We start from the raw sequence: 115,343 nt of genomic DNA, 5'->3' as shown, positions 1-115,343 counted from the left end.
TTCTCAGATGCAGAGGGTAATATTTCGAAAGATCTGCCTGAAACGCTTGTACAACTAGATTTTATCGAGCTGGCTGGTCAAACGAAGCTGGTAAACACCGGTAAATACGCTTCTCCAGAAGCGTTACAACAAGTGATTGATATGGGGATGCTGCCGGGTATCTCTCAAACCTTTGATAATCTGGACGTACATCTTGAGAATTTACAGAAGAGCAACTAAAGCCGTGAAAATAGGACGATGCAAGGATACTCCCTCCTGCTCGTCCTTTTTATCATTTTACGGGAAACAAGAATCGGATGCTATTCGGAAAATATTGTAGGAAAAAGGTGTCATTATGCGTTCCCAGTGGATCTGTCTCAAACTTCACACGATGATCCGCTCCATCTATCTTCTCTTTTAAAAGATTAAAAGCACGTTTGCTATTAGGGACCATGTCCTTCTGTGCATTAGTCTTCTGGATACCTTCCTGTTCACCTACATACATATAAACTTTGCATTCCCGATCTAACCTTGTAATCTCCATGTAATCGATAAAATCTTTAAACCACACAGACGCAGATATGAGTATATAGTTATCAAAAATTGGCTCCGTCCTGTACATCGCATACAGACTTATTAATCCACCTAATGAAACACCGCCTAATGCCAATTTGCCTGGCTCTTGAGAGATGCGATATGCACTTTTAATATATGGAACAAGATTCTGATAGACGTAATCTAAATAGGCATCCCCCTTGCCCCCAAAAGACCAATCCTTAAAAAGAGCAGGCATTTCCCAAGGTGTATATTCATCATTACGATGCTGAGAATCAATCCCGATAAAAATAACCGGATCCGTAATCCCCTCTTTCACATCATTTTCTATAGCTGTAATCGATTCTTTGAACAAAAAATCGCCATCCTGTAAGAAAACCGCGGGGAAGCTTCGTTCTGTAAACGATTGATATGCTTTAGGAAGATACACGGTGATTTGTCGCCCCATATGTTCGAAGGTAGTTAGTTCTCCTAACATGATTTTCGTCATCCCCCTCCTTAACTATTCAACAGACGGAACGCTCTACTCATGATGGTCGGCACTACTGACGCGTGGTTTTCATCTGGCGCTACGTAATGCTCAACCTGTAAATTCGGCAAAGAATACTCACACAATTTTGAAAATAATCCTTTAGCATCATCGACCATAAACGCCTCTTCACTGCCCACTGTGATCAACAGCTTTCGTTGCTCGGGTCTTGTCATGTGACCCTGATTGCACCATTGATCCGCATAGGCCAGGATTTCATGATCATTCCACCAAATCGACGGGCTAGAAGCTAAATAATACTGGAATAGCTCCGCGCGAGTGAATAGTGTCCATAGGACAAACAAACCGCTTAATGAGTGACCAAACAAGGCTTGCTTCTGTGGATCGACATTATAATTTTTAGCGATCAGCGGCATCAATTCTAACTCTAAAAAAGATAAGAGCTTCTCGGCACCACCATGTGGCCCTAAGTCAGCATTTTTCAAACGATCTGGATATACATACTGCTCCGCAGTAGGCGTAAAATCATAAAATCTTCTTTTAGAAACCTCATCGTCTGAACCATAATGCCCAATACCAATCACGATGGCTGGTGCAATCAAAGTTTTCGGCGCATTTCTGGACTGCAATTTCACGACATCCCGGCCCAATTGAAAATATGAATTTCCATCGAGCATGTAATAGACAGGAAATCCCTTCTCAGGTGCTTCTACTCTCGGAAGTGAGACCTTTATATCATACGTGTAACCCATATACTGAGATTCTAGTTTCCATGATTCTGTGTGTTCGAGTTCAACTTGTGTTGACATATGTGCTGCTCACTCTCCCCTACACTCTAGACTTGGCTAATAAATATAAGAAATAAGGAATGCCAATAATCGAAACGACTATTCCCACAGGTAACTCTGCTGGCTGAAATAATGTTTTGGCAAAATAATCCGAGATCACAAGCAAGAACATCCCAACCACTGCACTGGATAACATAATATAGCGGTGATTTATCCCTACTAATCTTCTAGCGATGTGAGGAGCCATCAATCCTATAAAACCTATAGAACCGGACACAGACACACATACACTTACAATTCCTACACTGCATAACAGAAAGATTAGCTTTTCTTTTTCTACGGAGATTCCCAAGCTTTTTGTGCTGGAATCCTCCAATTGAAAATAATTGAGCAAGTAGCTTTTTCGATACATTACAAATCCTAAAATCAGCACCCAAGGTGTGATCATTATGATATAAGTCCAATTCGCGCTGTAAATACTTCCAACACTCCATACCGCAGCCATTTCGTAATCACTTGCATTCATTTTTAAAGAAAGATACAACGACAACGCCCCAAAACCACTGCTTATCGCGATCCCTGTCAATATCAAACGTTGCATATCAAGCGCACCATTCCGCCAAGAGAAAATAAAGATAACCACAACTGCGGCAAGCCCCCCCACAAAACCAAAGAGTGGCATGGCTAGTATCGAAAACCAGCTTTCTTTAAAAAAAGTAACCCCTGACATCTGAAAGAAAAACATAAATGCAACGATGGCAGCTCCGGCACCTGCATTAATCCCAAGGATACCTGGATCAGCCAGCCCGTTTCGGGTAATGCCTTGAATGACCGTTCCAGCTATCCCCAGACCTATGCCTACTAATGACGCAATAATGATCCGTGGCAATCGAAATTGAAAAATAACCAGGTCAAATTTAGGATTGGGATGGATTCGCAGCAGCGTTTTTATCACATCCATGACAGACATATCAAATGCGCCATTCGTTAGATGAAAATACCCCGCCACAAGCGTAAGCAGGATAAAAGCTAGTAGCGTCAATAGATAGCGACTATACTGTATTTTCCCTCTATCCACGCTGCTCTCCCCCTTTAACCCGAATTAAATAAAGGAAGAACGGGATGCCAATAAAGGCGGTCACAACGCCAATTGGCGTTTCAAACGGAAAGTTAATATACCGGCTTAAGACATCACAAAATGCTAAAAAAACAGCCCCAATGACTGCTGAGCAAGGAATGATGAAACGATAGTCGATACCAACTATAAAACGTGTAATATGAGGAATAATTAGACCAACAAAGGCAATCTTACCTACTAAGGCCACTGCTGTTCCGGTCAGACATATAACAGATAAAATACTGATGATTTTCACCCATTTTGTCCGTTGACCCAAGCTAATTGCTGTTTCATCCCCTAGGGAGGCAACCATTACAGATTTAGAAATACTAACCGCCAAGAGCAGACCAACGATTATAAAGGGAATGGATAATATTAGCATATCTGGATTTACAGTATTTATTTTTGAGCTATACCAAACGCTAACATTTTGTGAGACTTGAAAAAACATCGCTACTGCTGAGGCAATACTACTTAAAAATGTACCAATTACAGTACCAATAATGGCTAGTCTGACTGGAGATAAGCCGTTTTTGACCAATGAGCCAAATCCGAAAACCAACCCCGCTCCGATAGCGGAACCCACCATGGATAAAAGAATCATATGAACATTCGATAATCCAGGATAAAACACCATAGCCAACGTAATAACAAATGCCGATCCGTCATTTACTCCCATAATCGATGGTGATGCAAGATAATTCCGTGTAACGCCTTGCATTAATGCCCCTGAAACAGCCAGGGCCGCTCCAACTAATAAAGCGGCGATTACACGCGGTAATCTAGATGTCATAATAATGTTGTGGTCCACATTATTTGCGTCGAAGTGTGTAATCGCCTGCCAGATTGTTGCTATTCCAATATCCTTAACACCATATAAGACGGATACAACCATTGCTAATACGATGAATAATGGAGAAGTTGATAGGATCAATATAACTTTCCAATTTTTTGTATTCATCTTATTCATCGCACCTTCAGTTTTACTTCAACAGGTTTTCAATTGCAGTATCCAAGAATCTTACTTTTGACCAAGCCGTACCACCTTGCGCCAAAGGATCAATTGCATTTACAAAGACATGATTGTTTTTGACTGCATTCACGCTTTTGAAGATCGGATTCTTAAGTAAATCATCAAGTGCTGTTGCATTATCCGTATTCTCACTGGTCTCAAACTGCAAGAAAATATAGTCTGGATTAATTTCCGCTAAAGCTTCTAGTGAAAGCTCAGCTTGAGCTTTAGTAGTTGTTATTACTTCGGGAATGGTAGCACCTAAATCTTCGTAAATAACCGGATTTAGATAAACACCAGCAGGATATACACACATGCTGCCCTGACGAATACGGATCACAAGAATGGATTTATCTTTCAGTTTTTCTCCAATCTCAGCCTTTGCACCCGCGGCTTTAGATTCATAATCGCTAATAATCTTTTCCGCATCTGCTGACTTACCGGATAATTGACCTAATAAGCGCAAGTTATCTTTCCAGTTTGTTGAGATATGTGAATAAGGAATCATCGTTTGAATTTTATTAAGCGCACCCGATACATCTTCACCAAACTTGGAAGACCCTAAAATAACATCTGGATCTAGCTGCAAGATCGCCTCATTGCTCGGAGCAAATTTATCCCCCACTAAAGATGCACCAGCTAATTCAGTTGACAGATAACCTGGAATGGCATTTGCTATTGCAAGTACGCCTACAGGTTTCACTCCTAGGATTGCAGCATCTTCCATAGATTCCAGACTTGCAGCTACGATATTGTGAATCTCTGCAGGTACTACATAATCCTTACCTAGATATGTAATGGTTTGTTCAGTGGCAACTGTCTCTGCTGCCGCCGCATTTCCTTTGTTATTTGCATTTCCCTCTGTTGCTACTCCAGCATTATTTGCACTTTTTTCTGAAGCTGCGTTGTCCTTTGCATCGTTCCCACAAGCTGCCAAACTCAAAGCTAATACTGCTGATACCCCTGCTAATAAAACTTTTTTCTGATTCATTTTCTATCTCCCCATCTATATTTTTTTTATCATTCCTTAATTCTAAGCAATGATAATGAGAATCGTTATCATATTAAATCATATGAGAATAATTATCAATACCTTTCTTTAAATAGTTGAAATTTTGTAAATTGTCAGATCAGTATAAAGGGAGAAATTCCCGTAGGTGACGTAATTGTTAAAAAAGAAAATGGAGCTGGCGGTGCATCCGTGTCACATATACTGCATCTAATGCAGGTTGGTCTTCAAGAGGCGTACGCTCTGACAGAGCTTGTCGAGCTAGATGCACTCTCTGTCGTAGTTCGGAATAAGTTTCGTAAACAGTTGGATCTGCCAATGGCCTAGACTCTACCATCCTATTAAGAACACCGAAGGCGTTTATACTTGCTATAATAGAATTTTTTGAAATTTCTAGATTGCGGAGAAATGTGAAATGAACTCAAGGGATGGGCCTATATTCTACTGTTGGCCATGGGGAGCCCTGTTTTTAATTAAGCACACGCCTCTTTGGGATGACGGACCGAGCGGATCTTAAATCCTTAGAATACATGTTTTAGTCGAGCTTACGGACAAATGTATTCGAATAACCGAATACATTGTGCCGAAGGTAACGTAAACGACCCAAATGTATGCGAATAACCGAATACATTGTGCCGAAGGCAATGTAAACGAGCCAAATGTATGCGAATAACCGAATACATTGTGCCGAAGGCGTAAACGAGCCAAATGTATGCGAATAACCGAATACATTGTGCCGAAGGTAACGTAAACGAGCCAAATGTATGCGAAAAACCAAATACATTGTGCCGAAGGTAGCGTAAATAAGCCAATATATGCGAAAAACCGAATACATTGTGCCGAAGGTAACGCAATAAGCCAATGTATGCGAAAAACCAAATACATTGTGCCGAAGGTAACGTAAACGAGCCAAATGTATGCGAATAACCGAATACATTGTGCCGAAGGTAACGCAATAAGCCAAATGTATGCGAATAACCGAATACATTGTGCCGAAGGTAACGCAATAAGCCAATGTATGTGAAAAACCGAATACATTGTGCCGAAGGTAACGTAAACGAGCCAAATGTATGCGAATAACCGAATACATTGTGCCGAAGGTAACGTAATAAGCCAAATGTATACGAAAAACCAAATACATTGTGCCGAAGGTAACGCAATAAGCCAAATGTATGCGAATAACCGAATACATTGTGCCGAAGGTAACGTAAACGAGCCAGCACCTATACACATGCTGAAGAACATTTAGAAGAACCCGCACCACTTGCGGGTTCTTCTGCACTATAAATATACTTCAACTTTTTTCATCAGTGGAAATTTTACGGCATATATTTCTCAGCAATGCTGGTGACATATCCGTCTTTTTTAGTAATCACACATGGGGGCATAAAGTCAGTATATTGCTTGAAATATTCGATAAACTCCTGCTTGCTTACTTCTTTTAGAGCACCCGCATTAGCATCAACTATAGAATATCTCGTATCCTCTGTAACTTCTAATGGATCGGTATACGTATATTTGTTGAGGATATAAAATCCATTAGGCATATCATCATCTGGATTAATATTCAACCCTTTAAAGCGAGCGGAATCCTCCATTGTTAGCCATTCAATGTTATCAAAATCAAAGGAATGATTCTCCAGGCTAAGATTAAAAACATAGCCTATTAATATACTCTCGGGCGTGATCGCAAAATCATCAGCTGTAGCCTCATTGTCCACCACAAGCTGATCCAGCTTAACATGCTGACCCATTCCAATATCATTGCTTATATAATTCATTGCGACCTGTAAAGGATCAAGTTGTGCTGGCTCCTCCCCCTCATCAGCTAATGTCTGCAGACGGGCATAATATTCAGCTATCGTAACATCGGCTTGAGGTGTATTGTAATACTCATTTCCGTTCGAATCCTTCCAGCGCTCTACACTCCAAATCCCTGAAGCGCCTTGAATAACAGGTTGGGATAACAACAGTTGGCTTGTTTCGCCTGTAGTTAAGGGGAATTTCACTAGAATATGCTTCCCACTATAAGTTTCATGCGGAAGCTGATGGTTTGCTTCAAGAAACACACGCACTGCCATTTCTTGACCGGCTGGTGAAGACATATCATTCTCTCCGCTCCTGATGACGCCCAGATACTGCGGTGTTGAATTCATAATGGAAAAAATAAGTATCGGCTTTCCCATGCTTCCTTCTTCGGTAATAAATCCATCGACCGTATTTTCCGTCATCGTCAGCTTAGTTGGATCATCCGGTTTCAAGCGATATTCTAAACTCCAAATTTCCAAGGGTGTTGCAAGCAGTTCGTCCAATGACGCTATTTTTTCAAGCTTAGTAATTTGACTATCAATTATTTTAATATCTCTACTGTTCTCATAACTCGTAATGTTCTGCTCCATAAATTGCTCGGCATAATCCTTTACGGTTAATGGATCATTTTTCGGATTACTTATGAGCCCGACACACAGTGCAGCCACGACTAAGATTGCGACTAAAATAACCCAAAAGGCTGGTTTTTTATAATTCAGAATATTTTTAATTCGTCCTTTTGTGTTGCTCTCGCCAAAGGCAAGTGGTGAACCACCCATAAACCGTCTTCCAGTAGATAAGGACAAAAGTGATGTCGAATATTCCTTTTTAATTCCACTGCCCATCTGTCTTATGACGCTTTCGTCACAGGACTTCTCCATATCATCACTCATCAGATAAAAAGCAAGCCAAACCAATGGATTAAACCAATGTACACACAGAACAGCGAACGCTAAAGGTTTTATCATGTGGTCGCACCTGTGTATGTGCACTTGCTCGTGTTTGATGATATAAGCTTTTTCATGATCGGAAAGACCGTTTGGAAGGTATATTCTAGGCTTAAAGAAGCCGAATACAAAAGGTGTGGAGATGCCGTTATGCTCATATACATTTTCGAAAAGTGGGGTTGCGTCTCTTAAGTTTCGTGAAAGTCGAATAGTAGTAACAATGCAGTAAATGAGCAGCAGCACAATCCCAATCAACCATAGATATTGGACAATGTTAATCCACACGTCTGAAGGATTTGAAGGGATTATACCACTTGGTACAGCAGGTGTAGAGGGGATAGGTACGGGTGATATATTATTTACGGCTTGCTCGGATGTGTTGATTACATTTGGGATTTGAGGCGTTTGTGTGTATAGCTTATTTAGAGGTGAGTTCTGGACTTCAGAAGGGATAAAACTAAATATACTCTCCATCGAGAACGGACATAGAAGTCGGAACAAAACCACAGACCATAAGGCAAAGGAGAATATTTTGGGAACTTTTCTTAAGAACAGCCGCGCCACGATGATAAACACAATCACATAACTTCCCGTAATGCTCATGTTTAAAAGTTGTCCAAACAGCTGAGCCACCGTTACTCCTCCTTATGCTCATGGATTAGTCTTAGAACATCATCAATTTCGCTTTCACTTAATTTCCGACTCTTTGTAAAAGCAGCCAAAAATTTGGGTAACGAACCGCCGAAGGTTTCCTTCACAAACGCCTTGCTCTGCTCCGCATAAAAGTCATCCTTTTTAATAAGAGAACCTACCACACCATTATCATTTTTAACAATCTCTTTAGCTTCAAGTCTTTTTAACATCGTATACGTCGTAGATTTCTTCCAGTTGAGCTCGGATTCACATAACTTCACCAGATTCCCTGAAGGAAGCGGTTCGTGGTCCCATATTAATTCCGCAAATTTCCCTTCCATTTCGGTCATTCTGAGATCCTTCAACCTTGCACCTCCCGTTGGTCTTCAATTCCTAGACCTTCCATTTGAATTAGAGTTTACAACTTGTAGACCGTTTTGTCTACAAAATATTTCCAACAAAAAAAGAGACTCTGTCTTTGTAAACATCGCCTCTTTGCTACCTTTATTAAGGGTAAAACACAGATAAGTCACGGAACAATAGTCCGCCCTCTTCTAGTCTGTTCAGATCCTCTTCTACATCAGTTACAATATGGCTTTCTCGCTCATGAGCTGTATTGATTAACCACGGTTGCCCCTGTCTTAAAAAACAAAGATCATCAGGCACCCTAGTCTGCACCCATGAGTATAAGCTCGTAGAATAGGATAGTAAAATATCGACCGCATCCGGTGAACATCTAAAAAAATAAACATCTGCGTAATGTCCCATAAGCCGAGTTCCCGGCCAATAATCATCTTTGACGATCTCTTTGAGAAAAGGCTGTAACCGTTCCAATAGTTCATATCCTTCTGGCTCTAACTCCATCTGATCACGTTTGACCAAAATAAATTCATCACACACTTCCATAGCTACCTGTATCAGCGTCTTATAGGCCTGACCCGTTGGGTCCTGCAAAATAGTATTTATAATAATGTCCGCCCCTTACTTATTTATATTATTTAAATACTCCTGATGCATCCTTCCCCAGCCACACATGCTATCCAAAACAGTAATTAGTGATTTGCCATGTTCTGAAATACTATATTCCACCCTCAATGGAAGCTCATGAAAAATCACACGATCGATAAGTTGATTCTCTTCAAGCTCCCGTAGTTGCTTAGTTAATGTCCCTTGAGAGACCTCTGGAATAATCCGCCTGAGTTCGCCAAATCGTTTGGTACCATCTATCAATAAAATAAATAAAATGAGCGGCTTCCACTTTCCACCGATCTTATCAAGCGTTGTAAGCACTCCGGCCAATCTCGGCTCCAGTAAATCCATGTGATCATCTCTTTCGATAGTTATTCTATTTAACAGCTAGTACGAACAATCGTACCTAGTACGAAAAAAGTGCGTACTGTGCAGAATTTCTTTTATACCTAATAATAAAAAACAGAACTTAAAAGTCCATTTAACTATGAACGGAGTAGATAAAAATGTCCAGGAATTCATTAAAAAACCAGCGAATCGTCATTATCGGAGGAAGCTCCGGAATTGGGCTCGCGACTGCCAAACAAGCGGTTGAACAAGGCGCATATGTCATAATCGCCGGGCGTTCACAAGAAAAATTAGAAAAAGCCCAACAATTTCTAGGGTCCGAATCTAACGAAATTCATTCGCTTGATAATCAAAATGAAGAAGACTTAAAGTCATTTTTCGAAAAAACCGGCAACTTCGATCATTTGTTCACTCCCGGCGCCTCCTATGTTAGAGGACCAATTACTTCAAGCTTAGAGATTGCTCATAGCTGCTTTAATGCAAAGTTCTGGCCTCAGTATAATGCTGTGAAATACGCGATCCCCTATATAAACGCAACAGGCTCTATTGTTCTGATGTCTGGCGCATTCGGTCAACGACCACTTGCCGATGGTGCCTCCTATGCAGCTTGTAACGGCGCGATTTTGAGTCTGGGAAAAGCATTGGCTGTAGAATTGGCTCCTATTCGAGTAAATGTTATCTCCCCAGGCACCATTCATACCAACTTTAATTGGATAGGAGCAGAACAAGAAACTAGAGACAAGTCCTACGATGAATATACAAATATGAATATCCTTGGCAGGGTAGGGCATGCCGACGAAGCAGCACATACAACCCTTTATTTGATGACTAATAACTATACTACGGGAAGCACCCTATTTCCTGATGGGGGTTATATTTTACGATGAAAAATAAAAAAGCCCATATATTTGTGGGCTTTTTTTAATAAACTTAATCCTATGTAAGCGCCTGAATCGTTCCTCACTTGTTTCTTAATTAGGAATAGTATACTTTTTCTACTTTATATAATGTATGCTCGATAGTTGGGCAGAGATCGGCATCTACTTTATAAAATTTCACTCGAAAGTATAAACTTTTCAGAAAGTTCTTTATATTATTTTTTTGCCTAAAGGCAGGAAGAAACTCTGAACTTTTCTCCACATCACCAAAACTTTGAATCCATTGCTCTACATCAGTCTGACTAACTATTTTTCTATTTAAAATACTAATTATGGGTCTTACCATTCTCTCATCTTCCCCATCGGAGTAAATTCGATCTGTTATGATCATCTTTTCATAAACCAAATGGAGAATCGTTATGAAATCATTGTTATCCAGTTCGGAACATTGAGCTAAATCGTCTAAAGCATCTGCTGCATGGGCTATGGCATGTGCCCAGCCCTTTTCTTCATCATACCCGCGGTAATCTCGCTCTTCTTGTACATTGTAAAATACTTTCTCTTTTATCTGATGAACTTGCTCTCTTGAGAGAAATGGTGATTCTCTATGTCTCTCTAAGACGAGTGGTATGACTAGCATTGAGAAAGATCGAGTAAAGACAGCGTCTGTATTTGTTTCACCAAGCTTAAAATGCAAATGGTTATGATCCAAAATAACTGGAAGAAGTTGTTCTAGTTCATTTGCAGTTAGAGAATTACCAGGAATCCAATGTGATAAGATTGTATAAATCAGGTCATCACGCAGCTCGGCATCCACAGAACCGATGTTATGTATCATTTCTTGTATTAACTGGAATGAATCGGAGGGGGCTTGGTAGCCATTTTCTTTTATTACTATCAACTTTTCTTTTAAATTCATTATACACACTCCTACAGAGTATTCGTTTGGAAAATGTCACCCTATCCTTTCGGGTTGTTGGCATTTATCATGGTACTATATATAGTATTAAGGGCAAACTTTTATTTTTAAGCGACACCCTTTCTACATTTTAGAATAGCCTATTCAATAACCAACCAAAGGTGGTACGAAAATGAACCAGAAACTAGAAACAACAGATTCTAAGCGTCGTGTTCTCCCCTTTAAAGGCGTCCTCAATTTCCGAGATATGGGCGGATACATCACCTCAGATGGCCGTAAAGTCAAATACGGTTTATTTTTTCGATCAGCTGAATTAACAGGAATGACCGATCATGATATAAAACTCTTTAAATCACTTGGAATTAAGACCATATTTGATTATCGAGGGATAGAAGAAGTTCGTTTAAAACCAGATCCGGTCATACCAGGGATCAAAAACATTTGTGTACCTGCTTTAAAACAAGAGGTTCCTGGAGACATGAGAGATGTAGTTCGGTCTGGATTTCTTGAACATTTCACGACAGACTTCCTAGTTAATATGTATTTAGATATGGCCTTTAATAACCCTTCCTTTAAGCGACTTATGGCAACTATTATGCTTCCAGAGGCATTCAGTATCCTGCATCATTGTGCCGGTGGAAGAGATCGCACTGGCGTTGGATCAGCGTTCATCTTCCTCGCACTCGGGGTTCCGAGAGAGACGATTATAGAAGACTACCTGCTCTCCAATCAGACACTGGGTCCTATGAATGAACAAATAAAAAAGCAAGCCTCACAACATCTATCCCCTACGGAAGTGGATACTGTTATGGCTGCGCTTATATTACGCAGAGAATTCATGGAAGCCATTTTCTCTGCCATTGACGCGCGTTATAAAAGTGTAGAGATTTTCCTCGAACAGGAATTCGGCATGACAGCTGATAAGCGCAAGCAGTTACAAGCATACTGTTTAGAAGCTTAATAACTTGTTGAGCGATGAACTAATTCATTCAAATTGAGATAAAAATGGAAAAAGGCGCAGCTCTCAAAGAGCTACGCTTTTTCTCATTTAATACTGACGTTCTTCCTCGTAGGATACAAACAACATTCTACGCTGTACATCCATCAGCATTCGAATCACCCAATTTGCGATCAGGGCGAAGACAAGTCCCGCTACAACATAAGATATATATTGTTGAGATAAAGTCCAGTCGATATTAAATAAGGCGAACACACTATTCTCCAAAATGTTCAGATCCATCGTTTGCAGAAAAATCTGATGAAGCACTGGTAGCGTAATCAGACCAAGCGCTACAGCTACCACGGTTATCGTTAGTGAAAAGAAGTTAATGCTGGATACGAATCGTCCCATAATTAGCATGATGTTACGCGCAAACTTTGCACCATCAAAACCTAACTTCATTCTTTGCATGAAACCCGCGCCCTCCAGTTTCATATCCGTTCTACGCTCCTCGTTCGGTCTAGGAATATCCAGCAAAGATCTTACTAACTCTTGCTCAAATCGTACGATGTAATCCAATCCTTTGGCTACTGCGAAAAATAAAGGAATACCGACGAAAATGGGTGTTAATCCAATGGATAATGCTAACCCTGTCACCATAAACACGAAATATACAATCGTAATTGGTAAAGAAACTATAAAATACAACATACTCCGATAGGTCTTGGGACTTGATCGGCGTTTTCCGGGTTTAGATTGTGATTTCGATTCTACGGGAATCTGCATGGAATCTACCGCTCCGATCGGCATGGTATACAACTTATCGTTCATTTCTTATGTCCTTCCTCTCACGTTATCAATTAATCTCATTATACGTGGTAAAGAGAAGGCTCAAAACAGTCTTAGGACCGGAGTCTTACCAGACTAAAGGCTAGGATGGGTTTAGACACACAACAGCTACAAGCCCAGCATATTCCCCTTTTCGAGCCGCACGATCTGCTGTTGACTCGCTTCATTCCTCCCTCCCTAGCATTAAAAGCAGTTCATCCACAACAGCTTTCGGCTGATAACTATGAATATAGTGAGAGCTATCTCGTACAATGATTTGCTTCCCAGTGGTGGACCAGACTGGAAGCTCAGCTTGACTATCTCTCCATGATCGATCTTCATCCAATTTGCCAAAATAGTCGGCAGTCAATACGGTAATGGGAATATGGAGTGGCTTTCCACCAGTCATGACGACTTCAGCATTCTCTCGACTTAATTGCAACTCGTCTACCATGTTCCTATTTCCGATCTTGAGCAGTGTGCCTTTACGGTTTAATGCCTTTAGATCCTCCGTCAAAAGCTTATCACCGTTACTTTGGTCAGATACCCAAGCCGCGAATCCGTCAAAATGATATAACAACCGTAAAATGCCTGTCGTTCGAAGTCCCTTGTATATCCAAGGAATAAACGTTAATTCTGGACTTTCTTTATAATACTCAGGACTTCCACCATCAATAAACACAATCCCCTTCACTTCCTCAGGGAACCGCTGTGCGTACCGAATTGTTTCTAGAGCTCCGAGTGAGTGACCGACGAATATATAAGGTGGCTTCTGTTTCGAGACTTTAAGGAGCTGATGAATTTCGTCTGTAATCGTATCGATATCCCGAGGTCTGTCCGTCGTATCGCTGTAGCCGTAACCGAAGCGATCATACACTGCAATCTTTACGTGCTGCTTTAGTCCTTCATACAAAGGATAAAAATCAGCATATGGATTCACCGTTCCCCATCCAGAAGCAAAGACTACTGTAATATCTCCTTCGCCTTCCGAATAAAGATGCATCTTGTTGCCCTCAACTTCATACAGTTTTCCAACAGGCCTATATGCTTTTCTGTCTTGCACTGAACCATACCATTGATATAAAGCTCCAATCCCTACCAACATCACCAGTACGAGGAGAACTCCTAACATTATTTTGCGAAATCGTCTCCACATGTTTTTCACTCTTCCCTTCAACTATTCCACAAAAATAGTGCGTAAGTTCTACGCACTCCACAGTTCAGACTATTCTACAAGCCCAGCTTATTTCCCTTCTCGAGCCGCACGATCTGCTGTTCTCCGCTATCTGCCAGCTCTCTGAACTGGTTAATGGTTTCACGCATTTTAGGAAGAGCTTCCTGCTTATACGTACTTATCGAATCTAAAGCAGATAGCACATCTGTAAATGCCTGTTTTAAAGTATCTACAGAAATGCTAGATTCTAGGGATTGCTTATGAATTGCTGCTCCTTGATCTTTCAGCATTTTTGAGGTGCCACTTATTAGCGTGTTGGTTGTTTGATTTAGGAGTTCAATCTTTTTCAAAACGATTCGTTGATTGTAGAGTGCACTAGCCACCGTAACAGAGATTTTCAGGGCAGAAACTGTAACATTCCTGGCTCTGTCTACCCCTCTGATTAACTCTTTGTTATTTCGAATTACTACTTCGATGGCCATAATTCCCTGCTGATTCACTACCAGCATTTGTTGCAAATCCATCACTCGCTGACGAAGTGGAAACAATACTTCCTCTGTGATGAACTTTACCCTTTCTTCGTCCTCATTGCGTAGCTTAGCTGCATCTAGCTGCGCCTCGATCTCCTGATCCATCAGCATGCCTAGCTGAATCTCTTTCTGCAGTTTTTTAGTGAGCTCTCTAAGCGATTGCTGCTCAAACTCTAATGTAGTGTTATCATTTTTCAATACGGTTTTGCCTTTATCTAAAGAAATGATAATATCTGAGATTACAGCATCTGCTTTTTGATACTTCGCAAAATAACTCCGCAATGGGTTAAAAAACTTCCCTAGAAGACCACTTTTAGCAAAATCCACTGCGCTCGGGTCTAGATCTTTTAACTGGAGATTGAGCTCTGTTAAACCCTTAGCTACTTGCCCACCTTCATCCCCTGTTTTCGATAAATTCCCGACAGAAACTTGTAAAAGAGAGTTCTTATCTGAAGATGATCTCATGGTGCTCATCCCGAAGCTGTCTATGGATTGCAGCACTTCTTTTCGTTTGTCCAAAGATTCTAAATCCAGCTCCAAGATCGTCGAGACATTGGTTATCGCCATTTCCTTCAGTTGTGTTACTTCCTCTGGTTCAGGTTTAACCTGAGCTTCAATTGCGGATTTCAATTTCTCTGGACTTACCACTTCCATCGTGAAAGACATAGAACCCCTCCTAACAAATTTAACTTACATTTGGACATTAAGCAGATTACCGATTTTATAGACTACGTCATCTGTATCCGCATTGATGTTAGCTGCTTCATTAATACTTGAAATGCTCTCCAGTGCTTTAATATTTGCGTTGTAGCCAATGGTGTAAATCGGAATTTTGTAGGTTTCAATTAAGCCCCTGATATCATTCAGTGAATGACCTTCATTCGTCTCTCCATCACTTAATACAAAGATTAATGGTTTGATTTCCGGGTTTATCTTCATTTCGTCTTGAAGCATTTTGAGCGCCACCACAATTCCATCAAAAGTCGCTGTTCCCCCATTCGCCTGAAGACCATCTATCGCCCCAACAAACATCGACTGTTGATTTGTGTCGTACTTACCAATAGGAAGGTTTATCGTAACGTTATCGGAGTATGAAACAAACCCGATACTATTATCTTTACCCAAGTATTTCTGTCCCGTTAATAATGATTGCTTTAAGCGATTTAAAGGCTCACCATTCATGCTGCCTGAAACATCGGCTACAAATACTGCTGCAATGGGCTTATTACCGTTTTTCTTCTCTTTCCACAGCTTTTGCGCCGAGGATAATAGATTTCCATCCACTGGATTAACTTCCGAATGATAGTCATTCAGTCCGTTAAAGCCTTTTTCCTCACCTAAACGCTGGTATTTATCCTTTTCAACAAACTCCGCGAATTTTTCAATAATGTCCAGCTTCTCTTGTGGTAGATCACCTAATGCGTAAAGGGGGCTGTCATGTCTTACACCAAAAGGAGTAAATACATAGCTCCCCTTCAGTTCAGGAGCATTTGCGAAAATTTGGTACTCTAAGACAAATGCATCCAGCTTTCCAGTTTTAGCCGCTTCGCGCATTTGTAAAGTCGTCGACGCGAGAAATGGGACATTGGCTTGGAATTTCTCAAAGCCCTGAACCGCTTGTTCTCCAAGCAAATTAGAACTGTCAAACGTCCCAAGTGCAGTCACAAGAAAGTTCAGACCTGTTGAGCTGGCAAAAGGATCCGTATAGCCCATAGATAATTCATTATTCGCTATTGCATCTGTGATCGTCTTGACGTTCAAAGAACCGTATTTCTCGACTAACTCATCATATTTCGTTTTGTTCGTAACAATACCAGCAACATTTCCAATCAGACGATTGGTTATAAGCTGCGTTTTGATGCCGTTTGCTTTCACCATCTCACCCCATAACTCATTGGATGGTGTAAACGCATCTGGTATATATTTACCAGACCTTATGTAATCCGTCGCTGTTCCTGAAGCAATATTGCGAATTTTTACTGAAACAGGTAATCCGTTCACTTCTATATTCGAACTATTAAAATCTGTCGCCACTTCATTAAGCCATCCATCATTACCCGTTCCTGATTTCTCTGTGGATGAAAAGATTTCGACAAAGCTATCCGTTGTATTGGTTACTGATATAGGAAATTTAGAAATATCCGGCAAGGAATCACCAATCGCTACAGGATCAAGGTCGATTTGTCCTTTGACCTGCTCTGCGGTGTTTACATTAATTTTTTTATAAAGTTTATCCAGTTGTTTACCTGCATCTTCCGTTGAGACCTCACTAGTGGATTTGCCTAAATTAGATGTTAAGGTGATCCCAAAATATACAAGTGCAAAAACGACTACAGTTATAATTCCGAGTACAAGAAATGTTCTCCCTTTCCTAGCCATTCGCATCGCCCTTTCATTGCTTATAGAATTTCGTCTGTTTGATCAATTCATCGATCTCCTTCATACAAGGCATTTCTTCAACATCTTTATAATTCATGCTGTCTAGTAACGATATTTCAAGTAGCAATTGATCTAACTTCAGCAAAATTTCTTCGTTTGCTCCGAGATACCCCGTTACATAAGCCAAATACTCATGGTAAAGAGCTGTTTTTTTCTGCACCAGTTTTTCTGAGAACTGCGCAGTTCTCTGCTGGCTGGCAAAAAGAGTGAATTCTGAAGCGTCAAAAACACTCAACTTATTAAGAATCCCTCGGATATTCAAATAGAAGAGCTTCTCTACTTCACAACTAACTGCCATAAACTTCTTAAAGCTTAACTCCGACTGCTCAAATCTCTGACCAAGGACAACCATTAACGTGTTTTTCTTCTTTTCCATCCGAATGACCTGATCCAAAGCCAGCGTAATGTCCTTCTTCAGCACCTTTACATTTCTGTATTGCGATAGCGCTGCTATATAATCCTCATGCGTCTTTATCTCTTTTACAGGTGGAGCCACCGAAGGTTTAATCAGCAAATTATAACTTCCATAGAGGACAACGAGAAGACTGATCACTACTAATGTCACGCCAAAGGAGGTCTCTAGAACACTTACTCCCCCAATTTCGAGCCCTAATAGCCCTGGTGACAAAACAATAATATTCAGTAACACCACGCCAACTATAAGTCCTAATAGCTTTACGGATCTTGCACCGTTCAACATAAACACCTCCCTAACCGATCCGGTAACTTTTTCCATCATTTGCTTTATTTTATCAGAAACTAACTCACCATACTCCTTTTATTTACAAAAAAACTAATTTTCCGCAGATGATCTATGCCCCTCGTTGATTCACTTCTATATATATGGAAATATTTCTGTGTTTACATCCCTAATCACAAAAAAACCTTAACAGGCCCAAAGCCCATTAAGGTTAAAATCTCATTTTCATACCCAAGCGTCATTCGAATATCCTCGTTGCTCCCAATATCCTGTATGCTCTCCCTCGATCAGTTCAATCCGGTTCAACCACTTCACTGACTTGTAAGCGAACATTTTGGGAACAATTAGCCGAACCGGTCCACCGAGATCGCTTGGAATCGGTTTCCCGTCATGCATAACCGCGACCATAACATCGTCCATATCCGCTTGTTCCAATGTAAGAGTATCAGTATATACCCCATCCCCTGAGTAGAACTTCACTGTCTTTGCAGTAGACTTCACACCAGCCCGTTGCAGAAGATCCTTCAACTTGATGCCCTCCCAGGTATTCTTATAGACGGACCAACCTGTCACGCAGTGAAAATCACTCACTTGAACCGTCCGATGCAACTGAACGAATTGCTCCCAATTCCATGTAAAGCTCTGATCAACAAGACCATCCAACTTAAAGGACCAATTATCGTTCGTGAACTCAGGAATAGGGGTTACAGTATAAACACGGAATTGACCCTGCGATCCACCTCCAAGAGGCGGTGAAGATGCTGCCAGTGGCTGCGGTGCTGGCAACAGCTGATTGCGATCATTCTCGATTAATTTATCGATCGTTTCGCTACCACCTATGTTACCAATCGAGCTGCCTAACCACTTTACAAATGAGGGTCCGATTGTAAGGGCAAGCCCTACACCGATCGTCCCTCGAATGAAAGCTCTACGTGTATAGACTGGCTGCGGAGTATTCTGAGATGTTGTAATGACATTCCCCTCGCTCTTGATGGTCCGACGATTCGGCTCTTTCAGCCACTTCACTCGAGTCAATGAGTGATAGATAATGTAAGGCAGTCCAATCCATGTCAGGACATCATGAACGACCAATGCAAGATTTGATACTTGCGGTCCTACCGTACGAAATTGCCACAACAATACGCCAGAAACGAACCACCCAAACAACAGAAAGAGCACAACAAGTACATTAAACCGCTGCCAAGGTTTTTCCTTTAGCTGTTTCCAATGTTTACTGGCCAGCAGAAGATAATAGATCACTGGAAGGATAGATGCGATTCCTACCACAATATGCAAGCCTTTAATCCATACCCTGCCTTCACCAAGGAAACCTCGCCAGAAACCGCCTACTAGCACAAGCCCAGTCAAGGCCAATATCACGACGATCCAGCCGTTCCAGGTGTGAAGTGAACGCAGCTTTTTCCCGTATCCCTTGCGTAGCCGACCAAGTATATCACTCATAGCTTAGCCTCCTCCTCATGTGTATGATCCCGAATCCGAATTAATTTAGTCCAATAAGGTTAGAAAGGACTTTGATGCAGCAGAGAGAGGAACCCCTCGAAGCGTCGCTATCCCGATGTTACGCTCCGGAAATGGCGGATCTAAAGGAATTTCTACAAGCTCCCCACTTTTTAATTCTTCCTTTACATAATCACGAATAACAAAAGCTAAACCAAAGCCACGCAAAGCGAACTGAACAAGAAGATCTACACTGCCAAGTTCAAACTCTGGTGTTATCGTCACATGATTGGAGGCAAGAAACCCATCTATGTACTTTCTTGTGCTGCCTCCTGGCTCTAGAAATAATAATGGGTACTGCTTGATGTTTGAAAGCGGCATTGTATTATCCGCTAAATGACGGAAGCCCTTGCCTCCTACAAGACAATCTTGGAGCCGTGTACTCTTACGAAATTCAATCTGTTTGTCTGATGCCGGTAAGCTAACGATACCGAAATCAATTTTACCTTCTTTTAAAAGCGTGAGCGTTTCCGGTGTTGTTCGATTCGTAATATGAATACGTACGCTAGGATATTGTTCATGATATTGCTCGAGATATGATAACAAGTAATATTTGCAGAGGGTATCACTTGCACCGATATGAATCTCCCCGCTATTTAAATTGTTCATTTCAGCTATCGCCCGCTCACCCATCTCCACATTCTGAAAGGCTTGCTCAATGAATCGCAGCAGTACTTTTCCTTCTGTTGTTAAATCCACCCCTCTAGAGGTACGAAAAAATAAGGGTCCGCCCATTTTTTCTTCCAATTGCTTAATCGTGTGACTCACCGCTGGTTGTGTGATATTCAGCCGTTCTGCTGCCGCAGTTAAGCTGCCTGTTTGTGCTACCCAATAAAAAGAGCGATACCATTCCAAGTTGATGTCCATTTCCAAGTCATTACCTCACCTTATAATAGATATTACATATATCAATTTTTCTAATGTTATATCTAGCATTATACTTAGACCTGTAGCCAATCACAAGCTTGGGAGGTAATTACGTGACTGTAATCGCAATTGTAGGAGCTAACTGGGGAGATGAAGGCAAAGGGAAGATGACGGATGTATTAGCCGCTCAATCCTCCTATGTAGTTCGTTTTCAAGGTGGAAGTAATGCTGGTCATACCATCATTAACCAGTATGGAAAATTTTCGCTTCATATGCTGCCTTCTGGTGTATTTTACCCTTCAGTTACAAACATTATTGGACCAGGAACAGCACTTGATACAGAAGTATTAGTAAAGGAATTGCAGGCATTAGCAGATAGAGGGGTTCCAAAACCGAAGTTGTACGTATCTGAGCGTGCTCAAATCGTACTCTCGATCCATCGTTGTTTTGATGAGCTGGAAGAGGAACGACTTGGATCACAAGGGTTCGGTTCAACCAAGCGAGGGATAGCGCCATTCTACGCGGATAAATATGCCAAGCTCGGCATACAGGTTGCGGATTTATTTGATCCTATCCAACTTGAGAAACGTCTCGAACAATTACTTGCTTCAAAAAACATATTGCTCGAACATTTGTATAAGAAAGCCCCTTTCCAAGTTTCGGAATTAATGGCTCAGTTGCAAAAGGAAGCTGCGCAATTGACACCATACGTTGCCAATACAACAGAAATACTGCAAGAAGCTTATGCAAAAGATGAGACGATTCTGCTTGAAGGGCAGTTAGGCGCTCTGCGTGATCCTGATCACGGGATTTATCCTTACTCTACCTCATCATCGACACTTGCCGGATATGCACCTGTCGGCGCGGGTCTACCTGCGGCTGCCATCACGAATGTTATCGCTGTAACGAAGGCATATTCCAGTTGTGTTGGTGCCGGACCTTTTGTATCTGAATTAGAAGGCCCTGTAGCGGATGAACTTCGCACAAGAGGTGGCGATGCTGGGGAATTCGGAGCAACTACGGGTCGTCCTAGACGTATGGGTTGGTTTGATGCTGTAGCTACACGTTATGGATGCCTGATGCAAGGTGCAACGGAGGTTGTGTTGACCAATCTGGATGTTCTTGGTTATTTGAATGAGATTCCGGTTTGCGTTGCCTATGAACTTGAAAATGGGGATATCACTGACAAGTTTCCAGCAACAAATAAGCTAAACACAGCAAAACCGATAATAACGCATTTATCTGGCTGGAACTGCGATATTTCCCATATCACGAACTTCGACGAGCTGCCAGAGCAAGCTAAAAGTTACGTCGACTTTATTGAAACGTCTATTGGAATACGTATTTCTACTGTTTCTGTGGGACCTAGACGTGATCAGGTCATTCATCGTACGCTGAAATAATTTCATACCCAGCATATTGTGAAATGTATACTTTCTTATATTTCAAAATAAGGATGCCTAGTTGTACCTACATGCAATATGCATATAGCTGCAACTAGGCATCCTTGCGTTACTTTTTTACACCAATACTGCATCCACTTTCGTCTGTGGTGCCTTGTCACAACGCTTACAGACCTTAACGACTGACCCGTCCGTTTTTCTTTTTGGATAAAGCAGTTTGATCCGTGTGCTCTGACAGACCGGACAAGTCCCCCTCCCCCTGGATGGTAAACTCCATAGTGCATGTCCACGTTTTGACTTTGCCATGAATGAACCCCTCATTTCGGTCAACAATAGTCAACACTTCATTCTGAAAGTGCTTCTTTCAAAAGATATGCTGCAAGGACAGGTTGTATGATTAAAGACGTTCAAAAGTTCCTGTAGAATATAAAAAAGACGCCTTCGAGAATGAAGACGTCCTATTGTTTAGAATCGGATAGATATAGATAACTTAGTTCGTGTAAATCATGGAGACAACACCATTCGTAAAGGTAACATAGTTATAATTTCCATACCGCCAAGTCTCTACAGTAATTCCACTTCCGGATAGACTTGATTTGTCGATAGGGGTTCCCCAGCTTAGTTCTACTTGCTGTTTGGTCATTCCTGTCGAAATTTTACCAGCCTTAATTTTAGCCCATGTTGCATTTGACCATTTATAGATTTTGGTAGGATCAGACGTAAAGAAATACTCTTTGTTTGCTAGAATGCGAGTGACCTGATCATATTCCATATCATAAGTCTCCACAACTTTACCTGATGCCAATTTAAAAGAAATCGCAAACTCATTATCGTCGTTCACTAGAATATCAACAATCGTTGCTTTTTGGAATTTATAGTCGGAGTCAAACTGGTTGAACCAATAAGTCTTTCCGATTAGCTTAGCGAGATCCCCTTGAGATTCTCTTTTAGCTATTTTTAACGTATTTTTCGTATACGCAAATAACTCCGCTTTACCGAAATTGATGTTCAAAGACTCATAATGAGCACCAAAGTCCAACACTGCTCCCAATGAAGTTTTTAAGAGGGTTGCAGGGAATACAGCTCCTCCATCCACGGTTTGCACTTTACCAGACATTTTCACCTTATTCCCATTCACCATAGCAATATCACTGCCTAGCTGAAGTTGGATAGGCAAATCTCCCAGACGAATGCTAAAGGTCTTAGTGGCTGTGTTAGTCTGAATAGTTGCACCCAAGCTCTTAAATGTGGATTGTACAGGCAAATACATCGTGCCACTGATTAATACACCTGTTTCGATGTCCTTATCAGCACTGATAGATACCTTTAACGTTTTGGAATTAGTTCCTGAACGTACGGTTACATTTGTTTCACCAACGGCTATTGCTTTCATTGAGCCATCTGGCAGCTTTTGCAATAAGTAAGGCTTCTCGATCACCATATCTGCTTGAGACAAAGGAACACGATCGGATGAGCCATCTGGCCCTTTTGCAAAAATCTGCACAGGTACCTTGTCACCAACAGTCATCTCCGTATAATCCATTTGAAAAATCAAATCATCCGTGCTAGAAATTGACTGTTCGTTCACTACATTTGTGCTATTTGCATCTGCTGCCTTCGCTGTATGAATTGGACCATACATAGATACTGCTAGTACTGCTGCAATACTCCATTTAATAGCTTTCATTTCCAAAATCCTCCTCTAGTAAATAAACCATTATTACTTTATCACAATTCCACTATTTTAGTAGATAAAAATGGAAGATTAGTGATCTTATATTTTTATAATGTGTAAATATTATGAAAAATAAAGGGAATCAGATGAATCTACAAGAAATTACAGAGCAAGCATTACAGAGTCTACCATTTATAAACTTAAATTAGGAGTGATCATCTGAGATAACTATTAACAATCATTGTATATGAGACACAAATCAAAGACTTAGACTAGGAGTGTTATCTTCGTGGAATTAATAACTGACAGATTAATATTAAGAGGGTATACAAGCAGTGATTCTTCTTTTTATGAAGAACTAGAACAAAATCCCCTATCCTACAAGTATGAGAACACTGCACCTGATGCCCAACAAATTAAAAATGACTTCCTTTCTATCTTGTCTCAAGCAACAAATGATCCACGGCAATATTATGATCTTGCAATATGTACCAAACAGGATAAGAAGCCCATTGGTAATATCAGTATAAAGTTAAACTGGGAGGAAATCAGAGAATGGGAAATGGGTTGGGTTCTGCTCCCGGACTATTGGAAAATGGGATATGCAACTGAAGCCGTGAAGTCCATGATAGGTTATGCCTTTAAGTCTCTTAATGTACATAGAGTAGTTGCTTATGCCAATGCAGAGAATATTCAGTCAGAGAAAGTAATGATTAGAGCAGGGATGATTAAGGACGGGGTACTTAGAGAAACTAGATTCTGTAATCAGCAATGGTGCAACGAGATTATTTATTCCGCTTTGGAACAAGAGTGGACCTAATATTTAAAGGGAGCTGTCTCATAAGTAGTGAACGCTACTTATGAGACAGCTTTTTTCATATGATAATCCAAGCAACAGGCTCTCACTTGATGTATTAACACTAATTAGGGAAAAACTCCCTATTAATAATCGGTATTCACTAATAATGAATGAAATTAGGGAATTCCTCCCTATAAATTAGGCTAATCCCTTTGATTTTCATCAAATCAGAGGAATTTAAGGGAATTTTTCCCTGATTATCAGTCTACTGACCAATAACCTCTTAATTTTAGGGAGAAATTCCCTAATTGTTCTATTGGGGCTTCACTTGGATCATCATTTGGAACGTCATTTACAGGATAACAAGAAGAGAGCCACTCCCAAGTAGTAAAAAAACTACTTTTGGAACGGCCTCTTTTCTCTTTACACTATCAACTCACGTACAACTTCAACCTCATTCCTGCTTACTTCAACGAATCCAAGGGATGTATATAAGTTCGAAGCACGTTCGTTTTCTATTCGATGCCCAATAACGATTTTGTCGCAGTGATGTTCCGCTTTTATAGTTCGAATCAAGGCATCCATTCCGGTTCTACCGAATCCTCTATTCTGATATTTCTGATCAATCATAAAAGCCATAATCCAGTTACTTCCATCCTCTGGATCTATGGAATATACTGAGAAGCCTACCAATTCTTCATCTGCGTATAAAGCCAGCGGAGTCATTCCGCAATAAGCCGATTCTGCTAACCAATAGACTACCGGTACAGGAAAAACTGTTTTTTGCTCATTGGACACCTCTAATTGCGTGCAGGCATACCAGTTATTCTCAGTAATTGTCTTCAGCGCAATATGTGGATGAAAGCCATCCCGAATACGATCACAGATTCCTTCTAATTTCGATTTAAGCTGTAGTGCCCATTCTGGACTAATAGAAACGTCCAAATTCTCTAAACTCCGAAGCAACCTAGCGAATCCATATAAATCAGAGAATCTTTGGAATTCTGGCAATAGCTTGATATATTCATCATCCAGCCGCTTTACAGATCTATAGCCATTAATAAAATGATCGATGTTCTTCTTGCTCTCCTCATCATTCTGCTTGGATAGATCTCTCAACGCTGATGTGATATCCATCGCAAACCAGTGATACATAGAGTCATCAAAATCGATCGCACTATATCGAGATTTCTCTTTCATATAAAAGATATTGTCGGTCTCAAAATCAAAATGGATCAGCCCCGTATGTCCAACGCCAAAAGAGAGCTCACTTAGCCACGCCTCAATTCGTTCATATTCCTTAAGCGCTTTATGCTCCTCGGGGTGTCTTCTTAATACGGATAAAATAAATTGAAGAGAATCGACCCAGCTTTTACGCGCGGGTGTGCTCGGAGCATAAGTTTCGGAGAAATTATGCAGTCGCGCGAGCGTTTGACCCCAATGTTGGAACTGCAGCTCCGACATCTTTTCAAGTGGAACGTACTCCCCCTGGGCTTGTTCAAAAACAACCCCGTGATATTTGCCATTACCAGTTGAAAGGGTCTCAATCCACTTCCCTTGCTTGGAGCATGCTGGTGCTACAGTCTCATAGCCCTGTTCCAATAAGTACATCATAAAATCTAGTTCAGCCTGAATATTCTCTGCGCTATTATCCTCTTCGTGAGTAAACCTTAAATAATAGTGCTTACTATTCCATTGAAACGTATAAATAAAATTGCTGCTTGCTCTCACAAGCTTCAAAGTTCCAGGCTCATGATTCCAATACTTGATCATCTCTTTGGCAGGTAGATCGTTCTCAGTTCCCCGTACCATGTTCATTAATGTCATCATTTCCGATAGTGCCTCCCGTAGTCATTGAGAGATGTTCTTCCCTTACGAATACTGACCTCTCTCGGACTTCATTGTGGTGTTGTTCGTACTCAAACATCATCACTCCCTTTAAACGGATTAGAGACCTCAGAAAGATTTGACCTTTCTTCTCATCCCTTTAACATTATCGGTAAATTATTCTATTTAATCAAGAGATTTAGATAAAGCCTTTATTATAAGAAGAAAGGGATGGAACCCCGTACTCCCAGACCTGTAATGCCGCACCGATCATTCCACAGGAATTCCCACGATAGGCTGCTTCAATTCGAACCTTATCCAGCATCGCGGGCATCGTTCTCCTGCCCACTTCTCTTCTTATTCCTTCGAATAATAACTCACCAGCTTCAGCCACTCCACCACCAATAACAATGACCTTCGGGTTAAATATATGAATAAATGAAGCGATAGCTGAACCAAGCGCAGCGGTTGTATCTTCCATTACTTCTGTTGCTAGAGGCTCTCCTGATCTCCATCTCGTGATCACTTCCCGTGAATCTAAGTTATAAAGTGGCAAGCTGTGTGTAGTTAGTTTTTCCTGCATGCGACGAGCAATGCTTGTTCCTGAGGCATAATGTTCTAAGCAGCCTCTCCCACCACAAACGCAAGCCGGGCCGTTGAAATCTACAGACATATGCCCTAACTCTCCAGCCCCGCCCCAAGAACCATGAACAAGGCGACCTTCTACAATAATTGCTCCGCCTACACCCGTTCCAAGGGCAAGACAAATAAAATCTTCTACACCTATACAAGAACCTAAATATTTCTCTGTTAATGCCAGTACATTCACGTCATTATCTACGATTACCGGAAGCTGGAACTGATTCTGAAGCAACGCTTTCAAAGCTGTCCCAGCATAGCCAGGAATAAGCTCAGAGGCAGCGCGAATACTCCCCGACTCCCAATCGATTTGTCCTGCAGTTCCTACACCAATCCCTTTAAACTGAATGCCTGCGTGCATCGCATTAACTTCACTCATAAGCTTTTGAATAGCCTGAATAGCTCGGTCCACGGTCTTCGTAAACCCAGCCATTGTACTCAGACTTACAGTATGTACTACATCTCCCTGTGGTGTAACGAGTCCAGCATTAATTTTCGTTCCCCCGATATCCACACCGACCGCATATTCCATTAGAGGATCATAATCTTTTAACACGGACTCGCCTCCTTAAGTCTCAGCAATCGATCACGGCTTTGACATATCGTGAAGTGATTAACTGTGGCCTTGTAATCGCACTTCCTACAACTACATAAGATGCCCCAGCCCTCTTAGCACTCGCCGCATCTTCAGGTGTCCATATACGCCCTTCTGCAACTACCGGAATCTTCACGAACTCGCATAATTGCTGAAGCAAGACAATATCTGGTCCTTCTTGTTGTGTACTGTATGGTGTGTAGCCCGAAAGTGTTGTACCAATAAAATCTACACCTAATTCTTCCGCTGCCAGTCCCTCCTCCAAGGTCGATATATCTGCCATTACATGCACACCCATTTGATGGGCATATGCGATTAGTGGCTGAACCGACAATAAGCGACCTTCCCGATTCGTAACATCTAATGCAACAATATCCGCTTTTGCGGACACGATTGCTTTCACCTCATCCAGAGTTGGCGTAATAAATATGGCTGATCCGGGAATATCCCGTTTAATAAGTCCAATGACCGGTACATTTACTTCTTCTTTAATAGCTAGAATATCTGGAACCCCATTCGTCCGAATTCCAATTGCCCCTGATTGAACCGCCGCTCTTGCCATTTTTGCCATTGTATCTCCACCATGAAGCGGCTCATGCTCAAGTGCCTGACATGAAACGATCAGACCTTTCATCGGAAAGATATCGCTCATTCGAGTCATCATTAACCCTATCCCTTCGCTTCAAGAATATACTCTAATATTCTATTGTTGAGAGCTTCCACCCGATCCTGATCCGAAGCCTTGATGGGTAGAAGTGGCATTCTCGGTAGGCCCGTTTCAAATCCACGCAAACTCAGAATTGCTTTACATGCACCATATAATGATGGAAAGGATAATAATTCTACAATGAGATCATTGATGATGAACTGCCATTTCTGTGCCTCAGCCATATCACCTTGCCCATAACATTGTTCAACTTTTAAAAATAGCTCAGGCATAACCCCATAGGTTCCACCAATCCCGCCATCAGCCCCGATACTGCGGCCAGCCAAGTACTGCTCATCCGGTCCATTCAATACTAAAAAATCCTTCCCGCCTGCGGCTTTAAACTGCTGAAGCTCAAATGTGCTCTCCGCCGAAATTTTCACCCCGATCACTTTAACCTGAGCTGCCATCTTGATCAGCAAGCTTTTCGATAATTGAAAACCTGTAGTTTGCGGGATGTGATAGATCATAAATGGAAGCGAGGTGCTGTCAATAATCGCTTGCCAATGACTTTCAACACTATCCGGAGATAGGCGGTAATAGATCGCTGGAACAGCCGATACCGCATGTGCGCCAACTAATTCAGCATGTGCAGCTAGCTCAACACTGTCTCTTGTAGATGGAGCACCTACGTGAGCAATGATCGTAAGCTCATCTCCTACTTCTGCTATGACTGCCTCGAGCATTTGTTTGCGTTCCTCTACCGATTGCAGCATACCTTCGCCTGAGCTTCCGCCAACATAAAGACCTTTCACACCTGTAGAAGCATAATGACGAGCTAATTTCCGCGCCCCTTCTTTATTGATATTCCCCTCGGCATCATAACTGGAGTACAAAGCGATAATAATGCCTTTAAAAGCTTCAAGATCATATGATTTCATAGATAATAGCCTCCGTCGTTTAAATCACTATTGTTAATTTACGTTGTTATGAGAAACTAACCTTTAACAGCGCCCATCGTAATTCCTTGTGTGAATGCTTTTTGAAACATTAAGAAAATGGCAATCATAGGAATCGAAGCTAACGCAGCTCCTGCCATTAGCAGTCCATAGTTCGTTGTAAATTCACCTCGAAGTGTCGCTACCCCAAGAGGCAAGGTCATCATCGAAGTTGATCTCGTCATAATAAGCTGACTGAAATAATCGTTCCACGAAGTGATGAAGGTGAATATGGCTAGTGCACCAACTGCTGGTTTTAATAACGGTAAAATGATCGTTCCAAATAATCGAATTTCAGAACTACCGTCAATTTTAGCCGCTTCAATCAGCTCACCCGGAATCGTCTGCGCGAACTGTTTCATCAGAAAAACTCCAAATGGCCAACCAATTGCCGGTAAAATAAGCCCTTTATACGTATTGACCCAACCAAAGTCAGCTAACATCGTAAACAGTGGAACGAGAATCACTTGCTTAGGCAATGCCATAGCGGCAACAAACATCGTGAAGATCATTCCTCGTCCTGGAAATGATTTCTTTGCGAGAACATATCCGGCGCAGGAAGAGACAATACAGATCGCAGCCATTTCTGCAAAAGCAATAATAAAGCTATTAAACATCCAGCGTTCTACGGGATTCTTAAATAATTCTGTCCAGTTCTGAAGCGTCGGCTTTAATGGAAACCACTCCGGTGGGATAGTCGTGGCTACCGTTTGAAGTTTAAAGGCCCCTGAAACTACCCAATAAAAAGGAAAGATAAAAAATAGTGTAGCCAATATCAACAGGATGGTAGCTATTATTTTTGGTATTGTTAATTCTTTTTTCCATACGCTTGCTTTCTTAGGCCGGACAATAGGTGCTTTCAGTTCTAGTGGATTTGTAGAATTCATGCTGTCCCCCTCCTTAATACTCAACATCGCTGCCAAAGTATTTGAATTGAATGATAGAAATGATCCCAATTACAATTGCGAGTATGACACCCATGGCTGAGGCATATCCGAAATGACCTAACATAAAGGCTTGTTCGTATACACCATACATAACGGTTGAGGTGCTATATACAGGTCCACCTGAGGTAAGGAGTTGAATCAGTGCAAAGCACTGAAAGGTATTAATCGTGGTAATCACGATAATATATAAGTTCGTTGGCATCAGCATCGGCCATAATATTTTCCGGAAAATTTGCCAAGGGGTTGCCCGATCAATCTCTGCTGCTTCAATGTAAGAGGTAGGAATGTTACCAATAGATGCCACATATAAAATGATCGGTTGCCCTACAGAAGTCGTTATTAAAACCACAATAATCGCAAGTAACGCGGTTCTTGTATCCCCTAGCCATGAAACAGGCTCCAGTCCAAACAAACCTGTTAAATAATTCAGAATTCCATAGTTGGGATGATAAATCCAGCCCCACACAACGGTGATACTTACGACCGAAGATACGGCTGGCAAGTAGAACACACCGCGGAAAAATGATCTGGCAAACTCTTTTTTCTTATAGATATTCATTGAAACAAACAGTGAAAAGATAATCACGATTGGTACAGTGATCACTACGAGTAATAAAGTATTTCCCATGGACTTCATGAAATTATCATCTTTAAATAAAGAAATATAATTATCGAGACCAATAAAGCTAAAATCTCTCAACGAGTAATCAAAGAAACTAATATAAACCCCTTTTATCATCGGGTAGGCTACAAACAGAAGAAAAAATCCAAACGCTGGTAATAAGAAAAGATAACTCATCATCCAGTCGCGTATCACATAACCTTTAATTTTGCGTACCGTTGTCCCCACAACCTTCTCCCCATTTCTCTGATGAAAAATAATGATATTTATAAGGTGCGTAGCTTGTAAATATTCATTTTTTTAAAAAGAATAGAGTGCTTCCCGCACTCTATTCTTTTAAACACCATTCACTTTTTATTTCATAGCTGCTTTTGCTTTAGTAATCGCTTCGTTAGCCTTCGTAGCAAAACTATCCAAAGCTTCCTTGCCGGTTGCGCCTCCAGTTAAAGCACGTTGTAATTCAGGGAACCAGAACGTACGAATATCTGCATACCCATCGGCAATCGTTGGTGCATCTGTCGTAAACTTACGAGCATATTCAGCGTATTTATATTCTGGATCGTCATAAAGACCAGTAATCGAATTACGAACCGAGAGACCTCCTGTTTGAATCAAGTTTTTCTTACCCCATACAGGATCATTAGCAATAAAATCAATCAGCTTTTTGGATGCTGCGATTTTAGCCTCATCTCCATTATTGAATACAGCCATACCACCCAGATAAGGCTCAAGCTTAGGTTCCGAACCATCTAGTGTAGGGAATGGAAGGAGAATGTCTTCGAACTGTACCATTTTTTTAGATACGTTCTGTGCTTTTAGTACCGCGGAATAGTTAAGTGTAAAGGCCAATTTCCCTTGCAGGAATAAGTCGTTCACATCAGCAGCCGCAAGTGAAGCTGCACCGGAGACACTGAGTTTATCTTTCGTAGCTTGGACAATCCAATCTAACGCTTTAGCAGCATTATCAGTATTGATAGCGACTGCTGAGTTATCTTCATTTAAGAATCGGGATACCCCTAAGTTAGCAAGATAAGCGCGAGTGCCTTGGTCTCCAGCTTGGCTCTTCGCGAAGAATCCTGTAGGAATAACGTCTGGTGCCTTTTCTTTTACGGCTTCCAACGCCTTTTTATATTCTTCAAACGTCCAGGTTCTATCTTCCTTATCCAGAGGAAGTAAATCTAGCGCGCCAATCTTTTCAAAAATAGACTTATTAACAGCCATCATAAAAGGTGCTGTGTTGATCGGGTACATAAAGATGTTGCCGCCTACACTTGACTGCTTCCAAAAAGCTTCTGAAATATCATTCTTCACTTCATCCGTCACCATGTCGTTAAGCGGTGCAAGCAAATCCTTTTTACCCCAATCGATAATCCGTCCAGGCGCATCATAGATCACATCGGGTGCAGTATTCGAAGCAATTGCGACATTCAGTTTTTCTGGGCCGCCTTCAAAGGTGATCATCTCAAGGTTAACTTTAATTTCAGGATTCTTCTCATTAAAAGCTGCAATGATTTCCTTCTCATACTTGCCTACTTCACCATCTAAAGCTTGAAAGCTCGGAAAATTCCACCAAGTAATTTCTACTGGTTTAGCAGCAACTTCAGTTGCTGCGGGCTCTGTCTTGTCAGCATTATTACTTGGTGTAACTGCTGAATTCGCTGTGTTCGTATTTCCACATGCAACTAACTGTGTACCTAAAAGTGCGACACCAACAATACTCATTAGCCCTTTTTTCATTGCTTTCATGTGCTACCCCCAATTATTTTTTGTGGAATAAAGTACGGCTCTTATTCCTTGCGCTAATCATAAATCAATTGCAAATTCAGGAGAATCCCACTCCTTTTACTTTTAGGGTTCTTTTCTGACATTTCCCTTCAAACTGTACCTCTTCAATGTTATAATACATTACACATACCACTTATTAACAATTTAATTTATAATTTTTCACTTTTCCGCCTTAATGTAACCCTTTTAATCTTACATCAAATGACATTTCCTAACGAATGATCCACTATAACTCTAGTCTTCCGGAGGGATTTCATGTACAAACTAATGATTGTAGAGGATGAGCCATTAATTCGAACAGGCTTAAAACATTATTTTGCTTGGGAGGAGCTCGGGGTTCACAACATTATTGAAGCAGAGAATGGAAAAGAAGGCATAGCCACCGCACTACGTGAAAAGCCAGATTTGGTGATCACCGATATCCGGATGCCTGAAATGGATGGGCTTCAAATGATTGAGCAGATTCGTGATCTGCTTCCTGATACATTATTTATCATTTTGACGGGATTCAACGATTTCCAATACGCTCAGAAGGCTATACAACTAGGGAATGTACATGCTTTTTTGCTTAAGCCTTTGGAATACGAAGAAAGCCTTCTAATAATACAAAAATGTATAAACAAGCTTCAGCTAAAGCGGCAAGACCGATTAAAACGTTCCACGCTGGAAGGAGCACAATTTGTAAAACTGTTACTAGAGGAAGAAGATGCAGTAATCGATGATGCTCTAATCCATAAACTATGTAATTTCAACAGTAACTACTATCTTTATCTGCCCTTTGTTTTGACAGGTATCCCTATGAGAGAAAATGTGGAGAAGTTTATTCATAACGCAGTGGGCGAGTATCTGCTTGCCACTACACCGCACTCTATTTTTACATATTCATTAAAGACAAAGCTCTATGGTCTTATTGTATTGGGATCTCCGTCTTCTACTGACAACTTCCCTCTACAAGCTCAAGTGCAGACACGAATTGACCAATATCTGAAGGCGCTTACGCTAGAACATCACCTAGGCCTCTATTTAGTAATAGGTAAGACGACGGAGAACCCTGCACAAATAAATACTTTGCTGCACGAGTCTGATCGAATGTTATATCAACGCTTTTACAAAAGAGATTGCAGGTTATTCTATGTGCCACAATGGATAGAAAACTCAAATTCTATGAAACCATCCCTAATTCAACTAGATGAGAATGATAAGAAACGAATGATTTCCTGCATAGAAAGTGCTAACGAACAAGAGACGCTTCAGCTAATGCACCGTCTGGCTCAAGATATTCTAAGTAAAACTGATGTCTCTTCTCCTGATTACTGGCTCGCATTTCTTCATGAAACCCTAAGTGTTATCATCCGCTTCGCCAATAAAAACCACATCCATATCGAAGGTGTGTACAGCGAAAAGCTCCTGAACCTTACCTTTGTGGATGATTTCGATTCGCTTGAGACGCTTTTCGACTGGCTTGGCAGATGGATGATTCATTTGGGGATTGTTTATACCGAAGGTCTGACGCATAACCACCAACAGGATGTGATCATCTTCGAACATATTAAATCCTTCATAAAAGAAAATATTGATCAAGACGTGACTCTGCAGATGGTAGCAGATCGATTCTTCTATAATCCATCTTATTTAAGCCGCCTCTTCAAGCGGAAACTCGATAAGAACTATATGCGATTTGTAACTGAAATCCGGATGGAATATGCGCAGGAATGCTTAAAAAAACCGGAGATTCTAGTGACCGATGTCTGTACCATGTGTGGTTATAAAAGCTATAAGCATTTCGTTAAAACATTCCGAAGTATCACGAATATGACCCCATCAGATTATAGAAAACAATCAGGCTGGTGATGACCAAATGATGCAGATTGAGCAACCCAAGCGACGATACCGGATGCGACATGTCAATCGTCAAATTTTCATGCTGATGATCTTGACCATTACCATTCCACTCCTGATCATATCCGCAATCATTTATATCTTTTCAAACCAAGCCGTCAAAAATGAATATCAGAGCAGCTCTAATCTGATCCTTAATAACCTATCATTTAATATTGACCAATATCTTCAAAGCATTGATAAAGGGACACTGAACGCACAGGTAGATAGCCAGCTCCAAACCGCACTGGAGCATTGGACGATCCATAAAGACGACGTCGGAAACGACCTGAATATTCAGTACGGAAACACGATTGAGCATTTCATCAGCGGGATTGAGATGACAATTAAAAATGTGGATAGTGTGCAGATTTTTGCAGGATCGCGTGTATTCTACTCTGCCAATTTCAACCGTGCGGATTATGATGTGAAGGATTATACGCATGAGGATTGGTATTTACAGACCCAGCAGAAAAAAGGCGGGGTGATCCTGTTTGGCAGCCATGTTCCCTTCTATCGCACCAACTCCAAGCAATCCGTCATTTCTATCGCCCGAGTAATTAATAAAAAAGGAAGCAAACAGCTCATAGGCGTCATGTTAATCGATATCCGTTTGGATTCATTACGGGAAATCTTAAAGCTCTCGGAGAATAGCAAACGAAAATTCATTATTTTAGACGATAAGGGCGGTAGTGTTTACAGCTCTGATATCATGGAGACCTCACCCTTACAGCCCATCCCTATAGAACCTCAGACGCTTAATACTTTTATGAGTAATGATACGGGGAGCTTTTATGGTACTTTTGACGATAAGGACTCGTACATTAACTTTGTTACGTCTCCCTATTCCAACTGGAAGGTCATTCAGTATATTGATGAAAAAGAAATGACTAAGCAAGCTACTTTTCTCGGAAAAATCATTTTAACCTTAGCTCTCTTGTCGCTTGTCACTGCGATCTTATTCATGTATATCCTATCGGAGCGTGTCACTAAGCCCATTATTCTCTTAAGCCGAAAGGTCAAGCTGGTGGGGATGGGGAACTTTGATGTGGATTTGTATAGTAATCGTCAAGATGAGTTTGGTGTTCTATACAATGGAATCCGTAAAATGGTGAAAGACCTGCAAAATTATATCGAGCGATCTTCTATGGCCAAAGCACAGCAAAAAGTAGCTCAATATGGCGCCCTTAAAAGCCAAATCAATCCACACTTCCTTGCGAATGTACTTGAATCTATTCAAATGAAAGCCATCATTAATGGGCAAAGAGAGATTGGCGAAATGGTGGGGATTGTAGGTAGATTGTTTCGGATTCATATCCAGACCGGAAAGATAACCGTAACCTTGCGAGAAGAACTTGAGCACGTCCGGTTGTATGTAAAGATCCAGCAATTACGTTTCGGGGACAAAATTCAATATATTGAACAGCTAGAACCTAATACCGAAATCATTAAAGTCATGCACTTTTCCCTTCAACCCATCGTTGAGAATGCTATCGTCCATGGACTGGAGTGTCGAAGTGAACCGGGTCTCCTTGAAGTCTCCACGATGATTTCGGGGGATGACATGCTAATTATCGTTAAAGATAACGGAATTGGTATCGATGAAGAGAAACTTAAACAGTTACGTCTTCGTCTCTCTCAACCATCAGACACCCTAGATGAAGATCATATTGGTATAAAAAATGTTCATGATCGTATTCAATTTCATTTTGGTGAACAGTACGGAATTGAAATCACCAGTCAAGTAGGAAAAGGAACGACGGTGGTCCTCCGGCTCCCAGCATAATCCTAAACATTCTGCTCAGTGATTCCTGCTTCAGGATCGAAGGTAAGCATTTTCGTTGCTATTTTATCGATGAAGAAGCGGTCATGACTGACGGTAACTACGGCCCCCGGGAAATGAATGAGTGCCTGCTCCATCACCTGAATACTCGTCAAATCCAAATGATTGGTTGGTTCATCCAAAATAATGACAGCCGCGCCAGAGAGAAGGCATTTCGCTAACGCTACTCTGGCCTGCTGTCCACCTGACAGACTGCCGATCGTTTTGCTCAGATCCATTTCTGAGAATTGCAGCATCGATAAGAATTTGTTCACTTTTTTCCGCGGAGCGTCAAGTCCCAGCCCATACACATTGACGGCATGACTGACAGTATCCTTAACATCCAGTTCATCCCACATACGATTGAAATAAGCATAGCTAACTCCGCGTTCCCATGTCACTTCACCCGTTTCAGGCTCTTCTTGCCCAGTCAATACCTTAATAAGTGTCGACTTCCCGCTTCCGTTAGGCCCCACAATAGCTATCCGATCTTCCTTTTGAATATCAAAGCTAATGTTCTGGAATATCGTCCGACCATCATAGCTTTGTCCAATTCCCTTCACTTCACCAAGCTTGTCCGGAAACCGTAAATTACTATAGATATCGGTGATCAGCACGTTCACTGGATGAGGCTCCACGCGTTTTTTCATATCGGTCAGCTTACGTGATAAACGATCCTTAGAGGATTTTTTGGTCCCGCGAGTTTCAATGGCCTCCGACTCCATAAGCAGCAGCTCTTCTTCCCACTCGAATTGACGATCAAGCACCTTTTTGCGCATCTTCTTTTTACGAACATAGTCGGTGTAATTGCCTTCATATTCCTGAAAATGATAATTCTCGATTTCTATCGTCCGCGTGACTACTCTGTCAATAAATTGCCGGTCATGGGAGACGAGAATCATCGCCCCATTAAAACGGTGCAGCCACTGCTCCAGCCATACGATCCCTTCGATATCCAAAAAGTTAGTAGGCTCATCGAGCAATACGACATCGGGCATTTCAATTAAGACTTTAGCCAGTGCTGCACGGTTCCTCCAGCCTCCCGATAACTCATCTACAGGTTGATGCCGTGATTTTTCATTGAAGCCCAACTTCGTCAGAACAGTGTTGATTTCTACAGATACATTCCAGCCATCCAAATGATCCATTTGTTCAAAAAGCGCCGCTTGCCGCTCTAAAAGTGTATTCATCTGGTCATCATCCGTCACTTGCCCAAGCTGTTCCCCGATTTGGTTAAGCTCCTGTTCGATGAGCGCTACCTGCTCGAAGCACAATTCTAACTCTTGCTGTACAGACAAGGACCCGGAAAGCTCCGAGAATTGAGAGAAATAACTGATCTTCACATTGGGATCTAACTCTACTTTCCCTGCTGTTGGCTCCTCTTTTCCCATCATCAGTTTAAAAACAGTAGACTTCCCCGCACCATTTCGTCCGATTAACCCAATTCGTTCACCCTTGCTCACTCGAAAATATATATCTCGAAAAATCAAAGTATTTTCATATTTCTTAGTTACGTTCTCCATACGGATTACGCTCAAATCTATCACCCCTAGTTCATATAGATCAAAATACAGCTCAGAACACTCAAAGAGCTATTATAGCACTATTTTAAAAAAGGACTTTATAATCATATTTAATCTTCTAGAAAACAAAAAAAGGTCGCTGTCAGCGAACCTTTATCTGCATTACGAATTCCAGCACATTCTCACTCTCATCACTTGTTGCTTATTTTCTCAGAATATCAATATACTCTTCTTTCTCGCGATCAGGCCCCGCATCAAGCTTCAAACGCAAGGATTTCGGGTGATCCAAAACATTACTGCTGAAGTAACTTATAAAGCCATCCTCACTGCCACTACCGCCAATCGAATTATTTTTCATTTCGTGTTTCCCAATCCGTGATGTCAACTCACTAGGCGTCTCTCCAAAAATTTCATTCCTGATCTCCCAATCGGTTTTTAATGCCTCGCTTAACGTAAATTCAACTACTATACTTAAAGGAGATAGCTCCACCTGTGCAAGATTCACTTCATGCCCGTCAATCAAAAAAGGCTGATTTAGAACTACTGTCTCGGTCTTCTGCTCCCAAAATTTCGAATCAATAGCGAAGCTCACCTTTAAACGATCAGAATAGCGCATGTCAGCTAGGTCCGTTCCCGTTTTTGGTTTTGCTAGCATTCCTGGGTCCACTGATGCAATCTGAAAATTCGCCACCAACTCTTTTGGAAATGCTTTATTCTTATCTAGTGGATAGATAGTTTTTCCGAGCCATGTATAAATACTATCCACAGCATGTAAACCCATCCCACCTCTACTCCCATTTTTATCCACTACACTCTGTCCCGTCACAGCATCTGTCAGCCATACACTATTCACATCGTAAATTTCCTGACCATCACTTGTATTCCCTGTATACAGCAGTATAATTTTATTTTCATCAGCGATTACAGCATTTAGAGTGATTTTATATCCGTTTTTCTCAGCACTCTTATTCACGATTTGCACATAATCGTTTCGAATAGCAGATTCTAACGTAAGGGCATCCACATCAGATTCAGCCAACTTTTTAAAAGGCTCCAGTACACCCCAATCACTTGATTCAATACTTGTAGAGGCTTGTTGAGGCATCCATTGGGTTGGATTAAAGAAGAGTAAACCTGCAATCAAAACAGATGCAGTCAGTACAGCCATAGCGCTTCTAGCGAGCACTAGCTTTTTTCCGCGCTTTTTACCTAGTTCGAGTCCTGCTTGAATGGCATAGATTTGTGCGGCTGCACTCTCTTGTTTTTGCTCCTGTGGGATTCGTTCAGCATCGATTAACATGGCAAGCTCCTCCTGACTACTCATGGTTCCAATCACCCCGATTCTTAATGATCATTCTTAACTGCTTGAGTCCTTTATGCTGCCATGTCTTGACCGTTCCTTCAGGTTTATCCAGAATGTTAGCGATTTCGCTTAAGGTCATATCGTTGTAGTATTTAAGCAGCAGCACATGGCGATACTTGGGCTTAACCTGTTCGAGTGCCCACAGCATTTCCATCCGATGATGGCCAATGTGCGTAACCCGCTCACCGATTCTCTCGTCAACAAGCGGCATAGAGCGTTTTCTGCGTCTTTGTTCATCTATACAGACATAAATCAGGATCCGAATGATCCATGATTTGAATGCTTTAGGATCCTTTAACGTTTTTCTTTTGATCCACGCCCGGCAAGTCATTTCCTGCATCGCTTCAAGCGCATCATTCCGGTTACGCAAGTAGCTATAGGCAATACTGTATAGTTGTTCTCTATGTACTAATATGGAATCGTAGAAATCCGTCTCGCTCCGAGCATCAAGAATCGTTACCTTCTTCATTTCTGCATTAGTCATCGTCATTTCCTTCCTTAGCCCCCTCTCCTAAACCTCTCATAGATTAAGACGGAGAGGGTATAGAAACGGTTTTTATTTGTATTAACTTGTTTTGGGCTGAGCACCTTAAAATTATAACATTCTATAAAAAATGAACGATAAATGTTATGATAGATAAAATTGGACATAATCAATAGTACGCACTTAAAAGTACCATAGGCACTAAAAAGTGCCCATACATTGGAGGCTATCATGACAACAACACCAACAACATCATCAACCGTCAAGAAAAAATATAATATTTCTGTTGAAGCCACACTCGAAGTCATCGGAGGAAAATGGAAATGCGTAATTCTTTGTCATTTAACGCATGGCAAAAAACGCACATCAGAATTGAAACAATTGATGCCAGGCATTACTCAAAAAATGTTGACACAGCAGCTTCGAGAGTTAGAGGCTGATGGAATCATCAACCGAATCGTATACAATCAGGTTCCGCCAAAAGTGGAATATGAGCTTAGCGAGTATGGGGATAGTTTAAGCGATATTTTGACTTCTCTCTGTAATTGGGGAGAACAACATATCATTAAGCAGTATGGCGATAAATATGCTGTTCTGGAGGACAACATTTTAAATAAATAATTAGTGGAACCTTAAGTTCACTCTTAATAAACCCCATCCATAATGGTTGGGGTTTTTTGAGGATTATATTACGCCATCTCCACCAATAGCAGTTGCTGTAAATGATATGGGTCCAAATATATTTATAGGCAAGTCGCTATCATTCTGAATTACCAGTTCATAGTTGTGGATTCCAATATAAGGACCATCAACCCACTGAACATTTAATTGAATATCAGTAGTTGTAGTAAAACGAAAAAAGGAGCTATAAATATCGACTCCAGCACGTCGGATTAAAACAAGAAATTGGCTATCAGCAAGTGCAGTAAGACTAAAACTACCATTTAACTCGACTCTGCTGGAGAAAGAGGCCGGATTAGCCGGACTAATATTTACTTGCGTGGTGGCTAGACCCGCTCCAGCTCCAGGAATCCCTGCAACCGTTATAGCAGTAGTAAACGGGTCTAACGGGATTTTTGCCTGTGACCCATAACTTATAATTGTCGCCATTGTTCATCACTCCATTTCAAGGTTATAGATTAGTATATTGTGAATCCGCAATGATAGATTGGACTTAATTCCTGATGATTATAAACATTTAAGTTATACCTTTACTAGATTATAAAACCTGGTTCCTTCGAATATCACCCTCTAATTTCCACCTATTGACAAACTCACTCATCAGAATTACAATTACCCAAATATCATGAACAACGCTGACAAAGGGTAAGTAGACAACCGAACATGGACTTCAGAGAGCCGGTGGTTGCTGCGAACCGGTGTCCAGCGCTTGATCGAATGGCCTTTAGAGTTGCTCTTCCGAACCATCTTGCTTGGATGCTGTAGGAGAAGCCGGGGTTCCCGCCGTTATCAAGGGACCTGTATCCGAGATTATCTTTAACCCTCTTTCGTACAGGTAAGAGAAGATCGTAAAGCCAACGAAACGTATGGTAACACGATCAATTAAGGTGGTACCACGACAACTTCGTCCTTATTGGATGAGGTTTTTTTGTCATTTTAAGGAGGTGATGGCCATGGATGATGGCTGGTGGTGGCGATTCAATGTTAATCAGAAGCGACAAAACAGGAGGAATTTAAATGATAAAAGAACGTGTATTAACTGGAGATCGAGTGACTGGAAAGCTGCACCTTGGCCATTACGTCGGCAGCTTACAGAACCGAGTAACTCTACAGGAGCAATATGACACTTTTGTGTTTCTAGCAGATATTCAAGCCCTAACGACTCACTTTGATCGGCCTCAACACCTTGCTCAAAACTTGAATGAAATCACACTGGACTATTTATCAGCGGGTATTAATCCAGATAAAGCAACCCTATTTATTCAATCTATGGTTCCTGAGATCGCTGAGCTGACCGTCCTATTCTCCATGTTTGTTACTGTGAATTCGTTAAGGCATAATCCCACGATTAAAGCCGAATCGAAAAATTCCAGCTTAGATGAACTGTACTACGGTTTTCTTGGTTATCCAGTTAGCCAGGCTGCGGATATAACCTTTTGTAAAGCAACGATTATTCCTGTAGGAGAAGACCAGCTTCCCCATCTGGAGTTGACCCGCAAAATCGTACGTAGATTCAACGAGCTGTACAGCCCCATCCTTGTGGAGCCTAGAGCGCTCATCAGCGGGACGCCAAGACTAGTAGGAACAGACGGCAACGCTAAAATGAGTAAAAGCCTAGGCAATGCTATCGAGCTGGACTCTACAAAAGAAGAGATCACCTTCAAGATCCGTAAAGCCATAACCGATCCAGCCCGTGTTCATAAAAATGATCCTGGGCATCCAGATATTTGTCCCATTTATGCTTATCATCGTGCTGTTCGTTCACATGGCGCCCCAGAAATTCACGATAGCTGCGAAAGTGGCAGTATAAGCTGTTCTGCCTGTAAGCAGCTTATCACGGCAGCTCTAGACCAGCTAATTGAACCAATGCGTGAGCGGCGCTCCTATTATGCTGCCAGACCCAAGGTTGTTGAGGATATCTTATTATCCGGAACAAAGCGTGCCTGCGACATCGCTCAAGAAACGATGTCTGAAGTACGCGGGGCTATGGGCCTTAATTATTTTTCAAAGTAAAACTGATCTCTAAGGGTAATAAAAAAACGCCGGACTCTCTACTGAAGAGAGCGCCGGCTGTTTTTATAAGAAAATATTATTTAATATGGACTTCCTCTTACAGCACCCAATTCCCTTTACGGAATACCGGCTCAATCGTACCATCTGCCAATTCTCCATCAATATCCAGCTCAGCAGAACCAATCATGAAATCGACATGCGTTAAGCTGACATTAGCGCCTCTTGCGACAAGCTCTTCATTCGTAAGCTTTGTGCCGCCTTCAATATTGACAGGATAAGCACTTCCCAATGCAAAATGGCAGGAGGCATTCTCATCAATCCCTGTATTGTAGAAAATCCTATTTAAGCGCGAGATGGGAGAATCATGCTGCACTAAAGCCACTTCTCCTAGATAGGATGCGCCTTCATCCGTTGCCAGCAGCGAAGTCAGATGCTCACGTCCGGATTCAGCTTCATATGCTACTACTTTTCCATCTTTAAAAGTGAATGAAAGTCCTTCTACCAGACGTCCGTTCAGATTCAAAGGAAGTGTACTTCTAACTGTACCATTCACACCTGTACGATGCGGCATGGAATAGATCTCTTCCGTTGGCATATTAGCCACGAAATACACGCCTTTATCATTCTCTCCGCCGCCTCCACGCCATAAATGTCCTTCCGGAAGCTCCACATGCAGATCCGTACCCGGAGCGCGGTAATGCAGGCTTTTATAACGCTTAGCGTTCATTCTATCCTGACTTTCTTTCAATTGACCGATATGTTCTCTCCATGCGGCAACCGGATCCTCGCTACCTACACGATTCATCTGGAATACCGCTTCCCACATCGCTTCCACTCGATCTTCCTCAGGGAGATCGGCGAACACCTTGTTCGCCCAAGCGCGCGTTGGAGCCTTAACGAGAGACCAGCTAATTTTGCTATTACGAGTGTATTTAGAGTAGTTCTTACGAGCAACCGCTGCCGCTTTAACTGCTCTTGACACTTTGGAAGAATCAATACCATTGAACAATTCCGGATCTGGTACTTTAATATGTAAGATGGCGCCGTTCTCTTCCGCAAACTTCTCCATCATTTCTGCTTGCCACTGTGGATAGTAATCAAAGGAATCTTCTGGAGCTTTTTCGTAACGAATACGTGTAGTCGCTTCATCTTCCCAATCAACAATTACATATTTTGCACCTGCTTCATAGGCTTTACCTACAATCAAGCGAGTAAGCTCTGCCGTTTCAATAGGTGCATGCACCATCAAAACTTGTCCAGGCTGTACATTTACCCCTACTTTTACAACCAGGTTCGCATATTTCTCTAACATGACATCAAAATCTTTCATGAATTCTCTTCCTCCATCTCTATGGTTGCTTTACTGTCGCACCAAAGCACCGGAGCTCCTTAACAGCAGACGGTCAGCTTCGCTTCTTATTTTAACGCAAAATGCTTAGAGTTGCGATTCGATATAATAAAGCGGCCCCCATGAAAGGAACCGCTCACGTAAATCCTTATTTTTTATCCACTTGCAGCAACGTTACGGTCTTTAAAGAATAGGTATGCCTAATCTTGTCCTCAGAGATTACGTTAAGCTTGGTCAAACTTGCTACCTTCGCGGGATCTGATTTGGAGAGCATACGCCACACTTCAGGGTCTGATAAGGTTTCATATAGCTTGAGATCATCATATTCTTTGCGATTTTGCATCACAAGCTTCACTTTGTAGCTTCCGATTTCAGTCTCGGTGGCCCCCTGCTCACTGCAATAGCTTAGAATATCCTGCCGAAGCTCTGCCAACTCTTTTTCAATTTCCTTTTGCTTTTGCTTCAGTCGATAATACTGCTGCACCTTTTTCTCCATCACTTCACGCTCCTCTATAGACATATGTATGCCGGAAGCGCTAAATAAATAAGTTGAGTTCCCTATCATAAAATTTTATAATGAGCCGGGAAAGCTAGTTTGCAGCAGACTACATTATTCCACAAAAACAATGATTCGGCAGGTGACTTATGTTTCATTCTTACTTTTTCCCCATTTCTTATGCCTTTATGTTGTTTCCTATAGCGGCATTGATCTTCACACTCCCATTTTTAATCGTCCAATACCGTAGACACGGCTACATCCATAAGCTTAGAGCTTTAATTCTATACTTATTGCTGCTCTATCTGATGAACGCTTATTTTCTCGTTTTGCTTCCGATGCCTTCCTCAAGACATAATATGGCACCTTCGGGAAGTATCATGCAGCTTGTCCCTCTTCAATTCATACAAGATATTATTGAGGGTTCTAAGATCATACCTGATCAGATTTCAACGTATTGGTCGTTACTGCGTGAGCCTGCTTTTTTACAGGTGATATTTAACATCGCTTTGACCGTGCCGTTTGGATTGTTTCTGGGCTACTATTTCCGAACGCGCTGGGGAATGTGTATTCTCTTGTCTTTCATACTTTCGTTATCTTTTGAGGTCACTCAGGTTACAGGCATCTACGGCTTTTTTGATCATCCCTACCGTCTATTTGATGTTGATGATCTTATTACCAACACGCTGGGAGGAATCTTTGGATTCCGAATTGCGATCTGGATAAACGGGTTACTGCCACGCATAGAACAACTGGATACGAATATCGATCGTTCTGCCAAAAGAGTCTCCTATACCCGCAGAGGGATTGCCTTTTTCATCGATAGTATGGTGTGGATCATTGGGTTTGGTGTACTTTATGGATTCGATATTAAAAGTGCTTTCTGGATTGTAACAGGGATTTACTTCATCCTGATTCCAGCTTTCACGGGTGGGCGGACCTTAGGCAAATGGATTGTACGTATTCGGGTGACGAACAGAGGTCATCGGGCTTCTTTCTGGGCGCTTATGATCCGATATGGTCTGCTATATTGGGTAATACTTGGACTTCATGCTATTGTTATCGATTCTGATGTGACGGGGCTTCTATCTTCACCATTGAGAACGGTCGCTTATCTCTTTGTTCTACTGGTCGATTTAGTTTTCTTTACTCATTTAATCATTAAGGTATTCAAAAAAGATGACCAGCTAATCTATGAGAAATTAAGCCGAACCTCGCATGTTATTTCATGGCCTGAGAAAAAATTGCATACCGATGCCTCAAACAGCAGCTCTATAGAGGATTGAAAATCCTCCCATTTATATAGTATTTATACAACGGAATTTATTATAGAATAGGAAGGTAAGAATTCTCAAAATTTAGGAGATGAATGAATGGAAACTACAAGTAGCTTACAGTTATCAAGAAGTCTTCCAGAAGAGCAGGGCATTTCCTCAGCCGCAATATCCAGCTTTATTGATGCAGTCGAGACGCAAAGCTTAGGTCTGCATAGCTTCATGCTTCTACGGCATGGGTATGTGGTCTCTGAAGGCTGGTGGTCTCCTTATAAGTCCGATCTACCACATATGCTATTTTCCCTTAGCAAAAGCTTCACCTCAACTGCAATCGGGTTTGCGGTTACAGAAAAGCTAATTACGCTTGACGATGCAGTCATCTCCTTCTTCCCTGAAGAGGCTCCTGCGACTATCACTGACAATCTATCCAACATGACAATCAGACATCTATTGATGATGGGTACCGGGCATGTCGTGGATACTATGGACACACTTCATAAAAGTGCAGACGGGAATTGGGTTAAAGCTTTCTTCTCAGTCCCAGTGGAGAAACAACCAGGTACACATTTTCTATATAATACCGGCGCCACTTACATGCTGTCCGCGATCCTTCAACGAGTTACTGGCCAAACACTGCTAGAATATCTAGAACCGCGTCTGTTCGCTCCGCTCGGTATTCACGGAGCAACTTGGCAGTCTTGTCCACGTGGAATTAACACGGGGGGATTTGGCTTAAGCATTACCACAGAGGATATCGCTAAATTCGGTCAGCTTTACTTACAAAAAGGGATCTGGAATAGTCAACGAATCCTGCCTGAACAGTGGATTAATGAGGCAACTTCCAAACACATTTCCAATGGCGAAGGCGATCATGACTGGGCGCTCGGATATGGTTATCAATTCTGGAGATGCCAACACGGAGCCTACCGCGCCGATGGCGCATTCGGACAACTCTGCGTTGTTCTTCCTGATCAGGATGCGGTAATTGCGATTACTGCCGCCACCCAAAGTATCCAGGGCATTTTGGATACAGTGTGGGAGCATTTACTACCCAACATGAAGGATGCCCCTCTTCCGGAGGACCAAGTATTAGTAAGTAATTTGGCAGACCAATTAAAAAACTTATCAATAGACCCTCCAAAATTACAGCAGTCATCTTCTCTAGAAGATCAAATTAATGGTATAACCTACACACTCGAGGATAACCAATTTTCACTAGCTACTATCTCTATTTCCTTCAACAATGATGAAGCTGAAGTTACTTTAATCACTAAGCTTGGTGAAAAGAATGTCATTCGAGTAGGCCGAGGACAATGGCTCGAAAGCTTTGCACTCATCCTGGAGCCTTTCATGAACCGGATTTTGTCCAGCTTTACTTGGTCTGCAGAAGATCAGCTTCAGTTGTCCTTGCTATTTGTTGAAATGCCTTTCTTGATTACACTTGATATTAATATTCTAGAGAACATGTTAATCCTAAAGCAGCGGATTAATGTGAATATGGGACCGCTTGAATTCGATGATATCATCGGAAGAATACAATAGGTATAGTTAGTTAATAAAAGAAAGGCCGCTTTGTCCTGTGCAGGAACTTAGCGGCCTTATATCACTTTTTTTATTCCGAAAAATCAGCTAGCTTCAACATGACTGGGCAATGATCACTACCCATGATCTGACAATCAATTTGAGCATCCATTACATTAGGTGCAAGTCTGGAAGAAGCTAAGAAATAATCAATTCGCCAGCCCACATTCCGCTCTCTCACCTTCGGCATATAAGACCACCATGAATACACTCCCTCCAGCTCCGGGTGAAGATATCTGAATGTATCTATGAAGCCCGACTCTAACAGTGTGCTCATTTTCCCTCTCTCTTCATCCGTAAAACCGGAGTTCCCACGGTTAGCCTTTGCATTCTTGATATCAATATCTTCATGGGCAACGTTTAGGTCTCCACAGACAACAACTGGTTTATGCTTGTCCAGCTCTAAGAGATAATTACGGAAACGGTCCTCCCATTCCATTCTATACTCCAATCGGGACAGATCTCGTTTGGCATTAGGTGTATAGACATTGACCATATAGAAATGTTCGAACTCTAATGTAATGATCCGCCCTTCTTCTTCTTCATCTTCTTCCATCCCATATCTCGCAGAGATTGGCTTGATTTTGGTGAATATTGCCGTACCGGAATATCCCTTTTTCACTGCGTAATTCCAGTATTGTTCGTATTCTTCACCATGCTCCAGTGTAATTTGCCCTTCTTGAAGCTTAGTCTCTTGAACACAGAAGATATCAGCATCTACTTCTTTGAAATAGTCATTAAACCCTTTTTTAACACATGCCCGAAGGCCATTAACATTCCATGATACCAGCTTTATCATCGGCTTTTCTCCTTGCATTTTGCTATAATTATTCTCAGTTTATCATAGTTTTATATCCTAATCATTCAACATCCATGATACAATAACAAAATTGACTCTATCTAAATATTATTTAATACGTGAGGTAAAGAAACTTATGAATGCACCAACACTATTACGAGGGTTTAACTTTTTGTATTTTGCGTTGCTGGCTATGTTCATTCCTTTTCTGCCAGTCTATCTAGGGGAGCAAGGTCTTAATCCGGCGCAAATTGGATTCATTATTGGTACTGGAGGGTTTGTTACTATTATTGCTCAACCCTTATGGGGGATGATCAGTGACAAAACAAGAACGATCCGCAAAGTGCTGTTAATTCTGTTGTTATGTTCTGCGGTGACCGGATACTTTTTATTCGATTCAAGCAGCTACGTGCGACTTATTCTTTTTGCGATGCTGCTCTATTTCTTCTTAATGCCTATCGATCCGCTAGCTGAGAGCCTAAATTTCCGTATCTCTGAAGCAGCTGGAATTAGCTATGGTTCAATACGTACATACGGAGCGTTGGGGTACGGTGTTATGGCCCTACTCACAGGTTATGTGATGAGTTATTTCGGTTCACAAGGGATGGCCTTGCTGTTCGTCGCGATTAGTCTTATAAGCTTTGTGGTCAGCTGGTTCATGCCAGATGCTCCGGTGACCGGTAAACCGGTCACACTAGATAGCCTGAAGCATTTTCTTAGTAACAAAGAAACACTGCTATTCCTAGTACTCATCTTTATTAGCTCCGTTCCCGCACGAATGAACGATACCTTCCTTGGGGTTTATATTCGCGAGCTTGGTGGCAGTCCTGAATTAGTTGGTCAATCGTTCTTTATCGCCGCAATGAGTGAAATTATTGTGTTTGCCTTAAGCTTTTGGTGGCTTCGCAAAGGAAAAGAGTTAATCATTATTTCAATTTCTGGAGCCTTTTATTTTCTTCGGTTCTTTATTTCGGCCTGGATTTCTGATCCGCATTTATTAGCTTATCTACAGATTCTACAAATCCTTACCTTCCCGGTATTCTACTCCGCAGCTATTCAGTATCTATATAGTATTGTGCCTGTGGAATGGCGTGCTACGGGTCAAACTGTGTTGGCGCTACTGTTCTTCGGTGTATCAGGTATTCTCGCTTCTTATGCTGGTGGAGCATTATATGAAGCCTTTGGCGGTAAGGTCCTTTACTTAACAATTTCCGTGATGTCATTTATCGGTATGCTGTTCGGATTGATATTGTACAGAATCTATGGAAGTAAACACGCCAATAAAAAGAATATAGCCACTCATTAATCTTTCGACAATTAAACGGGTATGTCCCATAGCCATGTAGACGGCTGACGGACATGCCCGTTTTCTATGAATAAGTATCGTAGTGTCCGTGAAATCAATCTCCTTGTCCCCTATCAAAAAGTGCTAATTCCCCGTGTCATTCGCTCTCCCATCAATAGATTTATCGCATAGTATATCCTATCAAAAGAAAAGGAGGTCGTTACTATGGCCATCGTATTACCGCAACAATTTTTTAATTTAGTACCTATCGTTGGCAAATCTTATTACGAAAATCTGGCAGGTGGGATTAATGCCGCAGTTACAGTAAATAATAACTCGGGCTTCCCTGTAGAGCTAGTGCTAACTCGCGTGAATGCTCCAGTTATCACTTACACGATTCCAGCATTTAATAGCCTTACACTGCAAGTTCATGCACTGTTGGTTGCAGCACTCTTAAGCACTGCTGCAGGTACTACATTTGGATTTATTGAAATCTCAACATCAGATTTCTAATAGATTCATTTCATAATGCTCTCTAATGCATCTCTAGCTGATAGTTCAGCTAGAGATGCTTTTCTATGAACTTCTACCTAAGTCATTCATTCTTTATGTTGCTCCATAAGCTGCTTCAGTTTGATTTCAGTATTTGAATCTGCGGCAGGCGTATAAATACTACAACGTAAATCTGTGCTGCCTTGAACCTGTAGTGAGGTTAAATGAAATAACATTTTCCCTGCTTTGGCATGTCTGAATTCCAATAGCACATCTGGAGCAGAGCTAACACGACTTTGTTCCCATATTTCATTAAACGCTGGATGCAGTCCCTTTAATTCCTCAATAAATTCATCGTACCAACGATCCTCTACATATTGTCCGTAATACGCTCTAAAGATGGATAGATATCCACTTACGAATTGTTCCCAATTTACGGCTAAACGTCTGAATTCCTTGCGAACAAATAGCAAACGAATCATATTTCTCTCCTCGATGGGCAGTTTGGAGAAATCTAGAAACACATGTGCTGCAGCCTCATTCCAACCTACAATCCCGCAACGTCGGTCTGAAATAATCGTAGGACAAGTCTTAAGCTCCTGTAAAATTTTCTGCAAAGAAGGACTAATTATTGAGGATTCCTCTTGCTGAAATAGACCATTCCCTGTTCCAGTCTCTAGTGCTAGTGCAAAAAGATACTTCCGCTCATCACTAGTTAACTTTAAGGCAGTTGCAATACAGTCCAGAACAGACGAAGATACTTTAATATCCCTGCCCTGTTCTAGCCACGTATACCAGGTGCTGCTTACCCCTGCTAGCTGTGCAACTTCTTCCCTGCGAAGTCCAGGTGTTCTCCTGCGAGTGCCTTCTGGCAGTCCAACAGAGCCGGGTGAGATCGCAGCACGGCGTGCTTTTAAGAAATCTGATAATGCCTGCAATCTCGTCTGATTAGCCATACGCTTCCTCTCCTCTCTGTTACATTCTTTAGTATAGTACAAATTATACTAGGATAAACGCTAACTTGTAATAGGATAAAATAAGTGGAAAAATACCTATATACACTTCTTGAGGAGGTTCACTATGGAACGCGTAGTTATTACAGGTATGGGTCTAATCTCACCCCTTGGAAATACAATAGAGAAATTTTGGGATCGTCTAGTTTCTGGTGAGTCGGGTATTTCCCCAATCACTTCATTTGATACCTCTAACTTTAAGACAAAGATTGCGGGAATCGTGCATGATTTCGATGCGGAGGCCAGATTTGGCCGTAAAGAAGCACGCAGAATGGATAGATTTAGTCAGTTCGCCCTCGCAGCCGCTGAAGATGCCTGGACACATTCCGGTCTACAGCTTGATAAGATTGACAAGGAACGTCTCGGAGTTTATGTAGGATCCGGTGTTGGTGGAATTCAGACCTTGATGGAGCAAGGGAGTGTCCTAAAGGGGCGTGGACCAGATCGGGTCAGCCCTACTTTAATTCCCATGATGATCTCCAATATGGCTGCGGCGATGATCAGCATTAAATTAGGAGCCTTGGGTCCTACAATGTCTCCAGTAACTGCCTGCTCTATTGGAAATACGGCAATCGGCGAAGCCTTCCGGTTGATCCGTTATGGAGGTGCCGACATCGTAATTGCTGGTGGATCAGAAGCAGCTATTACCGAAATCTCTTTAGCCAGTTTCGGCAATGCCACCTCCTTATCCACTCGAAATGAGGAGCCGATTAAGGCGAGTCGGCCTTTTGACGGGGAACGTGACGGATTTGTTATCGGTGAAGGTGGCGGAATAGTTATTCTGGAGTCACTTTCTCATGCGCAGCGTAGAAACGCCAAGATTCACGGAGAGGTTATCGGTTATGGTGCCAGCTCTGATGCCTATCATATGGTCGCCACCCATCCAGAAGGAATTGGTGCTTATCAAGCGATGAAGCTGGCCCTGAATGAAGCTAATCTCCAGCCCAAAGACGTGGATGTAATTAGTGCTCATGCCACGAGTACAGTTGTAGGTGACCGCTCTGAGACCCTTGCGATAAAGAAGTTATTCGGTGATGAGGCCTACCAGATTCCCGTAACCGCTAATAAGTCCATGACTGGACATGCCTTAGGGGCGGCCGGTGGCCTAGAAGCCATTGCCCTAATTAAGAGCATTCAAGAAGGCATCATCCCCCCTACCATTAATCAGGAGGTCAAAGATTCCATCTGTGATCTGGATTATGTCCCGAACATTGCGCGAAAATCTGATCTTACTATAGGCATGTCTAACTCCTTTGGTTTCGGTGGGCATAATGCTGTCATTGTGATTCGAAAGTTTGAAGACTGACCATTCATCCATAAAACGGGGTTCCAGCTTAGTCATTCTCAGGACTAAGCTGGAACCCCGTTTTCTACTGCAAATTTAAAAAAGATCTATTATTCCATCGTTGATACATGGCTCCCCCAGATAGAGATACCTTCCTTGGAAACCGCAGTAAACGTCATAACGTTACTAGCTGTTGCTTCATTCCACTCTTTCAGGAACACTCCATTATAAGTAGAACCGTCAATGGTAAGCTCAGCAGTATGATCATCAATAAGCTTCCATTTTCCTTTTACTGCTCCTTTAATCTTACCGCTTTTAGTTAATTCAATCAGCTCCGACTGCACGATATCAGCCGTAATGTCTTTGTTATGGTTAACATATTTATATTCGCCTGAAATTTGCTCTTTTGTGTATTTCTCAATGGTCTCTCCGCCATAACGGTGTGGGGCTACAACTGGCCAGCCCTCACTGTTCATAAACATCTGATGAACTCTTACCTCATGCTTTTCTCCACGATTCGGGAAGCGTGTATGAAAGATCAGATAATACTTGCCATTCTCTTTATCATAAAACGCTGAGTTATGACCTGGTGAAACATATCCTTCTCCACTCACTGGCAGCTCGTCATCCGTATTTAGGAATTCGAAATTCCCCATTAGCTTCACTCCGTAAGGAGCATATGCTGGATCATCGAACAATACCGTAGGAGATCCTTGTGCATTAATCATATCCTGACCCTCAGAATCTTCGAAAGGTCCATCGGGCGCCTTTGAACGAGCTACACGGATGTTATATCCACCGTCTGCAGCCAGACCACCGTAGGATAGGAACAGATAGTAGTAATCCGTTTCCGGACTGTATAGCATATATGGAGCTTCTATCCGAGCATGATTCGCACCCAGGAGCTTTTTGCCATAACCTTGATCTGGTAGCGGGAAGCCTGTATTAGCATCTAGTTCCATAATAAAAATACCACCGGAGTACGAGCCATAGACCATCCACAGCTTCCCTTCTTTATCAAAGAACACGTCCGGATCAACTACATTCGGCTTTTGAGTGGCATCATATATTTCTCCATCATCACCCTTACCCATCATACCTGACTTCAGAATGACGCCCTTATTCTTAAAAGGTCCCTCAATATTGTCCGACACAGCTATGCCGAGTGCAGACAACGGGGAATCCCCTTTACAAGCATTATAATACATATAGTATTTGCCATCCGCCAATTGGATAACATCAGGCGCCCATAAGGTATCCGTCTGTGCCCATTTTAATGCTTCCGCAAACTCCTCTTTGACATTAGGAATGAGTACGTTTCCTCCTACCACCCCTGAGGACAGCTGAGTCCAAGACATCAGATCATTTGATTTAGCAGATGCTAAATGAGAACCGAATACATAGTATTTATTATCTGCCATAATAATCGACGGATCATGTACAGATACATTTTTGAAGATTGGCTGCGCAGAGTCAGCTGCGTTATTTGTGTCGATGGAACTGGCTGATTTGTCATTGCACGCGGTTACTGCTAATAATGAAACACTGATCATTGTAGTTATAATTGCTTTTCTCATCGTTATACCCCCTATGTATGCCTTTTCATTTTGAAACGAAAACGAACAATAGTCAATCCTTTTATTTAATTAAGTTCGTATTAATTCATGTTTATTTAAATAATAGTGAACATTCATGCACAAAAAAAACGCCAAGCCATCGAAATGACCTGACGTTTCCTTTTATATTTTTCGAAGAATAATCTGTTTAATTAGCGCCTTCTTGTACCAAAACCGGCTCTGGATAAGCGTTCTTAAGCACACGTTGTCTATTCTTAACAACTGCCGGCGGTTCCACCTTAGGAGCCATCGGATGCATTAGCCAAGACTTCACCATATGGGTATCCGAAACCTTATACATTGGAGGCTCTTTCTCCATATCGATTTGCATAGCGTAAGTGCTACGTAGTGCAAAAGCATCGCCCTTAGGCGGTTTGATCAAATCTGGAGGCGTACCAGGAATTGCTGTTAGCAAAGAACCTTTGCTCTCTAGACTTGGCATGGAAGCTAACAAGCCCCAAGTATATGGGTGTCTTGGATCGTAGAAGATCTCTTCCGCTGTTCCCATTTCAACAATTTGTCCGGCATACATTACAGCTACACGATCTGCCATTCTTGCTACAACCCCGAGATCATGGGTGATAAAAATAATAGCCGTATCAATCTTCTTCTGCAATTCCTTCATCAAATCAAGGATTTGTGCTTGGATGGTTACGTCGAGCGCAGTAGTCGGCTCATCCGCAATCAGAAGTTTAGGGTTCGCAGCAAGTGCCATTGCAATAACAACACGTTGACGCATACCACCACTGAATTCATGTGGATATTGATTGAAGCGACGTTCTGGAGAAGGAATACCTACAAGATTGAGAAGCTCAATCCCACGTTTATTCGCATCAGCCTTGGAGATGTTCTCATGTTTAAGCAGCACTTCAGTAATTTGTCTGCCGACCTTCATCATTGGGTTCAGAGAGGTCATCGGATCTTGGAAGATCATACCGATCTCTTTACCGCGGATTTTCTGCATCTGCTTCTCTGTCTTGCCAATCAAATCTTGTCCATCGAACAGAATCTGTCCGCGTTTATATTCTCCTGGTGGTGTAGGAACTAGCTTCATAACCGCTTGTGAGGTTACACTTTTACCGGAACCTGACTCCCCAACAATCGCTAGAGTTTCACCTTTATCTACATGGAAGCTAACACCACGGATCGCTTGTACCTCTCCGCCATGTGTTTTGAATGATATCGCTAAGTCTTTTACCTCTAAAAGGCGCTCCATCTTGTCACCCTCTCATTTCCTCGTCAATTATGATAATGATTCTCAGCATGTTGTAAGCAATAAGTATTATTTTATCTAGTTTTAAGGGTTCTAGTCAAGATTTTTCTAAAAAAAATACGGCGAACCTCACACTTTAGTACTAGATCTAATTATTGCGTGCTCAATAGGTGTGATAGTTCCACTTTAAAATACGCAAATCAGAGAATAAGGAAGAACTACTAGGTACTGCTAAATATAATAAATGGTATGGAAGGAATACTGCCATGATTCTAAAGCCCACTATCAAAATATACACGAATAATACAACCAAAGCAAAAGTTACATGGTTATGTGATCAGTAAGTAATGCTTATTATGCATAAATGATCATGAACAAACGTAGTATCGACAGCGGCTATAGCAAACTTACAGTATCCATATGTACACTCAGCCGTTCAAATATAAGAATTCTCCCCTACTGTTGCTCAGCCTCCCTATCTTTCATATTGTAGTTGTGTCAAAAATATGTTAATTCATGAACCGCTTCCAGCCCTCAAGCAGATTATCATGCGCCCACTTCAGGTGGCCCTGGCTATCGTACTTACGCGAATAACACTCGATGAAGTAAATTAAGTCGATATATAAGTCGTAGAGTTTTTTACGGGCACATTCATTTGGACTGTCGAAGCTATCTCCGTAACCTCTGCAGAAATGCTCTGAATTCTCAATATAGCGAAAATAATATTCCATAAGGGGATCGCCCCAAAGTGCCCGTTCCCAATCAATCAATGCAACAATGCGCCCCTCTCGCACAAACACATTGCCATCCCATAAATCCCAATGTATTAGACGAGGCTTAACGACTGCGTCCATAACATGTAAGCGACTTTTGATCTCTGCCTCAACAGATTCTAACGGAATGGGCATTTCTACCTTTAAACGACGTGCATCTTCAAGCAGGTTCATTATCAAATGCTTAAAAGTTTCCCGCCATGAAGTTCCTTTTACGGGTGTGGACGCACTAAATAATCCGAAACGCTCACCAGGAATTTCATTAATTAAACGGGAATAACGACCTAACTCTTCCTCAATACTCATTCTCTGCTGCGAACTTAGCTCTTCCTTAATTTCATTATAAGGCTGGCCAACTATTTTCTCCATGAAAAAAAACTCACTTGAAATCATTTCTTTACTGTTATCATAAGCGTATACCCGTGGCACAGGTACTGTCCCATTTGACTTCATCAGTCGCATCGCCGCAACCTCTACAGACATAATATCATGCTCGTAACTAAGGGTGTCTGCTTCAGCTGACGGTGCTATCTTAAGAATCATGTCTCTTCCATCTGATAATAAAAGGTCATATGCTGCGTTAAAGTAGCCCCCTGTCAGTTCAGTACTTCGCTGAATGCTCACATGACTTCCAAAAGTAGCACCTACCAAATCACTCTGTTGCTCTGTCGTTAATTTTGTTTTAGTAAAGCTCTCCAAGATCTCACCACCATAATGAAATAAGTATCAAATAATAAACAACCCTTCTCCATTTGATTGAAAATTGTTAAAATTAGAACAAACGAGTCTCATTAGCCCGCTTTTCATGAAAGAGAGGAAACGATTAACATGATTATTAAACCTAGAACACGCGGCTTTATTTGTACTACCGCACATCCGCAAGGTTGCGCTCGTCAAGTAGAGCGGCAAATCGAATATATCCAGACACAACCCGAAATCAAAGGACCACGCAAGGTGCTTGTCATTGGCGCCTCAACAGGATATGGCCTCGCCTCACGGATTACAGCCGCCTTTGGGGCTGGAGCCAGTACAGTAGGCGTCTACCGCCAGAGCAGCAGCAACGGAGCCCGTACAGCCTCTGCTGGGTGGTACAATTCAGCAGCCTTTGAGGAACTTGCAGAGAAAGCTGGACTTCAATCCTACAGCGTAACCGGTGATGCCTTCTCCAAAGAAACTAAGGATAGAACTATACAGCTGATTCGCAGTGAATTGGGACAAGTTGATCTAGTCATCTACAGCGTTGCTTCTGCCCGTCGAACAGATCCTGTGACGGGTGAAGTTTATAACTCCGTAATTAAACCTATAGGCGATACCTACACGAATAAAACCGTAAACTTTCATACGGGTGAAGTCAGTCAAATTTCTATTGAGCCCGCTACAGACAAAGAAATCAATGATACTATTCGAGTGATGGGTGGTGACGATTGGCAGCTTTGGATGGAAGCACTTCATCAAGCCGGAGCTTTGGCCGATCATGCTACCACCATCGCATTCTCATATATCGGGCCGGAGATCACCCAGTCTGTATATCGGAAGGGAACGATTGGACGTGCAAAAGATCATCTAGAATTAACAGCACACACTCTTAACACTCAACTATCAAGTATAAACGGTCGGGCCTATGTAGCAGTTACGAAAGGACTGGTCACACAGTCTAGCTCAGCAATTCCTGTCGTCCCCCTATACACTTCTGCGCTATACAAAGTCATGAAAGAGAAAGAACTTCATGAAGGTTGTATTGAACAAACCTATCGGTTGTTTGCAGAACGTCTTTATGCGATGGAAGGGACTCCTGTGGATGAAGAAGGGCGTATCCGAATCGATGACTGGGAGATGTCCCCGGATGTACAGAATCAAGTGGCTCAAATCTGGGAAGAACTCACGACAAACAATATCTACGAATTGACAGATCTAGAAAGCTACAAACAAGAGTTCTTCCAGTTATTTGGATTTGAGACCGAGGGTGTAGATTATGAAGCTGAGACTGATCCAGACGTAGCGCTTATCAATCAGCGGTAAACAACAATACATTATGTTGGTAACTATTTTCTAGCAGAGGTTAGTGGTTGCTCAAGTGCATACAATTCTTCTTCAATGGAAATCATCTTTTGCTCAATCACTTTACGGGCATCTGCCAGTGCCTGATTATAAATATGAGGTGAGAGTTCTTTGAGCATAAAATCAAGAAGATTCTCACTTGCTAATTGGCCAATTTCGCTAGATAGCTCCGTTTCAAAATAATCCTGAATACTGGATGTAACTTGTAGTTTGTGTTCTCTCTGTATTTTTATCGGCTGCATGATCGTCCTCCAATTTGTATGGGTTAAATATCGGATTATTAATACAGGAAAAATGACGTGCTTACGCACGTCATTTTTTATATTCTATGCCCTTAATCTAAACCCACCACATTTCTGCTAGTGGCTCCTCAATTAATACTTGTTGAAGATTACTTACCGCTTTGGAGAAGCCTTCTTCCACAGACATCAATCCATCTTCATGCTCAATACTGACCACATAATCGTATCCTACCAAACGAAGAGCGCTCATAATATCAGCCCAAGTCTTAAGATCATGTCCAAAACCAACCGAACGGAACTGCCATGCACGGTCAAGCATTTTGGTATAGGATTGCATATCTGTTAAGCCATGCATATTAACATTGACTGGATCAATAACTGTATCTTTGGCGTGAAAATGATGGATTGCGCCTTGGCGTCCCAATATATGAATCGCCTGCACCGGATCAATTCCTTGCCACCACATATGGCTCGGATCAAGGTTTGCTCCGATTACCTCACCCGCAGCTTCTCTCAAACGCAGTAAAGTACCCGGTGTGTGAACAGAGAATCCGCCGTGCAGCTCAAGACCAACCTTCACATCATGCTCTGCGGCAAAGGCTCCCCATTCAGTCCAGTAAGGGATCACTTTATTCTCCCATTGCCAATCCAGAATTTCTTGATAATCATTTGGCCATGGAGCTACCGGCCAGTTCGGATACTTGGCACCCTCATGATCACCTGGACAACCAGAAAACGTATTAACGACTGGAACACCTAGCTTCTGCGCCAATTTGACCGAGTTCACAAAATCCTCATGATCCTTCTGGGCAAGCTCTTTTTGTGGGTGTAGGGGATTTCCGTGACAGCTCAGTGCACTGATCGTTAATCCACGGGATTCCACAGCATGTTTGAATTTTCTCAATGCTGCCTCATTCTCGAGAAGCATCTTAGGATCACAATGACTGTTACCAGGATTGCCTCCTGTACCAATCTCTACCGCCTTTAGACCTTTGGACGCTACATAATCAAGAGCATCCTCCAGCTTGCGACCCCCAAACAAGACCATAAATACTCCAAGTTTCATTGTAAGTCACCTCTTTTGCAAATAGTTTACTTACCTTCACCATACATATCGAAGTCTTTGAGCACTTGATTCTTCTCAGCAGATTCAAAAATAGCCTCAATCAAATTCTGAACACGCATGACTTCAGCATTCTTAACAATGGGTTCAGCTGTCCCCTCAATTACGGCTGCGAAATTGTCATAGAAGCTAGAACCTAGCTCCGCAGGTTGAGGTAAAGCTTCTGTAATCGTAGCCCCTTCCGAAGGAGGCGCCATCGTTTTAGTTAATCCGACACCTGCACGGATAGGCTTAGGCTCGATCTTTTCGCCTTCATTGTTTCTGGTTACTAAACGTCCAGTTAAAGACCAATCTTCGATAATACCCGTTCCTTCAATACCCTTCACATACCATCTAGGCAGCGTAATAAAGTTAGTTGTCCCAACCTCAACGATAGCTTTTATTCCATTCTCAAATTGCAGGATGGCTTCAAAGCCATCATCTACATCATTGCCTAGAATAAAGCTCAGACTGCTGCTCACACTGATGACTTTGCTATCGATCATAAATAAGAGCTGATCTAATAAATGAACGCCCCAATCCAGCAGCATTCCTCCACCTTGTGCCTTGACATGGCGCCAGTCTCCTGGAATACCATTCGCTCCGTGTACGCGAGATTCAAGCTGGAACAATGAACCAATGGTCTCTTGATCATACATTTTTTTGATCGTTAAGAAATCCTCATCCCACCGTCTGTTCTGATGTACCATGAACACACGTCCTGCTGCATCTGCAGCGGCCAGCATTTCTTGAAGCTCTACCTTCGACATAGCGACCGGCTTCTCACAAATAACATGTTTGCCAGCTTGTAGCGCACGTACAGCGATTACTTTGTGTACATCGTTTGGTGTCGCAATAAGAACAATCTCAACTGCAGGATCTGCTAATACTTCTTCATAACTTTCATATACCTTGTAACCAGCATTGATGGAGTCCGCACGACGTGCTTCAAGCAAGTCGTATGTCCCTACCACTTCAAGGGAGTTAGTCTCCTTAATTAATTTCGCGTGATAACTTCCCATTCCACCAAAGCCAACGATGACTACGGAATGTATCTTTGAGCTCATGACTTCCACTCCTACTTCCCTATTAATTATCTGATGTGCCGTCAAAATACACAGCGCGACCTGTACGTGAAGATTCATAAATAGCTTCCAAGATTTGAGTAACAACGAGGGCCTGCTCAGGTTTAACTACAGGTTCCTTGTCTTCTCTAACCGCCTCAAGCCACAAGCGAGCTTCACGATCAGATTCATTTTCCTGTCCTCCATCAAAGAACGCTACTCCACCAGCAGACAAGTCTACTTTGGTCTCATACAGACGTCCACCACGGTCACCGTTTAGGCGCAGACCATCCTTCATATCTGCACCACCTTCTGTACCTGCAAGAAGCGTCTGAGCTTCTCGATACTCAGATACATTTAGTGCCCAGCTAGATTCAAGTACAATTGTAGCACCATTTTCCATGGTAATAAATCCAAAAGCTGAATCTTCTACCTTAAATTGCTCAGGATCCCAAGGACCAAAGGCATTTCCAGCGTTCTTTCGGTTACTCAGTTTATGGAAAGACGAGCCCATAACACTGCGTGGTTTATAATTATCCATCATCCATAAAGTAAGATCAAGTGCATGCGTACCGATATCGATCAGTGGGCCGCCGCCTTGCTTTTCTTCATCCAGGAACACCCCCCAAGTAGGAACCGCACGACGACGAAGGGCAATTGCTTTTGCATAATAGATTTCACCTAGTTCGCCGTTTTCGCAGAGTGCTTTAAGGTATTCACTATCCGAACGATAACGGTTCTGGTAAGCGACAGACAACTTCATCCCCGTACGCTTCGCAGCATCCAACATTTCTTGTGCTTGGGCAGTGGTTTTAGCCATTGGTTTCTCGCACATTACATGGTTACCTGCTTCCAATGCAGCGATAGTAATCACGGAGTGACTGTCATTTGGTGTACATACATGAACAATATCAAATCCGCCAGCTTTCAAAAGCTCAGTGTAATCTGTATAAACAGCAGCGCCTTCAGCGCCATAAGTCTGAGCGGCTTTCTGTGCACGTTCTTCAACGATATCGCAGAAAGCTACCATTTCAGCATCCTTCTGACGTGACAAACTTGGCATATGTTTTCCATTTGCGATACCACCGCAACCTACAATAGCAATTCTCAACTTATTAGACATTAACTTTTCCTCCTTGATTTGCGTATGCTTTTACCCATTTCAAACTATCTTCTACACTTTCTAATGGTGAACGACTGCAGAAATCCTGCTCTACTACCGCCCACTCCACATTCGCCTGTACAGCTGCATTTAAAATTGCAGTAAGGTTCACTTCACCTTCACCTAGTACTACAGTTTCTGGAGAGCCGTCTTCATTTTTCTTCAAATCCTTCAGATGGATGATCGGCAGTCGACCTGCGTATTTATTGATATATTCAACTGGATCATAGCCTGCATGATGTACCCAGCAAGTATCCATTTCCACTTGCAACAGGTCAGCCGGCACCTCTTCAAACAATCCATCAAAAGCAGTACGGTCACTATCACCATATTTATCAGTTAACTCGAAATCATGATTGTGATACAGAAGAACTGCTCCGCCCGCTTTACACTTTTCTCCAATAACCTTCAGATTCGCGGCAACCTCTTCATAGTTACGTTGTTCTTCTGACAAATAAGGAACAATCAAATTTGGATTTCCAATCTCAAGATTGTAAGAGATCTCTGCTTCTGTATCATTCAACAATGCGTCATATGGACGATGTGCGCCGAGCGCGACCAGTCCAAGCTCATTTAGCAATTGTTTAACTTCTGCTGCGGTGCGGCCGAAATAGTGGAAAAACTCTACGCCTTTATATCCAAGGGCTGCTACCTTACGCAGTGTCCCTTCAAAATCCTGTTCCAGTTCTTCTCTAAGCGTGTACAATTGCAGACCTATCTTCAGCATTTTCTAATCACTCCAATGGGTTTAGGGTTAGCTTACTAATTCATTTAAACTTCTTTCTGCTGCTCGTCCCCAAAGAGATCAACAGCAGCAATCACTTGAACAATAATGCTGTTGTAGAATTGACTAATCTGATTCCCATTAGTTTCCTTCAACTGCCATTCTTGTTTGCATAGCTAATATCGACTCCGTATAGCGTAGATGGTCGATTTCTTTCTTTATTGCTTAGGTACATAGTAATATGAAAGCGTATATAATAAAATGAATAATATGATTAAAACATGAACAATCTGATTATCATTTCTAGTCATCAAGGAGGACATATGAATCAATCTACTACCTGTCACGTTTTATCCGCTGGATTTTCCTTTCACCGCAAACCTTTCCATATGTCACATAGCCATGGAAATCAGAACTATTTAATTCGTCTGCAAACAGAGGGCCGAAGCCGAGCAATGATCGACGGTGTGATGACACCAGTGGAGAGCGGCGATATCATGCTGTTTGCTCCTAATGATCCTTACTATTTAATTATTGATAAGGAAGAGTATCCTGTAGGTAAGCCGCGCATTGAAAGCGGAGATTATCATATTTTTTGTGAAGGCACTTGGATTGTTGAATGGTGGGAACGTGCTCAGAGACCCTCACTCTTAAGTGTGCCACTGAGTGAGAATTTCCTCGGCTTATTTCGTCAGCTGATTCTTGAGCACAGACGTCTTTCCGATTTCTCACCAGCGATATCTGCCTGTTATTTGCAAATCCTATGTATGGAAATCGACAGACTCATTACAGATCAGCCAGCGATTACGCCTAAAGGCTATCTAGCATACCGAATGAAGCAATATGTTGAGGAGCATGCAACCTTACCTTTTCTGTTGGAGGATGTTGCCGCAAATGTAGATATTTCCGTCTCCCGTGCCGTTCATTTATTTAAGGAGGCCTTTGGGACCAGTATTATCAAATATGTAAATGATGTCCGGCTAGAAATGGCAAGAGAACGAATCACCTTCAGTCCAATGCCGCTGGAGCAAGTAGCAGAAACCTGCGGTTTCGCAAACTATACTTATTTTCACCGTGTATTCCGAAGTCGTTTCGGCATGTCCCCTAGACAATACCGTGTACACAGCAGAACTCAAGTATAACAAGAGATAAGGCGAATCAATAAAAATAGGGCTATCCCTGAAGTAGATAAACTCCTACTAGGATAGCCCTTGCTTCTATATTCAAAGCATAGGCATGTTAATGAGATAATTATTCTTTTTGAGCTGAAATAATCAGGAACATCGGTCTGCGATCCTCGTCCTTCATCCACGGATCATTGCTCATCTCATCAGAAGGCTTAGGCTCTTTAACTGCTTTGATAGCAAACCCGGCTCCAATCAAGTCATTGAAATAGGTTGAGATTGTGCGATGATATTTAATCACATTTTCTGTTAAGAATGTCGTTTCACGCAATCCCTCAGACTGATAATGATCTACAGGCCAATGGAGACGATTGCCTTGGTCATCCACATACCAGTCCTGTTCATTTCGAGAAGTAAAGATGGGATGCTCCACTGAAAATATAAAACTACCGCCTGGCTTAAGATAAGCATGAACCTTGCGACAGATGGCTTCAAAGGACGCTACATAATGCATGGCCAATGAACTAATGACCACATCAAATTGTTCGCTCGCAAATTCAATATCCTCAATCGGCATCTGGATATAAGAAATAGCTGGATCATCTGTTTTTCCACGCGCTTCTTGAAGCATTTTTCCAGAGATATCTACGCCAACGACTGAGCTTGCCTGCTGCTCGCGTGCATATAAACAATGCCAGCCAAACCCGCAGCCTAAATCAAGAACACTTTTATTATGTAAGTCTGGGATCAGAGGTTGTAATACATGCCATTCTCCAGCTGCTTCAAGCCCGCCAATGGAACGAGGCATTTGTTTATAGGCTGAGAAGAAATTCGTATCGTCGTATTTATTTTGTTTCATTAGTTACACATCTCCTATCCTTTATGTATTCAATCAGTATATTCTTAGTGATATATTCATTTCAAATGGCCAAACAAAAAGGAGCATCATCTTGGAAGATCCGCTCCTTGTGTTTGTTCTTATTCAATTGCTGTTGTTTGCTCGGCATTAACCGTACATGCTGTGAAATGGCGCTATAATCCCTATTGGATCTTCGACTTTGAGCTGCGCACCAGATACCTGAGCGCTCTGCCTTTAACAAGGCTTTTTGAGTCTTGGTTCGTGCCATGTGGCACCACTCTCCTATTCATTGATGAACTATCAGACAGCTATAGTTTAACATAATACAGACTATGAGCGCAGCCAGAATTCCGTTACAATGAGATCACTGCTTGTTTTCTAACTTATCTAAATAGATTCGGAGGTTATTAGTGATGAAATACGATGTTTTGTACGAGGGTGCTTTTGCAATGTTGAAGGTATATTTGGACCCCGGCGAAAGTGTTAAAGCTGAGATGGGCGCAATGGTTGCCATGTCTCCTAACGTAGAGTTAAAAGGAACGGCTGATGGAGGCGTGATGCGGGGTCTGGGAAGAATGCTGAGCGGTGAAAAATTCTTCTTCCAGGAACTCAGAGCTATCCGTGGTCAAAGTGAGGTCCTACTGTCTCCAGGATCATTAGGTGATATCCAAGCTATCGAATTAGATGGTTCTTATAAGCTGTTAGTTCAAAAAGACGGATTCTTAGCCGGAACGGAAGGCATTCAAGTAAATACCAAAATGCAAAATTTAACACGCGGACTTTTCTCTGGCGAAGGCTTCTTCATTGTAGAAATCAGCGGCAGAGGAACGGTATTCCTGTCCTCCTTCGGAGCGATCCACGCCATTAATTTAGCACCAGGTGAAGAGATGATTATCGACAATGGACATCTCGTCGCTTGGCCAGATTATATGGACTATAAGGTAGAAAAAGCAGCCTCGGGTTGGTTGAACAGTTTAACCAGTGGTGAAGCGCTTGTCTGCCGATTCCGCGGAGAAGGTGTAATCCTTGTTCAGAGCCGTAACCCTGGGAGCTTCGGAACGTGGATTAAATCCTTCGTACCCACTCGAAGCTAAAAAATGACATAGGCTTTCCCAAAAAGCAGGATTTCTTTCTTTTAACTGTTTAAAACGCAACATAGCGCTTCTCCGGTTTTTAAGAAGCACTGCTTTGCGTGCGAATTAAGGAATATCTCCCTATAACTCAGAAATTTCTGCGCATTTGAATACTAATTAGGGAAACTCTCCCTATAATTCAACTGATTTGTTGTGAAATATAGATTTTCCGCCGATTTATAGGGAGGATTTCCCCATTTCCATTCATATTGGCCAATTATCACTACTTTAGACGGAGTTTTTCCCTAATTACTTTCCAAAAAAGAAGCTGCCCCCTAAGCAGTATTCACTACTTCTGAGACAGCTTCTCCTTTTAGTTAGAAAGCGGCTTATGAAACCGCTTTGTTTGCTTTTTCTTTTTTACAGCCTGTTCGTTTACATGTGTCATAAGTGCCTTTGAAATCAAGGCGGTGATCCGTGACGTTAAAGCCGTATTCACGTTCCACTCTTTTCTCCAGCTCCACTAGCCAGTCATCCTTAATTTCCTCCAACCTGCCACACACGCTGCATATCAAATGATGATGCATGTGAGAATGATCATTCCCCCGCAGATCGTAACGAGCGACTCCATCTCCGAAGTTCATCTTTTCTACAATGTGAAGCTCGCATAAGAGCTCAAGTGTACGGTATACCGTTGCCAGCCCTAAATGCGGATAGCTGAGCTTAACAAGCATATATACTTCTTCTACGCTGAGATGATCTTTCTCATTGTCGAGCAATATGTTCACTATGGCCTCACGCTGGGGCGTTAATTTATATTTTTGCGCCGCAAAAAGCTGACTGATATTTGAAATTTGATCCATTTGATTTCCTACCTTCCCGGAATGATTTAACATCCGTATCCACTGAGACGCACCCATTTATGCATCAAAATATAAAACGTAAATAGTAATCGTTACGATATAATCATATCAAAATTAGTCACGAATGAATAGAGCCTGACATCATTATAACATTTTAGCTCTCTTATCCAAAGTTTCTTTCACCTTTTCCTGCCTATTTTTCTACCAAAATCTACTTTTTCGTGAAATATTGTAGGTTTGACCGCAACCTTTCCATATTTTTCTGCGTTAAAGGAGTTGATAGCGGCCACGAGGCCTATCCTTACAACGAGGTGAAATAAACATGAATATGAAAAAAAGAACATTAGCCGCGATTACAACCGTTACGATTCTCTCCTGCTCTTTGGGTGGCCAAATATTTGCAGCCGGAAACACCTTTAAGGATATTGACAATATAAACGGGAAAGAAAAAATTATTTCTTTAAAAAATCAAGGCTTGATCAAAGGGGTTAGTGAATCCCAATTCTTGCCCAGCTCCAAAGTTACAACAGCACAAGGGATCCAGTTCATTTCGGGTGGTCTCCAGCTTAGTCTTGCGGCTATTGATTTCAATAAAGCTCCCGTTGCTAGTGGCTTGTTCACGAAAGTCAAGGATAAAGCTTGGTACGCTGAAGCTTTTATTAATGCGTATTACAATCATGTCGAGCTTCCTAAGGATATTGATCCAACCAAAACAATAACCAAAGAAGAGTTCACCAATTATCTAGTGCAAGGGGTCGAAGGCATTGGGAATCTGCCGATGATTAATATAGTGCCCGTAGATATCGCTGACGTTGCTGCGCTGAATCCTTCTTACCAAGGCAGCATTCAACGTTCGCTTAAATACAAGATCAATAGTTTAGACGCCAATGGGAAGTTTAATCCGAAAAGTGAAATCACTCGCGCCGAAGCTGCGATTATGCTCTATAATGCTTTGGAATTCCTGAAGACCGGTCTGAAATCCTAACCGATAAGCGGCATTCAACTGATCTGATTGAACACACGAAAGAGCAGTCCAGGAATGTTCCTGAACTGCTCTTTTTTGCGACTTAATCTTCTTCTATATCTCTTCTCCACTAATTCTGTTCAGAAATTGCAGCGCACGAGGATGCTGCGGATGCTCAAGAACTTCTTGCGGAGTCCCTTGCTCTAGAATATGGCCTCCATCCATCAGAATGATCCGGTCAGCCACATCAGCAGCAAATTTCATCTCATGGGTCACTATCACCATGGTCATCCCCTCTGCCGCTAACTGTTTTATAACCTTAAGCACTTCCCCCACCAACTCAGGATCAAGCGCAGAGGTTGGCTCATCGAACAACAGCACCTCTGGATCTACTGCCATGGCACGAGCGATAGCTACCCGTTGCTGCTGACCACCTGACAGTTGATGCGGATAAGCATCCGCTTTGTCCGCCAAGCCAACTTTAGTTAATAACTTAAGGGCACGTTCGCGTGCTTCGTCCTTGGATCGCTTCTGGACCGTCACCTGCCCCTCCATTACATTGCCTAGTGCCGTCATATGCGGAAAAAGATTATAGGACTGAAAGACCATCCCTGTTTTTTGACGTAACGCCAAAATGGACTTCTGGGGGATTTTCTTGTTATCCGTGAAATTAATTTTAATATCACTGAGCGATAAGCTTCCTTGATCAGGGACTTCAAGCAGATTAAAGCAGCGTAAAAGCGTTGTTTTGCCTGAACCCGATGGGCCAATAATGACCAGCACCTTGCCATGCTCCATTTCCAGATCAATGCCCTTTAATACCTGCAGCTCACCGAAGGATTTATGCAAATTAAGTATTTCAATCATAATTGTCTCCCCCTTTAGCTCGCAGAGTAACGACTCAGTCGTTTCTCCAAGTAGTTTTGCAGTGCTGACAACACAGAGCAGAACAATAAGTAGAATAATCCGGCTTCCGTATACACCAGCAGAGGCTCATACGTTGTAGAAGCTACCTGCTGCGCAGTTCTAAACATCTCCGTATAGGTAATGATTGCTGCCAATGAAGTGTCTTTGACTAAGCTAATAAAGGAATTCGATAACGGCGGTACAGAAACACGGGCAGCTTGTGGCAGAATAATGCGGCGCAGTGCCTGGGTACGAGTCATCCCAACGGAGAAAGCCGCTTCCCACTGACCTTTATGTATCGACAGAATAGCCGCACGGATGATTTCCGATGAATAAGCCCCTACACTAAGCGTAAATCCAATGGTCGCGGCTATGAAAGGGTCGAGCACAATTCCCACTGCCGGCAAACCATAAAAAATAATAAACAGTTGTACTAACAATGGGGTTCCACGAATGACCCATACATAAAAGCGGGCGATTAGCTTCGGAAGTATCCACGGGGAGAGACGAGCCAGTGCTGTCAATATCGCTAAGATCATTCCCAGTGCAAATGATATCAATGCCAATGGAATGGTAAAAGCCACCCCAGCTTTTAGCAGGGGTAGCAGTGAATCTAAGAAAATTTGTATTTTGCGGTCATCCATTTTTAGACATCCTTTTTTGGCTCCAAGCTGGTTAGCTTCTGAACCCTTGAATTATTTTGAAACGTCAGCACCAAAGTATTTCTCAGAAATCTTTAAGTACGTGCCATCGCTCTTCATTTCAACAATTGCATCACTAACTGCTTTTACCAACTCTTCGTTGCCTTTTAAGAAAACAGCTGCGCTTTGTGAACCGTCTGGAATCTCATCTACTACTTTAATTTTTACATCAGGCTTTTGCTTTTTCAGGTCTAGATAAGACAAACCATCATTTACAGTCGCATCAATACGGCCTGAGGTCAATAGGTCCATCGCTTGATTGAAGCCATCTGTAGCTACAATTTCAGCCCCGTTCTCACGGGCGATATCAGACAGGTTACTGGTCAGAGATTGTCCGGCTTTTTTCCCCTTAAGATCTGCAAAGGTTTTGATATCCTCATTGTTTTCACTCACTATCAATACCGCTTTAGATACGATATACGGTTCGGAGAAATCATATTTCACTTTACGATCTTCATTAATGGATACTTCGTTAAAAATAACATCAAACCGCTTGGCATCCATCCCAGCAAAAATACCGTCCCACTGTGTCTCAAAAAACTCTGGTTCAACACCGAGACGCTTCGCTACTTCCTCAGCAATTTCTACATCAAAGCCGGTCAGTTTGCCCGAAGCGTCATGATAAGTAAAGGGTGCATAGGTCCCTTCTGTTCCTATACGCAATTTGCCGCTAGCTTTAACAGCTTCCAGACTGTTTTGTGCAGTGGCTGTATTTCCAGCATTCGTTCCAGCTGAAGAATTCTTAGACGTACCGGTATTCGAATTATTGCCGCAGGCCGCTACAAACACCACGGTTAACGCCAATAGAATAGTTAAACTTAGTTTTTTCATAATTAATTCCCCTCTCTTTACCCGGAATTCATCCGGTAAATTGTATACTACACTGGCCGCTGTATACCGTCAATGATTTTTTCCGATTATATACATCGGAATTGTAATATTAGGTAAATCTCTACCCTTATATTACCCAATCTTAGAATAATCCTTCACAAGATCCTCTCTTTACATCTCAGAAAGATATGGTATATTTATAAACAAATTAAATATGGACCTGTTATTTCACTAGGGGAGTCGGCCGACTGAGACGGAGCTTCAAGCTCCGGACCCTTGGAACCTGATCTGGATCATACCAGCGGAGGGAAGTGGAGCAGAATTTTCATCCCATGCATTTTAGTGTTCCTATGCAGAATGAACTTTTTGACCCATTTATTTCCCTTCGGAAATGAATGGGTCTTTATTTGTTTACAATCAATCACAAAACTTAAGCATACAAGAAGTTTATCCATCACAAAACGTTTAGGAGGTTCGATCATCACGACAATCCTATCCATTCAAGGCTTAACCTACTCTTTTCCGGAATCTGAACACCCCCCTGTATTTGCAGATCTATCCTTAGATATCAGCAGAGGAGAGTTTGTCTCGGTCATTGGGGCTAGCGGATGCGGAAAAAGCACGCTTTTCAAAACTATAGCAGGCTTGCTCGAACCCACTCACGGGCAAATAATAATTCATTCGAACCCGTCATCCTCTACTCGCTTAGGTCAGATCGCTTACATGCCTCAGCAGGATTTGCTGTTGCCTTGGAGAACCGTGCTCGACAACTGTCTTTTGCCCTGGGAGATTAAACCAACGTTTAGCAAACAACAGACGATCTCTCGCATTCAAGAAATGCTTTCACGTTTCGGTTTAGCCGATGTAGAGAGGGCATATCCCCATGAGCTGTCGGGTGGCATGAAACAGCGAGTCGCATTTCTACGAACGCTTGTAGCTGGTGGCGGGGCCGGTCTTATGCTGCTAGATGAGCCGTTTGGAGCGCTCGATGCTATGACCAAACGTGAGATACACCGTTGGCTATTGGAGCTTTGGGATGAGCTGGGTCAAACAGTGATGCTCATCACCCATGATCTAGAGGAAGCGCTATTACTAAGCGATCGGATTTATTTATTGTCTGGAGGAATCCATAGCGAAATCCAGGAGATTGTCGTTGATTTACCGAGGCCAAGACATTACAAGTTGAACTATGAACCCCGGTTTATAGCGTTGCGGGAAGAGTTGGAGCGGAGACTGTATGCAGCCCATATCTTTTAAAAAATATGTAAACAATTACGTTCCCTTCATTCTATTGCTGTTGTTCATTCTTGTGATCTGGGAGTCAGCTGTTCGTCTTCACTTGATTCCAGCCTTTATCCTACCTGCACCTTCTTCAATAGGCATCGCATTGATCGAACACAGGCAATTACTCAGACCGCATTTATTGACGACATTGCAGGAAATATGCGTAGGCTTTGTTCTCTCAGTTATTTGTGGTGCACTGCTGGGCACCGGAATGTACTTGTTTCGTCCCCTTGAAAAGGCCATCTATCCGTTCCTTATTATCAGTCAGACGATTCCGTTAATCGCGCTATCCCCCATTTTTATTATGTGGTTCGGGTATACGCTATGGAGCAAAGTGGCTGTTGTGTTTCTAACTGCTTTTTTTCCAGTCGTTGTGAGTACATATGACGGATTTCGTACAAGTGGTCAAGCCTACAAAGACTTATTGTTAACATTTGGCGCCAACCGCTGGCAACTGCTCGTTAAAACCCAAATCCCGCTGGCGCTGCCCTCCTTTTTCTCAGGACTAAAGCTATCCATTGTGTACTCCGTGATTGGAGCGACCATCGGCGAATGGCTCGGCGGAAGCAAAGGACTCGGTTACTTTAGCCGAAGGATGGCCGGAAATTTGCAAAGTGCCGAAATGTTCGCCGCTGTATTTCTGTTGTCCGCGCTTGGTATAGTGTTGTTTCTAATGATAGCTCTGCTCGAACCATTATTTTTAAAGAAAAGAGGATCTAAACAATGAATGATTTGAATTTCCAAAGAAAATGGCTTATTCCCGTATTTCTCATATGTTCAGTCCTAATCTTCACCAGCTGCGGAAAAGCATCCAATGTAAGCAATACTCCTGCTAATTCATCTAATAACGAAATTAAACAAACGCACAAGCTGACGATTATGCTCGATTGGTATCCCAATGCCGTTCACTCTTTTTTATATGCTGCTGAGCAGAATGGTTATTTCCAAGAGGAAGGTCTGGACGTAGAGATCCAAATGCCCGCAGACAGCAATGACGCACTGAAACTTGTAGCAGCGAATCAAATCGATTTAGCGCTTAGTTATCAGCCTCAGGTGCTCATGGCACGCAGTGAGAACATTCCAGTACGTTCGATTGCTGCGATTGTGAGACATCCGCTTAATCATTTAATGGTACCTCAGACTGGAGACATTCATAGTCCCAAAGACCTCACAGGTAAACAGATTGGGTATTCTTCCATTCCTCTTTATGAAGCCATGATTCGTACGATGATCCAAAACGATGGGGGTGACCCTAAGGCCAGCAAATTAATCGACGTAGGCTTTGACCTTATTCCGGCGATTGCGACGGGGCAAGTGGATGCCATTATGGGAGGGTTCATTAACCACGAACAATTAATCTTGGAAAAAGAAGGGCATTCCGTGAACTCGTTCAACCCCACGGATTACGGAGTCCCTGATTATTACGAGCTAGTACTTGTCGCCAGCGATCAAGGAATACAAAATTCTGAGTCCTATTTCAAAAAGTTTCTAAATGCAATTACTAAAGGACAACAATTTGTGCAGGAGAATCCGGAAAAAGCGTTGAATTTGCTGCTTGCACACGAAGATGAGACCTCTCCACTTGATAAGCAAATTGAAGAGAAGAGTCTGGCTATTCTACTACCGCTAATGAATGCGGGTGACCAAGATTTTGGATATCAAGAACCCGCGTCTTGGGAGAAGGTACGACAGTGGCTATCAGACAATGATTTACTGTCTACTGACATCAAAGCTGAGGATGCTTTTATTAATCTTTAAACATTAGCTATTCGCCCATAAAACTTGAGGAGGAATTATCATGTGTTATCTATCCAAAGTACGGGAATTCAATCCCTTGATCCACAATATCACCAATATCGTGGTAGCGAATTTTTCAGCCAACGGTCTTTTAGCGCTTGGAGCCTCCCCCTTTATGGCGGATGCTCACGAAGAAGTGGCAGATATCGCCGCATTTTCATCTGCCGTAGTTCTGAATATCGGCACACTGAATGACTACGCCATTCAATCTATGGTGCTCGCGGGACAATCTGCGAATAAGCACGGCGTTCCCTTAGTTCTTGATCCAGTGGGTGCGGGAGCCACTGCTTATCGAACAGCTGTCACTCAAAAGCTTGTGAATGAGATGCAAATTACCGCTCTACGTGGCAATGTGGCTGAAGTTGCCAATGTCATTGGTGAGAGCTGGTCTATCAAAGGGGTGGATGCTGGTGAAGGTGAGGGCGATGTCGTCGTCTTGGCTGAGACTGCTGCGCGGAAGTTAGATTGTGTGGTTATCATCACCGGAAAAGATGATGTCATCACAAATGGAGATAACACCTACATTGCCAGCAATGGTCACCCTATTCTAACAAAAGTAACGGGAACCGGTTGTTTGCTAAGTGCAGTAGTCGGTGCATTTCTTGCGGTAAGTGAAGGAGCATCTCTTGAAGCAGCAGTCGAAGCTCTCTCCTTCTATGGAGTGGCTGCTGAAATCGCCGCTGAACTAACGGCTGGACAAGGTCCGGGGAGCTTTCAAATCGAGTTTCTAAATCAATTGAGCTTGCTCACAGCTGAAACTTACAAAGATAAATCAAAAATTAAACAACTCAGATAACAACCCTAAGGAGTGAACAGAATGACTATATCCAAAGCTTTAACTATAGCCGGCTCGGATAGCGGTGGTGGCGCTGGCATCCAGGCAGATCTAAAAACCTTTCAAGAGCTTTCTGTATATGGCATGTCCGCACTCACAGCTGTGACAGCCCAAAACACACTAGGAGTTCAGGGCGTATTTCCGTTGACACTGGAAGCTATTACGCAACAGCTTGATTCCATTGGAATTGATTTGAAGCCTGAGGCCGTGAAGACTGGGATGCTTTTTAACAGTGACATCATTTGTATCGTAGCAGAGAAGATCCAGCAATATGACTGGCATAATCTTGTAGTTGATCCTGTAATGGTTGCTAAAGGTGGCTCTACCTTGCTCCGGCAGGAAGCTGTTCACTCCTTAATCAGCCATCTGCTGCCCTTAGCATTGGTGACGACGCCCAATATTCCAGAGGCCGAAATGATTACTAACCGAAGCATCACCACCATCGAAGAACGTAAAGAAGCGGCTAAAATCATTCATTCCATGGGCTCTGACTATGTAGTGCTAAAAGGTGGGCATGATACCTCAACTACAGCGGTTGTCGATCTTCTATATGATGGTCAAGAGTTTATCTATATGGAGAGTACTCGGATTCAGACTAAACATACCCATGGCACTGGCTGCACCTATTCAGCAGCAATTACTGCTGAGCTAGCCAAAGGCAAATCCGTTGCTGAGGCCATTCAAACCGCCAAAGCTTTTATACAAGCGGCGATTGAAGATGAGCTGGGCATTGGGGCTGGACATGGACCTACGAATCATTTTGCATATCAGAATAGATTGCGAGGGATGAACCTTGAAGCAAATAGACAGTGATCAACTACGTAATTTATTAAAAGTCTATTTCATTATGGGCAGTGTGAATTGCCTTAAATCCCCAGCCAAGGTATTAAAAGAAGCCGTTGCTGGAGGCATAACAATGTTCCAATTTCGTGAAAAAGGTACAGGGGCATTAACTGCAGAGGTTAGATTTAATTTAGGAAGACGGCTTCAAAAGATATGTCGTGCTAACGGAGTCCCTTTTATCGTTAATGACGATATTAATCTAGCCATCGCCCTTGATGCGGACGGCATTCATGTTGGACAAGATGACACCCCCACACTAGCAATCAGGCAGCTGCTTGGGGAGGACAAGATCGTTGGTGTATCCGCTCATTCGCTCGCCGAAGCCCAGCAGGCCATTGCAGATGGAGCTGATTATCTAGGGATTGGACCTATTTATCCTACCTCTTCCAAGGACGATGCCCAAGCCGTTCGAGGCACATTAGTCATTGAGGAAATACGAAACAGCGGCATTACGATTCCTTTAGTCGGCATAGGAGGAATCACAGTGCACAATGCAGCACCAGTACTAGCTGCGGGTGCGGACGGTATCTCCGTTATATCAGCTATTGCGGGCGCTGAAGACATCACCTTAGCCGCCAGAGGATTTGTTCAAGAAGTTAATTTAAGAGGAACATAAGCTCACTCAGCTCTTCTCCGCTCAAATGACGCCATTGTCCTCGCTCCAAACTATCAAGTGTAATATTCATGATTCTTATTCGTTCTAGTTTAAGTACTCTATATCCTAACTCCTTGCACATTCTGCGTATTTGCAGATTAAGGCCTTGAGTTAGGATAATTCTAAACTCATCATCAGCGATCGGGTACACTTCGCAAGGTTTCGTTGTGACCCCAAGTATGTCCACACCGCTAGACATTTCATGTAAGAATTCTGGCGTCACTGGCTTATCTACGGTAACCACGTATTCTTTCTCATGCCCATTTTCGGAACGCATCATTTTGTTTACGATATCTCCATGGTTCGTTAATAAAATGAGACCTTCCGAGTGTTTATCTAATCTCCCGATTGCAAAGATTCGTGAAGGATATCCTACAAAATCTATAATATTCCCAGCCACATCAGGGGCTGCGGTACAGGTAATCCCGATAGGCTTGTTCAGCGCGAGATATACCAGCTCCCCTTTACTAGTCGATATGGGCTCTCCATCTACGGATACAATATCCTCTGGCTCTATAAGATTATTCGCCTCACAGACAACTCCATTAACCGCGATTCGGCCAGCGGCAATTAGCCGTTTCGTTTCTCTTCTGGAACAAAAGCCAGTCTCGCTTATATATTTATCGATTCTCACTGATAATCCTACTTTCCTTCTGATACTGATACTTGCATCTATCCATAAAAAAACACCTGATTTTAACGATCAAAATCAGATGTTAACCTTCAGGAATAACCCAGTTCAAGGGAGCTATTTGGTGCTTCCGCTTTTTTTCACGTTATTGCCCTTGCTTCCACTTAGATCTTTAGCGCCTGGACCCGTGGTTGGAGCACCTTTTGCAGGTTTAACTGGCTTTGCTGTTTTGTTCCAGCGTGTCCAGCCCTTACTCCCCGTACCTCTGCCCGTGCCGCCACCTTTACTTTTTGCACCCATCATATCACTCCGTCAGTCATTCAGAATTCGTATAGTTTATACACTTCATCTATTTTACCACACTCTCAAACTTTCTGTTTAAGTAATAGCTCAGCTTCGTCTAACGATACTCTGATTAGTATTTAGCATCTTTATTCATTTCATAAATATCAAAGGTATCTTCATGTATTTCAATGGCGATGACAGTACCCTCTTTTTCGAAAAATTGCACATGCCCTAACCGCTTGTCCTCCAGCTCTACCCAGCCAGCATCCTCTAATTTATTAAAGTAGTGGTCAGGTCGATAGAGACCTTGTTCTCCCCCTATATTGTCGAGTTCGTACTTTACGCCTATTTTTACATTAGGATTACTAGAAGTTGTCGTGACTTCGATTTCTTTGGCATTTTCCGGAATAGGAATTTCAGCATTTATGGAAGATACTCCATACTCTTGTACCTCTTGAGTTGATGATGTGCATCCACTTGTGAATAGTATTAAAGGTAACCCTATAAAAGCTAATAAATATTTATACAAGTATATCAGCTCCTTCCCTGACTTATTTCACCAAATCAATCCATTAAAAAACACCCCACCAAAGACTAGGCTTTGATGAGGTGTCTATTTCGAATCCGCTTTATAGCTCACCCATTTTATTTAGGCTGAATATAACCTTCTGCTTTCAGAAGCTCAGCGATCAATACAGCACCGCCGGCTGCTCCGCGCAGGGTATTGTGGGAGAGGCCCACGAACTTGTAATCATAGATGGCATCTTCGCGAAGTCTGCCTGTCGACACGCCCATACCGTTCTCAATATCGCGATCCAGTTTGGTCTGTGGACGGTTCTCCTCTTCGAAATAAGTAATGAACTGTTTAGGTGCGCTAGGCAGCTCAAGCTCTTGAGGACGTCCTTTAAAACTCTTCCACAGGTTCAAAATCTCTTCTTTGGATGGCTTTTTCTCAAAAGAAACAAATACAGCAGCCATATGTCCATCTGCTACAGGCACACGGATACATTGCGAAGTAATGGTTGGCGCTTCACTTTTTACGATGCCTTCTTCTTGCACGCTTCCCCAGATGCGCAACGGCTCTTGCTCGCTCTTCTCTTCTTCACCACCAATGTAAGGAATTACATTGTCAAGCATTTCTGGCCAGTCAGCAAAAGTCTTACCTGCACCGGAAATCGCTTGGTACGTTGTAACTACAACTTTAGAGGGGTTGAATTCTTTAAGCGCATGAAGCGCAGGCACATAACTTTGAATGGAGCAGTTAGGTTTAACCGCAATGAAACCTGTTTCTGTACCCAGACGTTTTCTTTGCTGCGCAATAACCCCAAGATGCTCTGGGTTAATCTCAGGAATGACCATAGGCACGTCCGGCGTCCAGCGATGCGCAGAGTTATTGGAGATTACTGGAGTACCCGTACGAGCATAAGCTTCTTCGAGCGCTTTAATCTCTTCTTTTTTCATGTCTACTGCGCAAAAGATCAGGTCTACGTCCGCAGCTACTTCTTCTACCTTAGAAGCATCTTGAACCATAATATTCTTCACGTTCTCAGGCATTGGAGTGGATAGTTTCCATCTGCCCTTGGCCGATTCTTCAAACGTTTTCCCAGCAGATTTCGCGCTTGCAGCAATTGCAGTTACTTCAAACCAAGGATGATTCTCTAGAAGGGCAATAAACCGCTGACCTACCATACCTGTGCCGCCAACTATGCCGGCTCTTAGCTTTCTTGACATCAGAAAATACACTTCCTTTTGATTAACTGTCCTATCTTGAATAATAGGCTGATAATTAATGATATACGGCTCGGGAACATTTGGCGAGTGTTAACATCAAAATAACATTAAAAATTTTATTTTGTTAACTGATAATATAGAGCTTCACTACGACTCATCGAGCAAATAGCTGCACTTAGTACAATTATAATTGTATTTTTTGCTCGGACAACACTTTAACTGCATTCTGTACACCTATTTTCCGGTAAAATAGTGAAAATGCCCTCTACGCGAGCTTTTAGATGTATGAAATACAGTTAAATCTCATTTGCCCAGCATTTTATCACATATAGTTGTACGAAATACATCTATATGCGATAAGTGACCAGAGTTAGTTGATCAGCAACCCGTTTCGCGATTAGCGATTAGCGTTCTGCGGTTGCGTTCTGCGACAGCGTTCTGCGGTTGCGTTCTGCGGCAGCGTTCTGAGGTACCGTTCTGCGGCAGCTTTCTGCGGCAGCTTTCTGCGGCAGTGTTCTGCGACCAGCGTTCTGCGGCAGCGTTCTGCGGCAGCGTTCTGCGGCAGCGCTCAGCGACCAGCGCTCAGCGGGCAGCTACCAGCTTTCACCAACTAATCCTTACTTCCCCGCGCTCATTTAAACCAGCCTTTTTCCTTAAAGCGAGTGATCGCTTCAATCCGATTTCCCACATCCAGCTTATCAAGGATAACTGAGATGTAATTCCGTACGGTACCGGTGGTAATGTATAGCTCACTGGCGATTTCTTTCGTGTTTTTACCATCGGCGATCAGTCCGAGCACTTCCTTCTCCCGCTGAGTCAATGGATTCACTTCACCGCTGTAGGCTTCATCCATCAGCTCTGGGGCATACATACGTCTGCCTGCCATTACATTGCGAATAGAGAGTGCCAGCTCTTCACTAGGACTGTCCTTCAGTAAATAGGCGTGAACACCCGCCTTGAGCGCACGTTCGAAATATCCCGCCCGAGCAAAGGTCGTTAATATCATCGTTTTGCAGCCGCTATTCTTCAAGGCTTCAGCAGCGTCGAGACCACTCATCGCCGGCATCTCAATATCCATAATGCAGATATCCGGCTTAAGCTGCTGAACCATGGCAACAGCTTCTTCCCCATTGCTTGCTCGGCCCACAACCTTCATATCCTCTTCTAAATCGAGCAAAGAGGCCAGGGCCCCGAGTAGCATTCGTTGATCCTCAGCGATTACAATTTTTATCATTATAGGATGACCTCCGGTTCCTGATGCTTAAATGCATTGGGTACTTTAATCACAATTGTAGTCCCGCTATCTCTCACAATATCCATACAGCCATTTACAAATTCAAGACGTTCTCTCATACCTTGCAGTCCGTGACCTTTAAAATAAAGATCGTTCCCAGGTATTCCTTTCCCGTCATCTTGCACTTTTATGACTAAATCCGTTCGAGAGGGCTTAATCAGAATAGAGCAGGCTTGCGCTCCACTGTGCTTCACAACATTAGTGACTGCTTCCTTTATACACATGCTAAGTACATTTTCCGTAATCAATGAGGTATTGGTTAGCTTCGGATTTCCTTCCAATGTAAAATCAATTTCCGCAGCTGCAAGAAACTGCTGAATATGGATAAGTTCATCTTCAAGCCGAATGCCGCGCATTCGCGTAACCATTTCCCGAACCTCTTTCAGCGCACTTCTCGCCGTTTGTCGTACATCATTGATCTCTGCTTTTGCTTGGATAGGATTAGAGTCGATTAGCTTTCCTGCCAAATCACTCTTCAGACCAATTAATGAAAGCTTCTGACCTAATGTATCATGGAGGTCTCGCGAAATTCGTTGTCGTTCTTCAAGTTTAACGAGTTCGGATATCCGCTTGTTCGCATCCTCCAATTGATCTTGCAACTTGCCTTGATTATTTCGGTTATAGGTACTAATTGGAAGTAGAATCACTGCAATCATACTTACAAGCACAAACGGTAGCTGACTAATAAACACTGAATTACGCGATAGCAGCTCATAATTAATCGTAATGATCGTAGTTAACAGATGAATAGAGTACAGTGTGAAGAAACCCACTCGATTCTGTATGTTCCCAATAAAAAAGGCTAGGAAAAGTGCAAAATACATATATCCGAACAAAAGCGTCATCGTTATAGACACTATAATTTGAACACTCGTCCAAAAATAAACCAACCAGCCCTTAGATACAAAAGAAAGTACATAACAAACAAAAAATACAGCGATCATCAAGATTCCCCAAACTACTTGATAGGTTGAGGAGGAGCGAAATATAAAATAAAACGGTAGAATGTAAAAAACGACCCACACATAAGGGCTGAGACCTGTGCTTTTATGAAAAATATGATGCCACTTTTGCATGACCGCTCTCCTTTTCACCATACATTACTCTCCTTATTCTAGCATAAATTCAGTGGAAATCTGTTGTTTCACTACCCCAAATAGAAAAAGATTAGAGCCACGAATGATTTCTCCGGCTCTAACCTTTCTTTATACTGCTATTTTGTTCGAACCTATAATATTTATTCTCCTTGGAGTCTAGTCTTATGAACTTGTAGGACTTCTGCTGCTGCAGCTGCTACCTTAGGTTGGTTTAGTCTCGACTTCATCTGTTTAAAGCTGATAAAGCACTTATTCTCTTCGTCCCAAAGACGGAAGTGCAAAGCCTTCAAGCTAGAACTAAGTGTTATAGTCGTCGCTTTTTGCAAGGGTGGCGTAGCATTATGTGCTTTTTCTAAATTATAGTTGGGTACCTTCGGACTTAAATGATGGACATGATGGAACCCGATGTTCCCTGTGATCCATTGCAATAGCTTAGGTAACTTGTAATATGAACTTCCCTCTACTGCAGCCATAACATAACTCCACTCCGATTCATTCTCGAAGTAAGAATCCTCGAACTGATGCTGCACATAGAACAACCATATTCCGAGAAAACCAGATACAAAAGCTATAGGCAATTGCACCATGATAAAGGCTTGCCAGCCGATCGCCCATATAAGCAAACCATAGAGCGCAGCGATAGATACATTTGTTAAATAAGTATTCATCCGTTCTTTACGTCTAGCACCTTTAGCATTAAAGCGATACTGGATCATAAACACAGCAATAGGTCCTAATCCGAACATAACGATCGGATTACGGTAAATCCGGTAATAAAGACGTTTCCAGAATGAAGCTGCTTCATATTCGTCGACAGTCATAATCCATATATCGCCAATCCCTCTTTTATCAAGGTTACTAGAGCTGGCATGATGAATGGAATGACTATGCTTCCACTGTCTATAAGGAACAAGCGTTAATACACCTGTGATCGTTCCAACAATATCATTTGCTTTACGGTTCTTAAAGAACGATCCATGCGTACAATCATGAAAAATAATAAAAGTTCGAATTACAAATCCTGCTGCAGGAATGGCCAACAAAAGGGTGAGCCAGTAGGAAACGGATAAAGAGAAATAAGCTCCGCCCCATAACAGCACAAGTGGCCCTAAAGTATTAATGAGCTGTCTTATGCTCGCGTTGCGGTCGTTTTTTTCGTAAGGGGCTACACTTTTTTTAAGACTGGAGAGCTGTGATGTCTGTTTTGTAGTCATCTTTATCGTTTCCTCCTTGATGTGTCTGGCTAGGGATCTTTTTATCTACAACACTAAGTATAGGAGATAAAGTGTCATCCTATAAGTCATAAACATCAAGTATAGAGTATGATAAATGTCATACTCACACCCTATTTTTATCCCTTTAGCTATGCAATCGATTAATTTTTCGTTAATTAGCTTGCTTTGCATGCTCTTCTCGGTATTCCGTAGGTGTCTGACCACTAGCTTTCTTGAAGACCTGGGTAAAATACCGTGAATCCTGATAACCCACAAGCGGAGCGATCTGATACACCTTCACATTACTACTTTGCAATATATACTTCGCCTTCTCCATTCGACAGTGAGTCACATACTCCAAGAAGGTATAGCCTGTTATTTGTTTAAATAAAGTACAAAAATGACTGACACTAAGATCGGCAAGTTCCGATACTTCTTCAATACTTAAGTCTTTATGATAATTACTCTCGATATAACGTTTTGTCTTCTCGATGGAACTGCGTGTGTCCTCCCGATTTACAGGTTTACTCCCTTGATTCAATCGCACCCCAAATTCTTCCTTCAAAGCAGATATCATTTCAGTCAAGGTAACCAAATGGTGCAGCTTGCTTAGCAATCCATGTAGAGACCAGTCCGAATTTAGATTCAAATGTTCAAAATGTCTGTATAACACAACAACCATCTCCACAAGAAGACGTTCTGCTATTTCTTTAGGAATAGCTTGAGCTTCAATATATAATGCCAACTCATCAAACAAGGATGACATTTGGTTTCTATTCAAGGTACGAATACTCTCTATCAGCGAGGTCTCCAGCTCTTTTGGATATTTCACTTCTGTATTGCCTGCGAAGGCTGTTTCCTCATCTATGAACACCCCGGCAAGTCCAGAATAGAAACGTTGATACAAAGCTTTTGCAGCCAAAGGATACACTGTGCTTAATTGATCAATGCCTTGTGTACAGCGGCTAATCCCTACTGAGCAGCTTAGCTTGGAATATCTTTTGATCCCTGTAATCAATAGTTCACCGAGTTCTCTTCTGCTCGCGCTTAGAGATCCAGGGAAGAGCAATACCCACTCTCCGTTATGAAAAGGGAAGACTGTAAGTACTCCATGCTCCAGGGACCACTCTTCAACAATATTACGGATCGCAAACAGCCATAGTCGTTTTTCTTCCACACTCCACTGCCCGGTCAACGCAGAATAATCATCCAATTGGACAACAGCCATGAAATAGCCATCTTCAAGTTCGCTATTTTCCAGCCATTTCAGATGCTCTAGCGGTCTTGCATTTCCCAGAGTGATTTCAGCAAACATCCGTTCACGAGCGAGCATTGACAGCATCTGCACGGAATGCAGCATCTGGTCGTTCTCTCTTTGGTCATCCAGTCTTGTTTTCGCTCGGTATAGCATTTCAACCAGTTCGTCATGATCGATAGGTTTTAGCAAATAATCAAAGGCTCCTTGACGCAAAGCTTCTCTCGCATATTCGAACTCCCCGTATCCGCTTATAAAAATAAATACCAGCTTAGCATTCTTTGGCAATACTTCCTTCATCAAAGTGATTCCGTCAATCACAGGCATACGGATATCGCTGATTATAATATGCGGTGTAGTTTCTTCTATTAAGCGGAGGGCTTGTTCTCCATTTCGAGCCTCTCCCACAATTTCCATCTGGAGATCATCCCATGGAATAGCTACCTTTAGACTACGAAGAATAATCGGCTCATCATCTACGAGCAGTACTTTATATTTCTCTTCTATCTCATCCATTCCAGCACCTCCATGCTTATTGAACACTTGAGTTTTGGATCAGATTCCAGTATTCCATCGATGATGCCTGCACTAGCTTTAAAGCATGATCTGCAGACATTTCTTCGTTAATCATTTTTTCGATGACACTTAGGAACATTTTCTTAACTTCAGGTGATAATACGTTATCGTAAGGCACAAAGCTCTTGCGGTTCACTTCCATCATTTCCATCACTTGCGCGAATACCGGACCGGTCTTCTCCGGATCAAAAGCGATACGAATGGATGGAATTCTCAGTCCTTCATATACAATTCGGGTCTGAACTTCCTGCGTGTAAAAAGCCTTCATAAGATCCAAAGCAGCTTCCCGTTTAGCTCCATTTAGTTCGGAGGAAAGACCAATGCCAATGGTGTAACCTCCCGCAATCGAAGGCTCCTCTCCTTGCTTCAAGGCAGGAAATGGAATAACGCCTACCTCATTCTGAAAATCAGCTGGAGCCGCACTTCCAGAAAATAAATTGATATCCCAGTTCCCGTTTAAATACATTGCAGCCTTACCGCTTGCAAATAAACTTACTGCATTTTCAGTTGAAAGATCATTAGACTTGGAACTAAAGGCACCTTCTTTTATCCATTGATCCAAATGCTCAAAAGCCTTTAAATAGGCCTCATTCTGAAAGCTCGCTTGATCTTCACCTGTGATTAGCTTCTGGATCAGCTCGGAGCCAGCATAACGATCCATTAAATAATGTGCAAAAATCCCGGCGGGCCAACGATCCTCATTCCCGAGTGCAAAGGGAATGTATCCTCCAGCCTTGAGCCCCAGTACGACATCATCGAGTTCTTGCAGCGTTGTAGGCGCCCCTAGACCCAGCTTATTGAATATAGTCTTATTGTAATACAGTGGTTCAGCGTTTCCTTCAATGGGCAATCCATAAATATGGTTATCAAAGGTCCATAGATGCAGATCCTTGAATTGATTGGTTAGACCGTTCTCTCGGACAAAGTCAGTCAGATCAACAAGACGATTAGAACGCACATATGGCTCTATTTCGGCCCCACCAAATAATACAAACATATCTGGTGGCGTGCCAGTAACCATCTCACTTTTCAGCTTTTGTTCACGGTGTATCGTCTGGTCTAACCCTTCGAAATTAACTTTTATATTTGGATGCGCAATTTGGTATTTATCCACGATCTCTTCAAAGATAGCCAGCAGTGGCCGATCATGCTCTTTGATCCAGAAGTGACGGAAAGTCAGCGTTATTTTTTCTGGTGAATTATCTTCAATCGGTTCATGATCTCCTAAAGTAATAAATAGAACAGCGCCAGATATCAAGACTAGATATATCCACATCCAGCCCCACTTCAATAACCACTTCATGTCAATCTCCCCCTGTTTCCTCTGTATGATCGATTATGGCAGTATTTTTGGTATTCGGATTCGAATCGTTGAACCAAATCCAGGGGATGAACACACAAGTAAGCCATATGGACTGCCGAATCTGATAATCAGGCGCTCATGAACATTCTTAAGCCCTACACCACTGTCACTATATTTCTTCTGGCCGCCTCCCTCGTTATCCCATAGATTCATCATCTTGGCTAAGTCGAAGCCCGGACCGTTATCTTTTACGATAATGATCATATCCGTACCCATTTCATAGGCTGTGATTTCTATAATTCCAGGGTCCTCCATCGGCTCAATCGCATGGTACAATGCATTCTCTACAATGGGCTGAACAATCAGCTTTTGAGTCATAAACGTTCTAAGATTCTCAGGAAGATTTATAGTATACGAAAATTTATCCTCGAAACGGAACTTCTGAATATCCAGATAATGGCGAACATGCTCAAACTCCATTTGCAGTGGTATCAGCTCTTGATTCTGACTAATGCTAATTCGCAGCAGCTTGCCGAGTGAAATGACCATTTTACTAATATCTTTATTGCCTTGCAGCACAGCCATTGAATTAATTGATTCAAGTGAATTATAAATAAAATGAGGATTAATCTGCGCCATTAAGGCCTGCATTTCTGCTTCCTTCTTCCGCCCCTGCTCCGTCTGCACCTGTACGATTAACTCGCTGATCTGTGAGCTCATTCGGTTAAAGCCATCAATCAGAAAATCACTTTCATCATCAGCACGATAACGTGTAGTGATAGGTGTAAATATCCCTTGCTTCACCCTCTTCATCCCGTTGACTGCGCTATTAATGCTATAAACGAGTCTTCTAACAAAATAGCGGTCAAATAAAATCGCCGATAACAATGAAACCGTACTCAAAATAATCGCAATATTGCGGATAGAAATGGATTCCGAAGAGATTAGATTCATTGGTGTAATCGCTGCCAAATACCAGTCTTTATTATGTGAAGGAAGGAAGGTTATGAGTGATTGTTCCCCCTGATAGTTGTCTATGTAATAGTTTTGTTCCTTAGCATAATCATTTTCTAAAAAAGGGAACTCGGTGCGCTGCCCTATATGTTCACCGGATTTGTTAAAAACTATATTCCCTAGCTTGTTCACTAGCAGAATATCCCCCTTCTTCAGAGTTGCTGCCTCCCAAAAAATCTGATCTAGTAAATCGGGTTTTACGTTAACGACCAAATAGCCGATATCTTCAAGTGAATAATAATCTTTGATCACTCTGGCTTGCACAAGTACCGGATGGCCGGATAATGCTGAACCATTCTCACCGGGTCCTGACCATACAGGGCGCCCCTCCGCACCTTCCATCGCATTAAACCAACTCTGCTTCTTCATGTCCTCAAAGGACATCGGTGCATTGTATTGATAGAGCAGCCGATCTTTGCCATATAAACTAAATGAAGTAATCATCGGATGATTAATCAGCAAATTGTTGAGTTCCTGCTTGCGATCATAGGTGAGCACAAAATTAGTCTGCTTAAGCGATTGTTGAATAACCGGTTGTGTGATCGCAGCATTCGAGATCGAGGAAATTTCGCTAAGTGCGAATTTGAGCTTTCGATCCGTTTCGAGCAGTGAAACCCAGTAGAAGTTGCTTGATTTTTTCTCCATAGCGTTAGAGAAATTAACATATGTAACGATCCCCATCAGGATCACTGGAATAAAGACGAGAAGAATAATAGCGAACAAGATTTTCCGGCGGAGCTTCATGGTATTCCCCTTCCCCCTGCTGTCTCTGTTCTCTAGTATTCTTCACGAAACCGCCTATTCCCTGTAAAGACCTAAAAGTAAGATCAGCTCTTGATAGCTCCTGAAGTAAGCCCCGCAATTACCCAACGACTAAATAACAAGAAGACGATTAGCAATGGCAAGGTCGCCGTAAACGTAGCTGACATGATCATTCCATAATCCAGACCGTCACGATTGGAGAATAACTGTTGGAGCGCGATTTGTATTGTAAAATGTTCTTGGTTCTTTAACACGACCAAAGGCCAAAAGAAGTCATTCCATACGGTCATAAAATTCAGTATGCCTAGTGTTGCCATAGCTGGAGTGATCACTGGAATGGCGATGTTCCAGAAGATCCGGAAATGTCCTCCGCCATCAATCCGTCCAGCTTCGATCAGTTCTGTATGTACAGCTGTAGAGATATACTGCCGCATCCAAAAGATCCCAAAGGCATTAACCATTGCCGGAACAATCAGCGCCTTAAAGGAGTCGATCCAATGGAGCTTGGCCATAATGACATAAGTAGGTAACACACCAAGCTGCTGGGGTACAAATAGAGTAGCAATTACAAAGTAGAAAAGAATATTTTTAAACGGGAATTCATATTTAGCAAAAGCATAACCAGCCAATGTACAGAAAAATACGACCGATATGGTTACCATAGACGAGACGAATAATGAGTTTCCAAGGGCTTGGAAGAAATCCGTTTTATCCAGAACCCGTTGGAAATTATCAAAAAATTGGTTTCCAACCGTAAGCAAAGGGGGGACATGGAATACTGCGCCCCTATCATTTGTGCCAACTACAAACATCCAGTAAAAAGGAAAGATGGACACAAGTGCACCAAGAATCAGAATGAGATAAAATCCTACTTTGCCGAAAATCCCAAGATCATCCGGATCTTTTTTTAATAGACGCACAGTACTCACGCTTTACCCCCTCCTGTATCTCCACCCATGCGGCTTGAAACCAGCATATTAAGGACAGAGAATATGATTGTGACCACAAATAGTAGAACTGCTGTAGCCGCCGCCGTACCAAAGAATCCATTGCGGAATGCCTCACTGTACAAATAAGTAACCATAGTGATTCCTTCCTGACGGGTAGATCCCGTTCCTGATTGCCCCAAGAATACATAAGGTTCAGTAAACAACTGCAGCGCACCTATGGTCGAGAGCAAGGTAACGAATACGATAAATGGCTTTAGTAGTGGTAATGTAATGAAGGTTAATTGTTGCCTTCTGTTCGCTCCATCAATTCGGGCTGCTTCATACAAATCTGTAGGAATACTTTGAAGTCCTGATAGAAAAATAATGGCATTATACCCTGTCCAGCGCCACATCACCATAGTTGAAATCGCGATTTTGACTCCCCACCAGCCAGAGTTGAAGGCCACACTATCTAGCCCTAGACCGTTGAGCAACCAGTTGATCATCCCGTTATTCCCGAACAGTGTGCTAAACACCAGGGTAACCGCAACGATCGAAGTAATATTCGGCATGAAAAAGAGAACCCGGAACGTTTTTTTGAACCGGGTCATCCCCGAATTCAACAATACAGCAATCAAAAGTGCCAATAGGATCTGTGGAATCGTACCAAGCAGTCCCATAATTAACGTGTTGCTAAAAGAAATCCAAAAGGTAGGGTCGCTTGTGACCAGCTCATAATTTTTCATTCCTACGAATTTCATAGGATTCAAGGCATCCCATTTAAAAAATGAAAGGTAGATCGTAAAGAAGATCGGATATAGTCCAAATATCGAGAACAGAATAAAAAAAGGAGAGATGAATGTATAAGCGGTGATGCGGCTCCTTCTTTGTTCCGTTAAAAACGGTCGTTTGCTCTCGGCATGCGGACTTGCAATAACAGGCTCAGCCATGACACACCTCCAGGTAATCTAACGTATCAAGCAAAACGTCTTCGGCGTCCTTATAAGGACGGTAATCGTTTATGCGAGAATTAAAGCATAAAGTATTGCGTGAAACTTATACTTTCTTATAATTAAATCCGAATTCACAGAGAATACTGTTCTCTATGAATCCGGACCTTCAAGGCATTGCGCGCTTTCTGTTAGAAGTCTTAGCTGCGTTCAGCTAGCTTCTTCGCTTGTTTAACAGCTTCATCCCACTCTTTAGCCGGATCAGCCTTTTTCTCCAACACGTTTTTCAGTGCATTTTTGAAGAAGGTATCGGTTTGGTCATGAAGTGGACCGTAGTATACCGGTTTTACACGATTAGCTGCTTTACCAAATTCAACTGCGGTTTGTTGACCACCGAAGAATTCATCCTTGAAATCTACGAATGCAGGATCTTCGTACAGGGCAGGAATGGAAGGCATCAACCCTTTTGTCTTGAAGGATTCCAGTTGATTATCCTTGTTATCCATCCAAGCGATGAAATCATAAGCTTCTTTCGAGTGTTTACCTTCTTTAGGCAGGGTCAGGAATGAACCACCCCAGTTACCAGCACCTTCAGGAAGCTGTGCGATTTTCCATTTTCCAGTAGTATCTGGAGCATTACTCTTAACATTTCCCGCCATCCAAGCCGGTCCCATGACGACTGCAAAAGATCCATCGTTCATTCCTTGGCCCCATTCTGGAGACCAGAGCATTAGATTGCTGATCCAACCTTCTTGGATACCTTTAACCGTAAAATCATAAGCTTTGCGAACTTGCGGGTTGGTGTCTCCGATAAAGCTGCCATCCGCTTTGCTGAAGTAGATTTCATCCGCGGATTGGTCACGCAATGCATTAAAGGTAAGATCTGTAAGATCTACAAAAGGCTTACCTGTCTTTTCCTTGAAAGCTTTGGCTACAGCAGCGAATTTGTCCCATGTATCAATGGCTCCGCCGAATCCTTCCGGGTCACTTGGCAATCCGGCTGCTTCCGCCAAATCTGTTCTGTAATAAACAACGGTCGGACCGATATCTGTTGGTAAACCCAACTGGAAGCTGCCATCTACGGAAGAGGCTTGTTTCCATTTCCAATCCAAATAGTTCGCTTGAATATCTTTGGCTCCAAGATCATTCAGGTTATAGAATTTATCCTGTGCATTGATAAAGCGCTCCATGAAACCGATTTCAAGCTGGAAAATATCTGGTGCACCCGACCCCGCCGATAAAGCTGTGGTCAAATTATTATGATGAGCCGTTTGGTCACCCGTATTTTGAACCTTGATCGTTACGTTTGGATGTTCCTTCGTATACTCCTTCGCTAGATCCTCGTAGTTCACGTTGCCGAGTGTCCAGAAAGAAAGTTCAATTTTCTCAGCAGGCTCAGTACCCTCATCTTTTGTTGGTTCGCTTGTGCTTGCTACGTTGTTACCTGTATTTTTACTTGATGCGTTGTTCTCGGCGTTGTTGCCTCCGCATGCTGCCAGTGAACCTACAAGCATGATAGCGACTAACGAAAGTGCCAAGTGTTTTACTTTATTCATTCCCCTGTACCCCTTTCAAAGGTTTCTCTTACAAGATTTAGTGTACAGGGTTTATTTTCTTTTTTTGAGGAGGTAAACTTCCGATTTATGGTGGAAATACTTACGAACTCAAGATCAGCTTAAATAAATATTTCATACAGACCTATACCTACTAATAACAATCCACCGATAAGATCAGAATGTTTGCCTAGCCAGGTTTTGGACATTCGATTCCCGATTTGCATTCCGGCAGCAACAGTGATAAACGAAAAGGCACCCACTGAGATCGCTGTGAAGGTTGCGTTCACACCGCTGATCCCTGCTCCAAAGCCTGTAGCAATACAATTGATAGCCAGCGCTACACCCAGCCACACCGATTCTTGCCATCTTAAAACATGACGATAGCCAGTATCTGTAGAAGCTGTGCTGAGGACATTGGCCTCTATATCCATGCTAACACTTGAAGTTGGTTTCTTATACACCGCTCTAATACTCCAGAGTCCCATAAACAGAATCAAGCAGCCACCAATGGCATTGCCAAGTGCCTCCGAGAAATATTCTGAGACATATTCTCCTGAGGTAATTGAAAGGAAGGTAGCCAGCATTGAAAGAACAGCAATGATCAGATTAGAGAGAGGTGTAATTCTTGTGGACCGTGCGCCAAAGGAAACGCCTATTCCTAAGTTATCCAAATTTGAAGCCAGACCAATAATAATGATGGAAAGCCAGTGCATATTTAAACCCCCTTAGTACATTCATAACTATGTTATGTCTGAAGTGGGCGCATAGAATTTTGTCCAAACAGGTTCCTCATAAAATGTTCGTCAGCTACTCTTATATTGGATTTTTCATGCTTCCGCAGGTATACTATTTTTATTTCTACCTTCATTAAATGATCAAAAGGAGTTTAATATCTATGCCGATTAACCGCCCGCTGTTTACAGACAGTGATTTCCAAGAAGCCGTTGACCGAAAATTACCTGTCCGAGTCTTTCAGGACGATCATTTGGTGAATTCAGGAGCAACCGTTGTCCGCTTCACTGATTTCGATGTCGTTATTCAGTCCAGAGTTAGTGATCTGACTTACTACTCCCGCAAGAGCTGCCAATTCTTTGAGGTTAGACCCTAAAAAAAGCCGGAACACAGTGACCCTAAGATCACTGCATTCCGGCTTTTTTCAGCAGACGTATGTAGTAGCTTTTTACTTAATAACTCTGTATTTTCCATACACTTTCATTTTCTCATCCAACACTTCCTGAAAACTCTGCTTCTTCTTATTAGATCGCTCTTGCTTAGGATTGACCACGGGCTGAGGTCTAAAAAACTGATGATTGTAAGCCATAAGATGATGTACGATCACATTCATTGGATTTCAAACTCCTTCCGTGACGTTCCTGAAATTTGCAATTCTGCTAGACTGCTTATGGGTATTTACCCAGCTTCTCCAAAGTTTAAACCATTTTAACACATTCTTATTAAACAAAATGAATAATGATCCCTTTTTATAATTCTCTAAATAGATCTTTGTATATCACGTATATCTGTCCACGAAATAAGTGTAATCTGCTCATTGATAATCACTTGCTTAATTTCAATATCGTTTAGTAGAAGATATTCCAATTCTCTTTCTGCATAACATGTCGTTAGGGCTATTAACTGCTCCGTTATTTTAGCTGGATGTATCGTTAATTGGGTTATTCCAGGCTTTAAATTCTTTAATCGTTCAGTTAATCCCTTTTTCATTTCACTGTACGTAGCAGTGGGGTTAATACAATAAGGAAGAGAAACTATATCATCGATTAGTAGAATGCTCCTCTCTTTTGCTGAAGAAATTCTTTTTTTAAACCTTCTCAATTGATCCATATTAAAAAACGGTTGTTCTACTATCCTAGTAGGTAAATTGAAGGGTAGACGGTACTTTTCACATAGATCAAATGTTATTTCTAAAAAATCTCGGCCGGTAAATAATCCCATAATACTTCCCCCGTGACTATCCAGATGAGTTGGATCAATGCCATGTACAATTGCACTTTGGATCTGCGCTTCTATCTCTACTCTAACCTCATCATCAGCAGCGTTTCTTTCCAGAAGTGTGGCATCTATATGAAAATTCCCTTCCTCCGTAATTAAACTATTTAAATTCCTATTTTGGAATACGGGCCTGTACGGATGCTGCTCGCCACTTGTTAAAGTTAAATGAATACCCATATTCTTTATTCCTCTACAATTACTTATCTCCATTGCTTCATTCGAGTCTGGGCAAGGCATCATAATAGATGTGGATGTTATAGCTTTTTTTTCAAATAAATCAACAATAGCTTCATTAGTTCCTTTAGTGATTCCAAAATCGTCTGCATTAATAATTAACAAGCGCTCGTCAGCCGCAAAGCCTAATTTTTGAATCATGAACCTCCCCCCTATTAATGAATGATTTATTTAAAAATAAGGACGTAAACACCGTGAAGTGTTTGCGTCCTTACTGTGTAAAGCGTTCAATCGCTCCTTAGAGCCGTGGAAGCTTAAATCTAGCGCTGTGAAGGAAATCTAGCGTTCCCAAGACCTTTATTACTATGATCAACTTGACCTCTCATCAGTTCAAGCAAATATTCGGGATCAGCGTTCATATCTAACATTTTCATTGCATGTTTAGGAGCGAACCCTTCACTTACACTATGACTGATCATGGCTAGCAGTGGATTAAAATAGCCTCTTATATTCAGCAGCCCTATCGGTTTCTGATGAATCCCGATCTGCATCCAGCATAGGATTTCAAATAACTCATCAAAGGTTCCAAGACCTCCCGGCAGGGCAATAAACGCATCAGCCATACCGCTCATAATGGCCTTACGTTCATGCATACTAGAGACCTCAATCAGATTCGTTAACCCAGAATGCCTGATTTCATCTTTAAAAAGATCCACTGGCATGATCCCAACGACTTCTCCGCCATTGGATAACACTCCGTCGGCTACCTGTCCCATAAGGCCATTTCTTGAGCCTCCATAAACCAGCCTACACCCTTGTGCAGCTATATGATAACCCAATTCTCTAGCCATTTCCGTATATTCTGAGTTAAGACCTGGATTCGATCCGGCGAACACACATATTGTAAAAGCCATACCTATCACTCCAGACTGGTTATTATGGTTCAATTGAGATTAATTCACTAATTGTACCTTAGAATATTAAAATAAGTGTTAAATGAAAGTTATCTTTTTGTTGGAACCTCACTTTTCGCTTGCGGGAGGATCATTACAGCTATAAAAGTAGAACAAACAGCTAAACTAATCATCCGTAGTTTCCTTGTTAATAAGTTCGTCTTGATTTTCCCTTCTTATGATATTATTGTAATTATTATTCATCTTACACCAAGACGCTATTAAGCTGCTCAAAGTTGTATTATTTTTAAACCCCGGGATTCAGATTGCTTTGAATTATGGTATAATTAGCTGCCTTAGATCTACCTTTTCAATCGTAATACCGGAACCAAATGATTATGGAGGGAAGTTATGCTTAAATTTATAGGTGTTTTACTGCTCTTCAGATTAGTGGGCAACCCTTTTCTGGCTATTATTATCCTGCTTCTTATCTTGTATTTCTTGGATCGGCGATATGTGGGTATCTTCCCCAGCATTACAAAGCCCTTCAAAAGAATGCGTCAAATTTCCAAGCTACGTACAACCATTTCTTTAAATCCAAATGATGTTTCATCCAAATTTGATTTAGCGCGGAGTTTGGCAGAACGTAAAAAATACAGGGAAGCGAAGGATCTCCTACTTCAAATCGAGGATCGTTATGAACAATCTGCCGAATATTGGGTAGAACTTGGACATGTGAATCTAAAACTTGGTGCTTTGGAGGAAGGCGAGGCACAGACGCTTCGCGGTCTGGAGATCAACCGTAAGGCTCAATATGGACAGCCGTATCTTTGGTTAGCGGAAACCTTCCGCCATACGAATCATGATAAAGCATTACATTACGTTACTCAGTATCAAGAAATCCAGTCTTCTTCTTCTGAGGCGTATTATCTAGCTGGCTCGATGTATAAAGCGCTTGGCAGATCAGAGGATGCAAAACGAGCTTTCGAAGAATCCACCGCTGTTTATCGTTCACTCCCTAAATATAAAAAACGGCAGGAGCGCGGTTGGGCGTTGCGCAGCTTTTTCGCCAAGATGAAATAAACTTGACCATTCCTTAACCCAAAAATGGAGATCACTTCTGATTATCAGAAATGATCTCCATTTTTTATAATAAATTAGGGAAAACGATGTTATTAGTTCGTCACTAATTTCCAAAGCGATAATGCCGACTCCGGATTCCAGTTGGTATCACCGAAACTTCTAAATGTCACTCGAGCTTCATAAACGTTACCCTTGTATTCAACTTTTGTTCCTACAATGTACAACCCGGTGGCATTCCAAGCTGCTACATCTGGTAATACGGGTTTCACAAGGGTTGTGACTGTATACAAAGAGCTCTTGTCTGAAATATTACCAGCAGCGTCTACAGCTCTCACATGATAATTGTATGTAGTGGAAGCTTGCACCGTTAAATCCGTAAAGGAAGTTCCCTTAGTTTGGGTCAATTCAATACCATCTCGATACACAACATAATGATCAACACCTACATTATCTTGGGCGGCATTCCACATTAAATTAACACTATTGTGCTTCACTGACATGGTATGCAGCCCCTCAACCATCGAAGGCTTCACAGTATCTGGTGTTTCCACTGGAGGTATAACCACTTCCGGGTTTGGTGTGCTAACAACAATAATATTACCTCCGCCTGACGTGTTCCCTGCACGATCCACCGCAACAATATAATATGTATAAATTTTACCTGGTTCTACAGTAATGTCTTTAAAGCTCGTTGTTGAGGATGTTCCGATTCGTTTCGCTATACCGACGCTATCCCCGCGATAAATCATGTAATGATCTACGCCTAAGTTATCTGTTGCAGCATTCCACATAAGCTCTACACTGCCCGATTCTACATTCATCGTGTGTAACCCTGTTACCGTTGACGGCTTCTCCGTGTCTGGTTGAACCCCAGGTCCTGATTCACCGTTCTTTAGATTCACATCAATGACTTGGTAGAAGGCATTCGCCGTATCATCAATATCCCATACCGCCAAAATAACATGGTATCCACTGCGGTCAGTTGGGACATTTACTTTATGTGTCACAGAACGCTCTGGCTGTTTACCGCCATTCTCAAAAGTTCCAATAAGCTCTAAATCGGAACGTTTAATTGGCGCATTAGGATTCCAACCTTTTTTCGTAATGTAGTAATGCCATTTTGTTGTTCTATGTTGTGCTGTAAGATACCACGTGATGTCATTTACTCCGCCAACCATATCGTGCTTAATCCAGCGATCACTGGATTGCTGATCCAGAATTCCTCCGAACATGCCACCCGCAGATGCAATCTTCCCGTCTGCAGGACCCGCCAGTGGGAAGCCCTTTGGTGCCTCTAGACTCTGTGGCTCATATTGAACAGAACCCACATTATTCGCTGCACCAAGCTTCGCACGACTTGCTGGTTCGGATACATAACCGTGTCCTAACGCTTTATCGGTATCGATAAGTCCTACTCCGGCAATAACCCCCGCTGTGATAACAAATGGAGCGACCTTCTTTGCGATACTGCTGTTCTTCATGTTTACTTTCATCATTCATCATCTCGCTTTCTAGTTGTAATTTGAAGACATTGAAAACGAATCCAATGTTATTATAATTTTCAGAAAACATAATAACAATAACCTAAAGAACCAAACGACAATGGATAAAAGACCCATGACAATTGAACGGATTAGTAGTTCTCCCTGCTAATAATGCCCCATCGAAACGATTCATTCTACTCAAATAAAAAGCCAGCCACCGATAAATATATCGGTGGCTGGCTGCAAAAAAACAACTTGTTATGACTTCTGATTCATAAATGGGGTATAGTCCCATTTACATATTTAAATCCTGCTTGTTAGCTTCTCCACTCTGTTTAACCGAAAATGGCCACCAATTTCCTCGGCCGAAGATCCGTACCATTACAGGGACAAAGAACGGCAGGAAGATTAAAGCATACAAGGCCAATCCTACGAGCACCACTGTAGCAATCTGCATCATCGACAATACTCCAGAAGGATACATCGAAGCGAAGGTACCACCCAGAATAACTACAGCTGAAAGGATTACTGTACCCATATTGCGCATAGCGTGTAGAATCGCTTCTTTTACCTCCCATGTTTTATTTTCGTTAAACCGGGCCATTAAGAAAATGCTATAATCCACACCTAGTGCAATCAGCATAACAAAACTAAAGAATGGTGTCGTCCAGGTAATCCCTTCATAGTGCAGAAGATTAACGAAAATAGCCTCTGTAACGCCCAACGCTGAAAAGTAAGTGATCAAAAGTGAAATGATAAGGTAAATCGGCATTACGATTGAACGAAGCAGCAACACTAATATGATGAAAATACCGCTCAGCATCAAGATTACTGTACGCGTATAGTCTTCATTGGAAATGTTCCGCAAATCGCTTTGACTGCTTGTAACCCCGCTAATAGCTGTTTCAGCATTTTCAAGCTTCGTACCTTTAACTGCGCGATCTACTGCTTTTTGAATATCACCCACACTATCTATAGCCTCTGAGCTGTATGGATTCTCTGTGAATACCACGTCCAACGTCATCACCTTACGGTCATCAGACAAGTACGTATCAAATACCTGCTTTATACCTTCAGCTTTAAGTGCCTCAGCTGGTACGAAGAATCCGCTCAGTTCTTCATCCTTAGCCGCTTGAATCTGATTCAAGTATTCTTGTGCCGAGCCCAGACCGCTTGTAATTTGCTTCAATCCATCAGCACTATCGCTTAGTCCAGTGGTTAAGGCTCCAATCTGACCTGTCAATTCACCAAAACCATCTGCAAGCTGCTTCTGTCCGCCTTGCAATTGGTCAAGACCACTTGTGATAGATGGAATCTTATCTACGATCTGCCCTTGACCTGCTGCCGCCTGATCGAGTCCAGCTTGCAGCTGACCGATTCCAGCTACAAGCTTAGCTAAACCTTGCGCGAGCGCGGTTTGCCCAGCCGCTGCTTTGGCATAACCGGCATTCGCCTCATTTAAACCAGTAGCTGCACCTTTAAGCTGTTCTGAAACCTGACCAAGACCGGCTGCTAGTTGCGCTGCACCCGTACCACTTTGTGTTACTGTACCTTTGATCGTCAAATAATTTACATCCTGAACAATTTCCGGATAACTGCTCTCAAGGCCAGCAAAGGAACCGTCCAGTCCTTTTAATGCCTCTGCTACCCCTTGCAGCTGCTTCGGAAGCTGCCCGAGTCCTTCACCCAGCTGGGTTAAGCCACCACCGATTTTTTTATAGCCCTCAAGTAACTTCGCATTTGCATCTGCTAATTGTTTAGCACTTGTTGCTGCCTGCTGAAGACCGGCTTTGATCTCTCCCGCACCCGCTGAGCCACTCTTAATCCCGCTCTCAATCTGGGTGAGCCCAGCACCTAAAGCAACGATTCCATCTTTGAGATCAGCTGTGCCCTCTGTCAGCTTAGCACTTCCTGCAACAGCCTCTGTAAGTTTCGGAGCATTATCGCTAAGCTGTTTACTGGCTTCAGACAAGCCGGTTTGAATCTTGGTCAGTCCTTCATTACTCTGGTCCAGTCCAGCAGAAAGAGTACCCACCTGATTCGGAATCAAGAAATCACTAATCAGCTCACCTGTTGGACGTGACATACTCCGAACAGATTTTACGCTATCCACTTTTTCCAATTCACGGCTGATTTTCTCTGCAAGTCCCAGATATTCTGAATTGTCCATACGATCATCATTCTTGATTACGATCTTGCCAGGCATCGATTCACCTGGTCCGAAGCTCTCTGAAATAATATTAAAACCTTTTACCGAAGCATATTCTGAACCAATTTCCTCCAGGCTGTTAAAGGACAGCTTACCGCTATAGGTAACTAAGAAAGGGGCTACGATTACTGCAACAATTAGAAGAGCGGCCCACGGTCTTTTTAAAGAAAAAGAACCTGCCCATCCCCAAATACGGCTCTCACTATGCTCCAGCTTGCCTCGGGAAGGCCAGAATAGCTTTTTGCCTAGAACAGCCATAAAGAATGGAACAATCGTCACAAGTGCCAATAGCATAACTGCAATACCAACTGCAACAGCTACTGCTGAACGATAAAGAATAAATTTCGATAACCCAATCGCTACAAAACCTACAAACACTGCTAAGCCCGAATAGAACACCGTTCCTCCAGCTTTTCGATAAGTTGCAATGATTGCACTTTTAGTATCTTCTGCGGTCATCAATTCTTCTTTAAAGCGACTGATCAGCAAAATACAGTAATCCGTACCAATTCCGAACATGACTGCAACCATAAAGATTTGAGTAAAGGTAGATAAAGGAAAATCATAACGGTCCACCAAAAAAGCCACGACAGATTGGGATACAATATAGCTGATACCCACTGTCAGCAGCGGTACAAAAGGCGCTACGAACGAACGAAACACGACGAATAGAATAAGTAGGATAAAGACAACTGTAATATACTCCGACTTCTTTAGCCCTGCTTCTGAGCTAGCAATCATATCCTCTGTAATCAGACCTTCACTCGTCAAATAATGATCTGCTTTAACACCTGAGAGCATCTCATCCACTTTATCTGGCAGCGCAGTAACAGCCTCTCCTTCACCTTTTACGGACAACGCCACCATAATGGTCTTGCCATCTTTGGCAATCAGTGTATCTTTAAGCTCACTTTGTGAAAAAGGATCGGTGATGGAATCTAACTGCAGAGATTCCTTATTCGCAGCCAGCTTCTCAACGCCTTGTTGAATACTTTCTGTTTCTTCCACTCCGATTCCCTTCGGGTTATTGAACACAAGGGCTACTTGATGGAGCGATTCGCCTCCCTTGTCGCTTGACGCTTCCTTCATGATTTCTGCTGCTCTAGATGAAGGGTATCCCTCTGGAACGGTAACCTGCCCCTTCTCACGGACAAGATCAGAGAAAGACGGGGCCGTCATCACTAGCACCACCGCTACAGCGAGCCAGATTGCGATAACCGCCCATCTTGCTTTTAGAATCGTCTTCATTGGCTCTTCCCTCCATTATCATTCTGAATTAGACTTGCCAGTTTCTCAAACATCATGATGAACGTCTCAATATCCTTCTTTTCAAAATGAAACAAATACGGGGCCACTACTTCATGTACTTGCGACTCAGCTGCTTCAAATACTTTTTTACCATGCTCTGACATCGATAAATACACCTGACGACGATCATTCTCATCACGGGTTCGCTCGATAATGCCCGCTTGCACCAGTCTGTTGATTATTGCTGTAATGGAGCTTTTACCCACGCAAAAAGTTTCTGCCAGATATGTAGACGTACATTGTTCCTGAGCATTAATCAGACGCAGAATTTGATACTGATCATTCGTTGTATCTGCAGCAATGCTATCTTTAATTCTTGCGGCTACTTGTCGAGTCACCATCATATAAGCATCCATATAACGGTTAATCCAATGCTGAACTTCATCTTCCAAAGCTTCCTACCTCCAAATATAGTTCAACTGTAGAACAGTTTCATTGTCAAACTATAATCCCATTTATTTCAAAAGTCAACTTTACAATTCTAAGGAATAATTTAAAATGTATCCCACAAAAAAACAGGCCGAGAGTTCATCTCGACCTGCCATTGTATGTCTTCTAACAACTGTTTATTCCTCATCCTCGATCTCTTCTACTTCATAAACACATCTCAGCGTTTCAATGCCTGCTGCATTTTCGCCGAGGCTGTACACCATGAACCCAAGACTACGGTAGAAATCTGCAGCAATCTCATCCTCTGTTTCAGCTACCAGATAACGCGGCTGACGCGTAGTAAGCAGCTCCAGAATCATTCCCCGTGCATAACCTTTTCCTCTGTTCTCTGGCAATACAGCAATATGCCGAATATCCAAAGAACCATCTTCTGTTTCTTCAAAGCCTACAAGACCAAGCAGTAATTCTTCCTCTTCCCAGCCATATAAATTTAGCGCGGCTTGTTCGCTATACTCAGACGAAGTCTGCTGTAGAGCATTCGGATCATCTATGACCGCATAAGTCAGCAGCTCATTCACCTCAGGTGTACCAATAAGGGGTTTAAGATCAATCAACATTCTTCACATTTCTCCTTCTTTGTTCCTTCTACAGCTAATCACTCGAAACAATCCGTAGCCTGTCCACACACCCAGCATGTTTAAAAGTAAATCATCGATATCAAAGCTTCCCACATGCAGCAGCATTTGCAAGCACTCCAAAAGCAGTATACAAGGGACAGCATAGAGCGAAATCCTAAGCCAAGAAACCGGACGTACCTTTACTAATGGCGATAGAAAACCAAATGGAATAAAAACTACAACATTTCCTAGCAAATTTACTAGCCGATTGATAAGTGATAAACCGTTATCCAAGTTGAAATAAAGTGACACCGTGCGAAATGGAACCAGATTATACTGAAGAGGACCTCCGGTATGTACCTCACGTCCAAATCCGATAAACATCCAATAGATAACAGTAGCACTATACAGAGTTAGCACTACCCGTGTCAATCCTTTTAGCGGCCATGAACGGTAAGTTTCCTTATGTCTACGGTTAATCAATTCTTAGGCTGAGCTTCAATAATTTCGATACTTCCATCAAGTTTACCTACGATCGCCATCGCTGCAATTCCAATAAATAGGCCATGATCTACAACACCCGGGATGTTTTGGATGGTCAGCGCAAGCTTTGGTGCAGCTTCTATCGCTTCAAATCGGCAGTCTGCAATGTAATTGCCATTATCCGTCTTGTACAACTCTTCTCCGCTGCGACGCAATTCAGGTTGGCAACCCAGTTTGGCAAGCTCTGCCACAGTCCATTCCCACGCGAAAGGAACGATTTCCACCGGCAACGGAAATTTTCCTAGCGTGTTTACAACTTTACCTTCATCGGCAATCACAATCATTCGGGTACTATTACTAGCTACAATCTTCTCACGAAGCAAAGCGCCGCCGCCGCCTTTAATTAGTTGCAGACTGCTGTCTAGCTCGTCCGCTCCGTCAATGGTTAGGTCCAGACTATCAATATCACCAAAAGCAACAAGTGGAATCCCTAGCTCTCGTGCTTGCTCTTCGGAAGCGTGTGAAGTAGCTACTGCGGTAATTTTCAAGCCTTCACTGACTCGTTCACCGAGCTTGCGGATTGCCCAGTAGGCAGTTGATCCCGTACCCAGACCTACCTTCATTCCATCTTCTACATATTCCACTGCTTTTTCAGCTGCTAGTTGTTTAACGTTGATACTCATTTTAATACCCCCATGTTATCCATTATAAAGTTCTATAGTATTTTGCCGTAACAAAGACTATCCGGATCACCTATGTAGGGTCCAAATAAATCAATCGGTTGGTAGCCATGCTTGATGTAAAGCGCAATCGCTTCTGGCTGCTTGATTCCTGTCTCCAAGCGGATCTCCTTGAACCCCGCCGCTATTGCTTGTTCTTCAAGGAATAACAGCATATTTGTAGCTAAGCCCATTTTACGATAACTAGAATCTACATAAAAGCGCTTCAACTCCATCGTTGCAATCTCTATTCCGATATAATCCAGTGGACGAAGCCCGCCACAGCCCACTGGTGTTCCGTTTAAGTAGGCTACTACGAAAGTCATTTCTTTTACTTTGGGATCCTCGAAATCAACAACATAGATCATCTCATGTGGATAACGCATCTTCAGTTCCTCATCCAGAAACGTAATTAGCGCTCTTAAATCAGCGTTCTCTGGATCAACCACTTCAAATTTCACTTCCGTTACGGGTGGCACTCTATTTCCTCTTTTCTTGTATCCAATTTCGTATTATCCTTCTTGCAGCCGAAAAAATCAATATTCTTCATTCTGTCTTATGTATATTTCAATTTCACTACATCCTCTAAATTTAGGATCATCTCTTTTTCAGCGTGGTTAGCAGCCCTATGTAAGTAAGCTTTATGCTCAATGAAAGCATCTGAGGGGGCTGTCAATTTAATGTACTCCAGCAGACTACGTTCGACATCAGCGAGAACTAGATTGCCTCTACCCGCACTTACTCTACATAAATTAATGATTGCTAAAGGCTTATTCACAACGGCCTGCCCGCTGGACTCCACAAAAACTGTGTATTGAACTAAAGGAATTACGTCTGGATCTTCCACACTAGCAGTGCAAGATTGGTCAAAGATAGAATACATTAGTGAAGGATTGCGTGATAAAGCTCCTAATTTTTTCTGATTAGATACCAATTTGCTGTTCTGGTAGGCCAAGAATCCGGCAACTGACAACACGAGCACAAGCAAAATAACTAATATCGAGTACATTTCATCACGTCCCACCCAATACTCCATAATAACAATACCGATTATATATTATCATGGATAACTGCATAGACCAATCCTATATTATCAACACTTTAACAAGTGTAAGCGATATTCAATCTATAAAGTTATTTTGAAATATTCAAAATAACAGTTGAAACTTCGTTTGACATGTCTCATAATGAAAATATGAATATTGTTTGTCAATCCATATGGAAATCAAGGGAGGAAACTTAAAATGAAGTTTTTCTTGGACACCGGAAATATTGAAGAGATCAAACGTATTACTCGCCTCGGACTAGTGGATGGCGTAACGACTAACCCGTCACTCATCGCTAAAGAAGGAAGATTGTTTAAAGATGTTATCAAAGAAATCGTAGCCATCGTTCCAGGTCCAGTAAGCGCAGAAGTAATCGGACTTACAGCAGGAGAAATGCTTAAAGAAGCATATGAAATTGCTGAGTGGGCTCCAAACGTTGTCATTAAACTCCCTATGACTGAAGATGGCTTGGAAGCTTGTTATGAGCTTACAAAAAAAGGTATCAAAACTAACGTAACGCTTGTCTTCTCAGCGGCTCAAGGCTTGATGGCTGCAAAAGCAGGCGCAACTTATATTTCTCCTTTCGTAGGACGTCTGGATGATATCGGTGTTGACGGAATGAAGCTGATCAAGGATCTGAAGACCATCCTAACTAACTACGGTATGACTTCCGAAATTATTGCAGCATCCATCCGTAACATTGCGCATGTTGAGCAAGCCGCTCTTGCTGGTGCTCACATTGCTACCATCCCAGGATCGCTCCTGCCTACCCTCTGGAAGCATCCGCTGACAGATAACGGTATCGAACGCTTCCTGAAGGATTGGGAATCCGTACCACAAGCTTAAGATTGTCTTTCATTCTTTTATCAAAGGGCTATCCTGCAAGCTACGGCAACGTAGCTTAAGGATAGCTCTTTTTTCCATCTAAATTCCTTGCAGAAGTCTGACGAACACGATTTGACAAAAGGCGCGGATTGTCCGGCTCCTTTTCTTTCACGCCAGATTCTCCCTTGCTCCCCTTGCTTGGCGTTACTGCAAATAAGGTCAGCAAACCACCAATTGCGCCGACTGTTGCCATCAATGCGAATAATACCCAATGGCCACTGCTTAACAGCAGCGATACCACTGGCGGTCCTGCGGCTACCCCTATAAACCTCATACTGCTGTAGAGAGCGGTTATCGTACCGCTGTTCTCTTTTTCAATTCCCTCCGTGATTAAAGCATCCATACAAGGAAGCACAATCCCGATTCCGACACAACCTAAGCCCATAAACCCGACTAAGAAGTAAATACCTTTATTGAACCCCGCAAAGATCATTGCTGCAGTTAGTAATACCATACCTCCAAAGCCCAGCCATTTCATTAGCGTTTTGTTCTGACCAATGATCTTTCCTGTTCCATATGAAGACAGACATAACAAGGCTAATGGTATTGCCAGCACAAATCCCTTCATTGCGCCATGCATATTAAATTTAGATTCCAGCATTTCCGATAAATAGAATTGAACGCCAAAGGTTACAAACATACAGATACCGCCTATGGCAAAAATAGCATACAACCATCGTCCTTTTTCACGCAAAATGCTCATAATTCCGGATAAAAATTCTCTTATCCCCTGTTTCTCAGGTTGTTCCTTCGCTTCCGGCTTTCGAACTAGAAACAGAACTAAAGCAAATGAAATTAGACATAGAACAGGAATAGCGATAAAAGGTGCAAACCAGAGCCATATTCCAAGATAAGCACCAAGGATCGGACTGAGTACTTTACCAAAGGTATTAGAGGTTTCAATAATTCCCAGACTTTTGCTTACATCCTCTTCTTCCTTGAATAAATCACCAACGAAGGGCAGCACAATAGGAAAAGCACCAGCTGCACCTATCCCTTGTAACAAACGTCCGGCCAGAATGACCCAATAGGCGCTAACGCCTTTCATAAACCAAGCCGCCACCACGCAGACGACTCCACCAATAGCAGCAATGATTAGACTCGGAAGAATCACCTTTTTTCGTCCATAAGCGTCAGACAGGTACCCTGCAATAGGAATCATCACGATAGCCATCAATCCATAAACAGTAATCAGCATACTCACCTGAAAAGAACTAATGCCTAGTTCTTTAGATATCTGCGGCAAAATAGGGAGCAGCATGGAGTTACCGAGGGTCATAATTAGTGGAATGGATGCCAGTGCAAGCAGATCCCATTTTCTTTCCTTCATGAACTGACCACCTTTGTCATTGTTTGCGACGACTCTCTATATTGTGGTTTGTTCATCCCTCTTTATTCATACATATAAAAAGACCGTCCTCCGCCAATGCGAAAGGACGATCTTATGATCAGAAAATTGGGCTTTACAGCGAATTTGTTATCATGGTCTTTGCTTTTACAGATGGAAGAAACCGGTTTGGTTCTCCTAGACTAAAAATATGCAGCAAGTGCATTGCTCGAGTGCAAGCTGTATAGAACAGTTTACGCTCACTTTCTCTGCCATATCGTTCAGCTGAACCATCGTAGATGATGACAGCATCAAACTCCACACCTTTAGCTAAGTAAGCAGGTAACACCAATGTTCCCTTCTGGAAATTCGGCGTTTCTTTCGTAACGAGCCTTACGGGTAGCCTACTATGTAGTTCATCATGAACTCTTGCGCTTTCTTCTGCTGTTTTACAGATGACAGCCACGTAATGGTACCCCTTGGATTGCAAATTCCGGATATCCATTTCAACTGCATTCAGAAGCTCATCCTCACTAGACACCACACTTAGCTGAGGCTCTTCTCCTCTTCGATTAAACGGCACAATTCTTTCCCCTCCAGGAATCATTGAACGCGTAAATTCTACAATCTCAAAAGTGGAGCGATAGCTTCGGGTTAACGAGATCACTTCTGTGTTTTCTTCCCCATAAATGCTTACCAAACTAGACAAATCACCGAGCACCTCACCTTGTGCATAGATCGCCTGATTCAGATCACCCAATACGGTCATTTTTGCCCTTGGAAATAAACGGCGCATGAATTCTAATTGGAAAGGTGAGTAGTCTTGTACTTCATCCACAATCACATGACGAATCAGCGTATTGGTACGGAAGCCTTGGCTTAACTCCTTCAAATAAAGGAATGGTGTAGCATCTTCGTAGGCAAGCTCGTTTACTGCGATTGATTTTAGTGTTTGCTCACAGATCTCATCCCAGATTTCCGGCAGAGAATTAACACCATTTAGACGTTCCATAAGCTCACGATCCGTAAACAGCGCACTGTACAACCCCTTAACATCCACAAAACGGCCTCGTTTAGTCCATCCGCGCAGTGGTTTTAAGCGTTGGCTGACTACATACCGGGATAACACTTCTTTTTCAGTATCAAAATCATCAAAACTATCCTGCGTGGCTTTCTTCTTACGTCGTAACATCTGATATGCACGATGGTAATCACTGGAGTCCAATAGCTCAATTTGATCTTCAACCCATGAAGCGTTTCTTTCCTCATGACTAAAATCAGCAATCTTTTTCAGTAACCAGCGTGTCATTAAGTCTACGCGGTTCGCAAGCTTAATGGTGGGATCATAGGCATAGAAATGACGTTCCATTTCTTCTTTACTGACTACCGCTCTACCTTGAAACATTAAAGGCTTGAACAGCATGCCCTCATGTTCCAGCATCGTAGCATACCGACGAATCACATCGAGAAAAGGTACGGATGATTTATAAGCGATGCCTTCTCTGCGTATACCCACTTCAGGACCATCAGGGGCATTCAATAGGTTTTCTGTCTGACTAAAGACATCTTCCAGCTGGAATTCATGTCCTAAACGATGCTCAAGATACATTTGAAAAGTGGTTTGTTGCATATTTTCTTCACCTAGCTCTGGAAGCACGGTTGAAACATAGCTATTAAACAGCGGGTTCGGTGAGAACAACAACATCTGGTCAGCTTGCAGAACTTCACGGTATTTATACAAAAGATAAGCTACCCGCTGCAATGCTGCAGAGGTTTTCCCGCTCCCTGCGGCACCCTGAACAACCAGCATTCGGCTTTTGTCGTTGCGGATAATCGCATTTTGCTCTTTCTGGATGGTAGCTACAATACTCTTCATTCGATCATCGGCACTATGGCTAAGCACTTGCTGTAAAAGCTCGTCACCGATCGTTACCCCAGTATCAAACATAACTTCAATGACACCATCAGAAATCACAAACTGACGTTTAAGATTCATTGTACCGGAAACAAGTCCACCGGGTGTTTCATAAGCTGCTGGGCCAGGAGCACCATCATAATATAAGCTCGAAATAGGCGCACGCCAGTCATAGATCAAGAAGGTGCCATCATCCTCCATCAAGGATCCAATCCCTAGATAAATCTTTTCCGTTTCTCCATTTGGTGCTTCTGTAAAGTCAATACGCCCAAAGTAAGGAGAAACGAGCAGCTTTTTATATTTTTTTAAAGCCTTGCTCGACTGTAAATGATGGCGTTCACGTTCATTCAAGATTTGGGATTGTTGGCGCAGACTTGTTGAAGTTTCCCCTAAATCATCTGGACTACTGAAGTTTACCGTTACCTCTTCCCAGAAATCTTTTCGCATATCCACCACATCACTGCGATGGAGTCCAAGCTCCTCAGATAATCGCCGGATATGGGCAGACAAAAGCTTAGTCACTCCGTCAACCCGCTGCTGTTCCTCTTTCCATTCAATTTCATGATTCTCCACTACATTTCATCCCCTTTGGAGTTTCACCCTGAACATAACCCTTAAGCTTATATGTTGCACATCACAAGGTTATGTTTTAAGCTTCGTGATCCGTTTCTTTTTCCTCAGTAGCTATACGATTCATCTGATCTGCCACTTTATCAAGCCGTTCTAATTGATATCCGTAATCGTAAATAGCTGCGGCTACAACATACAATCGTAGTTGACCTATTTTCTCCGCATTATACCTCAGGATCGTAGAATTCAAAAATCCATCATTCTCTTCTCCCAAGGGTTCCGATTCATTAGTGTTTGGTTTTAGTTTATCTTCAAATTTCAGCAAGATCAGTTGATGATATTTGATTAGCTGCTCCAAATGACTGTCAAACAATGCATCTGTCTCTTCACTTCGATCCGCTTGAAAATAATGCCGATCCACAGCCTCAAGAACATCGAAGCCTTTTTGCAAAGAAGATAACAGGTTCTTATAGACAACCATTTGTCTAGTCTGACTGTACTTCGCCCTCTTTAGCTGTTTCTGCTCCTCCTCAAACAAAGCGTATTTATCGGCTAAAGATTTAATAGATGACTCTAGCGCAAGTTTTTCATCACGAAACACACTTTCCTTCATCTCATGAGATACAGCCGTTCTAAGCAGCAAGGAAAGACTGGCAAAGACGTTCTCGATTTGCTTGATGTACTGTTTCCGTGGTTTCGGAGGAACTACTATAATATTGATTAGAAAGGCAGAAACAATCCCTGTCAATGTTAATAAGAAACGATTCAGCGCGAACTGCCACTCTCCAGAAGCCTCCATCACTGTTATAACAGTGACGAGTGTCAGGCTAATAGTATCCGCTCGGTTAATTTTCATACTGATCATAATGACAAGAATGCAGACCAACCCAACCGCAATTGGACTATTGGATAACAGCATTCCCCCCAGAAGAGCGAGTACCGCACCCATTGTAGTCGTTGTCAGCTGATCAAGAAAATAACGCCAAGAGCGATAAATAGATGGCTGCATAGCGAAAATTGCTGCAATCGCAGCGCCCACAGAAGATGGAAAATGTAGCAGTTCGGCTAAATACAAGGCAAGCGTGACTGCCATTCCTGTTTTAAATATGCGAGCTCCAAAAGCCAAAAATATCCCCCCTAAAAATTGGCCCACTCTGCAATATGGACATCTACGAATTCCTCATTCCTCTAATTACCCAAGCCTAGAGTTGATGAATTTTATGATTATTTAAGCTCTCGCTTATGATTCTTTCAGCTTTCAGGGAATACTAATTCAGGTAAGTACCTATCACATAACATACGAGGTGAGTGAATGAATAACAACATCAAAAAATTAGTGACCATCACAGCTGTTCTTGTCCTCAGTCTGTCTCCGGCACTTGCTCCTACTCGGAGCGTGTCAGCTGAGAATGTAGCCTCCACTGCACCTGATTCTGGGCCTTCGGAAAACGGTCATAGACCCCCACCAGGGAAAGACGGGAAATTCAGAGCCGGCGGACATTTCATTATTTTCGAAACAGCCAAGCTGCTTGAGATGGATCGTACGGAGCTAATCAATAGCCTTAAAACAGGCAAAACGCTCCCCGAGCTTGCTCTTGAGAAGAAAGGCTGGACCGAAGATCAATATATTCAAAAGCTCAGCGAATCCGCAAGTAAGCGGCTGGATCAAGCCCTCAGCGAGGGACGTCTAACAAAAGACGAAGCTCAAAAGCTAAAGGCTGGACTTCCGTCTATGCTGAAGAAAAAAATAAGCAAAATGGGTCATTTCCAAGATCATAAATCTTCGGAACATCATGTGATGAAGCCTCAAGCAAAAACGCCTTCGGCGTCCTATTTAGGACGGTAAGTGTTTATGCGAGAAATATAAGGATAATGTATAGCGTGACACATATATATTCTTATATTTTAAAATATCCCCACAAAGACGGGTATCTTCATTTCTTATGAGGATATCCGTTTTTTATAGGCTTCAAATAGACTGATGGATAACATCAGCCACGCGCCACTTGCAGCAAAACCACCAATTACGTCGCTAGGATAATGAACTCCCAGGTAAATACGACTCCAGCCAATGCCCACAGTCATAAATACCGCAAACATTATTAACAGGATTCTTTCACTTCTTCGCGGCAAATGACGCCACAGTAAATAGGCAATTACCCCATACAGGGAGAAGGCTGCCATGGAATGTCCACTTGGGAAACTATAACCGAGCTCTTGGACAATACGATGGAAATTTGGACGCTCCCTTTGAAACCATAATTTCATAAGTGTATTCAACAGCAGTGAGCCTAGTCCAACCCATAGGAACAGAATTAGCTCAAGCCGATGTTTCAACAGATAATACAGCAGTACCATCGTGCCGATAGATATGCCAATCGCTACCTTGGAGGAACCTATCAGAGATAGTCCTTTGGCGAATGTGGTCAGTCCAGGTGATTCAGCGGATTGAACAAAATGAATTATATAGTTATCAAATGATGATACCTTATTCATATGAACTAGAATCGCAATAACGACGAAACAAGCAGCAAACCCTATAAAATAACGAAAACCTCTAGACCAGTTCTGATAATAAAGCATAAATACCTCCGTGTCTATTTTTGTGCCAGTCGATCACATTTCCAGAGAAGCTATAACCCGTGCTATAATTATAGAGAAATAAATATACAAAAAGATGGAGTGCTGCCAAAGTGGAGAGTCTAAAATTGCAGGAACGTTTGTTGAACCAGTTTATTTCCACAAAGGTGCCCGTGACGATTTTTACAACAAATGGTGTAAAAATGCAAGGCGTCGTAACCTCGTATGATGCATTCACAATCACTTTACAGGGGCAAGGTGATGGCAGACAGAATGTGCTCTTCAAATCTGCAGTATCCACTATTGTACCTCTTAAGCCCGTCTCACTCAAATAGTTCACACATTTATTAAACTTCTTCATCCTATTTTCAATAATAAAGGGAACACCGGTCTACATCTCCGGTGTTCCCTTTATTATTTTCTTAAATTGTCTTATTCACTCTTCATAAACGAGTTTCTTTTAAACAGGGAAAATCACAGGCTTCACACACACCGGCTTGGATACCTCAGCAGTATTTCCAGTAAAGACGAGACGGCCACTGGTCTCTTCAATTGAGAACACAACCAGGTTATTACCGTCACGATTTGCAACAATAAGATAAGCCCCATCCGGAGTTAATGAGAAGTGTCGCGGATGCCCTCCACGAGTAGAGACATATTCAATTAGTGTAAGCTTGGCAGTAGCGTTATCCACTGCAAACACTGCGATGTTATCCGCTCCACGGTTAGAAGCGTAAAGATATTTCCCATCTACTGAAGTAGCAATTTCAGCGCAAGTATTCTCTTCCTTAAAATCCTCAGGCAAAGTTGAAACTGTATCTACCGTGTGAAACTTCCCTGTAGCACTGTCATATGTAAACGATGTTATCGTGGAATCCACCTCGTTTATAACATAAGCAGACTTTCCATCTGGATGAAAAGTAAAATGACGAGGTCCCGCCCCTGGGTGAAGCGCAGTATCTCCGTGAACTTCTAGTTTGTTCAAGTCCCTATTGATTCTATAGGACCGAATAATATCAAGCCCAAGATCAGAAACAAAAAGATACTGTCCGTCCGGACTGAAAATAGCCGAATGGGGATGCGGGCGATCCTGACGTTCAGGATGGTGACCATGACCGGAATGAATCGCGACATCTGCCAGTTGATTTGCAACTTTTTCTTCATCTAATGTGATCAAGCCTACACTGCCACCATGATAACTACATACAACAATGTATTCATCGCTTAGATCTCTAGAAATATGGCATGTAGTCGTTTGACCATTGCCTGAGGCAGGCATTGAGGTCATACGGTTCAATTCGCTCAATTTCCCACGCTTAGCATCGATAGCAAAGGTAACGACTTCTCCCTCTTTTCCACCCTCACCATTTGGCTTTTCTCCTATGGCATATAAACGTTGGGCTGAAGCATCTACATTAACAAAGGTGGGGTTAGTTAGACCCTGAACCGAGTCGATTAATTTTAACGTACCTCCTGCTTCGCCATCGAATTCAAATACCTGCACACCGCTTTCCGTGGCACTTGCATAGGAACCCGTAAACAGCAATAACTTAGTCTGCTTTTTCATCTCTACATCCTCCTCCAAAGTATTGCTATTATATAATTTACAATTTTTAAACGTTAAAGACAAACTATAAAGTAAAAAGTGTGACAAATAGTTCAAAAATAAGGCTTTCCAATGATTAGGGATTGTGCTATAATGAAAGCGCTAACATTAGTCTTTTATTAAGTACAAAGGGGGAACATGAATGAGTAACATCCTGCTGGAAGCCAGAAATGTATACGAGGACTTCGAGGTGGAAACAGACATTCTGTTCTTTAAGGTCGGGGACCATGATTTGGTCATTTTTCACGGCAGAAACTACAACATAAAAAAGAGAATGACTGCCGAGCAATTAAAACGATTGTTATCCAATTCTACTTACTATCATGTGTATGGTGGCTGTTATGTCAATCTGAACAAGATCAGTTCTATCGAAGACGACTGCATTTATTTCGGAGAAAAAGGCCTATTCGCTAAAAACGTACGGGTCCCAAGACGGAAACAAGAAAGTATTCGTCATCTATTGAAAGGACTGAAGTAAACATCTTATTCCCATAAGCCGGAAGGGCATGTTACCGATGCCATTTCCGGCTTTTTGCTTTTTATTAATAGAAACTTAAAAAGATCCTATCTTTTTTTATACTTTCTTAAGGTTTAGGATCAGGATTTCTGTTAAAGTTGTAAATAGACAAGCAACACCTATATTGAAGGGAGTCATTACTAATAATGGACAAAAAAGATCTGAATGGAAATGAGAACTTAGAAAACAACGGTACTCCGGAAGAAGAATTGAACACTACCGAGAATACCAATGAAGTAAAAGAAGTGGAGGTCGTAGCTGCTGAAGAACCTGTGAATACAACAAAAGAGGAAGGTATTCCAGTAATGAACAAAGTCAGCAGTAATAATAATACGACACCACCTGCTCCACCAGTTTCTCCTAAAGGTAACAAGGGCTGGATGATTGCCTCTGTGGTTCTGGCTGCGGCACTCATCATTGTATTGATAAAGCCTCCATTCCAAAGTGGCGGCGACAACACAGCTGTTGCAAGCGTTAACGGAACTAACATTACTAAAGAACAACTTTATGATAAATTGATCGAAGCAGGCGGAGAAAGCACGCTGCAAGCTATGATTACTACTGAACTCGTTGATCAAGAAGCTAAAAAAGCCAACGTAACCGTTACTGATGAAGACATCAATGCTGAATTAGAAGACCTTAAAACACAATTCGGCGGAGAAGCTGCATTTAATGCTGCATTGCAACAAAGCTCAATGACTGTTGATGACTTGAAGAAGCAAATGCCATTGCAAGTAAAACTACGTAAGATTCTTGAGCCGCAAGTAACGGTAACGGATCAAGAAATCAAAGACTACTATGAAGCAAATAAAGCTACTTTCAATGAAGAAGAACAAGTTCGTGCTTCCCACATTCTCGTTGAGACTAAAGAAGAAGCAGATGCAATTCTGAAGCAATTGAAAGATGGAGCAGATTTCGCTGAACTAGCTAAAGAAAAATCTTCGGATACTGGTTCCAAGGCTAATGGTGGAGATCTAGATTTCTTCAAACGTGGAGATATGGTAGCTGAATTCTCCGATGTAGCCTTTAAACTTAAAGTTGGGGAAACAAGTGGTGCTGTGAAATCCGATTACGGTTATCACATCATTAAAGTAACCGACCACAAAGACGCTAAAAACTACACTATGGAAGAAAAGAAAGATGAAATCAAAAAGACTCTTGTGTCTCAAAAGGTTTCCACTCTTTCCAACACTTGGTTGACAGATACAACTGCAAAAGCAAAAATCACAAATTCACTTACGGATGCCAAAAAAGATGCAACAGCTTCTCCTGAGCCATCTGCAAGTGCAGAAACTGAATCCGCTAAATAATAAGATAGTAAAAAGCAGGACAAGCGTTAATAAACGCTGTCCTGCTTTTTTTGTGCCTACTTTCGCACCTGTTAATTAATGTCCTTTTTTACGGACCTGCTTATCACGATTCTCTCCCCACTCTTTCGCTTGTGCGGTAGCAATAGAGATGGCTCTCCCCTCTTCATATCCATCTTCTAGCAATGCATTAGCAATATCAATCGCCTTATTACGAATAGGTGCAGTGAAGTTCTTGAGTGAATCTGGATAATCTTCTTTGTTCCACGGCATACAAAAAACCTCCTTAACCTGACTATATAATTAATTAGCCTGGTCTAGGAGGTTTTAAACACTCACTTAAGCTTATTTAAAGACTTTAACGCGATCTTCAACCGGTTGGAATTGTTTCTCACCTGCTGGAGTTACCGTCTTGCCAAATGGCAATTGAGCAATCAGTTTCCAGTCTTGCGGGATACCCCAAGCTTCTTTTACTTCGTCATCAATTAGTGGATTATAGTGCTGCAGCGACGCGCCTAAACCTGCTTCAGAAAGCGCAGTCCATACTACGAACTGCAGAATGCCTGAAGATTGGTTAGACCAAACTGGGAAGTTCTCAGCATACAATGCGAAGTTTTCTTGCAGGTTCTTCACTACAGCTTGGTCTTCAAAGAACAATACGGAACCGTATCCTGCTTTGAAAGATGCTAATTTTTGCGCTGTTCCTTCAAATTGTTCAGCTGGAACAATTTTGCGCAAAGTTTCTGTAGTGATATCCCATAATTTATCATGCTGTTCACCTAAAAGAACAACCGCTCTGGAGCTTTGGGAGTTGAATGAAGTTGGGCTATGCAAAACCGCTTGTTCAACGATTTCAATAATTTGAGCATCGGCTACAGTGGATTCTTTACTGATGGCATAGATAGAACGTCTTCCTTTAACTGCTTCAAGAAAATTGTTAGACATAAAATAACTACCTCCATTTATTTAAGTAACTTACTTTTGTACATCTTATCACCTTTTTTCTGAAAACACAACATCTATTCACAACTTATTTTGTCGGATATACAATCAGCCTCGATTAGTAACATCTCCCCTTCACTTTTCCGATATACATTCCGGCTAAAAATAAGCTACAATAGTGCAGCAAAAGTACAGAAGGAAGGTTATATAAATGAATTTTTTAACAGGTAAAGTTCTTATTCCACATAAAAAAATGGTCATATTCTCTTGTGTAGTACTCTTTTTCCTTAGCTTGGCACTTACTGGCTGTAAAGACACAAAATCGTCTAATTTAAACGCTGGGGAACTTGATCAAGCTGAGCTAAAACCTCTCTCTTTCTGGGTCGCCACAGACACTCACTTTTTGGATAAGGCTCTTCAGGATGGTGGACAGGCTTTTCAAACTTATGTCACTGGAGGCGATGGAAAAATGCTGCCCTACAGTGATGAAATGGCTGAAGCTTTGGTCTATGACGCTGAACAGAAAAAACCTGCATTTATCATCCTCAGTGGCGATTTAACTAATAATGGAGAACGCAGCAGCCATCAAAAGCTAACCGAAAATCTAAAACGAATTGAACAACAAGGAACCTCTGTTTATGTCATTCCAGGCAATCACGACTTATTTAATCCTTGGGCTAGATCCTTCAGTGGCGATAAACAGCTCCTTACGGATTCAATTACAGATAAGGATTTCGTCAAAATGTATGCGGATTTCGGCTACAAAGAAGCTGCATCACGTGATAAGGAATCACTAAGCTATATCGTCAAGGCTGCCCCCAACTTATGGATTCTCATGATAGACAGTAGCCAATACCTTAATAATAAAAAATACGGTTTCCCTCAGACTGATGGGCGTATTGCTTCCTCTACGCTTTCATGGATGGATGAATCCGTTAAGCTCGCAGCCAAAGAGCACGCTTCTGTGATCACGGTGATGCATCATAATTTATTAAGTCACACTTCTATGTCCGTTTCAGGCTTCAAGCTTAATAACAGCCAGGAAGCTATAAAATCCTTACGGAAGAATGGACTTAATCTAGTTCTCTCAGGACATATTCATATGCAGGACATTCAAGTAGATCCAGCAGACGCGAATCAAGATACAGCATCCTCTGAACAATTGCCAATCTATGATATCGCTACGAGTGCGATGGCCGTCAATCCGCATCAATATGGAGCCATGACCTTCGATCCCGTCTCGCGAACCGTAAATTATATAACAGCGTCTTTGAACGTAGAAGGTTGGGCTGAAGCTAACCAGATTACAGATCACAATCTCTTAAACTTCAAGGCATATGCCGAAGAAACCTTTGCTACTAACTCCTATGACAAAGCTATGGATAGTCTTAAGGAAAGTCCTTTAACGGAGTCTGAAAAAGAATCCATGGCGAAGGTAATGTCCAAGCTGAATGTACAATACTTCGCCGGAACTGCAGGTACCTTTGCGAAGGATATTAAAGCGTTGCCGGGCTACAAGCTTTGGGAGGAACATCAGGACGGTTTCTTAGGAGGGTATGTCCAAAGTATGGCTGAAGAAAAATCGTTAAGTAATGTCGACCTAGAGGTGGTTTTAACGAAGCAATAAAAAGCTGCCCTATTTCATATAAAAACCCAGCTTCACCCGCATTTCTGCGAAGTTAGAAGCTGGGTTTGTTTCTGTTAATTAGCCAATGAGGATCGAACTAACTATTTACGTGTAATAGTAATCCAACCATCTTCATCTACATACACAGTAGCATGAAGTGCTTCAGCTAGCAGACGTAGCGATACATAGGCATCACCATATTCGTCAACAAATACAGGCTCTGCAAGCTTCACTTTGTTACCGTTAATCACTGCTTCGGAAGAACCGATTTTGAATACCAGTTTATCACCGTACACACCATCAGTTACGATAATAGCACGATTGACTGTATCCCATTCCACAGTAGCATCTAAATCTTCTGCAAAATACCGAAGAGGAATGTACGTCGTATTATTGTCAACGATCGGATAATAATATTCGTCGTCTGGTTCGATGACAATCGTTCTCTTGGTGATACCAAGATCGTCTTTCAAAATACGATAAACGTTAGAATTCGGATCAAAATTGTTCAAAGTCTCTCCAGGAGTCAGGTCACCGGAAGAAACATCAAGAGCTCCTTCTGTGCTGATTGGATCTGCCGTTACAGCCCCACCAATGTTCCAAATCTGACTGGAAGCCTTAAGAGAGAAGCTTTTTAATGGCA

113 protein-coding genes, 1 pseudogene, 1 riboswitch and 1 other annotated feature (2 of these 116 cut by a window edge) are annotated in these 115,343 nt (G+C 42.2%); of the genes and pseudogenes, 33 read left to right on the top strand and 81 right to left on the bottom strand.

What is annotated here, in order from left to right:
* A protein-coding gene (locus tag M2444_RS00805) for an SRPBCC domain-containing protein (RefSeq protein ID WP_280785995.1) crosses the window boundary here: on the top strand, positions 1 to 219 show its 3' portion. The gene continues 315 nt to the left of window position 1, outside the view; only the last 219 of its 534 coding nucleotides appear in the window; the start codon falls outside the window, past its left edge; its stop codon occupies positions 217 to 219.
* 52 nt (positions 220 to 271) lie between these two features.
* Here the strand turns inward: M2444_RS00805 and M2444_RS00800 are convergent, their stop codons facing one another.
* From M2444_RS00800 to M2444_RS00780, 5 genes are read right to left on the bottom strand one after another with little or no spacing between them, the layout of a single operon-like run.
* On the bottom strand, positions 272 to 1,024 hold the full coding sequence (locus M2444_RS00800) for an alpha/beta hydrolase (protein ID WP_280785994.1): 753 nt from the start codon (positions 1,022 to 1,024) through the stop codon (positions 272 to 274).
* Between the two features lie 8 nt (positions 1,025 to 1,032).
* On the bottom strand, positions 1,033 to 1,833 hold the full coding sequence (locus M2444_RS00795) for an alpha/beta hydrolase (RefSeq protein ID WP_280785993.1): 801 nt from the start codon (positions 1,831 to 1,833) through the stop codon (positions 1,033 to 1,035).
* A 19-nt stretch (positions 1,834 to 1,852) separates the two neighbouring features.
* Positions 1,853 to 2,890, bottom strand: a complete 1,038-nt coding sequence (locus tag M2444_RS00790) for a FecCD family ABC transporter permease (RefSeq protein ID WP_280785992.1) — start codon at positions 2,888 to 2,890, stop codon at positions 1,853 to 1,855.
* Positions 2,883 to 3,890: a FecCD family ABC transporter permease gene (locus M2444_RS00785; RefSeq protein ID WP_481857441.1), complete on the bottom strand. Its 1,008-nt coding sequence runs from the start codon at positions 3,888 to 3,890 to the stop codon at positions 2,883 to 2,885. The genes M2444_RS00790 and M2444_RS00785 overlap by 8 nt, the downstream gene beginning before the upstream one ends.
* A gap of 22 nt (positions 3,891 to 3,912) precedes the next feature.
* Entirely contained in the window at positions 3,913 to 4,932 is a 1,020-nt protein-coding gene (locus M2444_RS00780; RefSeq protein ID WP_280785990.1) for an ABC transporter substrate-binding protein, read from the bottom strand.
* 210 nt (positions 4,933 to 5,142) lie between these two features.
* Here M2444_RS00780 and M2444_RS00775 point away from each other — a divergent pair, with 210 nt between their 5' ends.
* The gene (locus M2444_RS00775; protein WP_256990004.1) at positions 5,143 to 5,277 is read left to right on the top strand and encodes a hypothetical protein; all 135 of its coding nucleotides are present in this window, start codon (positions 5,143 to 5,145) and stop codon (positions 5,275 to 5,277) included.
* Positions 5,278 to 6,269: 992 nt separating this feature from the next.
* Here M2444_RS00775 and M2444_RS00770 read toward each other — a convergent pair.
* The 4 genes from M2444_RS00770 to M2444_RS00755 form a co-directional block, all read right to left on the bottom strand.
* Positions 6,270 to 8,339, bottom strand: coding sequence for a M56 family metallopeptidase (locus M2444_RS00770; RefSeq protein WP_280785989.1), 2,070 nt, complete (start codon positions 8,337 to 8,339; stop codon positions 6,270 to 6,272).
* A 2-nt stretch (positions 8,340 to 8,341) separates the two neighbouring features.
* On the bottom strand, positions 8,342 to 8,704 hold the full coding sequence (locus M2444_RS00765; RefSeq protein ID WP_280785988.1) for a BlaI/MecI/CopY family transcriptional regulator: 363 nt from the start codon (positions 8,702 to 8,704) through the stop codon (positions 8,342 to 8,344).
* 142 nt (positions 8,705 to 8,846) lie between these two features.
* Positions 8,847 to 9,239: a hypothetical protein gene (locus M2444_RS00760; protein WP_280785987.1), complete on the bottom strand. Its 393-nt coding sequence runs from the start codon at positions 9,237 to 9,239 to the stop codon at positions 8,847 to 8,849.
* A gap of 81 nt (positions 9,240 to 9,320) precedes the next feature.
* The gene (locus M2444_RS00755; RefSeq protein WP_094878952.1) at positions 9,321 to 9,659 is read right to left on the bottom strand and encodes a winged helix-turn-helix transcriptional regulator; all 339 of its coding nucleotides are present in this window, start codon (positions 9,657 to 9,659) and stop codon (positions 9,321 to 9,323) included.
* A gap of 155 nt (positions 9,660 to 9,814) precedes the next feature.
* Between M2444_RS00755 and M2444_RS00750 the strand changes: the two genes are divergently transcribed.
* Complete coding sequence (locus M2444_RS00750) at positions 9,815 to 10,543, top strand: SDR family oxidoreductase (RefSeq protein WP_280785986.1); 729 nt, start codon at positions 9,815 to 9,817, stop codon at positions 10,541 to 10,543.
* Positions 10,544 to 10,631: 88 nt separating this feature from the next.
* Here M2444_RS00750 and M2444_RS00745 read toward each other — a convergent pair whose 3' ends face one another.
* Positions 10,632 to 11,453, bottom strand: coding sequence for a DUF2785 domain-containing protein (locus M2444_RS00745; protein WP_280785985.1), 822 nt, complete (start codon positions 11,451 to 11,453; stop codon positions 10,632 to 10,634).
* Positions 11,454 to 11,625: 172 nt separating this feature from the next.
* On the opposite strand from M2444_RS00745, the gene M2444_RS00740 reads away from it, so the two are divergent.
* The gene (locus tag M2444_RS00740; protein ID WP_280785984.1) at positions 11,626 to 12,414 is read left to right on the top strand and encodes a tyrosine-protein phosphatase; all 789 of its coding nucleotides are present in this window, start codon (positions 11,626 to 11,628) and stop codon (positions 12,412 to 12,414) included.
* A gap of 87 nt (positions 12,415 to 12,501) precedes the next feature.
* On the opposite strand, the gene M2444_RS00735 is transcribed toward M2444_RS00740, so the two are convergent.
* The 7 genes from M2444_RS00735 to M2444_RS00705 form a co-directional block, all read right to left on the bottom strand.
* Complete coding sequence (locus M2444_RS00735; RefSeq protein WP_280785983.1) at positions 12,502 to 13,224, bottom strand: sensor domain-containing protein; 723 nt, start codon at positions 13,222 to 13,224, stop codon at positions 12,502 to 12,504.
* 181 nt (positions 13,225 to 13,405) lie between these two features.
* Positions 13,406 to 14,377 carry an alpha/beta hydrolase gene (locus M2444_RS00730; RefSeq protein WP_280785982.1) on the bottom strand — a complete coding sequence of 324 codons (972 nt, stop codon included), beginning with the start codon at positions 14,375 to 14,377 and terminating at the stop codon, positions 13,406 to 13,408.
* Positions 14,378 to 14,451: 74 nt separating this feature from the next.
* Entirely contained in the window at positions 14,452 to 15,591 is a 1,140-nt protein-coding gene (locus M2444_RS00725; protein WP_094868646.1) for a toxic anion resistance protein, read from the bottom strand.
* 24 nt (positions 15,592 to 15,615) lie between these two features.
* Positions 15,616 to 17,304, bottom strand: coding sequence for a vWA domain-containing protein (locus M2444_RS00720; protein ID WP_280785981.1), 1,689 nt, complete (start codon positions 17,302 to 17,304; stop codon positions 15,616 to 15,618).
* A gap of 13 nt (positions 17,305 to 17,317) precedes the next feature.
* Entirely contained in the window at positions 17,318 to 18,064 is a 747-nt protein-coding gene (locus tag M2444_RS00715) for a hypothetical protein (protein WP_280785980.1), read from the bottom strand.
* A gap of 225 nt (positions 18,065 to 18,289) precedes the next feature.
* On the bottom strand, positions 18,290 to 19,525 hold the full coding sequence (locus M2444_RS00710; RefSeq protein WP_280785979.1) for a molybdopterin-dependent oxidoreductase: 1,236 nt from the start codon (positions 19,523 to 19,525) through the stop codon (positions 18,290 to 18,292).
* A gap of 45 nt (positions 19,526 to 19,570) precedes the next feature.
* Positions 19,571 to 20,449 carry a LysR family transcriptional regulator gene (locus tag M2444_RS00705; protein ID WP_094868667.1) on the bottom strand — a complete coding sequence of 293 codons (879 nt, stop codon included), beginning with the start codon at positions 20,447 to 20,449 and terminating at the stop codon, positions 19,571 to 19,573.
* A 113-nt stretch (positions 20,450 to 20,562) separates the two neighbouring features.
* Here M2444_RS00705 and M2444_RS00700 point away from each other — a divergent pair, with 113 nt between their 5' ends.
* Entirely contained in the window at positions 20,563 to 21,852 is a 1,290-nt protein-coding gene (locus M2444_RS00700) for an adenylosuccinate synthase (protein WP_094868643.1), read from the top strand.
* A gap of 117 nt (positions 21,853 to 21,969) precedes the next feature.
* Here the strand turns inward: M2444_RS00700 and M2444_RS00695 are convergent, their stop codons facing one another.
* Both M2444_RS00695 and M2444_RS00690 read right to left on the bottom strand, forming a co-directional pair.
* Positions 21,970 to 22,158 (bottom strand): hypothetical protein, encoded by a 189-nt coding sequence (locus tag M2444_RS00695; RefSeq protein ID WP_076121390.1) that lies wholly within the window; start codon positions 22,156 to 22,158, stop codon positions 21,970 to 21,972.
* A gap of 184 nt (positions 22,159 to 22,342) precedes the next feature.
* Complete coding sequence (locus tag M2444_RS00690) at positions 22,343 to 23,539, bottom strand: copper amine oxidase N-terminal domain-containing protein (RefSeq protein ID WP_094877163.1); 1,197 nt, start codon at positions 23,537 to 23,539, stop codon at positions 22,343 to 22,345.
* Between the two features lie 277 nt (positions 23,540 to 23,816).
* On the opposite strand from M2444_RS00690, the gene M2444_RS00685 reads away from it, so the two are divergent.
* The gene (locus M2444_RS00685) at positions 23,817 to 24,347 is read left to right on the top strand and encodes a GNAT family N-acetyltransferase (protein WP_280785978.1); all 531 of its coding nucleotides are present in this window, start codon (positions 23,817 to 23,819) and stop codon (positions 24,345 to 24,347) included.
* A gap of 402 nt (positions 24,348 to 24,749) precedes the next feature.
* Here the strand turns inward: M2444_RS00685 and M2444_RS00680 are convergent, their stop codons facing one another.
* The 7 genes from M2444_RS00680 to M2444_RS00650 form a co-directional block, all read right to left on the bottom strand.
* Positions 24,750 to 26,156 carry a GNAT family N-acetyltransferase gene (locus tag M2444_RS00680; protein ID WP_280785977.1) on the bottom strand — a complete coding sequence of 469 codons (1,407 nt, stop codon included), beginning with the start codon at positions 26,154 to 26,156 and terminating at the stop codon, positions 24,750 to 24,752.
* Between the two features lie 196 nt (positions 26,157 to 26,352).
* Positions 26,353 to 27,348, bottom strand: coding sequence for an ROK family protein (locus M2444_RS00675; protein WP_280785976.1), 996 nt, complete (start codon positions 27,346 to 27,348; stop codon positions 26,353 to 26,355).
* 19 nt (positions 27,349 to 27,367) lie between these two features.
* Positions 27,368 to 28,051: an N-acetylmannosamine-6-phosphate 2-epimerase gene (locus M2444_RS00670; RefSeq protein ID WP_280785975.1), complete on the bottom strand. Its 684-nt coding sequence runs from the start codon at positions 28,049 to 28,051 to the stop codon at positions 27,368 to 27,370.
* A 5-nt stretch (positions 28,052 to 28,056) separates the two neighbouring features.
* Positions 28,057 to 28,974 carry a dihydrodipicolinate synthase family protein gene (locus M2444_RS00665; RefSeq protein WP_094868637.1) on the bottom strand — a complete coding sequence of 306 codons (918 nt, stop codon included), beginning with the start codon at positions 28,972 to 28,974 and terminating at the stop codon, positions 28,057 to 28,059.
* A gap of 56 nt (positions 28,975 to 29,030) precedes the next feature.
* Positions 29,031 to 29,918, bottom strand: a complete 888-nt coding sequence (locus M2444_RS00660) for a carbohydrate ABC transporter permease (RefSeq protein ID WP_280785974.1) — start codon at positions 29,916 to 29,918, stop codon at positions 29,031 to 29,033.
* A gap of 13 nt (positions 29,919 to 29,931) precedes the next feature.
* Positions 29,932 to 30,828, bottom strand: coding sequence for a carbohydrate ABC transporter permease (locus M2444_RS00655; RefSeq protein WP_440962122.1), 897 nt, complete (start codon positions 30,826 to 30,828; stop codon positions 29,932 to 29,934).
* A gap of 126 nt (positions 30,829 to 30,954) precedes the next feature.
* Positions 30,955 to 32,346 carry an ABC transporter substrate-binding protein gene (locus M2444_RS00650; protein WP_280785973.1) on the bottom strand — a complete coding sequence of 464 codons (1,392 nt, stop codon included), beginning with the start codon at positions 32,344 to 32,346 and terminating at the stop codon, positions 30,955 to 30,957.
* Positions 32,347 to 32,640: 294 nt separating this feature from the next.
* Between M2444_RS00650 and M2444_RS00645 the strand changes: the two genes are divergently transcribed.
* The gene (locus M2444_RS00645; protein WP_280785972.1) at positions 32,641 to 34,236 is read left to right on the top strand and encodes a response regulator; all 1,596 of its coding nucleotides are present in this window, start codon (positions 32,641 to 32,643) and stop codon (positions 34,234 to 34,236) included.
* A 7-nt stretch (positions 34,237 to 34,243) separates the two neighbouring features.
* Positions 34,244 to 36,049: a cache domain-containing sensor histidine kinase gene (locus M2444_RS00640; RefSeq protein ID WP_280785971.1), complete on the top strand. Its 1,806-nt coding sequence runs from the start codon at positions 34,244 to 34,246 to the stop codon at positions 36,047 to 36,049.
* 2 nt (positions 36,050 to 36,051) lie between these two features.
* On the opposite strand, the gene M2444_RS00635 is transcribed toward M2444_RS00640, so the two are convergent.
* The 3 genes from M2444_RS00635 to M2444_RS00625 form a co-directional block, all read right to left on the bottom strand.
* Positions 36,052 to 37,623 (bottom strand): ABC-F family ATP-binding cassette domain-containing protein, encoded by a 1,572-nt coding sequence (locus M2444_RS00635; protein WP_094877155.1) that lies wholly within the window; start codon positions 37,621 to 37,623, stop codon positions 36,052 to 36,054.
* A gap of 187 nt (positions 37,624 to 37,810) precedes the next feature.
* A complete protein-coding gene (locus tag M2444_RS00630; protein WP_280785970.1) occupies positions 37,811 to 38,932 on the bottom strand; it encodes a DUF4179 domain-containing protein in 1,122 nt (373 codons plus the stop codon).
* Positions 38,925 to 39,461 carry a sigma-70 family RNA polymerase sigma factor gene (locus M2444_RS00625; protein WP_094877153.1) on the bottom strand — a complete coding sequence of 179 codons (537 nt, stop codon included), beginning with the start codon at positions 39,459 to 39,461 and terminating at the stop codon, positions 38,925 to 38,927. Before M2444_RS00625 ends, M2444_RS00630 begins: the two co-directional genes overlap by 8 nt.
* 225 nt (positions 39,462 to 39,686) lie before the next feature.
* Here M2444_RS00625 and M2444_RS00620 point away from each other — a divergent pair, with 225 nt between their 5' ends.
* The gene (locus M2444_RS00620) at positions 39,687 to 40,076 is read left to right on the top strand and encodes a winged helix-turn-helix transcriptional regulator (RefSeq protein ID WP_094868629.1); all 390 of its coding nucleotides are present in this window, start codon (positions 39,687 to 39,689) and stop codon (positions 40,074 to 40,076) included.
* A gap of 63 nt (positions 40,077 to 40,139) precedes the next feature.
* On the opposite strand, the gene M2444_RS00615 is transcribed toward M2444_RS00620, so the two are convergent.
* Complete coding sequence (locus M2444_RS00615; RefSeq protein WP_094868628.1) at positions 40,140 to 40,565, bottom strand: hypothetical protein; 426 nt, start codon at positions 40,563 to 40,565, stop codon at positions 40,140 to 40,142.
* 197 nt (positions 40,566 to 40,762) lie between these two features.
* Positions 40,763 to 41,051 (top strand) — a binding site (T-box leader).
* Between the two features lie 102 nt (positions 41,052 to 41,153).
* Here M2444_RS00615 and trpS point away from each other — a divergent pair.
* Positions 41,154 to 42,149 (top strand): tryptophan--tRNA ligase, encoded by a 996-nt coding sequence (gene trpS / locus M2444_RS00610; protein ID WP_094877152.1) that lies wholly within the window; start codon positions 41,154 to 41,156, stop codon positions 42,147 to 42,149.
* A gap of 97 nt (positions 42,150 to 42,246) precedes the next feature.
* Here trpS and M2444_RS00605 read toward each other — a convergent pair whose 3' ends face one another.
* Positions 42,247 to 43,479 carry an aminopeptidase gene (locus M2444_RS00605; protein WP_094868626.1) on the bottom strand — a complete coding sequence of 411 codons (1,233 nt, stop codon included), beginning with the start codon at positions 43,477 to 43,479 and terminating at the stop codon, positions 42,247 to 42,249.
* A 166-nt stretch (positions 43,480 to 43,645) separates the two neighbouring features.
* Positions 43,646 to 43,993 (bottom strand): hypothetical protein, encoded by a 348-nt coding sequence (locus tag M2444_RS00600; protein ID WP_094877150.1) that lies wholly within the window; start codon positions 43,991 to 43,993, stop codon positions 43,646 to 43,648.
* Positions 43,994 to 44,142: 149 nt separating this feature from the next.
* Here M2444_RS00600 and M2444_RS00595 point away from each other — a divergent pair, with 149 nt between their 5' ends.
* Positions 44,143 to 45,279 (top strand): VanZ family protein, encoded by a 1,137-nt coding sequence (locus M2444_RS00595; protein ID WP_280785969.1) that lies wholly within the window; start codon positions 44,143 to 44,145, stop codon positions 45,277 to 45,279.
* 87 nt (positions 45,280 to 45,366) lie between these two features.
* Positions 45,367 to 46,809 carry a serine hydrolase domain-containing protein gene (locus M2444_RS00590; protein WP_280785968.1) on the top strand — a complete coding sequence of 481 codons (1,443 nt, stop codon included), beginning with the start codon at positions 45,367 to 45,369 and terminating at the stop codon, positions 46,807 to 46,809.
* A 70-nt stretch (positions 46,810 to 46,879) separates the two neighbouring features.
* Here M2444_RS00590 and M2444_RS00585 read toward each other — a convergent pair whose 3' ends face one another.
* Entirely contained in the window at positions 46,880 to 47,644 is a 765-nt protein-coding gene (locus M2444_RS00585; protein WP_094868665.1) for an exodeoxyribonuclease III, read from the bottom strand.
* A gap of 139 nt (positions 47,645 to 47,783) precedes the next feature.
* On the opposite strand from M2444_RS00585, the gene M2444_RS00580 reads away from it, so the two are divergent.
* Positions 47,784 to 48,953, top strand: coding sequence for an MFS transporter (locus M2444_RS00580; RefSeq protein WP_280785967.1), 1,170 nt, complete (start codon positions 47,784 to 47,786; stop codon positions 48,951 to 48,953).
* Between the two features lie 204 nt (positions 48,954 to 49,157).
* Complete coding sequence (locus M2444_RS00575; protein WP_094877146.1) at positions 49,158 to 49,445, top strand: hypothetical protein; 288 nt, start codon at positions 49,158 to 49,160, stop codon at positions 49,443 to 49,445.
* Positions 49,446 to 49,531: 86 nt separating this feature from the next.
* Here M2444_RS00575 and M2444_RS00570 read toward each other — a convergent pair whose 3' ends face one another.
* The gene (locus M2444_RS00570; protein WP_094868620.1) at positions 49,532 to 50,380 is read right to left on the bottom strand and encodes a helix-turn-helix transcriptional regulator; all 849 of its coding nucleotides are present in this window, start codon (positions 50,378 to 50,380) and stop codon (positions 49,532 to 49,534) included.
* Positions 50,381 to 50,504: 124 nt separating this feature from the next.
* Here M2444_RS00570 and fabF point away from each other — a divergent pair, with 124 nt between their 5' ends.
* The gene (gene fabF / locus M2444_RS00565; RefSeq protein WP_280785966.1) at positions 50,505 to 51,743 is read left to right on the top strand and encodes a beta-ketoacyl-ACP synthase II; all 1,239 of its coding nucleotides are present in this window, start codon (positions 50,505 to 50,507) and stop codon (positions 51,741 to 51,743) included.
* A gap of 89 nt (positions 51,744 to 51,832) precedes the next feature.
* On the opposite strand, the gene abnB is transcribed toward fabF, so the two are convergent.
* The 3 genes from abnB to M2444_RS00550 form a co-directional block, all read right to left on the bottom strand.
* Positions 51,833 to 53,299, bottom strand: a complete 1,467-nt coding sequence (gene abnB / locus M2444_RS00560) for an arabinan endo-1,5-alpha-L-arabinosidase AbnB (protein WP_280785965.1) — start codon at positions 53,297 to 53,299, stop codon at positions 51,833 to 51,835.
* A gap of 187 nt (positions 53,300 to 53,486) precedes the next feature.
* Positions 53,487 to 54,554 carry an ABC transporter ATP-binding protein gene (locus M2444_RS00555; protein WP_042187548.1) on the bottom strand — a complete coding sequence of 356 codons (1,068 nt, stop codon included), beginning with the start codon at positions 54,552 to 54,554 and terminating at the stop codon, positions 53,487 to 53,489.
* Between the two features lie 506 nt (positions 54,555 to 55,060).
* On the bottom strand, positions 55,061 to 56,023 hold the full coding sequence (locus tag M2444_RS00550) for a phosphotransferase family protein (protein ID WP_280785964.1): 963 nt from the start codon (positions 56,021 to 56,023) through the stop codon (positions 55,061 to 55,063).
* A 129-nt stretch (positions 56,024 to 56,152) separates the two neighbouring features.
* On the opposite strand from M2444_RS00550, the gene fabV reads away from it, so the two are divergent.
* Complete coding sequence (gene fabV / locus M2444_RS00545; RefSeq protein ID WP_094868616.1) at positions 56,153 to 57,343, top strand: enoyl-ACP reductase FabV; 1,191 nt, start codon at positions 56,153 to 56,155, stop codon at positions 57,341 to 57,343.
* Positions 57,344 to 57,366: 23 nt separating this feature from the next.
* Here the strand turns inward: fabV and M2444_RS00540 are convergent, their stop codons facing one another.
* From M2444_RS00540 to M2444_RS00520, 5 genes are all read right to left on the bottom strand, one after another.
* Positions 57,367 to 57,624 carry a DUF2164 domain-containing protein gene (locus M2444_RS00540; protein ID WP_280785963.1) on the bottom strand — a complete coding sequence of 86 codons (258 nt, stop codon included), beginning with the start codon at positions 57,622 to 57,624 and terminating at the stop codon, positions 57,367 to 57,369.
* Between the two features lie 97 nt (positions 57,625 to 57,721).
* Positions 57,722 to 58,690 (bottom strand): sugar phosphate isomerase/epimerase family protein, encoded by a 969-nt coding sequence (locus tag M2444_RS00535; protein WP_280785962.1) that lies wholly within the window; start codon positions 58,688 to 58,690, stop codon positions 57,722 to 57,724.
* Positions 58,691 to 58,716: 26 nt separating this feature from the next.
* On the bottom strand, positions 58,717 to 59,793 hold the full coding sequence (locus tag M2444_RS00530) for a Gfo/Idh/MocA family protein (protein ID WP_094868613.1): 1,077 nt from the start codon (positions 59,791 to 59,793) through the stop codon (positions 58,717 to 58,719).
* Positions 59,794 to 59,815: 22 nt separating this feature from the next.
* Positions 59,816 to 60,913: a Gfo/Idh/MocA family protein gene (locus tag M2444_RS00525; RefSeq protein ID WP_280785961.1), complete on the bottom strand. Its 1,098-nt coding sequence runs from the start codon at positions 60,911 to 60,913 to the stop codon at positions 59,816 to 59,818.
* Positions 60,906 to 61,679 (bottom strand): sugar phosphate isomerase/epimerase family protein, encoded by a 774-nt coding sequence (locus tag M2444_RS00520; RefSeq protein ID WP_094877137.1) that lies wholly within the window; start codon positions 61,677 to 61,679, stop codon positions 60,906 to 60,908. Before M2444_RS00520 ends, M2444_RS00525 begins: the two co-directional genes overlap by 8 nt.
* A 320-nt stretch (positions 61,680 to 61,999) precedes the next feature.
* Here M2444_RS00520 and M2444_RS00515 point away from each other — a divergent pair, with 320 nt between their 5' ends.
* Positions 62,000 to 62,818: an AraC family transcriptional regulator gene (locus tag M2444_RS00515; protein ID WP_094868610.1), complete on the top strand. Its 819-nt coding sequence runs from the start codon at positions 62,000 to 62,002 to the stop codon at positions 62,816 to 62,818.
* Between the two features lie 109 nt (positions 62,819 to 62,927).
* Here M2444_RS00515 and M2444_RS00510 read toward each other — a convergent pair whose 3' ends face one another.
* Both M2444_RS00510 and M2444_RS00505 read right to left on the bottom strand, forming a co-directional pair.
* Positions 62,928 to 63,659 carry a class I SAM-dependent methyltransferase gene (locus tag M2444_RS00510; protein ID WP_094877136.1) on the bottom strand — a complete coding sequence of 244 codons (732 nt, stop codon included), beginning with the start codon at positions 63,657 to 63,659 and terminating at the stop codon, positions 62,928 to 62,930.
* A gap of 61 nt (positions 63,660 to 63,720) precedes the next feature.
* Positions 63,721 to 63,927: a hypothetical protein gene (locus tag M2444_RS00505; protein WP_094877135.1), complete on the bottom strand. Its 207-nt coding sequence runs from the start codon at positions 63,925 to 63,927 to the stop codon at positions 63,721 to 63,723.
* A 145-nt stretch (positions 63,928 to 64,072) separates the two neighbouring features.
* Between M2444_RS00505 and M2444_RS00500 the strand changes: the two genes are divergently transcribed.
* Positions 64,073 to 64,753, top strand: a complete 681-nt coding sequence (locus M2444_RS00500; RefSeq protein WP_042187527.1) for a TIGR00266 family protein — start codon at positions 64,073 to 64,075, stop codon at positions 64,751 to 64,753.
* 368 nt (positions 64,754 to 65,121) lie between these two features.
* Here M2444_RS00500 and M2444_RS00495 read toward each other — a convergent pair whose 3' ends face one another.
* Positions 65,122 to 65,595 carry a Fur family transcriptional regulator gene (locus tag M2444_RS00495; protein ID WP_094868664.1) on the bottom strand — a complete coding sequence of 158 codons (474 nt, stop codon included), beginning with the start codon at positions 65,593 to 65,595 and terminating at the stop codon, positions 65,122 to 65,124.
* Positions 65,596 to 65,917: 322 nt separating this feature from the next.
* On the opposite strand from M2444_RS00495, the gene M2444_RS00490 reads away from it, so the two are divergent.
* Positions 65,918 to 66,580, top strand: coding sequence for an S-layer homology domain-containing protein (locus M2444_RS00490; protein WP_280785960.1), 663 nt, complete (start codon positions 65,918 to 65,920; stop codon positions 66,578 to 66,580).
* Between the two features lie 93 nt (positions 66,581 to 66,673).
* Here the strand turns inward: M2444_RS00490 and M2444_RS00485 are convergent, their stop codons facing one another.
* Genes M2444_RS00485 through M2444_RS00475 form a run of 3 tightly spaced genes read right to left on the bottom strand, consistent with a single transcriptional unit; the run spans position 66,674 to position 68,997 of the window.
* The gene (locus M2444_RS00485; RefSeq protein WP_094868606.1) at positions 66,674 to 67,426 is read right to left on the bottom strand and encodes an amino acid ABC transporter ATP-binding protein; all 753 of its coding nucleotides are present in this window, start codon (positions 67,424 to 67,426) and stop codon (positions 66,674 to 66,676) included.
* A gap of 14 nt (positions 67,427 to 67,440) precedes the next feature.
* Positions 67,441 to 68,109: an amino acid ABC transporter permease gene (locus tag M2444_RS00480; protein WP_094868605.1), complete on the bottom strand. Its 669-nt coding sequence runs from the start codon at positions 68,107 to 68,109 to the stop codon at positions 67,441 to 67,443.
* Positions 68,110 to 68,160: 51 nt separating this feature from the next.
* Positions 68,161 to 68,997 carry an amino acid ABC transporter substrate-binding protein gene (locus tag M2444_RS00475; protein ID WP_094868604.1) on the bottom strand — a complete coding sequence of 279 codons (837 nt, stop codon included), beginning with the start codon at positions 68,995 to 68,997 and terminating at the stop codon, positions 68,161 to 68,163.
* A 223-nt stretch (positions 68,998 to 69,220) separates the two neighbouring features.
* Positions 69,221 to 69,324: riboswitch (TPP riboswitch) on the top strand.
* A gap of 39 nt (positions 69,325 to 69,363) precedes the next feature.
* On the opposite strand from M2444_RS00475, the gene M2444_RS00470 reads away from it, so the two are divergent.
* Genes M2444_RS00470 through thiE form a run of 6 tightly spaced genes read left to right on the top strand, consistent with a single transcriptional unit; the run spans position 69,364 to position 74,372 of the window.
* Positions 69,364 to 70,254: an ABC transporter ATP-binding protein gene (locus M2444_RS00470; protein WP_280785959.1), complete on the top strand. Its 891-nt coding sequence runs from the start codon at positions 69,364 to 69,366 to the stop codon at positions 70,252 to 70,254.
* Complete coding sequence (locus tag M2444_RS00465; protein ID WP_280785958.1) at positions 70,235 to 71,008, top strand: ABC transporter permease; 774 nt, start codon at positions 70,235 to 70,237, stop codon at positions 71,006 to 71,008. The genes M2444_RS00470 and M2444_RS00465 overlap by 20 nt, the downstream gene beginning before the upstream one ends.
* Positions 71,005 to 72,039, top strand: coding sequence for an ABC transporter substrate-binding protein (locus tag M2444_RS00460; protein ID WP_280785957.1), 1,035 nt, complete (start codon positions 71,005 to 71,007; stop codon positions 72,037 to 72,039). The genes M2444_RS00465 and M2444_RS00460 overlap by 4 nt, the downstream gene beginning before the upstream one ends.
* A gap of 40 nt (positions 72,040 to 72,079) precedes the next feature.
* Entirely contained in the window at positions 72,080 to 72,874 is a 795-nt protein-coding gene (gene thiM, locus M2444_RS00455; RefSeq protein ID WP_094868602.1) for a hydroxyethylthiazole kinase, read from the top strand.
* 21 nt (positions 72,875 to 72,895) lie between these two features.
* The gene (gene thiD, locus M2444_RS00450) at positions 72,896 to 73,726 is read left to right on the top strand and encodes a bifunctional hydroxymethylpyrimidine kinase/phosphomethylpyrimidine kinase (protein ID WP_094868601.1); all 831 of its coding nucleotides are present in this window, start codon (positions 72,896 to 72,898) and stop codon (positions 73,724 to 73,726) included.
* Positions 73,707 to 74,372 (top strand): thiamine phosphate synthase, encoded by a 666-nt coding sequence (gene thiE / locus M2444_RS00445; RefSeq protein ID WP_280785956.1) that lies wholly within the window; start codon positions 73,707 to 73,709, stop codon positions 74,370 to 74,372. The genes thiD and thiE overlap by 20 nt, the downstream gene beginning before the upstream one ends.
* Here thiE and M2444_RS00440 read toward each other — a convergent pair.
* From M2444_RS00440 to M2444_RS00375, 14 genes are all read right to left on the bottom strand, one after another.
* Positions 74,353 to 75,045 carry a pseudouridine synthase gene (locus tag M2444_RS00440; RefSeq protein WP_280785955.1) on the bottom strand — a complete coding sequence of 231 codons (693 nt, stop codon included), beginning with the start codon at positions 75,043 to 75,045 and terminating at the stop codon, positions 74,353 to 74,355. The two genes, thiE and M2444_RS00440, sit on opposite strands and share 20 nt — an antisense overlap.
* A 114-nt stretch (positions 75,046 to 75,159) precedes the next feature.
* Positions 75,160 to 75,342, bottom strand: a complete 183-nt coding sequence (locus M2444_RS00435; protein WP_094868598.1) for a DUF3934 family protein — start codon at positions 75,340 to 75,342, stop codon at positions 75,160 to 75,162.
* Between the two features lie 115 nt (positions 75,343 to 75,457).
* Complete coding sequence (locus tag M2444_RS00430; RefSeq protein WP_280785954.1) at positions 75,458 to 75,856, bottom strand: hypothetical protein; 399 nt, start codon at positions 75,854 to 75,856, stop codon at positions 75,458 to 75,460.
* A gap of 116 nt (positions 75,857 to 75,972) precedes the next feature.
* On the bottom strand, positions 75,973 to 77,058 hold the full coding sequence (gene asd / locus M2444_RS00425) for an aspartate-semialdehyde dehydrogenase (protein ID WP_094868596.1): 1,086 nt from the start codon (positions 77,056 to 77,058) through the stop codon (positions 75,973 to 75,975).
* A gap of 631 nt (positions 77,059 to 77,689) precedes the next feature.
* Positions 77,690 to 78,292, bottom strand: coding sequence for a response regulator transcription factor (locus tag M2444_RS00420; protein WP_042126995.1), 603 nt, complete (start codon positions 78,290 to 78,292; stop codon positions 77,690 to 77,692).
* Positions 78,292 to 79,428 carry a sensor histidine kinase gene (locus tag M2444_RS00415; RefSeq protein ID WP_094868661.1) on the bottom strand — a complete coding sequence of 379 codons (1,137 nt, stop codon included), beginning with the start codon at positions 79,426 to 79,428 and terminating at the stop codon, positions 78,292 to 78,294. Before M2444_RS00415 ends, M2444_RS00420 begins: the two co-directional genes overlap by 1 nt.
* A 161-nt stretch (positions 79,429 to 79,589) precedes the next feature.
* A complete protein-coding gene (gene desA / locus M2444_RS00410; RefSeq protein ID WP_280785953.1) occupies positions 79,590 to 80,663 on the bottom strand; it encodes a Delta(5) desaturase DesA in 1,074 nt (357 codons plus the stop codon).
* A 172-nt stretch (positions 80,664 to 80,835) separates the two neighbouring features.
* Positions 80,836 to 82,434: a response regulator gene (locus tag M2444_RS00405; protein WP_280785952.1), complete on the bottom strand. Its 1,599-nt coding sequence runs from the start codon at positions 82,432 to 82,434 to the stop codon at positions 80,836 to 80,838.
* 16 nt (positions 82,435 to 82,450) lie between these two features.
* Positions 82,451 to 83,797 carry an ABC transporter substrate-binding protein gene (locus M2444_RS00400; RefSeq protein WP_280785951.1) on the bottom strand — a complete coding sequence of 449 codons (1,347 nt, stop codon included), beginning with the start codon at positions 83,795 to 83,797 and terminating at the stop codon, positions 82,451 to 82,453.
* A 33-nt stretch (positions 83,798 to 83,830) separates the two neighbouring features.
* The gene (locus tag M2444_RS00395) at positions 83,831 to 85,555 is read right to left on the bottom strand and encodes a sensor histidine kinase (protein WP_280785950.1); all 1,725 of its coding nucleotides are present in this window, start codon (positions 85,553 to 85,555) and stop codon (positions 83,831 to 83,833) included.
* An 83-nt stretch (positions 85,556 to 85,638) separates the two neighbouring features.
* Complete coding sequence (locus M2444_RS00390) at positions 85,639 to 86,502, bottom strand: carbohydrate ABC transporter permease (protein WP_094868591.1); 864 nt, start codon at positions 86,500 to 86,502, stop codon at positions 85,639 to 85,641.
* Positions 86,499 to 87,452, bottom strand: a complete 954-nt coding sequence (locus M2444_RS00385; RefSeq protein ID WP_094875707.1) for a carbohydrate ABC transporter permease — start codon at positions 87,450 to 87,452, stop codon at positions 86,499 to 86,501. The genes M2444_RS00390 and M2444_RS00385 overlap by 4 nt, the downstream gene beginning before the upstream one ends.
* Before the next feature lie 200 nt (positions 87,453 to 87,652).
* Positions 87,653 to 89,008, bottom strand: coding sequence for an ABC transporter substrate-binding protein (locus M2444_RS00380; RefSeq protein ID WP_280785949.1), 1,356 nt, complete (start codon positions 89,006 to 89,008; stop codon positions 87,653 to 87,655).
* Between the two features lie 119 nt (positions 89,009 to 89,127).
* Positions 89,128 to 89,721 carry a manganese efflux pump gene (locus tag M2444_RS00375; protein ID WP_280785948.1) on the bottom strand — a complete coding sequence of 198 codons (594 nt, stop codon included), beginning with the start codon at positions 89,719 to 89,721 and terminating at the stop codon, positions 89,128 to 89,130.
* Positions 89,722 to 89,903: 182 nt separating this feature from the next.
* Between M2444_RS00375 and M2444_RS00370 the strand changes: the two genes are divergently transcribed.
* Positions 89,904 to 90,116, top strand: coding sequence for a hypothetical protein (locus M2444_RS00370; protein WP_042126976.1), 213 nt, complete (start codon positions 89,904 to 89,906; stop codon positions 90,114 to 90,116).
* Positions 90,117 to 90,188: 72 nt separating this feature from the next.
* Here the strand turns inward: M2444_RS00370 and M2444_RS00365 are convergent, their stop codons facing one another.
* The 3 genes from M2444_RS00365 to M2444_RS00355 form a co-directional block, all read right to left on the bottom strand.
* Positions 90,189 to 90,353 carry a hypothetical protein gene (locus M2444_RS00365; RefSeq protein ID WP_280785947.1) on the bottom strand — a complete coding sequence of 55 codons (165 nt, stop codon included), beginning with the start codon at positions 90,351 to 90,353 and terminating at the stop codon, positions 90,189 to 90,191.
* A 146-nt stretch (positions 90,354 to 90,499) separates the two neighbouring features.
* Complete coding sequence (locus tag M2444_RS00360; RefSeq protein WP_280785946.1) at positions 90,500 to 91,393, bottom strand: polysaccharide deacetylase family protein; 894 nt, start codon at positions 91,391 to 91,393, stop codon at positions 90,500 to 90,502.
* Between the two features lie 119 nt (positions 91,394 to 91,512).
* Positions 91,513 to 92,106 (bottom strand): LOG family protein, encoded by a 594-nt coding sequence (locus M2444_RS00355; protein WP_094868585.1) that lies wholly within the window; start codon positions 92,104 to 92,106, stop codon positions 91,513 to 91,515.
* Positions 92,107 to 92,496: 390 nt separating this feature from the next.
* Between M2444_RS00355 and M2444_RS00350 the strand changes: the two genes are divergently transcribed.
* Positions 92,497 to 93,168 (top strand): tetratricopeptide repeat protein, encoded by a 672-nt coding sequence (locus M2444_RS00350; RefSeq protein ID WP_094868584.1) that lies wholly within the window; start codon positions 92,497 to 92,499, stop codon positions 93,166 to 93,168.
* Positions 93,169 to 93,260: 92 nt separating this feature from the next.
* On the opposite strand, the gene M2444_RS00345 is transcribed toward M2444_RS00350, so the two are convergent.
* The 8 genes from M2444_RS00345 to M2444_RS00310 all read right to left on the bottom strand — a co-directional run bounded on the left by M2444_RS00345 (position 93,261) and on the right by M2444_RS00310 (position 101,387).
* Positions 93,261 to 94,661, bottom strand: a complete 1,401-nt coding sequence (locus M2444_RS00345; RefSeq protein ID WP_094875716.1) for a lytic polysaccharide monooxygenase — start codon at positions 94,659 to 94,661, stop codon at positions 93,261 to 93,263.
* Between the two features lie 286 nt (positions 94,662 to 94,947).
* Positions 94,948 to 98,109, bottom strand: a complete 3,162-nt coding sequence (locus M2444_RS00340; RefSeq protein WP_280785945.1) for an MMPL family transporter — start codon at positions 98,107 to 98,109, stop codon at positions 94,948 to 94,950.
* Positions 98,106 to 98,561 (bottom strand): MarR family winged helix-turn-helix transcriptional regulator, encoded by a 456-nt coding sequence (locus tag M2444_RS00335; protein WP_094875700.1) that lies wholly within the window; start codon positions 98,559 to 98,561, stop codon positions 98,106 to 98,108. The genes M2444_RS00340 and M2444_RS00335 overlap by 4 nt, the downstream gene beginning before the upstream one ends.
* A 174-nt stretch (positions 98,562 to 98,735) precedes the next feature.
* Positions 98,736 to 99,176, bottom strand: a complete 441-nt coding sequence (locus tag M2444_RS00330; RefSeq protein ID WP_094875698.1) for a GNAT family N-acetyltransferase — start codon at positions 99,174 to 99,176, stop codon at positions 98,736 to 98,738.
* A 3-nt stretch (positions 99,177 to 99,179) separates the two neighbouring features.
* Entirely contained in the window at positions 99,180 to 99,659 is a 480-nt protein-coding gene (locus M2444_RS00325) for a VanZ family protein (RefSeq protein ID WP_094875697.1), read from the bottom strand.
* Positions 99,656 to 100,336, bottom strand: a complete 681-nt coding sequence (rpiA, locus tag M2444_RS00320; RefSeq protein ID WP_348536906.1) for a ribose-5-phosphate isomerase RpiA — start codon at positions 100,334 to 100,336, stop codon at positions 99,656 to 99,658. The genes M2444_RS00325 and rpiA overlap by 4 nt, the downstream gene beginning before the upstream one ends.
* 38 nt (positions 100,337 to 100,374) lie before the next feature.
* Positions 100,375 to 100,857, bottom strand: coding sequence for a GNAT family N-acetyltransferase (locus tag M2444_RS00315; protein WP_256989679.1), 483 nt, complete (start codon positions 100,855 to 100,857; stop codon positions 100,375 to 100,377).
* Between the two features lie 77 nt (positions 100,858 to 100,934).
* A complete protein-coding gene (locus M2444_RS00310) occupies positions 100,935 to 101,387 on the bottom strand; it encodes a hypothetical protein (protein WP_280785943.1) in 453 nt (150 codons plus the stop codon).
* A 235-nt stretch (positions 101,388 to 101,622) separates the two neighbouring features.
* Here M2444_RS00310 and fsa point away from each other — a divergent pair, with 235 nt between their 5' ends.
* Positions 101,623 to 102,270, top strand: coding sequence for a fructose-6-phosphate aldolase (gene fsa / locus M2444_RS00305; protein ID WP_094875692.1), 648 nt, complete (start codon positions 101,623 to 101,625; stop codon positions 102,268 to 102,270).
* A gap of 55 nt (positions 102,271 to 102,325) precedes the next feature.
* Here the strand turns inward: fsa and bcbE are convergent, their stop codons facing one another.
* From bcbE to M2444_RS00290, 3 genes are all read right to left on the bottom strand, one after another.
* Positions 102,326 to 103,639: a bacillibactin exporter BcbE gene (gene bcbE / locus M2444_RS00300; protein ID WP_094875690.1), complete on the bottom strand. Its 1,314-nt coding sequence runs from the start codon at positions 103,637 to 103,639 to the stop codon at positions 102,326 to 102,328.
* Between the two features lie 133 nt (positions 103,640 to 103,772).
* Complete coding sequence (helD, locus tag M2444_RS00295) at positions 103,773 to 106,124, bottom strand: RNA polymerase recycling motor HelD (RefSeq protein WP_280785942.1); 2,352 nt, start codon at positions 106,122 to 106,124, stop codon at positions 103,773 to 103,775.
* A gap of 76 nt (positions 106,125 to 106,200) precedes the next feature.
* The gene (locus M2444_RS00290; protein WP_094868575.1) at positions 106,201 to 107,247 is read right to left on the bottom strand and encodes an FUSC family protein; all 1,047 of its coding nucleotides are present in this window, start codon (positions 107,245 to 107,247) and stop codon (positions 106,201 to 106,203) included.
* A 186-nt stretch (positions 107,248 to 107,433) separates the two neighbouring features.
* On the opposite strand from M2444_RS00290, the gene M2444_RS00285 reads away from it, so the two are divergent.
* Positions 107,434 to 107,967, top strand: coding sequence for a hypothetical protein (locus tag M2444_RS00285; RefSeq protein ID WP_094875687.1), 534 nt, complete (start codon positions 107,434 to 107,436; stop codon positions 107,965 to 107,967).
* A gap of 95 nt (positions 107,968 to 108,062) precedes the next feature.
* On the opposite strand, the gene M2444_RS00280 is transcribed toward M2444_RS00285, so the two are convergent.
* Entirely contained in the window at positions 108,063 to 108,704 is a 642-nt protein-coding gene (locus M2444_RS00280; RefSeq protein ID WP_094875685.1) for a phosphatase PAP2 family protein, read from the bottom strand.
* 110 nt (positions 108,705 to 108,814) lie between these two features.
* On the opposite strand from M2444_RS00280, the gene hfq reads away from it, so the two are divergent.
* Positions 108,815 to 109,036: an RNA chaperone Hfq gene (gene hfq / locus M2444_RS00275; RefSeq protein ID WP_042126951.1), complete on the top strand. Its 222-nt coding sequence runs from the start codon at positions 108,815 to 108,817 to the stop codon at positions 109,034 to 109,036.
* A gap of 125 nt (positions 109,037 to 109,161) precedes the next feature.
* Here the strand turns inward: hfq and M2444_RS00270 are convergent, their stop codons facing one another.
* Positions 109,162 to 110,268, bottom strand: coding sequence for a lactonase family protein (locus M2444_RS00270; RefSeq protein WP_280785941.1), 1,107 nt, complete (start codon positions 110,266 to 110,268; stop codon positions 109,162 to 109,164).
* 181 nt (positions 110,269 to 110,449) lie between these two features.
* Between M2444_RS00270 and M2444_RS00265 the strand changes: the two genes are divergently transcribed.
* Complete coding sequence (locus M2444_RS00265) at positions 110,450 to 110,785, top strand: hypothetical protein (RefSeq protein ID WP_280785940.1); 336 nt, start codon at positions 110,450 to 110,452, stop codon at positions 110,783 to 110,785.
* A 185-nt stretch (positions 110,786 to 110,970) separates the two neighbouring features.
* A complete protein-coding gene (locus M2444_RS00260; protein ID WP_280785939.1) occupies positions 110,971 to 112,134 on the top strand; it encodes a peptidylprolyl isomerase in 1,164 nt (387 codons plus the stop codon).
* A 108-nt stretch (positions 112,135 to 112,242) separates the two neighbouring features.
* Here the strand turns inward: M2444_RS00260 and M2444_RS00255 are convergent.
* Positions 112,243 to 112,404 (bottom strand): annotated as a pseudogene (locus tag M2444_RS00255) (DUF2188 domain-containing protein); the annotation flags it as partial.
* Positions 112,405 to 112,476: 72 nt separating this feature from the next.
* On the bottom strand, positions 112,477 to 113,076 hold the full coding sequence (locus M2444_RS00250; RefSeq protein ID WP_042187439.1) for a nitroreductase family protein: 600 nt from the start codon (positions 113,074 to 113,076) through the stop codon (positions 112,477 to 112,479).
* A 208-nt stretch (positions 113,077 to 113,284) separates the two neighbouring features.
* On the opposite strand from M2444_RS00250, the gene M2444_RS00245 reads away from it, so the two are divergent.
* Complete coding sequence (locus tag M2444_RS00245; RefSeq protein ID WP_094868569.1) at positions 113,285 to 114,700, top strand: metallophosphoesterase; 1,416 nt, start codon at positions 113,285 to 113,287, stop codon at positions 114,698 to 114,700.
* Between the two features lie 101 nt (positions 114,701 to 114,801).
* Here the strand turns inward: M2444_RS00245 and M2444_RS00240 are convergent, their stop codons facing one another.
* Positions 114,802 to 115,343 carry the 3' portion of a copper amine oxidase N-terminal domain-containing protein gene (locus tag M2444_RS00240; protein ID WP_280785938.1) on the bottom strand. Its footprint extends 979 nt past the window's final position, so only the last 542 of its 1,521 coding nucleotides appear in the window; its start codon lies off the right edge, out of view; the stop codon is at positions 114,802 to 114,804.

Source organism: Paenibacillus sp. PastF-3, assembly GCF_029893135.1.
GTDB classification, from domain to species: domain Bacteria; phylum Bacillota; class Bacilli; order Paenibacillales; family Paenibacillaceae; genus Paenibacillus_AQ; species Paenibacillus_AQ nitricinens.
This window is presented reverse-complemented; position numbering and strand designations above follow the sequence as displayed.

Excerpts from the sequence above, each read along its gene's own strand:
- M2444_RS00800 (WP_280785994.1), bottom strand. The coding sequence starts at position 1,024 with ATGACGAAAATCATGTTAGGAGAACTAACTACCTTCGAACATATGGGG.
- M2444_RS00795 (WP_280785993.1), bottom strand. The coding sequence starts at position 1,833 with ATGTCAACACAAGTTGAACTCGAACACACAGAATCATGGAAACTAGAA.
- M2444_RS00785 (WP_481857441.1), bottom strand. The coding sequence starts at position 3,890 with ATGAATACAAAAAATTGGAAAGTTATATTGATCCTATCAACTTCTCCA.
- M2444_RS00780 (WP_280785990.1), bottom strand. The coding sequence starts at position 4,932 with ATGAATCAGAAAAAAGTTTTATTAGCAGGGGTATCAGCAGTATTAGCT.
- M2444_RS00755 (WP_094878952.1), bottom strand. The coding sequence starts at position 9,659 with ATGGATTTACTGGAGCCGAGATTGGCCGGAGTGCTTACAACGCTTGAT.
- M2444_RS00750 (WP_280785986.1), top strand. The coding sequence starts at position 9,815 with ATGTCCAGGAATTCATTAAAAAACCAGCGAATCGTCATTATCGGAGGA.
- M2444_RS00745 (WP_280785985.1), bottom strand. The coding sequence starts at position 11,453 with ATGAATTTAAAAGAAAAGTTGATAGTAATAAAAGAAAATGGCTACCAA.
- M2444_RS00740 (WP_280785984.1), top strand. The coding sequence starts at position 11,626 with ATGAACCAGAAACTAGAAACAACAGATTCTAAGCGTCGTGTTCTCCCC.
- M2444_RS00735 (WP_280785983.1), bottom strand. The coding sequence starts at position 13,224 with ATGAACGATAAGTTGTATACCATGCCGATCGGAGCGGTAGATTCCATG.
- M2444_RS00730 (WP_280785982.1), bottom strand. The coding sequence starts at position 14,377 with ATGTGGAGACGATTTCGCAAAATAATGTTAGGAGTTCTCCTCGTACTG.
- M2444_RS00725 (WP_094868646.1), bottom strand. The coding sequence starts at position 15,591 with ATGTCTTTCACGATGGAAGTGGTAAGTCCAGAGAAATTGAAATCCGCA.
- M2444_RS00720 (WP_280785981.1), bottom strand. The coding sequence starts at position 17,304 with ATGGCTAGGAAAGGGAGAACATTTCTTGTACTCGGAATTATAACTGTA.
- M2444_RS00715 (WP_280785980.1), bottom strand. The coding sequence starts at position 18,064 with ATGTTGAACGGTGCAAGATCCGTAAAGCTATTAGGACTTATAGTTGGC.
- M2444_RS00710 (WP_280785979.1), bottom strand. The coding sequence starts at position 19,525 with ATGAGTGATATACTTGGTCGGCTACGCAAGGGATACGGGAAAAAGCTG.
- M2444_RS00705 (WP_094868667.1), bottom strand. The coding sequence starts at position 20,449 with ATGGACATCAACTTGGAATGGTATCGCTCTTTTTATTGGGTAGCACAA.
- M2444_RS00695 (WP_076121390.1), bottom strand. The coding sequence starts at position 22,158 with ATGGCAAAGTCAAAACGTGGACATGCACTATGGAGTTTACCATCCAGG.
- M2444_RS00690 (WP_094877163.1), bottom strand. The coding sequence starts at position 23,539 with ATGAAAGCTATTAAATGGAGTATTGCAGCAGTACTAGCAGTATCTATG.
- M2444_RS00680 (WP_280785977.1), bottom strand. The coding sequence starts at position 26,156 with ATGATGACATTAATGAACATGGTACGGGGAACTGAGAACGATCTACCT.
- M2444_RS00670 (WP_280785975.1), bottom strand. The coding sequence starts at position 28,051 with ATGATGACTCGAATGAGCGATATCTTTCCGATGAAAGGTCTGATCGTT.
- M2444_RS00665 (WP_094868637.1), bottom strand. The coding sequence starts at position 28,974 with ATGAAATCATATGATCTTGAAGCTTTTAAAGGCATTATTATCGCTTTG.
- M2444_RS00660 (WP_280785974.1), bottom strand. The coding sequence starts at position 29,918 with ATGAATTCTACAAATCCACTAGAACTGAAAGCACCTATTGTCCGGCCT.
- M2444_RS00650 (WP_280785973.1), bottom strand. The coding sequence starts at position 32,346 with ATGAAAGCAATGAAAAAAGGGCTAATGAGTATTGTTGGTGTCGCACTT.
- M2444_RS00645 (WP_280785972.1), top strand. The coding sequence starts at position 32,641 with ATGTACAAACTAATGATTGTAGAGGATGAGCCATTAATTCGAACAGGC.
- M2444_RS00640 (WP_280785971.1), top strand. The coding sequence starts at position 34,244 with ATGATGCAGATTGAGCAACCCAAGCGACGATACCGGATGCGACATGTC.
- M2444_RS00630 (WP_280785970.1), bottom strand. The coding sequence starts at position 38,932 with ATGAGTAGTCAGGAGGAGCTTGCCATGTTAATCGATGCTGAACGAATC.
- M2444_RS00625 (WP_094877153.1), bottom strand. The coding sequence starts at position 39,461 with ATGACGATGACTAATGCAGAAATGAAGAAGGTAACGATTCTTGATGCT.
- M2444_RS00620 (WP_094868629.1), top strand. The coding sequence starts at position 39,687 with ATGACAACAACACCAACAACATCATCAACCGTCAAGAAAAAATATAAT.
- M2444_RS00615 (WP_094868628.1), bottom strand. The coding sequence starts at position 40,565 with ATGGCGACAATTATAAGTTATGGGTCACAGGCAAAAATCCCGTTAGAC.
- trpS (WP_094877152.1), top strand. The coding sequence starts at position 41,154 with ATGATAAAAGAACGTGTATTAACTGGAGATCGAGTGACTGGAAAGCTG.
- M2444_RS00605 (WP_094868626.1), bottom strand. The coding sequence starts at position 43,479 with ATGAAAGATTTTGATGTCATGTTAGAGAAATATGCGAACCTGGTTGTA.
- M2444_RS00600 (WP_094877150.1), bottom strand. The coding sequence starts at position 43,993 with ATGGAGAAAAAGGTGCAGCAGTATTATCGACTGAAGCAAAAGCAAAAG.
- M2444_RS00595 (WP_280785969.1), top strand. The coding sequence starts at position 44,143 with ATGTTTCATTCTTACTTTTTCCCCATTTCTTATGCCTTTATGTTGTTT.
- M2444_RS00590 (WP_280785968.1), top strand. The coding sequence starts at position 45,367 with ATGGAAACTACAAGTAGCTTACAGTTATCAAGAAGTCTTCCAGAAGAG.
- M2444_RS00580 (WP_280785967.1), top strand. The coding sequence starts at position 47,784 with ATGAATGCACCAACACTATTACGAGGGTTTAACTTTTTGTATTTTGCG.
- M2444_RS00575 (WP_094877146.1), top strand. The coding sequence starts at position 49,158 with ATGGCCATCGTATTACCGCAACAATTTTTTAATTTAGTACCTATCGTT.
- M2444_RS00570 (WP_094868620.1), bottom strand. The coding sequence starts at position 50,380 with ATGGCTAATCAGACGAGATTGCAGGCATTATCAGATTTCTTAAAAGCA.
- fabF (WP_280785966.1), top strand. The coding sequence starts at position 50,505 with ATGGAACGCGTAGTTATTACAGGTATGGGTCTAATCTCACCCCTTGGA.
- abnB (WP_280785965.1), bottom strand. The coding sequence starts at position 53,299 with ATGAGAAAAGCAATTATAACTACAATGATCAGTGTTTCATTATTAGCA.
- M2444_RS00555 (WP_042187548.1), bottom strand. The coding sequence starts at position 54,554 with ATGGAGCGCCTTTTAGAGGTAAAAGACTTAGCGATATCATTCAAAACA.
- fabV (WP_094868616.1), top strand. The coding sequence starts at position 56,153 with ATGATTATTAAACCTAGAACACGCGGCTTTATTTGTACTACCGCACAT.
- M2444_RS00540 (WP_280785963.1), bottom strand. The coding sequence starts at position 57,624 with ATGCAGCCGATAAAAATACAGAGAGAACACAAACTACAAGTTACATCC.
- M2444_RS00535 (WP_280785962.1), bottom strand. The coding sequence starts at position 58,690 with ATGAAACTTGGAGTATTTATGGTCTTGTTTGGGGGTCGCAAGCTGGAG.
- M2444_RS00530 (WP_094868613.1), bottom strand. The coding sequence starts at position 59,793 with ATGAGCTCAAAGATACATTCCGTAGTCATCGTTGGCTTTGGTGGAATG.
- M2444_RS00525 (WP_280785961.1), bottom strand. The coding sequence starts at position 60,913 with ATGTCTAATAAGTTGAGAATTGCTATTGTAGGTTGCGGTGGTATCGCA.
- M2444_RS00520 (WP_094877137.1), bottom strand. The coding sequence starts at position 61,679 with ATGCTGAAGATAGGTCTGCAATTGTACACGCTTAGAGAAGAACTGGAA.
- M2444_RS00515 (WP_094868610.1), top strand. The coding sequence starts at position 62,000 with ATGAATCAATCTACTACCTGTCACGTTTTATCCGCTGGATTTTCCTTT.
- M2444_RS00510 (WP_094877136.1), bottom strand. The coding sequence starts at position 63,659 with ATGAAACAAAATAAATACGACGATACGAATTTCTTCTCAGCCTATAAA.
- M2444_RS00505 (WP_094877135.1), bottom strand. The coding sequence starts at position 63,927 with ATGGCACGAACCAAGACTCAAAAAGCCTTGTTAAAGGCAGAGCGCTCA.
- M2444_RS00500 (WP_042187527.1), top strand. The coding sequence starts at position 64,073 with ATGAAATACGATGTTTTGTACGAGGGTGCTTTTGCAATGTTGAAGGTA.
- M2444_RS00495 (WP_094868664.1), bottom strand. The coding sequence starts at position 65,595 with ATGGATCAAATTTCAAATATCAGTCAGCTTTTTGCGGCGCAAAAATAT.
- M2444_RS00490 (WP_280785960.1), top strand. The coding sequence starts at position 65,918 with ATGAATATGAAAAAAAGAACATTAGCCGCGATTACAACCGTTACGATT.
- M2444_RS00485 (WP_094868606.1), bottom strand. The coding sequence starts at position 67,426 with ATGATTGAAATACTTAATTTGCATAAATCCTTCGGTGAGCTGCAGGTA.
- M2444_RS00480 (WP_094868605.1), bottom strand. The coding sequence starts at position 68,109 with ATGGATGACCGCAAAATACAAATTTTCTTAGATTCACTGCTACCCCTG.
- M2444_RS00475 (WP_094868604.1), bottom strand. The coding sequence starts at position 68,997 with ATGAAAAAACTAAGTTTAACTATTCTATTGGCGTTAACCGTGGTGTTT.
- M2444_RS00465 (WP_280785958.1), top strand. The coding sequence starts at position 70,235 with ATGCAGCCCATATCTTTTAAAAAATATGTAAACAATTACGTTCCCTTC.
- M2444_RS00460 (WP_280785957.1), top strand. The coding sequence starts at position 71,005 with ATGAATGATTTGAATTTCCAAAGAAAATGGCTTATTCCCGTATTTCTC.
- thiM (WP_094868602.1), top strand. The coding sequence starts at position 72,080 with ATGTGTTATCTATCCAAAGTACGGGAATTCAATCCCTTGATCCACAAT.
- thiD (WP_094868601.1), top strand. The coding sequence starts at position 72,896 with ATGACTATATCCAAAGCTTTAACTATAGCCGGCTCGGATAGCGGTGGT.
- M2444_RS00435 (WP_094868598.1), bottom strand. The coding sequence starts at position 75,342 with ATGGGTGCAAAAAGTAAAGGTGGCGGCACGGGCAGAGGTACGGGGAGT.
- asd (WP_094868596.1), bottom strand. The coding sequence starts at position 77,058 with ATGTCAAGAAAGCTAAGAGCCGGCATAGTTGGCGGCACAGGTATGGTA.
- M2444_RS00420 (WP_042126995.1), bottom strand. The coding sequence starts at position 78,292 with ATGATAAAAATTGTAATCGCTGAGGATCAACGAATGCTACTCGGGGCC.
- M2444_RS00415 (WP_094868661.1), bottom strand. The coding sequence starts at position 79,428 with ATGCAAAAGTGGCATCATATTTTTCATAAAAGCACAGGTCTCAGCCCT.
- desA (WP_280785953.1), bottom strand. The coding sequence starts at position 80,663 with ATGACTACAAAACAGACATCACAGCTCTCCAGTCTTAAAAAAAGTGTA.
- M2444_RS00405 (WP_280785952.1), bottom strand. The coding sequence starts at position 82,434 with ATGGATGAGATAGAAGAGAAATATAAAGTACTGCTCGTAGATGATGAG.
- M2444_RS00400 (WP_280785951.1), bottom strand. The coding sequence starts at position 83,797 with ATGAAGTGGTTATTGAAGTGGGGCTGGATGTGGATATATCTAGTCTTG.
- M2444_RS00395 (WP_280785950.1), bottom strand. The coding sequence starts at position 85,555 with ATGAAGCTCCGCCGGAAAATCTTGTTCGCTATTATTCTTCTCGTCTTT.
- M2444_RS00385 (WP_094875707.1), bottom strand. The coding sequence starts at position 87,452 with ATGGCTGAGCCTGTTATTGCAAGTCCGCATGCCGAGAGCAAACGACCG.
- M2444_RS00380 (WP_280785949.1), bottom strand. The coding sequence starts at position 89,008 with ATGAATAAAGTAAAACACTTGGCACTTTCGTTAGTCGCTATCATGCTT.
- M2444_RS00375 (WP_280785948.1), bottom strand. The coding sequence starts at position 89,721 with ATGCACTGGCTTTCCATCATTATTATTGGTCTGGCTTCAAATTTGGAT.
- M2444_RS00370 (WP_042126976.1), top strand. The coding sequence starts at position 89,904 with ATGCCGATTAACCGCCCGCTGTTTACAGACAGTGATTTCCAAGAAGCC.
- M2444_RS00365 (WP_280785947.1), bottom strand. The coding sequence starts at position 90,353 with ATGAATGTGATCGTACATCATCTTATGGCTTACAATCATCAGTTTTTT.
- M2444_RS00360 (WP_280785946.1), bottom strand. The coding sequence starts at position 91,393 with ATGATTCAAAAATTAGGCTTTGCGGCTGACGAGCGCTTGTTAATTATT.
- M2444_RS00355 (WP_094868585.1), bottom strand. The coding sequence starts at position 92,106 with ATGGCTTTTACAATATGTGTGTTCGCCGGATCGAATCCAGGTCTTAAC.
- M2444_RS00350 (WP_094868584.1), top strand. The coding sequence starts at position 92,497 with ATGCTTAAATTTATAGGTGTTTTACTGCTCTTCAGATTAGTGGGCAAC.
- M2444_RS00345 (WP_094875716.1), bottom strand. The coding sequence starts at position 94,661 with ATGAAAGTAAACATGAAGAACAGCAGTATCGCAAAGAAGGTCGCTCCA.
- M2444_RS00340 (WP_280785945.1), bottom strand. The coding sequence starts at position 98,109 with ATGAAGACGATTCTAAAAGCAAGATGGGCGGTTATCGCAATCTGGCTC.
- M2444_RS00330 (WP_094875698.1), bottom strand. The coding sequence starts at position 99,176 with ATGTTGATTGATCTTAAACCCCTTATTGGTACACCTGAGGTGAATGAG.
- M2444_RS00310 (WP_280785943.1), bottom strand. The coding sequence starts at position 101,387 with ATGTACTCGATATTAGTTATTTTGCTTGTGCTCGTGTTGTCAGTTGCC.
- fsa (WP_094875692.1), top strand. The coding sequence starts at position 101,623 with ATGAAGTTTTTCTTGGACACCGGAAATATTGAAGAGATCAAACGTATT.
- bcbE (WP_094875690.1), bottom strand. The coding sequence starts at position 103,639 with ATGAAGGAAAGAAAATGGGATCTGCTTGCACTGGCATCCATTCCACTA.
- M2444_RS00285 (WP_094875687.1), top strand. The coding sequence starts at position 107,434 with ATGAATAACAACATCAAAAAATTAGTGACCATCACAGCTGTTCTTGTC.
- M2444_RS00280 (WP_094875685.1), bottom strand. The coding sequence starts at position 108,704 with ATGCTTTATTATCAGAACTGGTCTAGAGGTTTTCGTTATTTTATAGGG.
- M2444_RS00270 (WP_280785941.1), bottom strand. The coding sequence starts at position 110,268 with ATGAAAAAGCAGACTAAGTTATTGCTGTTTACGGGTTCCTATGCAAGT.
- M2444_RS00265 (WP_280785940.1), top strand. The coding sequence starts at position 110,450 with ATGAGTAACATCCTGCTGGAAGCCAGAAATGTATACGAGGACTTCGAG.
- M2444_RS00260 (WP_280785939.1), top strand. The coding sequence starts at position 110,971 with ATGGACAAAAAAGATCTGAATGGAAATGAGAACTTAGAAAACAACGGT.
- M2444_RS00250 (WP_042187439.1), bottom strand. The coding sequence starts at position 113,076 with ATGTCTAACAATTTTCTTGAAGCAGTTAAAGGAAGACGTTCTATCTAT.
- M2444_RS00245 (WP_094868569.1), top strand. The coding sequence starts at position 113,285 with ATGAATTTTTTAACAGGTAAAGTTCTTATTCCACATAAAAAAATGGTC.